This is a genomic window from Pseudorhodoferax sp. Leaf274 (assembly GCF_001422445.1).
In the GTDB taxonomy this organism is placed as follows: domain Bacteria; phylum Pseudomonadota; class Gammaproteobacteria; order Burkholderiales; family Burkholderiaceae_C; genus Pseudorhodoferax.
In genome coordinates, this window is record NZ_LMNA01000001.1 from 1 (window position 1) to 111,748 (window position 111,748).

Annotated in this window: 109 protein-coding genes and 2 pseudogenes (1 of these 111 cut by a window edge); 46 read left to right on the top strand and 65 right to left on the bottom strand. The window is 66.9% G+C overall.

Annotated features, from left to right (window positions below):
* Positions 1-41 precede the first annotated feature (41 nt).
* The 7 genes from ASF44_RS00005 to ASF44_RS00030 all read right to left on the bottom strand — a co-directional run bounded on the left by ASF44_RS00005 (position 42) and on the right by ASF44_RS00030 (position 6,158).
* Positions 42-545: a hypothetical protein gene (locus tag ASF44_RS00005; protein ID WP_056898110.1), complete on the bottom strand. Its 504-nt coding sequence runs from the start codon at positions 543-545 to the stop codon at positions 42-44.
* Positions 542-2,221 (bottom strand): IS66 family transposase, encoded by a 1,680-nt coding sequence (locus tag ASF44_RS00010; RefSeq protein ID WP_235579074.1) that lies wholly within the window; start codon positions 2,219-2,221, stop codon positions 542-544. Before ASF44_RS00010 ends, ASF44_RS00005 begins: the two co-directional genes overlap by 4 nt.
* 72 nt (positions 2,222-2,293) lie before the next feature.
* Complete coding sequence (gene tnpB, locus ASF44_RS00015; protein WP_056897151.1) at positions 2,294-2,632, bottom strand: IS66 family insertion sequence element accessory protein TnpB; 339 nt, start codon at positions 2,630-2,632, stop codon at positions 2,294-2,296.
* A complete protein-coding gene (locus ASF44_RS33185) occupies positions 2,629-3,036 on the bottom strand; it encodes a transposase (RefSeq protein WP_082524411.1) in 408 nt (135 codons plus the stop codon). Before ASF44_RS33185 ends, tnpB begins: the two co-directional genes overlap by 4 nt.
* 190 nt (positions 3,037-3,226) lie before the next feature.
* Positions 3,227-3,976 (bottom strand): EamA family transporter, encoded by a 750-nt coding sequence (locus ASF44_RS00020; protein ID WP_056897152.1) that lies wholly within the window; start codon positions 3,974-3,976, stop codon positions 3,227-3,229.
* Positions 3,977-4,391: 415 nt separating this feature from the next.
* Complete coding sequence (locus ASF44_RS00025; protein WP_056897153.1) at positions 4,392-5,018, bottom strand: LysE family translocator; 627 nt, start codon at positions 5,016-5,018, stop codon at positions 4,392-4,394.
* A gap of 204 nt (positions 5,019-5,222) precedes the next feature.
* Positions 5,223-6,158 (bottom strand): LysR family transcriptional regulator, encoded by a 936-nt coding sequence (locus ASF44_RS00030; RefSeq protein WP_056897154.1) that lies wholly within the window; start codon positions 6,156-6,158, stop codon positions 5,223-5,225.
* Positions 6,159-6,245: 87 nt separating this feature from the next.
* Between ASF44_RS00030 and ASF44_RS00035 the strand changes: the two genes are divergently transcribed.
* Entirely contained in the window at positions 6,246-7,499 is a 1,254-nt protein-coding gene (locus tag ASF44_RS00035) for a Zn-dependent hydrolase (protein ID WP_056897155.1), read from the top strand.
* A 52-nt stretch (positions 7,500-7,551) separates the two neighbouring features.
* On the opposite strand, the gene ASF44_RS00040 is transcribed toward ASF44_RS00035, so the two are convergent.
* Both ASF44_RS00040 and ASF44_RS00045 read right to left on the bottom strand, forming a co-directional pair.
* A complete protein-coding gene (locus ASF44_RS00040) occupies positions 7,552-8,172 on the bottom strand; it encodes a LysE/ArgO family amino acid transporter (protein WP_056897156.1) in 621 nt (206 codons plus the stop codon).
* A 190-nt stretch (positions 8,173-8,362) separates the two neighbouring features.
* The gene (locus ASF44_RS00045) at positions 8,363-9,310 is read right to left on the bottom strand and encodes a LysR substrate-binding domain-containing protein (RefSeq protein ID WP_056897157.1); all 948 of its coding nucleotides are present in this window, start codon (positions 9,308-9,310) and stop codon (positions 8,363-8,365) included.
* 96 nt (positions 9,311-9,406) lie between these two features.
* On the opposite strand from ASF44_RS00045, the gene ASF44_RS00050 reads away from it, so the two are divergent.
* From ASF44_RS00050 to ASF44_RS00075, 6 genes are all read left to right on the top strand, one after another.
* Positions 9,407-10,162: a sulfite exporter TauE/SafE family protein gene (locus ASF44_RS00050; RefSeq protein WP_056897158.1), complete on the top strand. Its 756-nt coding sequence runs from the start codon at positions 9,407-9,409 to the stop codon at positions 10,160-10,162.
* A 15-nt stretch (positions 10,163-10,177) separates the two neighbouring features.
* Entirely contained in the window at positions 10,178-11,104 is a 927-nt protein-coding gene (locus ASF44_RS00055; protein WP_056897159.1) for a LysR family transcriptional regulator, read from the top strand.
* 401 nt (positions 11,105-11,505) lie between these two features.
* Positions 11,506-12,480 (top strand): tripartite tricarboxylate transporter substrate binding protein, encoded by a 975-nt coding sequence (locus ASF44_RS00060; protein WP_235579076.1) that lies wholly within the window; start codon positions 11,506-11,508, stop codon positions 12,478-12,480.
* Between the two features lie 30 nt (positions 12,481-12,510).
* Entirely contained in the window at positions 12,511-14,349 is a 1,839-nt protein-coding gene (locus ASF44_RS00065; protein ID WP_056897160.1) for a gamma-glutamyltransferase family protein, read from the top strand.
* A gap of 98 nt (positions 14,350-14,447) precedes the next feature.
* Positions 14,448-14,912 (top strand): RidA family protein, encoded by a 465-nt coding sequence (locus tag ASF44_RS00070; protein WP_056897161.1) that lies wholly within the window; start codon positions 14,448-14,450, stop codon positions 14,910-14,912.
* Positions 14,909-15,553, top strand: coding sequence for a pyridoxamine 5'-phosphate oxidase family protein (locus tag ASF44_RS00075; RefSeq protein WP_235579077.1), 645 nt, complete (start codon positions 14,909-14,911; stop codon positions 15,551-15,553). Before ASF44_RS00070 ends, ASF44_RS00075 begins: the two co-directional genes overlap by 4 nt.
* A gap of 355 nt (positions 15,554-15,908) precedes the next feature.
* On the opposite strand, the gene ASF44_RS30725 is transcribed toward ASF44_RS00075, so the two are convergent.
* From ASF44_RS30725 to ASF44_RS00080, 3 genes are all read right to left on the bottom strand, one after another.
* Positions 15,909-16,361, bottom strand: a complete 453-nt coding sequence (locus tag ASF44_RS30725) for an H-NS family nucleoid-associated regulatory protein (RefSeq protein ID WP_235579078.1) — start codon at positions 16,359-16,361, stop codon at positions 15,909-15,911.
* Between the two features lie 152 nt (positions 16,362-16,513).
* The gene (locus tag ASF44_RS31400; RefSeq protein WP_156374289.1) at positions 16,514-16,816 is read right to left on the bottom strand and encodes a hypothetical protein; all 303 of its coding nucleotides are present in this window, start codon (positions 16,814-16,816) and stop codon (positions 16,514-16,516) included.
* Positions 16,800-17,819: a PRTRC system protein D gene (locus ASF44_RS00080; protein WP_369820894.1), complete on the bottom strand. Its 1,020-nt coding sequence runs from the start codon at positions 17,817-17,819 to the stop codon at positions 16,800-16,802. Before ASF44_RS00080 ends, ASF44_RS31400 begins: the two co-directional genes overlap by 17 nt.
* A gap of 1,220 nt (positions 17,820-19,039) precedes the next feature.
* Here ASF44_RS00080 and ASF44_RS32655 point away from each other — a divergent pair.
* Both ASF44_RS32655 and ASF44_RS00095 read left to right on the top strand, forming a co-directional pair.
* Positions 19,040-20,608 (top strand): phage integrase N-terminal domain-containing protein, encoded by a 1,569-nt coding sequence (locus tag ASF44_RS32655; RefSeq protein WP_082524532.1) that lies wholly within the window; start codon positions 19,040-19,042, stop codon positions 20,606-20,608.
* 77 nt (positions 20,609-20,685) lie between these two features.
* On the top strand, positions 20,686-22,515 hold the full coding sequence (locus ASF44_RS00095) for an FAD/NAD(P)-binding protein (RefSeq protein WP_082524414.1): 1,830 nt from the start codon (positions 20,686-20,688) through the stop codon (positions 22,513-22,515).
* Between the two features lie 149 nt (positions 22,516-22,664).
* On the opposite strand, the gene ASF44_RS00100 is transcribed toward ASF44_RS00095, so the two are convergent.
* From ASF44_RS00100 to imuA, 3 genes are read right to left on the bottom strand one after another with little or no spacing between them, the layout of a single operon-like run.
* Entirely contained in the window at positions 22,665-25,778 is a 3,114-nt protein-coding gene (locus tag ASF44_RS00100) for an error-prone DNA polymerase (protein ID WP_056897166.1), read from the bottom strand.
* On the bottom strand, positions 25,775-27,085 hold the full coding sequence (locus ASF44_RS00105) for a DNA polymerase Y family protein (RefSeq protein ID WP_082524415.1): 1,311 nt from the start codon (positions 27,083-27,085) through the stop codon (positions 25,775-25,777). Before ASF44_RS00105 ends, ASF44_RS00100 begins: the two co-directional genes overlap by 4 nt.
* Complete coding sequence (gene imuA, locus ASF44_RS00110) at positions 27,036-27,827, bottom strand: translesion DNA synthesis-associated protein ImuA (protein WP_156374290.1); 792 nt, start codon at positions 27,825-27,827, stop codon at positions 27,036-27,038. The genes ASF44_RS00105 and imuA overlap by 50 nt, the downstream gene beginning before the upstream one ends.
* A gap of 225 nt (positions 27,828-28,052) precedes the next feature.
* Here imuA and ASF44_RS30735 point away from each other — a divergent pair, with 225 nt between their 5' ends.
* Positions 28,053-28,484 (top strand): H-NS family nucleoid-associated regulatory protein, encoded by a 432-nt coding sequence (locus tag ASF44_RS30735; RefSeq protein ID WP_162243762.1) that lies wholly within the window; start codon positions 28,053-28,055, stop codon positions 28,482-28,484.
* Positions 28,481-28,915 (top strand): hypothetical protein, encoded by a 435-nt coding sequence (locus tag ASF44_RS00115; RefSeq protein WP_056897167.1) that lies wholly within the window; start codon positions 28,481-28,483, stop codon positions 28,913-28,915. The genes ASF44_RS30735 and ASF44_RS00115 overlap by 4 nt, the downstream gene beginning before the upstream one ends.
* Positions 28,916-28,983: 68 nt before the next feature.
* Here ASF44_RS00115 and ASF44_RS00120 read toward each other — a convergent pair whose 3' ends face one another.
* Both ASF44_RS00120 and ASF44_RS30740 read right to left on the bottom strand, forming a co-directional pair.
* Complete coding sequence (locus ASF44_RS00120; RefSeq protein WP_056897168.1) at positions 28,984-29,400, bottom strand: DUF3597 domain-containing protein; 417 nt, start codon at positions 29,398-29,400, stop codon at positions 28,984-28,986.
* A gap of 112 nt (positions 29,401-29,512) precedes the next feature.
* Entirely contained in the window at positions 29,513-29,764 is a 252-nt protein-coding gene (locus ASF44_RS30740) for a hypothetical protein (protein WP_082524418.1), read from the bottom strand.
* A gap of 703 nt (positions 29,765-30,467) precedes the next feature.
* Here ASF44_RS30740 and ASF44_RS30745 point away from each other — a divergent pair.
* From ASF44_RS30745 to ASF44_RS00130, 4 genes are all read left to right on the top strand, one after another.
* Complete coding sequence (locus tag ASF44_RS30745) at positions 30,468-30,812, top strand: hypothetical protein (RefSeq protein ID WP_082524419.1); 345 nt, start codon at positions 30,468-30,470, stop codon at positions 30,810-30,812.
* Between the two features lie 166 nt (positions 30,813-30,978).
* Positions 30,979-31,119, top strand: a complete 141-nt coding sequence (locus ASF44_RS31405) for a hypothetical protein (protein WP_156374291.1) — start codon at positions 30,979-30,981, stop codon at positions 31,117-31,119.
* Positions 31,120-31,147: 28 nt separating this feature from the next.
* Positions 31,148-32,059: a Ku protein gene (locus ASF44_RS00125; protein ID WP_056897169.1), complete on the top strand. Its 912-nt coding sequence runs from the start codon at positions 31,148-31,150 to the stop codon at positions 32,057-32,059.
* Positions 32,060-32,187: 128 nt separating this feature from the next.
* Positions 32,188-32,910 (top strand): tetratricopeptide repeat protein, encoded by a 723-nt coding sequence (locus ASF44_RS00130; RefSeq protein WP_235579079.1) that lies wholly within the window; start codon positions 32,188-32,190, stop codon positions 32,908-32,910.
* A 76-nt stretch (positions 32,911-32,986) separates the two neighbouring features.
* Here ASF44_RS00130 and ASF44_RS31410 read toward each other — a convergent pair whose 3' ends face one another.
* Both ASF44_RS31410 and ASF44_RS00135 read right to left on the bottom strand, forming a co-directional pair.
* Positions 32,987-33,349, bottom strand: a complete 363-nt coding sequence (locus ASF44_RS31410; RefSeq protein ID WP_156374292.1) for a hypothetical protein — start codon at positions 33,347-33,349, stop codon at positions 32,987-32,989.
* 103 nt (positions 33,350-33,452) lie between these two features.
* The gene (locus tag ASF44_RS00135) at positions 33,453-34,376 is read right to left on the bottom strand and encodes a Ku protein (protein WP_056897171.1); all 924 of its coding nucleotides are present in this window, start codon (positions 34,374-34,376) and stop codon (positions 33,453-33,455) included.
* A gap of 143 nt (positions 34,377-34,519) precedes the next feature.
* Here ASF44_RS00135 and ASF44_RS00140 point away from each other — a divergent pair, with 143 nt between their 5' ends.
* Positions 34,520-34,870 (top strand): hypothetical protein, encoded by a 351-nt coding sequence (locus ASF44_RS00140; protein WP_056897172.1) that lies wholly within the window; start codon positions 34,520-34,522, stop codon positions 34,868-34,870.
* 219 nt (positions 34,871-35,089) lie between these two features.
* Here ASF44_RS00140 and ASF44_RS33045 read toward each other — a convergent pair whose 3' ends face one another.
* Positions 35,090-35,173: a DUF3606 domain-containing protein gene (locus ASF44_RS33045; RefSeq protein WP_255358189.1), complete on the bottom strand. Its 84-nt coding sequence runs from the start codon at positions 35,171-35,173 to the stop codon at positions 35,090-35,092.
* Positions 35,166-35,267: a DUF3606 domain-containing protein gene (locus tag ASF44_RS33050; RefSeq protein ID WP_255358179.1), complete on the bottom strand. Its 102-nt coding sequence runs from the start codon at positions 35,265-35,267 to the stop codon at positions 35,166-35,168. Before ASF44_RS33050 ends, ASF44_RS33045 begins: the two co-directional genes overlap by 8 nt.
* A 355-nt stretch (positions 35,268-35,622) precedes the next feature.
* Here ASF44_RS33050 and ligD point away from each other — a divergent pair, with 355 nt between their 5' ends.
* Positions 35,623-39,033, top strand: coding sequence for a DNA ligase D (gene ligD, locus ASF44_RS00145; RefSeq protein WP_056897173.1), 3,411 nt, complete (start codon positions 35,623-35,625; stop codon positions 39,031-39,033).
* Positions 39,034-39,076: 43 nt separating this feature from the next.
* Here the strand turns inward: ligD and ASF44_RS00150 are convergent, their stop codons facing one another.
* Positions 39,077-39,508 (bottom strand): cupin domain-containing protein, encoded by a 432-nt coding sequence (locus ASF44_RS00150; RefSeq protein WP_056897174.1) that lies wholly within the window; start codon positions 39,506-39,508, stop codon positions 39,077-39,079.
* A gap of 139 nt (positions 39,509-39,647) precedes the next feature.
* Here ASF44_RS00150 and ASF44_RS00155 point away from each other — a divergent pair, with 139 nt between their 5' ends.
* Positions 39,648-40,052: a MarR family winged helix-turn-helix transcriptional regulator gene (locus ASF44_RS00155; RefSeq protein WP_156374293.1), complete on the top strand. Its 405-nt coding sequence runs from the start codon at positions 39,648-39,650 to the stop codon at positions 40,050-40,052.
* Between the two features lie 438 nt (positions 40,053-40,490).
* Here ASF44_RS00155 and ASF44_RS00160 read toward each other — a convergent pair whose 3' ends face one another.
* From ASF44_RS00160 to ASF44_RS00205, 10 genes are all read right to left on the bottom strand, one after another.
* Positions 40,491-41,705, bottom strand: coding sequence for an MFS transporter (locus ASF44_RS00160; protein WP_056897176.1), 1,215 nt, complete (start codon positions 41,703-41,705; stop codon positions 40,491-40,493).
* A gap of 99 nt (positions 41,706-41,804) precedes the next feature.
* Positions 41,805-42,713, bottom strand: a complete 909-nt coding sequence (locus ASF44_RS00165) for a LysR family transcriptional regulator (protein ID WP_056897177.1) — start codon at positions 42,711-42,713, stop codon at positions 41,805-41,807.
* Positions 42,714-43,130: 417 nt separating this feature from the next.
* Positions 43,131-43,910: a molybdopterin-binding protein gene (locus tag ASF44_RS00170; protein WP_056897178.1), complete on the bottom strand. Its 780-nt coding sequence runs from the start codon at positions 43,908-43,910 to the stop codon at positions 43,131-43,133.
* Positions 43,907-44,770, bottom strand: coding sequence for a cytochrome b/b6 domain-containing protein (locus ASF44_RS00175; protein WP_056897179.1), 864 nt, complete (start codon positions 44,768-44,770; stop codon positions 43,907-43,909). Before ASF44_RS00175 ends, ASF44_RS00170 begins: the two co-directional genes overlap by 4 nt.
* A gap of 26 nt (positions 44,771-44,796) precedes the next feature.
* The gene (locus tag ASF44_RS00180) at positions 44,797-45,282 is read right to left on the bottom strand and encodes a hypothetical protein (RefSeq protein ID WP_056897180.1); all 486 of its coding nucleotides are present in this window, start codon (positions 45,280-45,282) and stop codon (positions 44,797-44,799) included.
* On the bottom strand, positions 45,279-45,644 hold the full coding sequence (locus ASF44_RS00185; protein WP_056897181.1) for an SDR family NAD(P)-dependent oxidoreductase: 366 nt from the start codon (positions 45,642-45,644) through the stop codon (positions 45,279-45,281). Before ASF44_RS00185 ends, ASF44_RS00180 begins: the two co-directional genes overlap by 4 nt.
* Positions 45,645-45,726: 82 nt before the next feature.
* Positions 45,727-46,371, bottom strand: a complete 645-nt coding sequence (locus ASF44_RS00190; protein ID WP_056897182.1) for a hypothetical protein — start codon at positions 46,369-46,371, stop codon at positions 45,727-45,729.
* Positions 46,372-46,545: 174 nt separating this feature from the next.
* Positions 46,546-47,889 carry a HAMP domain-containing sensor histidine kinase gene (locus tag ASF44_RS00195; RefSeq protein ID WP_056897183.1) on the bottom strand — a complete coding sequence of 448 codons (1,344 nt, stop codon included), beginning with the start codon at positions 47,887-47,889 and terminating at the stop codon, positions 46,546-46,548.
* Positions 47,886-48,554: a response regulator gene (locus tag ASF44_RS00200; protein WP_056897184.1), complete on the bottom strand. Its 669-nt coding sequence runs from the start codon at positions 48,552-48,554 to the stop codon at positions 47,886-47,888. Before ASF44_RS00200 ends, ASF44_RS00195 begins: the two co-directional genes overlap by 4 nt.
* Positions 48,555-48,602: 48 nt before the next feature.
* On the bottom strand, positions 48,603-49,436 hold the full coding sequence (locus ASF44_RS00205) for an oxidoreductase (protein WP_056898115.1): 834 nt from the start codon (positions 49,434-49,436) through the stop codon (positions 48,603-48,605).
* A 157-nt stretch (positions 49,437-49,593) separates the two neighbouring features.
* On the opposite strand from ASF44_RS00205, the gene ASF44_RS00210 reads away from it, so the two are divergent.
* Entirely contained in the window at positions 49,594-50,505 is a 912-nt protein-coding gene (locus tag ASF44_RS00210; RefSeq protein ID WP_156374354.1) for an AraC family transcriptional regulator, read from the top strand.
* A gap of 68 nt (positions 50,506-50,573) precedes the next feature.
* Here the strand turns inward: ASF44_RS00210 and ASF44_RS00215 are convergent, their stop codons facing one another.
* Both ASF44_RS00215 and ASF44_RS00220 read right to left on the bottom strand, forming a co-directional pair.
* A complete protein-coding gene (locus tag ASF44_RS00215; protein WP_056897186.1) occupies positions 50,574-51,320 on the bottom strand; it encodes a glucose 1-dehydrogenase in 747 nt (248 codons plus the stop codon).
* A 133-nt stretch (positions 51,321-51,453) separates the two neighbouring features.
* Complete coding sequence (locus tag ASF44_RS00220; RefSeq protein WP_056897187.1) at positions 51,454-52,314, bottom strand: LysR family transcriptional regulator; 861 nt, start codon at positions 52,312-52,314, stop codon at positions 51,454-51,456.
* Between the two features lie 39 nt (positions 52,315-52,353).
* On the opposite strand from ASF44_RS00220, the gene ASF44_RS00225 reads away from it, so the two are divergent.
* The 7 genes from ASF44_RS00225 (at position 52,354) to ASF44_RS00255 (ending at position 59,895) form a co-directional block, all read left to right on the top strand.
* Positions 52,354-53,325: an oxidoreductase gene (locus tag ASF44_RS00225; protein WP_235579080.1), complete on the top strand. Its 972-nt coding sequence runs from the start codon at positions 52,354-52,356 to the stop codon at positions 53,323-53,325.
* Between the two features lie 3 nt (positions 53,326-53,328).
* Positions 53,329-54,189: an NAD(P)-dependent oxidoreductase gene (locus tag ASF44_RS00230; RefSeq protein WP_056897189.1), complete on the top strand. Its 861-nt coding sequence runs from the start codon at positions 53,329-53,331 to the stop codon at positions 54,187-54,189.
* Positions 54,186-55,604 carry an MFS transporter gene (locus ASF44_RS00235; protein ID WP_056897190.1) on the top strand — a complete coding sequence of 473 codons (1,419 nt, stop codon included), beginning with the start codon at positions 54,186-54,188 and terminating at the stop codon, positions 55,602-55,604. Before ASF44_RS00230 ends, ASF44_RS00235 begins: the two co-directional genes overlap by 4 nt.
* Before the next feature lie 202 nt (positions 55,605-55,806).
* Positions 55,807-56,694, top strand: a complete 888-nt coding sequence (gcvA, locus tag ASF44_RS00240) for a transcriptional regulator GcvA (protein ID WP_056897191.1) — start codon at positions 55,807-55,809, stop codon at positions 56,692-56,694.
* A 122-nt stretch (positions 56,695-56,816) separates the two neighbouring features.
* Positions 56,817-58,022, top strand: coding sequence for a CaiB/BaiF CoA-transferase family protein (locus ASF44_RS00245; RefSeq protein WP_056897192.1), 1,206 nt, complete (start codon positions 56,817-56,819; stop codon positions 58,020-58,022).
* Positions 58,023-58,048: 26 nt separating this feature from the next.
* Positions 58,049-58,879 (top strand): enoyl-CoA hydratase-related protein, encoded by an 831-nt coding sequence (locus tag ASF44_RS00250; RefSeq protein WP_369820883.1) that lies wholly within the window; start codon positions 58,049-58,051, stop codon positions 58,877-58,879.
* Positions 58,880-58,923: 44 nt separating this feature from the next.
* A complete protein-coding gene (locus ASF44_RS00255; RefSeq protein ID WP_056897194.1) occupies positions 58,924-59,895 on the top strand; it encodes a tripartite tricarboxylate transporter substrate binding protein in 972 nt (323 codons plus the stop codon).
* A 27-nt stretch (positions 59,896-59,922) separates the two neighbouring features.
* On the opposite strand, the gene ASF44_RS00260 is transcribed toward ASF44_RS00255, so the two are convergent.
* The gene (locus ASF44_RS00260; protein ID WP_056897195.1) at positions 59,923-60,750 is read right to left on the bottom strand and encodes a GntR family transcriptional regulator; all 828 of its coding nucleotides are present in this window, start codon (positions 60,748-60,750) and stop codon (positions 59,923-59,925) included.
* A 182-nt stretch (positions 60,751-60,932) separates the two neighbouring features.
* On the opposite strand from ASF44_RS00260, the gene ASF44_RS00265 reads away from it, so the two are divergent.
* A complete protein-coding gene (locus ASF44_RS00265; protein ID WP_162243764.1) occupies positions 60,933-61,922 on the top strand; it encodes a tripartite tricarboxylate transporter substrate binding protein in 990 nt (329 codons plus the stop codon).
* Between the two features lie 58 nt (positions 61,923-61,980).
* Here the strand turns inward: ASF44_RS00265 and ASF44_RS00270 are convergent, their stop codons facing one another.
* The 7 genes from ASF44_RS00270 to ASF44_RS00300 form a co-directional block, all read right to left on the bottom strand.
* Positions 61,981-62,967, bottom strand: a complete 987-nt coding sequence (locus tag ASF44_RS00270) for a tripartite tricarboxylate transporter substrate binding protein (RefSeq protein WP_235579081.1) — start codon at positions 62,965-62,967, stop codon at positions 61,981-61,983.
* Positions 62,968-63,016: 49 nt separating this feature from the next.
* Positions 63,017-64,012: a tripartite tricarboxylate transporter substrate binding protein gene (locus ASF44_RS00275; protein WP_082524423.1), complete on the bottom strand. Its 996-nt coding sequence runs from the start codon at positions 64,010-64,012 to the stop codon at positions 63,017-63,019.
* 67 nt (positions 64,013-64,079) lie between these two features.
* A complete protein-coding gene (locus tag ASF44_RS00280) occupies positions 64,080-65,699 on the bottom strand; it encodes a long-chain-fatty-acid--CoA ligase (protein WP_056897199.1) in 1,620 nt (539 codons plus the stop codon).
* A gap of 68 nt (positions 65,700-65,767) precedes the next feature.
* Positions 65,768-66,502 carry a Sua5/YciO/YrdC/YwlC family protein gene (locus ASF44_RS00285; protein ID WP_056897200.1) on the bottom strand — a complete coding sequence of 245 codons (735 nt, stop codon included), beginning with the start codon at positions 66,500-66,502 and terminating at the stop codon, positions 65,768-65,770.
* Positions 66,503-66,545: 43 nt separating this feature from the next.
* On the bottom strand, positions 66,546-67,163 hold the full coding sequence (leuD, locus tag ASF44_RS00290; protein WP_056897201.1) for a 3-isopropylmalate dehydratase small subunit: 618 nt from the start codon (positions 67,161-67,163) through the stop codon (positions 66,546-66,548).
* Positions 67,164-67,178: 15 nt separating this feature from the next.
* The gene (gene leuC / locus ASF44_RS00295; protein ID WP_056897202.1) at positions 67,179-68,579 is read right to left on the bottom strand and encodes a 3-isopropylmalate dehydratase large subunit; all 1,401 of its coding nucleotides are present in this window, start codon (positions 68,577-68,579) and stop codon (positions 67,179-67,181) included.
* Between the two features lie 3 nt (positions 68,580-68,582).
* Positions 68,583-69,509, bottom strand: a complete 927-nt coding sequence (locus ASF44_RS00300; protein WP_056897203.1) for an oxaloacetate decarboxylase — start codon at positions 69,507-69,509, stop codon at positions 68,583-68,585.
* Between the two features lie 366 nt (positions 69,510-69,875).
* Here ASF44_RS00300 and ASF44_RS00305 point away from each other — a divergent pair, with 366 nt between their 5' ends.
* From ASF44_RS00305 to ASF44_RS31420, 7 genes are all read left to right on the top strand, one after another.
* Positions 69,876-70,100: a hypothetical protein gene (locus tag ASF44_RS00305; protein WP_156374296.1), complete on the top strand. Its 225-nt coding sequence runs from the start codon at positions 69,876-69,878 to the stop codon at positions 70,098-70,100.
* A gap of 371 nt (positions 70,101-70,471) precedes the next feature.
* Positions 70,472-71,140, top strand: a complete 669-nt coding sequence (gene phnX, locus ASF44_RS00310) for a phosphonoacetaldehyde hydrolase (protein WP_082524424.1) — start codon at positions 70,472-70,474, stop codon at positions 71,138-71,140.
* 1,729 nt (positions 71,141-72,869) lie between these two features.
* Positions 72,870-73,772: a mechanosensitive ion channel family protein gene (locus tag ASF44_RS33190; protein WP_369820895.1), complete on the top strand. Its 903-nt coding sequence runs from the start codon at positions 72,870-72,872 to the stop codon at positions 73,770-73,772.
* Between the two features lie 108 nt (positions 73,773-73,880).
* Positions 73,881-74,576 (top strand): hypothetical protein, encoded by a 696-nt coding sequence (locus ASF44_RS00320; RefSeq protein WP_200930533.1) that lies wholly within the window; start codon positions 73,881-73,883, stop codon positions 74,574-74,576.
* 2 nt (positions 74,577-74,578) lie between these two features.
* Positions 74,579-75,697: a hypothetical protein gene (locus ASF44_RS00325; RefSeq protein ID WP_235579083.1), complete on the top strand. Its 1,119-nt coding sequence runs from the start codon at positions 74,579-74,581 to the stop codon at positions 75,695-75,697.
* A 264-nt stretch (positions 75,698-75,961) separates the two neighbouring features.
* Positions 75,962-77,101: an epoxide hydrolase family protein gene (locus ASF44_RS00330; protein ID WP_056898118.1), complete on the top strand. Its 1,140-nt coding sequence runs from the start codon at positions 75,962-75,964 to the stop codon at positions 77,099-77,101.
* 116 nt (positions 77,102-77,217) lie between these two features.
* Positions 77,218-77,781, top strand: coding sequence for a hypothetical protein (locus ASF44_RS31420; RefSeq protein WP_156374298.1), 564 nt, complete (start codon positions 77,218-77,220; stop codon positions 77,779-77,781).
* 95 nt (positions 77,782-77,876) lie between these two features.
* On the opposite strand, the gene ASF44_RS00335 is transcribed toward ASF44_RS31420, so the two are convergent.
* From ASF44_RS00335 to ASF44_RS00355, 5 genes are all read right to left on the bottom strand, one after another.
* A complete protein-coding gene (locus ASF44_RS00335; protein ID WP_235579084.1) occupies positions 77,877-79,067 on the bottom strand; it encodes a PepSY domain-containing protein in 1,191 nt (396 codons plus the stop codon).
* The gene (locus tag ASF44_RS00340) at positions 79,064-81,475 is read right to left on the bottom strand and encodes a TonB-dependent siderophore receptor (protein ID WP_082524425.1); all 2,412 of its coding nucleotides are present in this window, start codon (positions 81,473-81,475) and stop codon (positions 79,064-79,066) included. The genes ASF44_RS00335 and ASF44_RS00340 overlap by 4 nt, the downstream gene beginning before the upstream one ends.
* A gap of 110 nt (positions 81,476-81,585) precedes the next feature.
* Complete coding sequence (locus tag ASF44_RS00345; protein WP_082524426.1) at positions 81,586-82,566, bottom strand: FecR family protein; 981 nt, start codon at positions 82,564-82,566, stop codon at positions 81,586-81,588.
* A 6-nt stretch (positions 82,567-82,572) separates the two neighbouring features.
* A complete protein-coding gene (locus ASF44_RS00350) occupies positions 82,573-83,049 on the bottom strand; it encodes an RNA polymerase sigma factor (protein ID WP_056897208.1) in 477 nt (158 codons plus the stop codon).
* A 159-nt stretch (positions 83,050-83,208) separates the two neighbouring features.
* The gene (locus ASF44_RS00355) at positions 83,209-83,700 is read right to left on the bottom strand and encodes a DMT family transporter (protein ID WP_056897209.1); all 492 of its coding nucleotides are present in this window, start codon (positions 83,698-83,700) and stop codon (positions 83,209-83,211) included.
* A gap of 97 nt (positions 83,701-83,797) precedes the next feature.
* Here ASF44_RS00355 and ASF44_RS00360 point away from each other — a divergent pair, with 97 nt between their 5' ends.
* Positions 83,798-84,721 (top strand): LysR family transcriptional regulator, encoded by a 924-nt coding sequence (locus ASF44_RS00360; protein ID WP_056897210.1) that lies wholly within the window; start codon positions 83,798-83,800, stop codon positions 84,719-84,721.
* A gap of 396 nt (positions 84,722-85,117) precedes the next feature.
* Here ASF44_RS00360 and ASF44_RS00365 read toward each other — a convergent pair whose 3' ends face one another.
* From ASF44_RS00365 to ASF44_RS32670, 11 genes and pseudogenes are all read right to left on the bottom strand, one after another.
* Positions 85,118-85,852 (bottom strand): GGDEF domain-containing protein, encoded by a 735-nt coding sequence (locus ASF44_RS00365; RefSeq protein ID WP_056897211.1) that lies wholly within the window; start codon positions 85,850-85,852, stop codon positions 85,118-85,120.
* Between the two features lie 94 nt (positions 85,853-85,946).
* Entirely contained in the window at positions 85,947-87,401 is a 1,455-nt protein-coding gene (locus ASF44_RS00370) for an ATPase domain-containing protein (protein ID WP_056897212.1), read from the bottom strand.
* A complete protein-coding gene (locus ASF44_RS31425) occupies positions 87,398-87,796 on the bottom strand; it encodes a hypothetical protein (protein WP_156374299.1) in 399 nt (132 codons plus the stop codon). The genes ASF44_RS00370 and ASF44_RS31425 overlap by 4 nt, the downstream gene beginning before the upstream one ends.
* Before the next feature lie 201 nt (positions 87,797-87,997).
* Positions 87,998-88,848 (bottom strand): annotated as a pseudogene (locus ASF44_RS00375) (CoA ester lyase).
* Entirely contained in the window at positions 88,838-90,019 is a 1,182-nt protein-coding gene (locus ASF44_RS00380) for a CaiB/BaiF CoA-transferase family protein (RefSeq protein ID WP_056897213.1), read from the bottom strand. The pseudogene ASF44_RS00375 and the gene ASF44_RS00380 overlap by 11 nt, the downstream one beginning before the upstream one ends.
* Positions 90,016-91,146, bottom strand: a complete 1,131-nt coding sequence (locus ASF44_RS00385; RefSeq protein WP_056898120.1) for a CaiB/BaiF CoA-transferase family protein — start codon at positions 91,144-91,146, stop codon at positions 90,016-90,018. The genes ASF44_RS00380 and ASF44_RS00385 overlap by 4 nt, the downstream gene beginning before the upstream one ends.
* Before the next feature lie 13 nt (positions 91,147-91,159).
* Positions 91,160-92,131, bottom strand: a complete 972-nt coding sequence (locus ASF44_RS00390) for a tripartite tricarboxylate transporter substrate binding protein (RefSeq protein ID WP_056897214.1) — start codon at positions 92,129-92,131, stop codon at positions 91,160-91,162.
* Between the two features lie 38 nt (positions 92,132-92,169).
* Positions 92,170-92,961 (bottom strand): enoyl-CoA hydratase/isomerase family protein, encoded by a 792-nt coding sequence (locus tag ASF44_RS00395; RefSeq protein WP_056897215.1) that lies wholly within the window; start codon positions 92,959-92,961, stop codon positions 92,170-92,172.
* A 68-nt stretch (positions 92,962-93,029) separates the two neighbouring features.
* Entirely contained in the window at positions 93,030-93,791 is a 762-nt protein-coding gene (locus ASF44_RS00400; RefSeq protein ID WP_056897216.1) for a GntR family transcriptional regulator, read from the bottom strand.
* Positions 93,792-94,022: 231 nt separating this feature from the next.
* Positions 94,023-94,337 carry a LysR substrate-binding domain-containing protein gene (locus ASF44_RS32665; RefSeq protein ID WP_235579131.1) on the bottom strand — a complete coding sequence of 105 codons (315 nt, stop codon included), beginning with the start codon at positions 94,335-94,337 and terminating at the stop codon, positions 94,023-94,025.
* Positions 94,338-94,377: 40 nt separating this feature from the next.
* Positions 94,378-94,920: pseudogene (locus ASF44_RS32670) on the bottom strand (LysR family transcriptional regulator); the annotation flags it as partial.
* Between the two features lie 90 nt (positions 94,921-95,010).
* Between ASF44_RS32670 and ASF44_RS00410 the strand changes: the two are divergent.
* From ASF44_RS00410 to ASF44_RS00425, 4 genes are all read left to right on the top strand, one after another.
* A complete protein-coding gene (locus ASF44_RS00410) occupies positions 95,011-95,694 on the top strand; it encodes an RraA family protein (protein ID WP_369820884.1) in 684 nt (227 codons plus the stop codon).
* 39 nt (positions 95,695-95,733) lie between these two features.
* A complete protein-coding gene (locus tag ASF44_RS00415) occupies positions 95,734-96,720 on the top strand; it encodes a tripartite tricarboxylate transporter substrate binding protein (RefSeq protein WP_056897219.1) in 987 nt (328 codons plus the stop codon).
* Positions 96,721-96,722: 2 nt separating this feature from the next.
* A complete protein-coding gene (locus ASF44_RS00420; protein ID WP_056897220.1) occupies positions 96,723-97,373 on the top strand; it encodes a 4-carboxy-4-hydroxy-2-oxoadipate aldolase/oxaloacetate decarboxylase in 651 nt (216 codons plus the stop codon).
* 328 nt (positions 97,374-97,701) lie between these two features.
* A complete protein-coding gene (locus ASF44_RS00425) occupies positions 97,702-98,688 on the top strand; it encodes a DUF6602 domain-containing protein (protein ID WP_056897221.1) in 987 nt (328 codons plus the stop codon).
* Positions 98,689-98,903: 215 nt separating this feature from the next.
* Here ASF44_RS00425 and ASF44_RS00430 read toward each other — a convergent pair whose 3' ends face one another.
* Genes ASF44_RS00430 through ASF44_RS00440 form a run of 3 tightly spaced genes read right to left on the bottom strand, consistent with a single transcriptional unit; the run spans position 98,904 to position 100,521 of the window.
* Positions 98,904-99,308, bottom strand: a complete 405-nt coding sequence (locus ASF44_RS00430) for a hypothetical protein (RefSeq protein WP_056897222.1) — start codon at positions 99,306-99,308, stop codon at positions 98,904-98,906.
* A gap of 17 nt (positions 99,309-99,325) precedes the next feature.
* Complete coding sequence (locus ASF44_RS00435) at positions 99,326-100,099, bottom strand: GntR family transcriptional regulator (RefSeq protein WP_056897223.1); 774 nt, start codon at positions 100,097-100,099, stop codon at positions 99,326-99,328.
* Positions 100,096-100,521: a hypothetical protein gene (locus ASF44_RS00440; RefSeq protein WP_056897224.1), complete on the bottom strand. Its 426-nt coding sequence runs from the start codon at positions 100,519-100,521 to the stop codon at positions 100,096-100,098. Before ASF44_RS00440 ends, ASF44_RS00435 begins: the two co-directional genes overlap by 4 nt.
* A gap of 468 nt (positions 100,522-100,989) precedes the next feature.
* Here ASF44_RS00440 and ASF44_RS00445 point away from each other — a divergent pair, with 468 nt between their 5' ends.
* From ASF44_RS00445 to ASF44_RS00475, 7 genes are all read left to right on the top strand, one after another.
* On the top strand, positions 100,990-101,739 hold the full coding sequence (locus ASF44_RS00445; RefSeq protein ID WP_056897225.1) for an aspartate/glutamate racemase family protein: 750 nt from the start codon (positions 100,990-100,992) through the stop codon (positions 101,737-101,739).
* Positions 101,736-102,839 carry an ABC transporter ATP-binding protein gene (locus tag ASF44_RS00450; RefSeq protein WP_082524428.1) on the top strand — a complete coding sequence of 368 codons (1,104 nt, stop codon included), beginning with the start codon at positions 101,736-101,738 and terminating at the stop codon, positions 102,837-102,839. Before ASF44_RS00445 ends, ASF44_RS00450 begins: the two co-directional genes overlap by 4 nt.
* 50 nt (positions 102,840-102,889) lie before the next feature.
* Complete coding sequence (locus ASF44_RS00455; protein ID WP_056897227.1) at positions 102,890-103,930, top strand: extracellular solute-binding protein; 1,041 nt, start codon at positions 102,890-102,892, stop codon at positions 103,928-103,930.
* Between the two features lie 2 nt (positions 103,931-103,932).
* Positions 103,933-104,775, top strand: coding sequence for an ABC transporter permease (locus tag ASF44_RS00460; protein WP_056897228.1), 843 nt, complete (start codon positions 103,933-103,935; stop codon positions 104,773-104,775).
* A 17-nt stretch (positions 104,776-104,792) separates the two neighbouring features.
* On the top strand, positions 104,793-105,614 hold the full coding sequence (locus ASF44_RS00465) for an ABC transporter permease (RefSeq protein WP_056897229.1): 822 nt from the start codon (positions 104,793-104,795) through the stop codon (positions 105,612-105,614).
* A gap of 35 nt (positions 105,615-105,649) precedes the next feature.
* On the top strand, positions 105,650-106,651 hold the full coding sequence (locus ASF44_RS00470; protein WP_056897230.1) for an asparaginase: 1,002 nt from the start codon (positions 105,650-105,652) through the stop codon (positions 106,649-106,651).
* A gap of 152 nt (positions 106,652-106,803) precedes the next feature.
* Positions 106,804-107,835 carry a porin gene (locus tag ASF44_RS00475; protein ID WP_056897231.1) on the top strand — a complete coding sequence of 344 codons (1,032 nt, stop codon included), beginning with the start codon at positions 106,804-106,806 and terminating at the stop codon, positions 107,833-107,835.
* Positions 107,836-108,133: 298 nt separating this feature from the next.
* On the opposite strand, the gene ASF44_RS00480 is transcribed toward ASF44_RS00475, so the two are convergent.
* The 4 genes in view from ASF44_RS00480 to ASF44_RS00495 are tightly spaced (at most 24 nt apart) and all read right to left on the bottom strand, a layout consistent with a single transcriptional unit that may run on beyond the window.
* Complete coding sequence (locus tag ASF44_RS00480) at positions 108,134-108,691, bottom strand: carboxymuconolactone decarboxylase family protein (protein WP_056897232.1); 558 nt, start codon at positions 108,689-108,691, stop codon at positions 108,134-108,136.
* Positions 108,692-108,695: 4 nt separating this feature from the next.
* Complete coding sequence (locus tag ASF44_RS00485; RefSeq protein WP_056897233.1) at positions 108,696-109,664, bottom strand: tripartite tricarboxylate transporter substrate binding protein; 969 nt, start codon at positions 109,662-109,664, stop codon at positions 108,696-108,698.
* 24 nt (positions 109,665-109,688) lie between these two features.
* Positions 109,689-111,317 (bottom strand): AMP-binding protein, encoded by a 1,629-nt coding sequence (locus ASF44_RS00490; protein ID WP_056898121.1) that lies wholly within the window; start codon positions 111,315-111,317, stop codon positions 109,689-109,691.
* 14 nt (positions 111,318-111,331) lie between these two features.
* Positions 111,332-111,748, bottom strand: partial view of an ABC transporter ATP-binding protein gene (locus ASF44_RS00495; protein WP_056898122.1) — the 3' portion only. It continues 288 nt past the right edge of the window; the window shows 417 of its 705 coding nt (coding positions 289-705); its start codon lies off the right edge, out of view — the gene reads right to left on this strand; the stop codon is at positions 111,332-111,334.

Sequence of the window (111,748 nt, forward strand, 5' to 3'; positions counted from 1 at the left end):
GTGAGCGTCCAGTCATCCCATCTTGACCGGCCGCACGCAGCTCATCTGGACTGCAGCTGCGCTCCGACGTAGGCCACGCACTCCACGAGGTTGAGGCAGGCCAGCAGCAGGTACTTCTCGGCGTCGGTTCTCACACGCAGCAGATCGTGCTCACCGAGGTAGCCGTACACGAACGCGAGCAGATAGCGCTCCGGGTGGTCGACGCAGAACTTCGTGATCATCTGCCCGACCAGGTCTGGCGGCACGCCTTCAGTGAACCTCATCGTCGCCGTCAGCCGCTGCAGGCAGATTTCCTGGACGTCTTCAGAGATCGTCGGCAAGGCCCGCCCGCAGTGCTTCATCGCCTGGAACGCGACCAGCAGGACGTGGATCGGCACCTCAAGCTGCAGCATGTCGACCCCGTAGCGAGGTAACACGAGGATGGAGGCGAGCAGGTTCGGCTGCCCGGCGTGGATTTCGTCGGCCAGTTCTACCTTGCGCTGCGCGCTCATGCGGTCGATGTCGATGTTCGCCCGCACCATCACAGCCTGCGTGAGCAAGGTCATGGCATCGCGCTGCACGCAGGCCGCCAGCGGTGCGGCAGCAAGTCCTCGATCCGACTGTTCAGCTGCGTGGGCAGGCGCTGCAGTACGTCGCGCAGATAGGCCCAGGGATCGTGCCCATTCATCCGCGCCGACTGCACCAGGCTCATCACGATGGCGGCCCTCTGGCCGGCCAGCTCGCTGCCCACGAACATCCATGCCCGGCGCCCCATGGCCCAGGGCTTGATCTGGCGCTCCAGGTGGTTGTTGTCGATGGCGACCGCGCCGTCATCCAGATGCCGCGTCAACGCGGTCCAGTGCCCCAGCGTGTAGTCGATGGCCTTGGCCGTCGGGCCGCCGTCGGCCACCAGCCGGCGCTCCAGTTGCAACCACTGCTGCAGCTCGTCCCATAGGGGCTTGGCGAGGCGCTGACGCTGCGCCCGGCGCTCCTCATCGCTGAGGTCCTTGAGCTCGGCCTCGACCCCATAGATGCGCGCGAAGCGGCGCACCGCCTCCAGACCCACCACGCTGGTGCCCTCGTGCGTCAACTCCTCGAAGTTGCGGCGTGCGTGCGCGACGCAGGCGGCGCCAACGCGGTTCGGGTACAGCCGTGGATCGACCACGGTCTCGTAGGCGCTGTAGCGGTCGGTCAGCAACGTGCCCGACCAGCACTCGCCGCGTCCCTGCTGACCTTCCAGGAACGCCAGCGGGTACTGCGCCCCACGTCCCGCGCAGAACTCGTAGATCACACCGGGCACCGCGTCGTGCCAGCTTCGGGCGTAGGCCCAGACGTAGGCTCTGCGCGTCTTGCCCGCGCCCGGGTCCAGCAAGGCCACCGGGGTCTCGTCGGCGTGCAGCACGGCGCAGCTGAGGATGAAGCGCCTGAGTGCATCGTGCAACGGCTCCAGCGCCGCGCCTGCCTGGCCGGCAATAGACGCCAGCGTGGAGCGCGGCGTGTGCACGCCACTGCGGGCGTTGACCGTCTCTTGCCGGTAGTACGGCATGTGGTCCACGAAGCGGCTGATCAGCGTGTGCGCGACGAAGCCACTTGCAGCGATGCCGCCTTCGATGACCTGTGCGACGCTGGGCACCTGGCGCAGTACCTGGCAGCAGCGGCAGGCCCACTTGCCGTAGATGTGGCGGTGCACGAAGAACTCGGCCGGCACGATGTCCAGCCGCTCGCTGACCTCCTCGCCGATGCGCGTCATTGGGCGTCCGCAGCCGGGCTCCTGGCAGTCGGTGTGCTCGGGCTCGTGGCGGTGCTCCACGCGGCGCAGGTGATCGGGGAACGGGTTGCGGCGCGGCTTGCGTGGGGGCGCCTTGGCCGGCGTGTCCAAGGCGGCCGCAGCGGCTGCCGCCGCAGCCTCCTGGCGCAGCCGCTCCAGCTGCTCGCGCAGGCCTGCCTCGTCCTCGGCCAACGTCTCCTCGAACAGGCGGCGCTGCTCGGCGTTCATGGCCTCGGACTTGGCGCCGAACTTCCAGCGCTTGAGCCTGGCCAGCTCGAAGGTGATCTTCTCGATCTTGGCCTCGCGCAGCGCGATCTCGCGATCCTTGCGCTGCAGTAGCGCATCGCGCTCGGCCAGTTGCTGCTCCTGGTCCTGCAGGCGCTGGAGTAGCTTGGCAACGAGCGCAGCGGCCTCAGCGGGCAGTCCCGACGGACCCACAGCAGGAAGATCACGCGCGCCAAGCATGCCTTGCATGGTGCCAGAGCGTGCCGATGCGAACATCGGCACATCCACTGTCAACGCGGGGAAGGCCGGTTGTGTCGGAGTTCAGGCTCGCGTGATGACGCTCAGCTCGGCAAGGCGCTGCCACGGCAGACCCAGCATCAGGGCATCGAACTGCGCCGTTGTGAGCGACAGCGTGGGCGTCGCGTTCGTCGTGCCTGGCCAGACGAATCGCCCGGCGTTGAGCCGGCGCGCCGCGCACCACACACCGAAGCCGTCGTGCACGAGCAGCTTGATGCGCGTGCCGCGGGCGTTGGCGAACAGGTAGCCATGGTGCGCCTGCGCTGCGCCGAAGACCTGCACCACACGCGCCAGCAGGCGCTCGGCTCCGGCGCGCATGTCGATGGGCTCTGCGGCCAGCCACATCGCGTCGATGCGGATCATCGAAGCAACTCGCGCATCCAGGCTGCGCACTCGGCTGCGGCACCTGCCGGCCAAGTCACCGTGACAGTCGTCGCGCCGCGCTGCAGTTCGATGCGGATGTCGGCCGCGACGGGTAACGCCGGTGTGGGAATCGACAACGGCAAGAACCTGGGCGTCGGCGTCGGCGTGGTCGCCGGGCAAGCCTTCTGGGGCTGGCTCGCAGTGCTGTCCCGCTCAATCTCCGGGCCGACCTCGGCTTCCTTGACCCATCGACGGACCAGGTTGGCATTGATCCCATTCGCCATCGCCACTGAAGCCGACGACACGCCAGGCTGGCAGCAGGCCGCCACGATATGCGCTTTGAACTCAGCGCTGTGAAGCCGCCGGCGACGCCGACCTTCACTGAGGGCTACGGTAGTGTCCATTTCTCCACCAAGAATTAGGTGGAGAAGAGCATCCTTCGCTTCTCACAGGAATCAAGGTGGGCAGACTGGACGCTCACGNCTCGGCGCGCTTGGCCGGGCCGAGGCCCCGACCTTCACTGAGGGCTACGGTAGTGTCCATTTCTCCACCAAGAATTAGGTGGAGAAGAGCATCCTTCGCTTCTCACAGGAATCAAGGTGGGCAGACTGGACGCTCACGATAGATGTACTCGGCCGCAACATAAGCTGTTCCAAGTATCGAGATGACCCACAAGCGCGTGAACAAGCCGCTAAGTGACACTTCACGATAGACCCAAGGAACCAGGATGAGTGCAATCACACCGCGCTGCACGGCCGACCATGCCTGCACGGCAGCCAGGTCCATCCCCAACCGGGCAACGACGTGCTTGTCATAAAGCGCTGTCGCCGAGGAGAGAATGGTTGCCCCGACCATGCACAGCACCCATCCGTTGCGGTGGAAACGGATGCCTTCCTTCTGTCCGATGAGCGAGAACAGGTAGTAGGCGACCATCGAGACCGCAAGCCCCGCCCACTGCCACCAGCCCAAGCTTTCACCCAGGAACACGATGGCGCCGATGGCAGTCCAAAGCGGACCCGAGGCTCGAACGCCTGCCGATATTGATAGCGGCAATGCCTTGATCGCGTAGTACGACAGAACCCAGTTTGCAACCATCATGGCCGACTTGAGCAGCAGGACGCAATGCTCGGTCCAGCGCAAGCTCGCTGGAAACAAGCCCAGCGGGCGCAGCACACTGGCGGCAGAGTTTGGCACTGCTAGCAGCGGCATCCAGAGCAAGGCGCCGACAGCCGACGAGAGGACGATGACGGCAAGAACGCTTCTGTCATGCAGCGCGAGCTTCGTCAGGAAGTCATAGGTACCGAGCAAAAGCCCGGCAAGCAGACCCAGTGCAACCCAGGTCATCGGATCCGGTGAATGTGGAGGACGAAAAAAGACGGGGATGCAAGGCGCAGCGGCACGCAGATCCTTCATGATGGCCAGAAACCATCTAGCTTAGGAGTGCGCCGACAGGCCATTCATGAGAGATCGACAAGGGTTGTTCGGTTCTCGCCAGCAATGCCCGCCAGTGCTCCTCGCTTGAGGCCAGCACCGGCACGCAGGATCCGTACGGAGCGTCGCAAACTGAAACCAAGTCACTAGCGACTGCGCGAGATCACAACGCAATGTTGCTGAGCATTGGCTCTTTCCACAGTCATGGCGTGTGGTGCCTGCAGGGACCGATCGATCTCCGGTTCACCAGTCGGCGCACTCCGAGCAAGGCATGCGGAACGTGTGTGGCCCTGTATCACGCCCCGCCCTCCAGCGAGAGCTGAGTTGCCTACTTGCCTGCCAGAAGTTTCACGCCGAAGAGAGCCAACAAGCCCCCAGTCACTCTGTCGATGGCCGGCTTCGCATCGCCGTACTTTCGCCTGGCGACTTCGGCTGAGAAGACACTCGCAATGAGCAGGTTCAAGGTGATCGAGATCATCGCCACCACCAGCACCGCGGCCGCTTTGGCCCACAGGGCCAGATCCGGCGTGAACAGCGTTGCAAACGCGCTGCTGAAGAAGACCAGCGTCTTGGGGTTCGTGAGGTTGGTCACCAAACCGTAGCGGTAGGCCTGCCATGTGCTTCGAACCACGAGGTCCGGTGCACGCCGAACCACAGGTCGATCTGCCGCGCGGAACATCTTGACGCCGATGTAGATCAGGTAGGTGCCGCCGACCACCCGCAGCGCTTGCTGGGCCCACTGATACTGCCCGATCACCACGCCCAGGCCCACTGCAGCGAGGCTGGCCCACAGCACGCTGGCAGTGGAAACACCGAGACCGACGCCAACAGCCTGGAGCCGGGACTGGCTGATTGCCGTCGCCGTGATCACCAAGAAGTTGGGGCCTGGACTGATTGCAAGCATCAGGTAGAGGCTTGCGATGCTTCCCAAGAAGATGAGTTCACTGGTCGCCATGAAAGTCCCAAGTTGTTCGAAGGAGTTTAGTCGGCGCTTCTCCTTCTCCGTGCTGCATGCCCAGTCCCGCGGTCATTGTTGATCGTCCACGCGTACTTGCGCAGGCTGTTGCCCCTGAAGAGAACGACGGGCGCGCCATCCTCCTGCCTCGCCAACCGGCGCTTGCGCGCTGCTGCAGGCCATGAGCCGGGCACTTCTGCTTCATCATGCCCCTGACGCGCGTGTCGCAGCCTCCCCCGCCTTCACGACGGCGTCGAAAACGGCCCGAAGCGCGTGGGTCATCGGCTTGTCGTTGCGCGCGAGGATGGCGAGCGTTCGGTACAGCCGCGGCGACAGCGTCTGCAGAGCAAGCTCTGCATCGTGTCCGCGGCCGGTGACCGCCATCCGCGGCACGATGGCACATCCCAAGCCGGCAGCCACCACCGCCTTGATCGCCTCCACACTGTCGAGCTCCATCACCGGCTGCGGCACTGGGCCTCGCTTGCGAAGCCATTGGTCGACGATGCCCTGGGTGGTGGTACCGCGACCAAACTTCACCAGCCGAAGCGTGCCCAAGGCTTCCTGGGTCAGTCGCTTTGGCCACGCGCACGTGTTCACACGTCCAATGGCAACGAACTCATCCTTGAAAATCGGTGTCGTCGACAGGGAACGTGAGGACACTGGCAGCGTGACCAAGGCCAGGTCCAGCGTGTTGGACTCGATTGCCCGAACGAGCTCCTCGGTGTTGCCCGTGCTGACCACTATGCGCAGTGCAGGGAATGCATCTCTCAGCTGCCGCAGAGCCTGTGGCAAAAGGTACAGACACGTCGTCACGCTCGCCCCCAGCCTTACGCACCCGTTGACACCCGATGCGTAAGGAGAAACCGCGCTGAGCGCCGCCTCGACGGCTGTGGCGATGCGGGGGACGTGCAGCATCAGTTCTGCACCCGCGGCCGTGGCGTTGACGCCGCGACCGACACGCTCCAGCAGCCGGACCGCGAGCCGCCTTTCCAACTGCCTGACCTGCATGCTGACCGCTGGCTGCGTCAGGCCGAGCTGCTCCGCCGCGGCCGAGAAGCTCCCGGTCTGCGCCACGAGAGAGAACGTCCGCAGTTGCTCCAGCTGAAGCGTGGACTCCAAAGAATTCTTGATGGATTGCATAAGAAACCAAATCTTCCCTTATGTCGATTCCTTCATCAACATGGCAGATCCCCACATGTTCGACTGTCGTCCCTACAACTGCATTCCATGCACAACGTTCCCCCCATCAACGCCGAACGTCTCTGGCATCGCCTGATGACGCTGTCCAGCTTCACCCGATCCGACGTCCCGTGGACGCGGCGCGCGTTCTCGACCGAGTTCTTGCAGGCGCGTGCATGGCTGCAGGCCGAGTTCGCAACCGCAGGATTGAAGGTCGCACTGGACGCTGGAGGCAACCTGACAGGTCGTTGCGAGGGCACGCAGGCGGCGCTCCAGCCCCTGGTGACGGGGTCGCATTGCGACACCGTTGCCGGAGGCGGTCGCTTCGACGGAATCCTGGGCGTGATCGCCGGCCTGGAAGTCATGCAGTCGCTGCGTGAAGCCGGTTGCAGGCTGCGCCACCCCGTGGAGCTGATCGACTTCCTTTCCGAAGAGCCAAGCGACTTTGGCATCTCGTGCGTTGGCAGTCGCGCGTTCTCGGGACAGCTCGACCCCAGCATGCTGACAACAACCGACGGCGCGGGCGAAACCCTGGCCGATGCGATGCTGCGCATTGGCGCGCGGCCGCAGGCACTTGTCCAGGAGCGGCGAGGCCCCGGTGACATCGCCGCCTTCGTCGAGTTGCACATCGAACAGGGGCCCGTGCTGGAACACGAACGCCTCCCGATCGGGGTGGTGAGCCACATCGTGGGAATTCGACGCGTGGAGCTGACGGTCACCGGCCAACCGGACCATGCCGGCACCACGCCGATGGACATGCGGCGCGACGCGCTCTTGGGCGCTGCCCTTCTGATCGCGGCGGCACAGCGCCAGGCCAGTGCAATGAATGGTGGACCACACTATCTGGTCGCGACCATTGGTCGCCTTGGGTTGACGCCCAACGCCGCGAACGCGGTGCCCGGCACGGTCGTGATGACGCTGGAAGTGCGCAGCGATTGCGAGAGGGTCTTGCTGGACTTTCCGGAACGCCTGTTGACATCGTGCCGCAACGAACTCGATGCGCTGCGCGTGCATGCCAGTGCCGCGCCGCTCACGACCACGCGACCCACGCGCTGCGCGCCATTGGTGATGGAGGCGATCGAGCGGGCATCGGATCGGCTTGGACTGGCACACCGCCGGCTGCCGAGCGGCGCGGGCCACGACGCCATGTACCTGGCATCCACCGGGCCGATGGGAATGATCTTCGTCCCTTGCCGCGGCGGGCGCAGCCACTGCCCGGAAGAGTGGATCGCACCCGATCAGGCCGCCGCAGGTGCTCGGGTGCTGGCCGCAACCATCCTGGAACTGGATGACGCATGCTAGGTCGACAACTGCAAGGACCGCTTCCGCTCCCTGGGCTCGCCTCGCTGCGGCGCTACGCCAGGCCCAGAGCCATCCAGGCCGCCATCCCCAGCATCGCCAGCGCAACACCGAGATCCAACAGCCGCCAGTTCCGGGGGTTGCCCATCCAGCGTCGCGCATGGCGGGCGCCAGTGACCCATGCCGTGAACCACACCAGCGAAGCACCCACCGCGCCTGCGGCATAGCCGAGCCGCAAACCAGCAGGCAAGGCGGCGCCGACCGTTCCGATCACCAGCACGGTGTCGAGCCAGGCAGCGGGGTTCAACAAGGAGACGAGCAGAAGCTGGCGCAGGCCCCGGGAACTGGAAACCCCGGCCGGCGCCACAACGGCCAGCACGGTTGGGCTGACTACCAGCGCACTGCGGGCGGCCTGCGCCCCGTGCAGCAGCAACAGCGCGATGCCAAGAAGCTGTGCTGCGAGCTGCAACCCGGGTGCAGCGTGCAAGGCCGCGGACAGGCCAAGGATGCCCAGCGCAATCAATACCAAGTCGCTACCCGTGCCGATGCCGACCAGCTGCACGGGGGAACGCCCGGACAAGGCCTCGCGGAGGATCAGAACATCCTTGGGACCGGGGCACACGAACATGCCTAGTCCGAGGACAAAGCCTTGCAGCAATGCAGAGAGGTCGATCATGTCGGTGCGCTACCGACAACCTCTCAAGCTGGACCGGATTCAACGGGATAGGCAGCAATCATAAGCCGCCCGACAACGCACGCGAGGCTCTGCGCCTGTGCAACGCATTGCACCGTCACGCACGCCAGACCTTTGAGGGCCGGTCTGGCTCCGATCCGGCCACAGGATCCGCTGCGCCCGGGTGGGTTCCTCATCGGCCCTGTTCGCACACTTCGCGCAGCGCCTGCGCGAACATCGCATCGGCCTCGCGCAGCGATTCCTCCGCGCGGCGGAACAGCGTGACGGGCGGCAGCGTCCACCCGAAGCGATGGGCCACCACGCCCACCCCGGTGAGCCGTGCCAGTTCTTCCGCAATGTCGGCCGGCACGATGGACACCGCCCTTTCGTTGGCCGCGATCAGCTCGCCGATCACCTTGGCCGACAGGCTCTCCACGATGGGCGCGGGCGGTGCAACGCCGGCGCGCAGGAAGAAGTCGGTGATCTGCTCGCGCATCGGCGTGTTGCGCTGGCCGAGCACCCAGTCCAGCTGCGCCAGTTCGGGCCAGGACAGCGGCTTGCGCCCCAGTCGCGCCGCCAGGCGCCGGTGCGCGACCAGGCGCGGCTCCTGCTCGTAGAGCACCTCGTGCACCAGGCCATCCATCGCCAGCACGGCCGAGGTGCGCCCGATCACACAGTCCAGCTCGTGGCTGCGCAGCCGCGCAAGCAGATGGTCGCTTGTGCCTTCGTGGATCGTAACGGTGATCCCCCGGTCCTGGGGCCGCGTGTGGCCGATCGCAGCGGCCAGCAAGCGGCCCGGAATGAACGGGATGACCCCCACCTGCAGATGGGCCACGCGACCTGCGCCCGCCGCCTCCATGTCGCGCACCCAGTGGCCCAGGTCCTGCAGCATCGCCCGGGCGCGCTTCAGTGCCACCTCGCCCAGGGCGGTCGCGGTCATGCCCCGCGTCGAGCGCGTGAACAGTGGCGCACCGAACATGGCCTCCAGCTCGGCCAAGGCATGCGTCACAGCCGGCTGGCTGGTCGACATGTGTTCGGCCACCCGCGTGAGCGAGCCATGCTGCGCAATCAGGCACAGCAGCGACAGGTGGCGCATCTTCAGCCTGGAAGCCAGGCGGGCCTGAAGCTCATCTGCGGACATCAGTGATGCATGAGGAAATCATGATGCCCCAATACTAAAACCGAATGATCGCCTTATGCCTTCTCTTCACAATCCAGAGAAGGAAGGACAAGAGGCATGGATTCGATCTATCTCGTCGTGGCGCTGGGCGCCGTGGTCGCAGGCTTCGTGCAGGGCCTGTCAGACTTCGCGTTCGGGTTGGTCGCCATGTCCTTGTGGGCCTGGACGCTGGAGCCCCGGCTTGCCGCCGTGCTGGCGGTGTTCGGTGCGCTGACGGGTCAGGTCATCGCCGCCGTCTCGGTGCGGCGCGGCTTCGATGCGCAGCGGCTGCTGCCGTTTGTGCTGGGCGGCCTGCTGGGCGTGCCGTTGGGGGTGCTGCTGCTGCCACGCCTGGATGTGGAATGGTTCAAGGTGGTGCTGGGTACTTTGCTGGTGCTGTGGTGCCCCGCGATGCTGATGGCCAAGAACCTGCCGCGCATCACGCGCGGCGGCCGGCTGGCAGACGGCGCCGTGGGCCTGGCCGGTGGCGTGATGGGCGGCATCGGCGGCTTCACCGGCACGCTACCCACGCTGTGGTGCACATTGCGCGGTTTCGACAAGGATGCACAGCGCGCAGTGATCCAGAACTTCAACCTGTCGATGCTGGCGGTGACGATGAGCACCTACGTCGCCACCGGCCTCGTCACCCGAAAGATGCTGCCGCTGTTCGCCATCGTGGCGCCCGCGATGCTCGTGCCTACATTGCTGGGCGCGAGGCTCTACATCGGTATCAGCGAAGCCCGGTTCCGGCAGATCGTCCTGGGACTGCTGACGATGTCCGGCATCGTCCTGCTGGCATCGGCGTTGCCGCGACTCGCGACCCGATGGGCTTGAGCGCCTGGGGCTGCGATGGGACGCACCGTTCTGGAAGGCATCACGCTCCAGCAATTGCGGGCGCTCGCGGCCGTGGCGGAGTCCGGCAGCTTCACACGCGCTGCCGATGCATTGAAGATGACGCAGCCGGCCATCAGCCATCTGGTCAAGCGCATGGAGGACGAACTGGGCCAGCCACTGCTGTCACGCGGCAGGAAGCTGGCACTGACGGCGGCAGGCCGCCTGATGGTGGACACGGCCATTCGCACGGTGCGTCTGGTCGATGAATCCGTGGAAGCCTGCCTCTCCAGTTCGCAACTGCGCGAAGGCCGCGTGGTGCTTGCGGTGGCGCACCTGACGGCCGCTGCATTGCTCCCCCCGCTGCTGCGTCGCTTCCAGGGCGAGCACCCGCAGCTCGTGGTCACGCTGCTCGACAGCACCGCCGAGCAGATGAAACAGCGGCTGGCATCGCAGGAAGCGGATCTGGCTTTCGGCGCCGACATCGGACAGAAGCGTTCCGAGTTTGCGGTAGAGCAGCTGTTCCTCGAGCCGATGGGCCTGTTCGTACGCTGCGACCATGTGCTGGCTTCCCACGCCAGCGTCGATGCGCGACACCTGGGTGATCTGCCGTTCATCCATGTCAACCCGGAAGCCAACGTTTGGCGCACGGTGAGCCGTCAGCTCCTGCAGACAGCCAACGTCTACCCGCATGTGGTCCACCACGTCTCGCTGCTCTCGACAGCTTTCGGGCTGATCCAGGCGGGAGTGGGCGTGGCGCTGTTGCCGCGCTACGTCCAGGCGCTGATGCCCAGCGATCTGCGCTGCACACCCGTGTCGCAGCCGGTGGTCGAGTGGCCCGTTGTCGCAGTCCGGCTGGCGAAGACGCCGCTCAGCCCTGCGGCCATGGCGTTCCTGGCCATGGCACGCCAGCACATGCGCTCGGAGCACGGCCGGCGCGGCTGACCCCCGGTCTGGCGTGCCAGCGCACCGCCGCCAGAGCGCGCTCTCCACTGTCGCGACGCAACAGCTCGGCCAGCCCAGCGCCTCGGCACGGCGCAGACGGGCGCCTATCGCGCAAGGTTCGCGCACGCCTCTGCGCGCCGACCGGCGATGGATAAACGCATTTGATGTCTGAATAAACCAGATGAACTGTTCCTGTGCGTGGGCAATTTTTTAACATGGATCCATCGCGCAGTTGAACCATGGCAACCACCGCCCAAAAGGCGGTTCGAACGCGGCACAGGTCATGCATCACGACACCTTCCTAAGGTGGTCGGTGGAGGAAGACATCGCCAGAAGACGCCAGACCTCCTCGCATTCGAGAAGGTCGGCGTTCGAGCCCTGCAACCCGCTTTGGAATGTCCATGAAACTCATCTCGAACCTGCTCGCCATCGCGCTGCTCCTGCCCCTGACGCAAGTCTGGGCCGTGGACAGCGGCTACCCCAGCAAACCTGTCACGCTGATCGTTCCCCTTGCCGCAGGCAGCACGAACGACGTGCTCGCGCGTGCCATCCAGCCCGAACTGGGCAGAAGGCTGGGACAGCCTGTCGTGGTGGAGAACAAGACCGGAGCCGGCGGCCAGATCGGCATGCAGGCGGTCGCACGTGCCGCGCCCGACGGCTACACCCTGATCCTTGCCGCTTCGAACACCTGGGCCATCAACGTCGGGCTGTTCAAGAAACTGTCCTATGACCCGATCAAGGACTTCACACCAGTGGCTTACCTGGCCACCGCTTCCAACGCGCTGATCGTCAGGGGCGACAGTCCCTGGAACAGCGTCAAGGACATGGTGGACGCGCTGCGTGCACAGCCTGGGAGGTTCAACTTCTCGAGCGGAGGCAACGGAACCTCGCAGCACCTGGGCGGAGAACTCCTCAAGGCAATCACGAACACGCATGCCGTCCATATTCCGTTCGGCGGCGCCCCGCAGGGCGTGACCGCGGTGACGGCGGGTCAAGTCGATTTCGGCTTCTACAACACCCCGAGCGTGCTGCCGCTGGTTCAGGACGGCCGCCTCAAGGCGCTGGCCGTCACCTCGCGCGATCGGTCGGTGCTGCTGCCGGGCGTACCCACGATGGCCGAAGCAGGTTTCAAGGACTACCAGATGGGCGTCGCCATCGGCGTGCTCGCACCGGCCGGCACGCCGCCACCGGTGATCGCCAAGCTCCATGCGGCACTCGAAGCCATCGTCGCGGACCGCGACTTTCGCGCCCGCCTTGAAAGCAGAGGCTACGACACGTTCAAGAGCATGACACCCGGTCAGCTTGGCTCATTTATCCAGCAGGAGATCGCTTGGTGGAGTCCTCTCGTCAAACGCTCCGGCGCATCCATCGACTGATCTTCTGCTTTCATCCAACGAGAAATCCACATGTCTGAGTTCACCACGAGACCGGAGATCACCGGCACCTTCGGCGTCGCATCATCCACGCACTGGCTTGCGTCGCAGACGGCGATGGGTGTTTTGGAACGCGGTGGCAACGCCTTCGATGCGGCTGTCGCCGGAGGCTTCGTGCTGCAGGTGGCCGAGCCGCACCTGAACGGTCCGGGCGGCGAGGTCCCGCTGCTGATCTGGAGCGAGCGGGAGCAGTGTGCCAGCGTGCTGTGCGGCCAGGGGCCTGCGCCTGCGCTCGCATCGCCCGCGCAGTTCCGGGCGTTGGGTGTGGAGCAGGTGCCCGGCATCGGGCTGTTGCCAGCAACCGTCCCCGGTGCCTTCGGCGCCTGGCTCACGATGCTGCGCGACCACGGTACATGGACGCTTGCACAGGTGCTGCAGCCGGCGATCCGCTACGCGCGCGATGGCCTGCCTTTGGTCGCCCGGGGCGTGCAGGCCATCCTCGCCGTCGAGCAGCTCTTCCGCAGCGAGTGGCACAGCTCGGCCAGGGTGTGGCTGCCGGGCGGGCAGGTGCCACAGCCTGGCGCGCTGTTCTCCAACCCGGCGGTCGCCGCCACCTACGAGCGCATCCTGGCCGAAGCCGAAGCACAAGGTCGCGGCACCAGGGAGCGCGAGATAGATGCCGCACTCGACGTCTGGTACCGCGGCTTCGTGGCGCGGGAGATCGATGCGTTTTACACACACGAGGCTGTCATGGACACGACGGGTCGCCGCAACACGGGCCTGCTGCGCTACGCCGACATGGCGCAGTGGCAGCCGACCTATGAGGCGCCGGCCACCACCGACTTCGGGCGCTACACGGTGGCCAAGTGCGGTGCCTGGTCGCAAGGCCCGGTGTTCCTGCAGCAGATGGCGATGCTGCGGCATGCCGACCTCGGCAAAACAGGCAGCAACGCCCCTGCATTCGTGCACGCCGTCGTGGAGTCCGCCAAGCTTGCGCTCGCCGATCGCCTGGCCTGGTACGGCGACCCGCGCGTCGCAGACGTGCCGCTGCAGGCCTTGCTTTCAGACGACTACGCCCGCCAGCGGCTTGCGCTTGTGACAGCACAGGCATCGACCCAACTGCGGCCCGGCGCGCCCGGCGGACGCGTACCACGGCTTCCCGATCTCGGCGTGGCCGATCGCACCCTGGCCGTGTCCGAGACCCGCTTCGGCATCGGCGAGCCCACCTTTGCAGCGCTGCCCCCGGTGGGTGAATGGATCGCGCGTGAAGTCTTCGTGGGCGACACCTGCCACCTCAGCGTCATCGACCGCCAGGGCAACATGGTCGCGGCCACACCGTCCGGTGGCTGGCTTTCGTCGAGCCCGGTCATCCCCGCGCTGGGCTTCTCGCTCAACACGCGCCTGCAGATGACGTGGCTGGACGATGGCGTGCCGGGGCAACTGCAGCCCGGCAAACGGCCGTCCACCACGCTTTCACCGGGCATGGTGCTCCGCGACGGCAAGCCGTACATGGTGTTCGGCACGCCCGGCGGCGACCAGCAGGACCAATGGACCGTGACCTTCCTGCTGCGCCACATACTGTTCGGGCTGAACCTCCAGGAAGCCATCGATGCGCCGTCCTGGCACGTGGACCATTCACCGGCGTCGTTCTGGCCACGCTCGGTCAAGCTCAACGAATTGGCCGTGGAGTCCAGACTGGGCGCCGAGACCATTGCCGCACTGCGCGCTGCCGGTCACAACGTGAAGGTCGGCGAAGCCTGGTCGGAAGGTCGCATTTCCGCATGCACACAGCAGCTCGATGGAACGGGGCGTCGCGTGCTGCGCGCCGCCGCCAACCCGCGAGGCATGCAGGGCTATGCCGTCGGCAGGTAAGCCCACGACACCGCCAACCGGACAGCTGTTCGCTTCCCCTGCTCCGCTGCCACCTCCAATACCTCAACCACCCTTTGACATTCACACCACTACCCACCATGTCGATAGAAGAACGCATCGCCCGCGCGGGCATCGAGATCCCCCACCTGGACATTCCGGCGGCCGCCTACAGGCCATATGTGTTGCACGGCGGTCTACTTGCGATTTCAGGACAGCTGCCACTGCACCAGGCGAAACCAACTGCGACTGGCGCTGTGCCGAGCATGGTGTCGGTGGCCGAGGCCAAGCACGCAGCGCGGCAATGTGCCATCAACGTATTGGCCTGGGCACGTCACGCATGTCAAGGCGATTGGGACCGCATCGAGCGGGTCTTGCGCGTCGGGGGATACGTGGTCACGTCCGAGGGCTACTTCAATGCACCCGAGATCATCAACGCCGCGTCCGAACTGATCACAGAGGTTCTCGGCGAGCGAGGTACGCATGCCCGCGTCGCGATGGGCGTGGCCAGCCTGCCCATGAATGTCTCCGTTGAGGTCGAGGCCATGCTGGCGGTACGCGCATGAGCCATCAAACTCCGCCTGATGGTGCGGCTGCACCCGCATTCCTGAACAACACCATGCGCCGCACGGATTTGGCCTGGTCGGACTGGCCAGCGATCCGCGCATTCCTGCGTGACGAGATGATCTGCCGCGTCGCGATCCATGACGACCCGTTTCCTTACGTGGTAGCCCAAAGCTTCACGTTCCTCGAGGATCGCTTCCTGATCCACTGCTCCAGGTTTGGGAAGATGGCAGAACTGCTGCGCGCCAATCCGAATGTGACCATCGAGGTGGACCGGCCGGTCGCTTTGCTGAAGGCCCCCAAGGGACAGAACACCAGCCTGGAGTATTACAGCGTCATCGCGCGCTGCGAGCTGAGGACGAAGCAACAGATCGATGAGATTCGTCCGCACCAGTACCTTGCACTCGACAAGTTTCGCCCCGAGAAGGACTACACGCCGCTGGAGGATGGCGCGCTGCAGCAGATCGTCGCATTCGAAGGCCAGGTCAAGCACATGTCGGCGAAGAAGCGGATCCTGTCGGACGGCCAGTATTCGCCGCCGGGGCAACCTCGCGCGCCTTACCTGCGCTACGCCTTTGCCGAGGGAGCCGTCATGTCCGCCCTGCCTGATGACGCTTTCGACCGGGATCGCTTCAAGAAGTGACAGCGATGCGCAACCATGTACATGCCGCAAACAAGACTCGCAGGTGATTGGAGCCACCTATCTGCATCCGACTTGTCGCCGCATCCGGCCGCAAGGAGGCCCTGCGTCTGCGAACAGTTGGAAGCCCGGAACCTGCCTGTGACCAGAGATTCGTCCTCGCCGGCTCCAGCCGATCGGAGCGTTGGCGGCGTCAGACAGCTACGGGCACGAATCCAAGCAAGGCGATTCGGCGACCGGCGACCATTTGAAAGGTCGTGGTCCTCGGTCTCGATGGATACCAAATGCCCTGGGCGCAGAGGCGTTGCTCGAGGACGTCCTCGTAGAAGCTTAACCCCGCACCCTCATGATGGTGCCGTCAGGCCTTCAGCTCATCAAGCGTCTTCCCACCGGCCAGTGCCTCGGTAAACCATCGTGGCTTCGGGCCGAATCCCGACCAGCTGTTGCCGGCATCATCCTTGAATTTGATACCTCCCGCTCCAGCGCGAGTCTTCTTGGCTGGCGCGGCAGCTGCTGAAGAAACTTCTGCCGGATCACCGATGGCCTGGTCGGAGGTTCCCTTGGCGGGTCGACCTGCCTTGGGCGACTTGCCACGTTTCCCCGCCGGCCCTTGTGCACCGAGACCGAGTTCGGCGGCCGTCAGGCTGTAATAGGCGATCGCCTCCTTGATCCTTTCGACGACCCCGGCCTTCTCGCTGGCGATGATCGAAGCAGCGCGCTCTTTGAGTTTTGCGATCTCCTGATCGATCTCTTTGAGGGTCTGCGTGGGTTCGACCATCGAAGGCTTGGCGGAAGTGCGGCGGTTCTTCATAGGCGTGAATCCAGTAGCGAGTGAGGCACCCAGTCTAATGGACGACGAGGTCGGTGGTGCCATGGACACTGACCGGCCCGTGCGACTCCTGCTGAAGTGCCACCTCTTCATCGGCCAATGAGTGCCAGGCGAAGCAGAATATCCCGTCAAACTCACGAGACCAGTGGTGGCTCGAACAGGGCACGCGTCACCGCCGGTGGGACTTTCGCAAGCTCGCCCCGCTCGACCGGCTCCTTCTCGGCAGTTGCCACACCGACAGAGGCCACCGCAACCAGCCCCAGGTTCGTTGCAAGTCCATCGTGCGCAAGCGTTCGCAGGCGGGCCACCCTCCTTCGCCCCTTCGCCAGAGCTGCCAGCGCGTCGTACAACAAGGGATCATCACTTCTGCAAACATCCAACGTCACGCGGATCCGCTCGGCGTTGCCCTGGCCCGACCCATCACTGCTGCGAAGCATCGCGTCGGCTTTCCTGAGACTCAGCTTCCACCAGGTTGCTCCCAGCGATCTGGAAGCCTTTCACGTTCGCATACAAGGGCTCCCTGACCACCTGGATCTTGTGGTTCGGGAACGCCGCCTTGATGGCATCCTTGAACATGAAGGCGCCTCCACCGACGAGGATCACGTTCTGGATGCTGTAGTCCTCGGTGACCCACTCCATCATCGACGAGACAGCCCGACGCGCGACTGCCCGTGCGGTCGGAAGGATGGGCGTGAGGTCGAACGGCTTCTGGTAGATCAACAGCGACTTGCCGGTACGCAACGCCGTGTCGATCGCGGGCAGGTCGCTATACGGTCGTCCGATCTCGCTGCTGATCTCCTGCGCAATGGTCTTGAGCACGTCGGACATTCCCCGGTTCACGGAGTTGCTGACCTTCATGACCAGGCGCATTCCGCGCGACAGCAGCCAGTCGAAAGTGCGCGAGCCCGGATCGACGATGAGACTCTGCTCATGCTCGATGGTCCGTTGCTTGTGGTACGCGGCGGTGTAGTACACGAGAGCGCCTTGCGGCTGTGCGAGTGCGATCGCCCTCTTCACCTCTACCGTCTTGCCACCGCCAAGCTCGTGTACGCCAGTCATCAACCGCTCCAGGAATGCCTTGCGGGCCTGGAACGAAGAGACCGGCAGACCCACCACAAGCAGATCGATCACATCGGCCTTCATGTAGCTCAGTGCCCCACGGGCCAGCGCCAGATACTCCGGGGTCTCTACGTACTGGTCATGGAGTTGGGTCGCCCGGAAGTTGTCCGCCGCCAGATGGACGTCCGGACCGACCTCGTAGTACAGGCCGTCGATCGGAATGGCCACGGTCCTTCGACGTTCCGCCGAGGGCCGGCTGAATGGATCTTTCGCACTGGTGTAAGCCAGTGAGGGGAAGCACGCGCACCTGATTTCGTTCTCCGAATGCCCCACCACGTACTTCGTGTTTCCGAAACCCACATCGATGGATCTGACGACCATGCTCACGGCGATCTCCTTGTTCAGGACCTGATGTGGAGAGAGTCCGTGACGGCGCCGAGAGATGCAACGGCGAAGACTACCGAAGTTCGCGGCCATTTCGGGAGCAGGTCACATGGTGTACGCCAGCGTTCGTCCGCTGCGGACGAGAAACCGGCGAACGCGGCGCTGCAGTTCGAGAGACGTCTTGGCCAAGCTGTCCACGCCAATGACCTTGGACGGCGCTGCTGTAGTTCAAGAACCCTCCAACCCACGCCCCGGACGGCCGTGTGCTGCGTGGCCACTTCAACATGGCTTCGAATGCATCGATCGGATCAGGAAGTTCCACCCGGCTTCACAACAGCCTCGTCTAGGTCGCATCTACAACCAGAGGCCGATTGGTCAACTGTCAACCCCCTCTCAGGCATGGTAGCCAAACATGAGGATGAGGCCTAGAGCGCGCGTGTAGCAAGGCTGCGCCGCCACACCGAAAGCCCCGCATGCGTCTTGACGCCATATTCCAGGCGTAGTCCACTCAAGTCTCCCGAAGGCTCCTGGCCTTGGCTCCCGTCGGTGGAGCCCACTCAGGCGTTGCGGTCGTTACCCGCCCTTCAAGTCCCGGCCCTGAGCCGTGTTGAGCACTGCCATCGAGCAGTGCTCAGGAGAGTTCATTCGTAGTGAATGCCTGCGACTACCAGCCCACGCGGCTGGGCGATCTTCCAGGTCGTGCGCAGTGCACGCAGAGCCAATTGCAGGGCACGCGATGCCCATGCCAATGTTCCCGCCACCCTTCGAGCACGCCCTATGCGCGGTACACGGTTGTGTTTGCCCTGTCGGGCTCCACGTGTGCCTCCGCTCGGACATCTGACGCTCCCTGGCCACGGTCAGGGGAGCTACCCGGCAGATGGGTGGCGCTACGAAACAAGCACTGATCCTGCAGATGTGCCCCGGCGAGACCGAGGCGCAGCGCACAGACCCCAGAGGCTGTGGCGCACCAACCCTGTCCGGTGCGGAAACGTACCAACAGGACGGATCAAACCGTTTTCATTTTTAAGAACGACCGAGCCGTCGCGATGCGCCGGCAATTCCGGGTGGGCACCGTGCGATGTGGCCGCGCACGGTAAGCGCTTGAAACGGCTGCAGCCGAAGCTGGCAAGGGAACCGCCAGCCCTGGTATGTCCAAAGGTGCCCACCCCGCAACCACTGCGCAGTCGGGAACTGCGCCGCCGAACATGGAGTTCAAGATGCCTTCCATCTTCCACATGGCCTCTGCCACCAAGTCCCGCCCAGCCACCAAGCGCTCCATTGCGGCAGACCGGCCCAGCTCACGCCGCGCGGCCTGGGCAGGCTTGAGCGCCATCGACATCCTCAGGCGCCATCCCCCTGGCTCCATGGCACCGGAGCGCGTGCTGGAGATGCTGCTGGACTTGTTCAACGGGCAGCACACCGCCAAGCACAAAAGCGTGTCCCACAAGACGCGGCACGACCGCGCAGTATTCCTGCGCCGCTTCCTGCGAGAACTGCGAAGCAAGGGTGGTTTCGCCACTCTTCCCGATCCGCGCAACATCGGCGGTCGGCACATCCAGGCCACCGTGGACCTGTGGCGCAAGGACGGTCTGGCGGCAGCCACCATCCAGACTTACTTCAGCTTCCTGCGCGGCCTGGCCCAATGGGTTGGCAAGCCCGGCATGGTGCTACAGCCGGCCGCGTACGGGCTGGCTCCGCAGCAGTACCAGCGCCGGGAGACCGCGCAGCGGGACCGGACCTGGACCGGAGCGGGCATCGACATCGACCCGCTGATCGATGAGGTCTGCGCCCGCGATCAGCATGTGGGGGCGGCGCTGCGCTTGATCCGCGCGTTCGGGCTGCGCCGCAAGGAAGCAGTGATGATGCGCCCGCACGCCTGTGTCGTGCCGTTCGAAGCCACTGGGTTGCCCCTGGATCGCAAGAAGGCGGACACCTACCTGCGCCGCCACACCGAAACCACCGACCTTCTGGTCACCGGCGGCGATCCGCTCGTGATGAATGCGCGCTCGCTGGCCGAGTACCTCGATCCCGTGCTGGCACCAGACCTGGCCCACGTGCAGAGCATCCGCATCGGCACCAAGTCTGTCGCCTACTGGCCACAGCGCTTCGTCTCGGATAAAGACGCCGACGAACTGCTGCGCCTGTTCGAGCGCACCGTCGCCGCAGGCCGCAACCTGGCGCTGATGGCGCACTACAGCCATCCCCGTGAGCTGCAGCAGCCGGTCGCGCAGCAAGCCCTTCGCCGCATCATCGCCACGGGGGCGACGGTGCGCATCCAGGCGCCACTCATCCGCCATGTCAACGAGGACCCTGCGTGCTGGTCGGAGTTGTGGACCACCGGAGTCCGCCTGGGAGCAACGCCCTACTACATGTTCGTCGAGCGTGACACCGGGCCGAGCAGCTACTTCAAGCTACCGCTCGTAAAAGCCTACGAGGTGTTCCAGCAAGCCTACCGCTCGGTGTCGGGACTGGCGCGCACGGTCCGCGGGCCCTCCATGAGCGCCTTCCCGGGCAAGGTCATGGTGGATGGCATCGTCGAGTTGGGCGGCGAGAAGCTCCTTGCCCTCCAGTTCCTGCAGGCACGCAACCCGCTCTGGGTGCGCCGCCCCTTCTACGCCAAGTTCGATGCCGGCGCGAGCTGGCTGGACGAACTGCGCCCCGCCTTCGGCGAGCAATTCTTCTTCGAGCAGGAAATGCAAGCGGAGTTGCCCGACGTCGCCCAGCCCATCGCGTTCCACACGAGCACGCGGTCGGCCCACAGCGCAACCGACCGGCATCCCTGCTGACGTCAGTCGCCACCGATCACCCCGCACGGCGCAACGACCGACGCCGCACACCATCGGCCGCACCGCAGGAGCCAAGCATGGATGCAACAAGAATCGCCATTGTCGGCCTCGGGCCGCGCGGCCTCACGGTCCTGGAGCGCGTGCTGGAGCACGCGCATCGCCTGCCTGTCGGTACCCGCGTGCAGATCGACGTCTACGACGACGGCGATGCAGGAGAGGGTTGCCATCGCGCCCGACAGCCGGCGCATCTGCTGATCAACACGGTGGCATCCCAGGTCACCATCTTCCCGCCGGCCAGCCTGGCTGGAGGCGATGGCGGAATCTCCCTCGTCGACTGGGCCCATGCCGCGGGCTACCGCCGACACGGCGATCGGTTCTTGCGCGACGCCACGAGGCATGGCAACCCCATCACGCAGGACGACCACCTGCCCCGCGCCATGCTCGGGGAGTATCTCGGGTGGGCCTATCGGCGCGTCGTGGACATGCTGCCGCACCATGTGACGGTGGACCATCACCGCCAACGCGTGATCGACCTGCTCTCTAAGGGCGCCGCCTACGAAGTCTGCACGCTCGATGGCCAGGCGCGCGGAGCGGACTACGTGTTCCTGACAACCGGCCATGGCAGACGGAACCCCACCGGGCAGGACCGCGCATTCGACCGCTTCGTGGCCGACCACTTCCAGCGCAATCCGCGCCTGGCCTACTTCGCCTCCCCCTATCCGATCGAGACGCTGGACGCCATCGACCCTGGGGCCACCGTCGCCATCCAGGGTCTGGGCCTGACATCCCATGACGTCGTGTCAGCGCTCACCCTCGGTCGGGGTGGGCGTTACATCCAGGACCAGGGGCGCCTGCGTTACCAGCCGTCCGGCCATGAGCCGCGCATGCTGCTCTTCTCCCGCAAGAGCCTTCCGTTCGCCGCTCGTGGCATCAACCAGAAAGGTTTGACCGGTCGCCACCAAGCCAGGATCTTCACTGTCGAGGCCGTCAACCTCAAACGGCAAGCGAGGCTCGCGGCCACGGGCGATTCGCGCATCGACTTCCAGGCGGACGTGTTGCCGCTCGTCCTCTCGGAAATGGCCTGCGCTTACCGCAATGCCAGCAAGCGATCGCCCTGCACGGGCGGCGACTTGGCGACGACGGAAGACGAGCGTCTTGCCATCGAGGCCATCCTCTGGCCGCTCAGACAACGCCGCTTCAACTCCTTCCAGCAGTTCCACGACTTCGTCCACGCCCTGATCGAGAGCGACCTCTTGGAGGCCGAAAAAGGCAACCAGTCCAGCCCGATCAAGGCAGCCACGGACGTGTTGCGCGACACGCGCGAGGCCCTGCGTGCGGCCGTCGAATACGCTGGCCTGACGCCGGCATCGCACCGCTTTTTCTTGGAAGACTTCAATGCAGCGGCCAACCGGGTCTCGTTCGGGCCACCACGGCAGCGCAATGCGGAGTACCTGGCGCTGCGCAGGGCCGGCCTGATCGACATCACTGGCGGTCCAGGTGCCGGCGTGGTGGGCGACACCCAAATGGCGCGCTTCAGGATCGACGCAAGCTACCCCGAAAGCGATCACAGCACCGCGGCCGATGTGCTGGTGGTGGCCCGCCTGGATGCCTACTCGCCGCTCACCGACGCATCGTCCCTGACCCGCAATCTGCTGGACCACGGCATCATCCGGTCTTTCTGCAACGGCAACTACCACCCCTGCGGCATCGACATCGACAGAGAGATGCATCCCATCGATGCCAGCGGCAGAAGCCGCGCGAACATCTGGGTTCTGGGGTATCCGGCGGAAGGCGCGCACTTCTACACCCATGCGCTGCCGCGGCCCCAAATTCTTTCGCGCCAGACGATGGATGCGCAGCATTGCGTGCTGGAGATGTTCGCTGCTATTGCCGAACGTGCGTCCTAGGGATCCGGATGAGGACGTAGGCCGGGGATCACACGGGTTGGCAAAGCCAATGCCCACTCCAGGCGCCGAACCATCCCGTGCCGATGGCTGCGAACCTGCCCCATCCTGTGCGGCCGAGCCCTGACGTTCAACTACCTGGTGACTTCGGATTAGTGAAAGTCCCGCGAGACTGTCGAAAGCTTTCCCAGTAGCGGCGTCAGGTCTGCCAACTTGTGCGCGACGAGATTCTTCACCTCCCCCTGCCGCTGCCATTGCCCGTAGACCGCCAGCAGCCGAGCACGCAGCACCTCCGGCCGCTGCCGCTCCTTCAGCGTCCGCCACACGATGACCTGCACGTTGCCGGTCTCGTCTTCGAGCGAGATGAACACCGTGCCCTTGGCCGTCTCCGGCTGCTGGCGCACCGTCACGATGCCCGCATAGCGCACCCAGCGGCCGTTGGGGACCCGGTCCAGGTCGCTGGCCTTGGCCAGCTTGCGTTCGCTCAGCGCTGGCCGCAGCAACAACATCGGGTGGCTGCGCAGCGTGAGGCCCACGGTCTCGTAGTCGTGCACGACCTCCTCGCCTTCCAGCGCCGCCGGAAGATCCAGGAAGTCCTCGTCGACCGTTGCGTCTTGCAACAGCTTGGGCGGGCGGCGCAAGGCCGATGCCTGCCACACCTGCTGGCGCCGGTGTCCCGACAGGCTCTTGAGCGCGTCCGCCCCCGCGAGCAGCTGCATCTCGTGCTGTTCCAGTCCTGCGCGCCGGGCCAGGTCCTCGGGGTCGTCGAACGGCGCCTGCGACCGCGCTTCCATGAGCCGCGCCACCGAAGCCTCCTTCAACCCGCTGACCAGGCGCAACCCCAACCGCACTGCGGGTGGGTCGGGCAAGTCTTCCAGTGTGCAGTCCCAGTCGCTGGACATGACATCGACCGAACGGACCTCCACATCGTGGCGTTGGGCGTCCTGCACGAGCTGCGAAGGCGAGTAAAAGCCCAAAGGCTGCGCGTTCAGCATCGCCGCGAGGAATTCCGCTGGATGGTGGCGCTTGAGCCAGCAGCTTGCGTAGACCAAGAGCGCAAAACTGGCCGCGTGGCTCTCGGGGAACCCATACTCCGAGAAGCCCTTGATTTGCTCGAAGATCTGGTTAGCGAACGCCTCATCGTAGCCGCGCGCCGTCATGCCGTTGACGATTTTGTCGTAGTACTTCTGCAGCCCGCCCTTGCGCTTCCAGGCGGCCATCGAGCGGCGCAGCTGGTCGGCCTCGCCTGCGGTGAAGCCCGCTGCCAGAATGGCCACTTGCATGACCTGTTCCTGGAAGATGGGCACGCCCAGCGTGCGTCCAAGCGCTTCCTTCAACGCGTCGCTCGGGTAGTCCACTGGCTCCTTTCCCTGGCGCCGGTTCAGGTATGGGTGGACCATCTGCCCTTGGATGGGCCCAGGCCGCACAATGGCCACCTCGATGACCAGGTCGTAGAAGCATTTGGGCTGGAGCCGCGGCAGCATGGACATCTGCGCCCGGCTCTCGATTTGGAACACCCCCACGGTGTCCGCCTTGCAGATCATCTGGTATGTGGCTGCGTCTTCTGCAGGAATGTCCTGCATGGAGAACGCGTAGCCCTTGCGCAGGCTCACGAACTCCAGCGACCGCCGGATAGCCGACAGCATCCCCAGGGCCAGCACATCCACCTTCAGGAGACCCAGGGCGTCCAGGTCGTCCTTGTCCCACTCGACGATGGTGCGGTCGTCCATCGCAGCGTTCTCTATCGGTACCAGCCGCTCGAGCGGCCCCTTGGTCAGCACGAAGCCGCCCGGGTGCTGGCTCATGTGGCGCGGCATGCCGATGAGCTGCGCGGTCAGCTGCATCAGGTGCTGGACCACCAGCTCCTGCATGTCCAGGCCTGCCTCGGCCACGCGCTGGTTCATCACGTCGGCGCCGTCCCACCAGGCCAGGTTGGACGCCAGGGACTCCAGCCGCGGCAATGCGATGCCCAAGGCCTTGCCCACGTCCTTGAACGCGGACTTGGCCCGGTACTTGATGACGACCGAGGTCAGCGCAGCCCGGTCGCGGCCGTACTTGCGGTACAGGTATTGGATGACCTCCTCGCGCCGCTGGTGCTCGAAGTCCACGTCGATGTCCGGCGGCTCGTTGCGCTCCTTGGAGATGAACCGCTCGAACAGCACGGACATACGGGCGGGGTCGACCTCGGTCACGCCGATGCAGTAGCAAACCACGCTGTTGGCGGCGCTTCCACGCCCCTGGCACAGAATGCCTTGCGACTGCGCGAAGCGCACGATGTCGGCGACGGTCAGGAAGTAGTGCTCGTAGCCGAGGTCCGCGATGAGTACGAGCTCGTGCTCGATCTGCGTCTGAACCCTGGGCGTGATGCCCTCTGGCCAGCGCCGGCCGGCGCCTTCGTAGGTGAGCTGGCGCAGATAGCTCGTGGGCGTGTAGCCCTGCGGCACCACTTCGGCGGGATACTGGTAGCGCAGCTCGTCCAAAGAAAACGTGCAGCGGGCGGCGACGTTCAAGGTCTCCACCATCAGCTCTTGCGGGAACCGCTGTGCCAGCTGCACCCGGCTGCGCATGTGCTGCTCGCTGTTGAGTTCCAGGTCCAGGCCGCAATCTGTCAGGGGGCGGCCGACGCGCGTGGCCGTCATCACGTCGTGCAGTGGCTTGCGCGAGCGCACATGCATGCGCACGTCGCCGCTGGCCACGAGCGGGATGGCAGTCAGCACGCTGACCGTCTCCATGCGATAGCACCACATCTCGTCATCCAGCATCTGCTGCATCTCCACCGCCAGCCAGCAGCGGCCCGTGAAGCTCGCCAAAAGCCAGCGCGCGATGGTCTCGAGCTGGGCGTCGGTGGACTCACGGTCTGGTGAGACCAGCACGACGCACTCGGCCAACGCCGCGGGGTCGATGGCGTCCAGCCCCAGGCGGTAGGTGCCGTTCTTGGCTGTGCGCCGCAGGCCAGTGATGAATTGGCACAGGTTGCCGTAGCCATCCAGATCGCAAGCGAGAACGACGAGCGTGAACGGCGCGTCGCAGGTGACCGTGAATTGGCTGCCGTGGATGACCTTGAGGCCCTGCTCCTTGCCTTCCACATGCGCGCGAACCGCACCGGCCATGGAACATTCATCGCAGACGGCGATGGCGCTGTAGCCCAGTTTCTTCGCGCGCTCGACCAGCTCCTCCGGCCAGCTGGCGCCCTTCAGAAAACTGAAATTGGACAGTGCGCGCAGCTCGGCGTAGGGCGGGATGCCGACACGGCCGTCCTCATTCATGCAAAGGCCCCATGCAGGTACCAGGCTGTCTGGTCGCGCCCAAGGTGCTCGTGGAAGATCCACAGCACCCCGCAGTGCGGACTCTGCGCAACCCAGTAGTCCCGCACCACCACAGCAGTGGACTCGTCGTCGCCTTCGCGCACACGGTGCCACCAGCCGCCTTCGATCCGGTGCGGGCCGGTCAGCATCTGCAGCACGCCCTGGTACATCGGCTTATCGCCCCGCATGGCAAGGCGCAGGGGCTTTGCGAGGATGAAGCTGGGTTGTGGGAATCGGCTGCGACGCACCCGCTTCTTCGGGAGAGCTTCTGGAGCGGGCTGCCAGTGGGTCTGCCATTCAAGGCGATGGTCCTCGACGACGACCGGTCGAAGCACCTTCTGCGGTCCCAGGCGCGCCGCAATGCGCTCGAGCACGAGCGTGAGGGATTCGCCCTGATGGGCGGCGTCTGGCAGCAGGGACTTGCTGTTCTCCTCCAACGAGTGCACGTCGAGCGCCTCGAGCTCGATATCGCCTGCTGGGGCCTGCAATTCCACCTTGGCCAAGTTCTCCGCCAGAAGCCGGCTGAGATGGTCGACGTCGCGCATTGGGGCTGCCGTCCGGACGGTCAGTTCTCCACCGGCGTCGGAGCCGCGGGGTCGCATGGCGTCGTGCATCCACCGCAGCACGAAGGCGGTGGTGCCGGCATGGCGCGCCGCGAGCCACCCGCACAACTGCATGAGAAGCCTGCGCGCGCCGAAAAGCAGCGCCGGCGCGTTGTCGACCCGCGACATCAGTTCGAGCCGCATCCTGAATGTCTGCGGCGCGTCGACCCATTCATGGGCCTCGGGCCGCAGGCCATAGGCCTGGTCCAGCGCGGTGAGCAGCTGCTTGTCGAAGCGACGGCTGATGCCACCACGCGGCAGTGCGCGCATGTCGCCAAGCGTCTTGCAACCGAGCTGCGACAGCGTGGTGAGGTGCGGCCGGACCGCCACCAAGGTGTCCATGGGCAGCGCGTCGAGCGCCGATGTCAAAGGGCCGCGGATGCCGTTCTCCCTGCCGGCCCGTGCGAAGGCCACTGCCGCGAGGCTGTTGGGAGCCCAGGCCACGTTGCCCACGCCGAACTCGGGCACCTCGGCCACGATCCGGTCACGCAGTGCGCGGCGCCCACCGAACAGCCTGGTGCTCGCTTCGACCTCGACGACGACCGCGTCCTCCACGATGGCGGTGCGCGGCGAGAACTGCAGCGCGTACATCGAGAGGCCACGAAGCTTGTCGTCATCAGACGGCGTGCTGGGGTCGGACCGTGTCAACAGGGCGACCCACAGCATGGGAGACCTCAGCGGCAGGACGGTTGAGCCGGCGGGCCCGTGGTGTCAGGACCGACGCCAGCCCTCCTGGAATCGAAGGCAGCACGAGCGGCCGCTCGTGCGTGGGACCACGTCGCTTCAGAATATGGACGTCCAACGTCCAGTCCAGTCCAACCGAGGCATGGACACGCAAGGGCGCGGCCGAGGACTCGTGCCGGGCGGCTTCGGGCCGGCACAGGAAGACCAGGCTCTCACAGCCCTGCGCGCAGACCTGCAGCCGGCGTATCTGCTCCGTCCGAGCCTTGGGAAGCCATGCGACGACCGCACCCGCCGCTTTGGATTTGATGAGTTGCTCCGTGGTCCACAGGCGCTCTGCAGGCTGGTCGGCCTGCACCCACACGAATTGCCGCTCGCTCACACCCATGTACTGCAGGCCCGGCAGGTGCGGCTGGCGTGGCGGCCCGACGACCACGACCTGGCCGCCGTTCTGGACGACTGTCTTCAGGGCCGGCGACAGCAGCCTCCACTCCAGCACCGCCGGTTGGGTCGCCAGCACTTCCACGACGGACTGCTCGGGCCAACCGCCACCTGGCAGCTCGGCGTCCAGCTCTGCCCATCCGGTCGGGCGCGCTGCGGCGGTGCGGTGTTCCAGTTCCGTGCCCCGCCAGACCACTTCCGCCACGCGCGCGCCCAGTACGTGCACCAACGGCACGCAGGCGTCATTGGCCGCGGCAGGTGGGGGGAAGGCAGGAACGGCAGACATGGTCTAGATTACTGTACATCGATACAGTATCACGAACTTCTTGGCTTGTCTGCCTGCGACATCAGTTTTTGGAGGTCGATGGCACCTTCTACTCCGCGCGACGCCATCAGGTGCATCTTTCAAGCACTGCCGACACCGCCAGACATCGAAGGCGTGGCGGGTTGGCCGACCCGGTGAAAATGCGCGGAGCAATGAGCCTTTTTCCCGATGCCTACACTGAATGAATTGAAGTCCGAGCTGGCCGCGCTGGACCAGCTTCTGTATGCGACTTGGCTGCAAGAACGAGAAGGCGCCAGGAAGCGGATTGCCGACATGGCTGTCGAGTTCCAACTCAGCCCTGCGACGGTCATGTGCGATGTGGAGGCTGCTCACCTGAACGCCCAGCCTTCAATAGCAGTGTTGCGGCCGCCCAAAGTTGAATTGCCTCTTCGCAGCCCAGGCGCGCCGTTCCACAGTGCGGTCAAGTACCGGCACCCTGCGACCGGCGACTCCTGGAATGGACGCGGTCCTCACCCTCGATGGCTCCGCGCGGCTCTGAGCGCAGGCAGGCAGTTGGAGGATTTCCTGGTCAAGGAACCCTCCGCTGCCGCTTCGCTCGGCGACCCGCTGCGCGAGTTCGAGGAAGCGGCCCGTCGGCCCTCTTGGCGGACCGCATGAGTACCGCGGTGCTCAGGGACGGGTTCTGGCCTGTTGCCGCGGGGTTCGGTGTAGCCTGCGTGGCGCTGGTGACACTGCAGGCCGCCAAGACCATCACGCCGCCATCGATGTATGTGGCCTGGTTCAACAGCAACGGAGCATTCCACATCGGTCGAATGGTGTGGGACCTTCTCGTCGTCGGCAGCCTTGGGCTCGGATTCCCTGCCTTTGTGGGCGCCATCGCCGCGTTCCGGCTTGGTCGCCCAGTGCTTTTGCACTGGGCGCTTTTCGCCATGGCGGCCTTGCTCTGCACGCTCGTTCTCCTGCCTTGGCTCCATGACGGTGTCCGATTCGGCCGAGCCGTGGAGTCGATTGCCCGGCCGTGGTGGCGTTACGGCGCGGAGCTCTCCTTGCTGTTGGCGTCGCTTGCCGCTTTGAGATGGTCTCGCTAGATGCTGCAGATGGCACCCGGTGACTAAGCGGTGCAAGCACGTGCCTGCACCGCGCGCCTGTGAGCTGGTCAGTCCTTGAGTTCGGCCGGAACCTTGCCGCCGTTAGCTGCCACCTTGTTCATGACCTGCCGGTGCAGCCACATGTTCATCGACGCGGAATCGTTGGTATCGCCCGTGTAGTGCAGCTCCTTCGCCAAGTCCTTGCGCGATGCGAGCGAGCTGTCGAGCTGCAGCAGCTTGAGCAGGTCGACGATGGATGTCTTCCAGTTCAGCTGCTCGTTGGACTTGGCGGCCATACCGTCCAGCAGCTGCCCGACATCGAGCTCGGTCATGGCCTGGGAAGCACTGGGTGCCTGCGTCGATGCCGGTGGCGCGGTGTTGGCGGAGACCGGCGCGGCAGAGGCAGCGGGCGCTGCCGGCGCTTGCGCGTTCGCGGCGTGCGAGGAGGGAAAAAGTTTTCCGAAGATGGTGCTGAGGATGCTCATGGAGGCCTTCGTGTGGTGAGGGGTGGAGTCTGGTTGGAGCTTGGGCTGCGGGCGTGGGACGCGAGCCATGGCACGTCGTCTAGCGGCCCGACGTGCCCGGACGCGCCAATGTTCACCGCGACGGGTCTTGATTGGATTGCGGATGTTGGTCGCCATGCAGTCCGAACGGAACCGCGTCGTCGTGCTCGGCCGCCTCGGCGTCGCCGCGTTTGTCCTGCATGCGCTCAGGATGTGCCGGCCCGTTGTTCGGCTCGCCGGTTGCCGAATGTCCAACATCGAGGGCGCCGCCAGCTCCGATGTTGGCAACGCCTCCGTCTGTGGTGGGACGGGAACCGTCTCCGCTGTTTGTGGGGGTTGCTGACATGGCGTGCCTTTCGTGGGATGGAGAAACGAACTCGAAGACGGGACGCGACATGGGCGCGATCTCGGTTCGCAGACTGATCTTGCGCGTGCCCGTTGGCGCATGGGTCAGCCGTCGGCACCGCCCGCGGTAGTCCAACAGAGCGGTCGCGCAGAGCGCCGCAATCGACTTCGGGGTTCCTGAGAGCGAAAGACACGGGCGGCGCGCGTTCGATGGCGCGCGGAGACATCGAAGCAGCGCACAAGCGCCGCGCCACCCCGAATCCTGGACCCGCTATCCCGGCCAGGCGGGCCATCTGCCCACATGACGACGGGCGCTTCGATTCCGTAGATGGCGCGCATCAACCCGTCCACTGGTGTCTTCCATCCATGCAAGGGACCACCATGACAGAGCAATTGACCACACAGAGCGCAATGCCTGCGCCGCAGGGGACGCCGCATTCCCCGGAACAGGCGCCGAGCACTGGCGCGCAGCCCGGCGTGCCACAGCAAACGGCGGTGCCTGGTCCGCGCGATGCGAATCGACCTGCGGACATGGCGCCCCAAGGTCCGAGCACCGCGTACGAGTACCCTCGAGGAGACCGGGGAGCGGCCGCCACGGAGCATGAGCGGCAAGTGCGTGAATCCCTGGCCGGACCGTCGCGCGACGACACGGCGCGCGAGAACTGACCGCACAGGTTGAGCTTATCCGGACACGTTGAGGCCAAATGGCAATTGCCGCCGACGCCGCACTCAGGACGCCTGATCGTCGCTATCTGGTCGTGCGCGGACGCCTGTGGCGAGCGTCCAATCCGGGGCTTTCTGCCGACAGAAGGGAGGCGCTGGTCAGACAGTTGATGGATGCCCGCCGGGCACTGCGCCGTGATGCCACCGAGCAAGGCCGGGTCGCCGCACGTCAGCAGGTCGACGAGGCGAAACGCGGCCTGGGCGAACGCGGGCCCGTGTGGTGGACCGATGGCGCCCCCGACTACAACCGCAAGTTGGTGAAGAACACTCCCTACGCCGGATGGTTTGCAAGTTCGACACCTGCGCACGAGCCACCAGCTCGGTGATGGCGCCGGAGCGCAATCTGCGGCACCATCAACGCCGTCAAGAAGAGTTCTATGTCTGGGCCAACAACTGCTCTAGCCCCTCGATTCGCGGCCGTTGGGTCGAGATTGATCGGGCGAATGCGCGTAAACCTCAACGCCTGCGGTGTAGCCGTCCAGCGAATTCGTCATGACCTGGATCTACGTGGCACGCGTTCTTGTGGTCACGTGCTCGCACCGCTTCGCCATCGAGCGCCGTCTGCAGGTTTTGTCCTACGAGGCGTTGCTGTTCGCCGTCCGCTTGACGCGGCATCGTGGCGAGCTAACGTAGTCGAACATCCACCTCACTGGAGGTCCCCATGGCAGTTGCCCGTTCCATAGCGTCTCTGACCTTGAGCTTCGGGCTCGTCAGCATCCCAGTACGCCTGTACTCCGCCAGCGAGTCGGGGGCGGCCATCAGCTTCAACCTGCTCGACAAGGGCGGTGGTCGGCTCAAGCAGCAATACGTGTCCGAGAAGACCCAGAAGGTCGTGCCCCGCGCCGAGATGATCAAGGGCTACGAGGTCGAGAAGGACCATTTTGTGCTGTTCAGCACGGACGAGCTGAAGGCTCTTGAAGAAGCCAGCAGCCATGTCGTCGAGATCGTCTCATTCATCCCTGAGAAGTCGGTTGACCCGCTGTATTACGACAAGGCCTACCTTCTTGCTCCCGACAAGCGGGGCGGTAAGCCGTACCAGCTTCTCATGGCCGCGATGCGCAAGAGCGGCCGGTGCGCCTTGGCCAAGTGGGCTTGGAAGGCCAAGCAGTACGTTGTCCAGATTCGGCCGGCGGAAGACGGCCTGGTGCTTCAGCAGTTGCGTTACGCCGACGAGGTGCGCATGCCCAGTGCGCTTGGCATTGAGAAGGCGGATGTCAGCGGCAGCGAGTTGCAGCTGGCTTTGCAGCTCATCGAACAGATTGCCGAGGAGGGCTACGACCCCAACCAGTTCGAGGACGAAGAGAAGCAGCGTGTGCTGGCTGCCATCGACAAGAAGATTGCTGGCAAGCAGATCGTCGCCTCGGCACATCCCGAGGACGCTGTACCGGGCGGCCAGGTGGTGGACCTGATGGCTGCGCTGCAGGCAAGCCTGGGCAAGCGCGCGCCTGGTAGCAAAGTCCCCTCGGCCGGATCAAAGGTAACCGCGTTGGCGGATGCCAAGGAACGCAAGGCCGTCAAGCGGCCAGCCAAGGCTGCGGCCCCGGCATCCCCACGGAGCCGGGCACGCAAGTGACCTCTTCGCCAACGACTGCCGTGTGGTCCATGCGGCGGGTCCAGGACACACTGGGGCTGTCGAGGCACACCCTGACTGGCCTCATCGCGCACGAGTTCGTGCGGCCTGAGCGTGGCCCACGCAACGAGATGCGCTTCAGCTTCCAGGACCTTGTGCTGTTGCGCACGGCCTTCGAGCTTCGGCGCGCCCGCGTTCCGCCGCGCACCATCTTGCAGGCATTGACCAATCTGAGGGATGACCTACCCTCTGAGCTGCCGTTGACTGGTCTGCGCATCACCGCCGCAGGAGCCCACGTGGTGGTGCGCGACGCCGGGTTACCCAGGGATGCCGTCACCGGTCAGCTCTTGATGGACTTCGAGATGGTCGCCGCCGACGACGGCGGCATGGCGGTCCTGAGCGGGCGTTCGGACGCGCTTGTTGACCCAGGCGCACAGGCCGCCCGAATGCACTTGGAGCACGGCGACGCGCTGGAAGCCGAAGACCGCCATGCGGCGATGCAGGCATACCGACAGGCCATCGCGCTGGATGCCTCGCTGTTGCCTGCGTATGTGTCCCTTGGTGCGATGCTGTGCGAGGACGGTGCATGCGCCGACGCAGCGGCAGTCTTCGAGCAGGCCCTGTCCAACGGGGTTGCAGACGCGTATCTGCACTTCAACCACGCCATCGCCCTCGAAGACACGGGCCAGCCCACGGCAGCGATGGAAAGCTACCAAGCGGCCCTACTGCTCGATCCGCAGTTCGCCGATGCCCATTTCAACCTCGCAAGGCTCCTTCAGGAGGCTGGGAACGTACAGGGAGCCCTGCGACATTGGAGCGCCTACCGGCGCATCCAGCGCGATCTGGAGCGGTGAGCCGACAGCGGGTGCTGCCTTGACAGTGCGGCGGCAGTTCGCGATGTTGAGGTCGCGTTGCTGCTTCGGCAAGGCATCAGAAGCCGGGATGCGGCGCAGTCTCCGGCGGCGTCGGTTGCGGCATGACAGGCGGGTTGCCTGGAAGAGGATTCTGCGGCCGATCCACGTGGCCAGGCTGTGGCGACAGTGCCGGGCTCGGCACGGGGCTGTTGGGCTGCTGCTGTTGCTGTTGCTGCACCCGCAGCAAGACGGAGATGTTTGCCATGGTCCATTCCTTTCCAGTCTTTTGATTCGTTCGATCCATCCACGGTGCCGGGCTCGAATTGCGAGGCGCTTCGCCCTCGCGGGGGTCGAGCAAACGCATCGCGTGCTCGACCGCAGGCGCGGAAACAGGCGAAGGGAAAGTGACGTCAGCCAGGAAGCGGTCGGTCGGAATCACGAAAGTGGTTCTATCAGTCACGGCAAGCTCCATCCCATTGTTGCTGAAAGGCCGCGGCTCGAAGTGCGACTGGGCACCACAGCGCGGCGGACGGCGGCCTCGTTCAAGCGGCCTTCTTCTGCGGTGCAGGCCTCTTGGCGGTGGTCTTCGTGGCCGCGGTCTTCGTTGCGGCCTTCTTCGCCGGAGCCTTCTTGCCGGCAGCAGTAGTCGCCGGGGCCTTGCCTGCGGGCTTGCGCCCACCCTTCAAGCTGCGCTGAAGCAATGCCGTGAGGTCGAGCACATTGGCCGCTTCGGGCACTTCTTCCTCTGGCTGGATCACGGTCTCGGTCTTGCCCGCTTTGACCTTCTTGTCGACCAGCTTCATGACCTGGTGGCGGAATTCGTCCTTGAAGTCCTCGGGGTCCCAGTCGCCCGACATCTCGGCCACCAGTTGCTTGGCCATCTTCATCTCTGCGGGAGTGATGCTCTTTCGGCCGGCGGCCGGCAGGTCCAGTGCGTCCAGGGTCTTGACCTCGTCGCCCCAGCGCAGCAGGTTCAGCACCAGCGCGGGGCCAGATGGCACGAGCGCGGCAAGATGCTGTTTGGTGGCGATCACCACCTTGGCCAGCGCGATCTTGCCGGTGTCCACCAAAGCCTCGCGCAGCAAGGCGTAGACCTTCTCGCTCTTGTTGATCGGAGCGACGTAATACGGCCGCTCCAGGAAGATGAACGGCATCTGGCCCGCGTCGATGAAGCGCTCGATCTCAATGGTCTGGGTCGTCTTCGGGAACACCGCCTCGATCTCGTCCGGGCTGATGATGACGTACTTGCCGTCCTCGTACTGGACGCCCTTGACGATGTTCTCCTTGGTGATTTCCTTGCCGGTGCGCTTGTTGATGCGCTTGTAGCCCACCGGGTCCATCGAGCGCTTGTCCAGCCAGTCGAAGTCCACGCCTTGTTCGGTCGCGGCCGTGTGCAGCCCCACCGGGATATGGACGAGGCCAAAGGTGATTGCCCCCTTCCAAAGCGTGCGCGATCCTGTTGCCATGCTGAGCTCCGTCGTCACGGGATACCCCGCACTGTGTAGTCTGCGGCTCCCAGTCCGGGGGCACGTAGGCGGGCGCTGTGGCCCGCCGTGGGATGGCCACACTTTCGTGCAGGCCGCGGCCGTGCAGCGGCTAAGCTATCGCCATGGCGCGTCTCCGTCACATTGCTGTCCACGTCGAGGAGCCGAAACCTGGGCGTTTCGCCTGGGTGCTGAGCGAGCGCGGCGTTCACGACTGGGAGGAGTTGGACCGGTCCGCTGCGCTTTCCGAGAGGTACCAACAGGCCATGGCGGAGGGCCTGCTGGCGTTGCAGGCAATGGTTCCTGACCTTGACATCGGCCCGCGCAGCGTGGATGAGCTGGCCTTGGCCTCCATGCACGACGATGCAAGACCGGCCGAGAAGCAGGTTGACCATGCTGCGAAGGGACAGAAACGTGGCGGGAGGGCCGCGCCGGCAGCTGGCAAGTCGTACTTCGGCTTCGGACCGGCGCGCTGACGGCCTGCTACGTCTTCTTCACCTTTCACTCGCTGGCCTTCGCTGCCTGCACGATGTCGATCAGATGGGGATACGGCCGACCTGAAGCCTTGGCACGCCGATTGGCGGAAGCTTCTGCGCCGCGCTCAGGTGCTTGTTGTCATGGCCACGGGCGGCGCGGGTTCTCGCGTTCCCATGGTTTCTTGCTTGCGCTGGGCGCGTCTTGCGCGGCAGCCATGGTCACTTGCCCGCGCGGAGATGCCTCTCCACGGTTTCGGCGCTCGTGCCAACCTCATGGACGGCCTCCTTGAGCTTGTCAGGTATTGAACTTCTTGGACCAGTCTTGCCGCTCGTAGTCTTCGTGGATATCGATGCGCTTGCGGTCCGCACCCCCGGTTTGGGTCTTGACGTCGGACATGGTTGTTTCCTGAGGCTGGCAGAACATCCCGCTGGATACCAGCATGGCCTGCAACGCTGTTGCCGCCGACCAGACCGTGCTGCTTGTGCCTGCCGTAAAGGGCCGACGCCTTAGCCGCCAACATGCTCATGTGGCCGACAGTCTTTGGCCACCAGCACCTACATCACTGGTCGTTCACGCAGGGGGAAGCTCCGCTAACCAACTGGCAGGAAACGATGAAAAAAATGATTCCGATGGCCGTGGCAGTGTTCCTGTGGAGTAAGTTCAAGGCGCACCAGGCCACCAAGACGGTGGGCACTCGGCACCTCCGCTACTGATGGCGGGTTTTGGCCCGCCCCTGCCCGCTCCTGGCGTGATGCGTGTCGCAACTTGGAACATCAACAACGTCGTCAAGCGGCTGGACCTGCTGCTCGGCTGGCTCAAGCGCACCCAGCCGTCGGTGGTGGCGCTGCAGGAGCTCAAGACGCCGACTGCGGCCTTCCCGGCTGAGGCGCTGGCGGCCGCGGGCTACCACAGCCTGGTGGTCGGCCAGCGCGCTTGGAATGGCGTGGCGCTGCTTGCCCGCGGGCATGAACCGCTGCCCGTGGTGACCTCGCTCCCCGGTGATCCGAAGGACAAGGAGGCGCGGTACGTGGAGGCGGCCATCAACGGCGTCCTGTTCGCTGGCCTCTACCTGCCCAACGGAAATCCGCAGCCGGGGCCCAAGTTCGACTACAAGCTGCGCTGGTTCGAGCGCATGCGCCAGCGAGCGGAAGCGCTGTGGAGCTCGGGCCAGCCCGTCGTACTCATGGGCGACTGGAACGTCGTGCCCACGGACGCCGACATCTACAAGCCCGACACCTGGCGCGACAACGCGCTGCTGCAACCAGCGCCGCGCGAGGCTTATGCGGCAATCCTGTCCCAGGGCTGGGCCGACGCGGTCCAGGCAGTCCACCCGGACGAGAAGCTGTTCACGTTCTGGGACTACCGCCGCAAGCGCTGGGAGCGCAATGCAGGCCTGCGCATCGACCACATCCTGGTCAGCGCATCGCTGCAGGTCGTCGATGCCGGCGTGGACCGCGAGGAGCGTGGGCGGGAGGGCGCGAGCGACCATGCGCCGGTGTGGGCTGAGCTCCGAGCAGCGCCGCCCAAGCGCGCAAGGCGTACGGCTGCCAAGACCGTGCAAGCGCCGTTCAGCGAGACGCCCGGCCGCGTGGTCGCAAAGACCAAAGGGCAGGCAGCAGCAAAGCCAGGCGACCAGCCCCTCGCCCGCTACAACGCCAAGCGCAACTTCACGAAGACCGCCGAACCGGCTGGCGCGGTGCAGCCCGGCACTGCAAATCGGGACCAGGGGCTGCACTTCGTCATCCAGAAGCACTGGGCATCGCGGCTGCACTATGACGTGCGTCTTGAACTGGACGGCGTGATGGTGTCCTGGGCCGTCCCCAAGGGGCCTTCGTTCGACCCTGCCCGCAAGCAGATGGCCATCCACGTCGAGGACCACCCCGTCGACTACAACACTTTCGAAGGCGCCATTCCCAAGGGCGAGTACGGCGGTGGCAAGGTCATCGTCTGGGACCAGGGCACCTGGGAGCCGGTGGGTGACCCGCGCGAGGGCTTGGCCTCGGGCAAGCTCGTTCTGCACTTCCATGGCCAGAAGCTGGCCGGCCTGTGGGAGTTCGTTCGCATCTCCAAGCCTGGCGCCAAGAAGCAGGACCAGTGGATCTTCTTCAAGAAGCGTGGCGACGCCTGGGCCCGGCCCAGCACCGACTACGACGTCATCGCGGCTCTGCCAGACAGTGTTTTGGCGCAGCCGCTCGGGCTGGTCGAAGAGCGCGAGCCGCACCGGGTTCGCGCTGCACGGCCTGCTGCCACTGCGGCCGACATGCAGCAGGCTCGCAAAGCCCCGCTACCGGCAAAGCTGGTGCCGCAACTGGCGACACTGGTGTCCTCGGTACCCTCCGGGAACTGGGTGGTCGAGTCCAAGTTCGATGGATACCGCCTGCTGGCCCGCATCGACGGGCGTGAGGTCCGGCTCTTCACGCGCAACGGCCACGATTGGACCGACAAGCTTGCGCCCATCGCACAGGCCCTCGCGGAATTGGGTCTGGACAGCGCTTGGCTGGACGGTGAAATCGTGGTCTTGAACGATGCAGGCCTGCCGGACTTCAACCGCCTGCAGAACGCCATCGACAACGCGCGAACCCAGGACATCGAGATGTTCGTGTTCGATGTGCCCTACCTGGGCGGCATGGACCTGCGTGAGGTTCCCCTGGTCAGCCGCCGCGCGGCGCTCAAGCAGTTGTTCGACGCGCGTGAGGAAGGAATCGTCCGGTTCAGCCAGTCGTTCGAAGTACTGCCAGGCCAACTCCTCGAAGCGGCCTGTCAGATGGGCATGGAAGGGGTCATGGTCAAGGCCGCGGACGCACCCTATGCCGCGGGACGGTCAGAATCCTGGCTCAAGCTCAAGTGCCAGCACCACCAGGAGTTCGTGGTGGTCGGCTTCACCGACCGCGCAGGCTCACCCAAGGAGGTGGGCAGCCTGCTGCTCGGCTACCACGAAGGGCCGGAGCTGCGCTTTGCGGGCTCTGTCGGGACGGGTTGGGGGTCGGCGACCGCGCGCGAGCTGAAGGCGACGCTGACCAAGCTGTTGGTCAAGCAGCCGGCCATCGCACTGGAGGATGCCAAGCCGGGGCGGTGGTCGAAGCGCGCTGCCGGCTCGGAGCGCTGGGTGACGCCCACGGTGGTCGTGGAGGTTGCATTTTCCGAATGGACACCCGACCGGCGAGTCCGTCACGGCGTCTTCCGTGGCGTGCGCACGGACAAGCCGGCCGCGCTCATCGTGCGCGAGCGCGCGAAGGCCTTGGGTGGCGGGGTTCCTGCGAAGGCTGCGCCGAAGACCCCTGGCCTCAAGGTCACCAATCCCGAACGCGTCATCGACCCTTCCACCGGTCTGCGCAAGGTCGACCTGGTGCGGTACTACGAGAGCGTGGCCGAGTGGATGCTTCCGCATTTGAAGGGGCGTCCCACCTCGCTGGTCCGGGGCCCGACCGGCGTGACTGGCGAGCTGTTTTTTCAGAAGCATGACGACAAGCTGTCCATCCCGCACGTGCGCAAGCTCCCCCCGGACCTGTGGCCAGACCATGCGGAGCTGCTGGAAGTGCCCAGTGCGCAGGCGCTCGTTGCGTGCGCGCAGATGAATGTCATCGAGTTCCACACCTGGAACTCACTGGCGAAGAACATCAACAAACCGGACCGCATCGTTTTTGACCTGGACCCTGGAGAAGGAACGCCTTGGCAGCACGTGCAGGAGGCCGCTGCCCTTGTCAGGGCGATGCTGCAACAGCTGGAGCTCGAGTGCTGGCTGAAGACATCAGGCGGCAAGGGGCTGCACGTCGTCGTGCCGCTGGCGCCGCGGCTGGACTACGAGACGGTCAAGGACTTCTCGCAATCGGTCGTACAGCACCTGGCGCGCACCATCCCGTCGCGCTTCGTGGCCAAGAGCGGCCCCAAGAACCGGGTCGGCAAGCTCTTCGTGGACTACCTGCGCAACGGCCATGGCGCGACCACTGCGACGGCGTTCTCGGCGCGTTCGCGACCGGGCTTGGGTGTTTCGATGCCGATTGCCTGGGAGCAACTGGGAGAGTTGAAAAGCGGCGCGCAGTGGACCATCGCGACCGCACGTGAGTACCTCAGTTTTCAGCAAGCCGATCCGTGGTCGGGCTACTGGAAGAAGCGGCAGGCTCTGGCCGCCGCCATACGCCTTTTGGGTCGAGCTGGCGGCTGACTTGCGCGCGTGGGCCTGCGTTGGCTCCCACGGTTGGCACGGATCAGTTGGCGAGCTCGATCCCATGTCGGCGCATGACAGCGACCAACTGCTCTCTGTCAGGCGGGCCGCCCGCGCCCAGTACGCCGGCCACATCTTCAAAGTAGGCTGGGCCGATGTTGGCCGGGGAGAACACGATCAGGGCCCGGGCCGGAACGTCGCCTGGATTGGAGAAGTGGTGCACGCTGCCGCGCGGCGAGAAGCAGTGGTCGCCGGCCTGCAGCACACGGACTTCGTCATCGACCCGGTAGGTCAGGCAGCCTTCGAGCACACGGATCGTCTCATCGACATCGGCGTGTCGGTGCGGCGGAGGGACTTTCGCCTGGGGCTGAACGATCATCTCAGCCATCGCCATGTGGCCGGCAGTGTCCTCACCAGCGACCAGGAACTGCATCGACAACGAACCAATGGGAATAAGGGAGCGAGAAGAGCGCATTGCGTGGACCCTTGGGCTTGAAGTAAAGTCACTTTACCTTATGGCCAGAGCTCGTCAATCCCCCCCCTCCCGGTTCCCAGGCGACTCCAATCCCGAGGACCCCCTCATCGGTGCGAGGCTGCGGTACCTGTTGACGGCGGTGGAGGCGCGCATCGAACAGGCGCTCTGGGACGCAGGCTTTGACGACCTCCACCGCGCCCATTTCAAGGTGCTTCGGTTCCCTCCCCCTGAGAACGAGCGACCGGTCGACCTTGCCAGCCGCGCCGGGATGACCAAACAGGCCATGAACTACCTGCTCGCACAGCTCGAACGCCTGGGCTACATCGATCGCGAAGCCGCCGCACAGGGCCTATCCAGGCGCATTTCGCTGACCGGAAAGGGGTGGCAGGTGGCGCGCATTCAGCGCGAGACGGTACACGCCATAGAGAGCGAGTGGAGCACCACAGTTGGCGTCAATAGGTATGCGGCGTTTTACGAGGTGGTGAGCGAACTTGCCGATGAGCATTGCAGGGCTGCCTCAGCCCCTGTCCCATCCAAGCCATAGCGTCAGCATCAGGCAAACACATCGTAGACGCACGCCGCGCCGGCCTGGCGCCCGATTCGCGCCGCCCCTCCCCGTGCCAGCGTGAGAACCCACGCTGCCGCTCGGATTTGTTTGCAAGCCGCTGCCGAACTTTCTGCAGTTTTGCGCCATGCACTCCCCGGCCACCCGCGCAACCCTTGAGCACTGCGGCAACCTCGTGGCCGATGCGGACGTGAGCGACGAGTTCCGAATGCTGACGCGCAACCTGCTCGACCATCTCCTGGAGATGCACGATGCACATCGCATGCGTGCTTCATTGCTTCTGCTTGCCATGAACTCTCTGGATCTGGTGCCCGGTCCAGGTGCCGCTACCGTTGCTTACAACGCGTCCTCGCTTGCGGTGGTGCGCTCCGTTGCTCGGTGTGCGACAGCTGTGCGCACTCGCAATGCCGCACGCATTCAGCGGACGGTGGACGCTCCTGGCCACCGCCGCAACCAGCGACTTAGTGCAACCGCGGCGACGGCTGCCATCACCGCAATCGCCGCGCCGATGAGGGCGACGCTTTGGCTTCCCCACGATGCGATGCTGGCACCGCCGATCACCGCGCCCAACGCGATTCCGCCATTGGCGGCAGACACGTTGATCGTCCCCGCCAGGGCCTGCGCCTGGGGCGCAGACTTCATCACCCGAATCTGACAGATGGGATACAGCGCCGTGTTCGCAATTCCCCACACGCCCAACGCGATGGCCAAGCCTGCGTGCTGTTTTGCGAGTGCCGCGGTAGCCAGCATGCCGACCGCCAGCACCACGCTGAAAACAGCAGTCGTCGCCAACGGCTTGTGATCCACCCAACGGCCACCCAGCCAGTTGCCGAACAGTCCAACGGCACCAAAGCCCATCAGCCACCAGCCCACATGCGCTGAGGGTACGTTGGCAACCCGCTCCAGCAGATCGGCCAGGTAGGTGTAGCCGGTGAACATCGCGGTGAAGACGGCCACCGACAGCAGCACGTTGGCAATGAAAGCCGGGTCCCGCAGGATTCGGGCTTGCTGGCCCAAGGCGACCCGCTTGCCGACAGCCATCGTCGGCATGAAGAAGTGCAGCAGCACGGCGATGAGCACCGACAGGAGAGAGAGCGCCCAGAAGGCACCGCGCCATCCCACTGCATCGCCGGCCACCGTGCCGAGCGGGATGCCGAAAAGCATTGCAGCAGAGATGCCGAGGTACACCGTCGAGACCGCGCGGCCGGCGCGTTCAGGTCCAGCCATTTGCGCCGCAGTCTCGCTCGCGGTGCCCCAAAACACGGGCAATGCCAGCGCCGGAACGATGCGAGCCACGGCCAGCACCCAGAAGTTTGGAGCCATTGCAGCCAGGGCGTTTGACACTGCGAACAGGACAAGCACACAGAGGAACATGCGCTTGCGTTCCACGTTTGCCAACCAAGCGGTCAACGGCGGCCCGAACACCATGACCACCACAGCGAACAAGGTGACGAGTTGGCCCGCTGTCACTACGGAAACAGACAGGTCTCTAGCCAGGGCAGGCAGCAGGCCGACCATCAGGAACTCTGTCGTGACGATCACGAACGCGGCTACTGCCAGGATGATGGTCGAAGTTGACCCGCTATCTGCGTGCGGCAGTTCAGGCGCGGTCGCGGTGGGAAGGGAAGACATGTTCGGCAAGGAGGGGTTGACAGCCTCCGAGCTTATTGAATCCTCATATTCCCATGTTGGATGGAATTTCCGATCACTCTATCCATCGATTCCACAATATCAGACGTGCAGACCGGCTCCGAGGTGGTGCAACAGTGCATCCACCTTGGGCAGCAACTGGCGGCTGCGCTGCCACAACAGGTACAGCGGCAGGCCATCCACCGCCAGCGACGGCAACACCTCCACCAGTTCGCCGGAAGCAAGCCGCTTCTCAATGAGCCACGTGGACAACTGCCCGACACCGAACCCCTGCAGCACCGCATCGACCCACGAATCCGCGTTGCCAACCTCCAGACGGGCGGCCGGATGGCAATGCTCGACCGGCGCATCACCACGCTGGATGAGCCAAGGGCTGGGCGTCCCGTCCGGGCGCCGGTACAGCACAGAGTCCAGTTGAGCCAAGGCCTCGAACTGGTCGGCGATGGGGCCCATCCGTTTGAGGTAGCTCGGCGCGCAGCAGAAGATGCGTCGCTCCCGTCCAAGGAAGCGGTTGCCAATGGGGGCCGGCCAGGTCTCGCCGCCGCCGATGCGCACAGCCACATCAATGCCGTCTTCCACCAGGTCAACGAGACGGTCGGTGAACGAGACCTGCGGTTGCACGCCTGGGTAGGCTTTCAAGAACCCGAAAAGCAGCGGCATCACGTGCATTCGGCCGTAAGTCGCAGGCAGGTCAATGCGCAGCTTGCCGACAGGTACGGTGTCCTCGGCCTTCAAAACATGCTCGGCTTCTTCCAGCTCCCCAAGCACCCGCTGGCACGTGCGGTAGAAGGCCTGTCCTGCATCCGTCAGCGACTGCCGACGCGTGGTGCGCTCGAAGAGCCGCACCCCCAAGCGCGCCTCCAGTCGGCCCACCGCTTTGCCCACGGCGGAATTGGTCAGGTTCAGACGCTGGGCCGCTGCGGTGAAGCTGCCGGCATCGACGGCGCACACGAACACGTCGATGCCCTTGAGGCGTTCGGATGAGTACATGGATACTGGAATTTCATTCCGGAGCGACGATGGATGGTATCCACACTCATCCCTCACTTGATGTCGGCAAGTCCGCCGCGGTCCCGGACTGGCACCTTCCCGTCTTGTGCGCGGGCGAAGACTGCGGGCGCCGCGCGATGTGAAACTGCGCCAGCGCCGCTTCGATGTCTGGCCGGCGGGAAGCCTGCGCCAGCCATTCGGCCTGCCCCACCGAACCGGTGGAACTCACGGCGGCGAGCCCTGCCCAGCTCCCCTCATCAAGGATGCAAAGTCCGCCGTAGCCGTACTGGCCGGCGCCCCGCAGGGCCGCGGCGCAATGCTCGGCAGGGCGCGAGGCGCTTGCGGCACAAGTCCGATGCTGGTCATCGAAGCTCCAGCTGGGGGGACAGTCAGCGTGCCGGCATGAAGAGGTGCGTCTCAGATGCCCGCATACCACTCGTAGCCTCGGTCTTCCCAGTAGCCTCCATTGCCGCCCCACAGGCCGCTGTAGGCATCGACGACCTCGATGCGCATCAGGTACTTCGCCTGCTTGTAGCCGAGCTGCCGCTCTACCCGCAGCCGCAGCGGCGCCCCGTGGGCCACCGGCAGGTCCTTGCCGTTCATGCCGTAGGCCAGGATGGTCTGCGGGTGGTAGGCATCGATAAGGTCGATGCTCTCGTAATAGCGGCCACTGCCGTCCAGCGTGCGCTCCAACTCATCCGCGCAATGGAAGACGACATAGCGTGCGCCGGGCTTGAGCCCGGCGGCGTCGAGCACGAGACTCAGCGGCACGCCCTGCCATTGGCCGATGGCGCTCCATCCCTCGACACAGTCATGCCGAGTGATCTGCGTGCGGGACGCGAAGCCCCGTAGCTCGGCCAGGGACAAGCGCTGTGGACGTTGCACCAAGCCGTCGACCTGCAGGCGCCAGTCCGCGAACCCATGCTCCAGCAAACGCGCATAGTGGTCGGAATCCGGCATCTGCGTGCCGTTGGCACGGAACACCGGGGAGAGATCGGCTGCGCTGAACTCCTGCGCCAGAGCTTGCCGGCCGAGCAGCAGGCGCTGGCCGCGCAGTGTCAGCTTCTCCGTCTGCCGCAATACGCTGTCCACCTGCGCATTCTGGGCCAGGCCGTCGCAGCCCGCGAGCGCCAATGCGCCCGCCCCGGAGGCTAGCCCTATCAACAGGCGGCGGCGCGAAACGTGTGGTGCGTTCATTTCTTCTCTCCGTCGTGCGTGATCGCGTAGCGGCCACTGAGCATGGACCGCAGGTTGTTCCAGAGCCCCGAGGCGATGACCATCGCCACGTGTACGGCGACGAACAGCACCAGCAGCGAGGCGCTGATGAAGTGCAGGCTGCGCGCGGAGGCACGGCCACCGAACAGGTCGGCCAGGAACGGGAAGGCCGCGTTGAGGCCCGGCGACATCGTCAGACCGGTGAGCACCATCATCGGCAGCAGCCCGAACACCACCGCCAGGTAGCTGAGCTTTTGCAGCGCGTTGTAGCGCCGCGCTGCGTCGCCCTGGGCGAAGCGCAGACGCGCGTGGTCGCGCACCTCCTGCCACAGGTGACATGGCGTGAGCTGGTCGCGGCTGGGCAGCAGGTCGCGCCGAAAGTGTCGCCGCCAGAACCCGTGCACCAGATAGACCAGGCCATTGAGCACCAGCAGCCAGGCGAAGAAGAAATGCCAGCGGCGGCCGGCCCCCAAATCCTGGTAGGACGGTACCGTGAGCCAGGCCGGGAAGGCCCGGGCGGTCTCCGTGCCGTTCTCGTCGGAGACGCCGAGCACGCCCGTGGTCTCGATGCGCAGCGGGCCGATCTCGAAGAAGCCCTGCGCGGCATCGCCTTGCTGCCTGGAGCCGATGGCGATCCATGACGCGTCCGCGTCTGCGCCGTACTTGCCCCAGTACAGGCGCGGGTGCGCGTTGAAGATCTGCAGCCCGCTCATCAGCAGAAACGACAGGCACAGCACGTTGAGCCAGTGGGTGATGCGCACGGTCAGCCCATGCCGCCGGATGAACTGGGGCCCGGCTGGCCGCGCGTGCGCAGCGGCGTGGGGCGTTGAAGGACCTTGCATGGCAGTGGCCTTGACGTGGCTGCGGCCTACCGGCGCGTGCGGATCACCCAGGCCTGCAGCGCCGACCCGATCAAGAACAGCACCGTCCACCCCAACAGCGTGGCGCGCACCACAGGCGATTCCGGCCCCTGCGCCAAGGGCTGCGTGGCCGGCAGGCGTGTCAGGGTTTCGGCGATGCCGGGCACCAGCAGCAGGAAGTAGCTGAAGCTGCGCCCCAGCGTCGCCAGGTAGGGCCGCAGGGCCCCGAGGAAGCGCAGGCGCGGCACCAGCAGGCTGGCCCCCACGGCCACCAGCGCCAGGATGCCCAAGGCATGGCCCGGATTGAACCCGCCCGTGCTCGACAAGCCGAACGATGTGAGGACCGACAGCACGAGCCCCGCCAGGTAGATCCTGCCGGAATCGGTGGATGGCTCGATCGAACCGTGCCGCACGAAGCTGTACAGGCCGGCGGCGACTGGCACCAGGCTGATGGCGGTGTGCACAGTGCCCAGGAGTGAGAGATGCGAAGTCATGAGAGTGAATGGGTCGGGTGGGTTGGAAGCTGCGCTGGCAGTGCTGCGGAGCGACGGCCGATGCCAGCGCGCCCGGCCAGCACCTGCCTGGGCCGTGCACCGAGGTTCAGCAGCAAATCGATGCGGCCATAGGCATCCCGGGTGTGGGCCACCAGCATGTCGGTGCTGGCCTGGCGCGCCGGGTCTGCCGCTCGGTACTGGACACGGCCGCCCTCCTCTGCGATCTCTGCCGCCAGCGCCTGCAGCTCGGACAGGTTTCGGTCCCCCAGCATCAGCCAGGCGCCCTGGCTGGCAAGCGACCGTGCAGTGGACGCGCCGGCACGGCTGCACGCGCCCGAGATGGCCACGACCTTGCCGTGCATGTCTGGGTTCAAAAGCATGGTTCGACAGTTGGATTGCGTTGGAGGGAAGGAGCGGTGCTGCGCCGCAGGCCGGCCGGTGCGGTCACATCGGCGGGACGACGCCGTTCTTGCCCACGATCACCTGGCTGGAACTGATGGCACCGCCCGCGGCCTTCTCGGCGGAGACGAAGACCACGGCGCCGGGCTTGAGGTCCTCGGCCGTGGCCGGCGCCAGCGTGACGACTGGTGTGTCCTGCTGGATGGAAATCTTCTTGTCCTGGCCGTGGTAGCTGACGGTCACCACGCTGCCCTGCACCGACTTGACCGCATCGGCCACGGTGGCGTTGGTCATGGAGCTGTTGGGCTTGAGGTCCCAGCCGAAACTGCCTTCGCCCAGGCCCTTCATCTGCGGCGGAAAGATCAGCACTTCCAGGGCGCCGTCGCCGCCCTCTGACCTGGGCAGCGAGGCGATGCCCACGTAGTCGCCCTGCTTGATGTCGTTGACGCTGGCCTTGGCCACCGCCGCGACCGACCAGCCGGGCTTGAGCGCGATGTTGACGGTGTTGCCCTCGCGCGCCTTGACCTGCAGCTGCTCGCCGGCCAGCGCGACGACGGTGCCGCGCACGCGGATCTTCTGCGCGGCCGGCTCGGCGGCGACGGCAGTGCCGAGGCTGCCGAAGGTGCCGAGGGCGAGCAGCGCACCGGCGAGCACGCGGTGGAGGGACTTGGTGTGGCGTTCGATGTGCATGGGCTTTCTCCTGTGCGACCGGGGTCGCGGATGGGTGAGGCGCGGCGCCACCAGGCCATGGCGTCGATGGCACCGCGGTGCGGCGATGCGGGTCTGCATCACCGTGGTTCTCACTGTAGGGAGCGCCCTTTAGCGGACGCTTAGGGATTTCTTAGCCCGGCGTTAGCCGGAACATCAGCCAGCAGATTCGAGCCGCGCGATGAGTCCGCTGCGGTCGTCCCGGTTGTGCAGGCTCAGCTGCAGGCCGCAGCGCTGCGCTGCGGCCTGTGCGATGGCCAGGCCCAGGCCGCTGCCGCCCGGGGCGCTGCCGGGCACGCGGTAGAAGCGGTCGAACACCCGGCCCAGCAGCTCCGGTGCGATGCCAGGGCCGGTGTCCACCACCTCCACCACGGTGCGGCCCGGTGTGTCCACCAGGCGCACGTCCACCACACCGCCTTCGGGCGTGTACCGCAGCGCGTTCTCGATGAGGTTGTCCAGCGCGCTGCGCAGGTCGCCAGCGCTGCAGCCCAGCCGCAGCGGCCCCAGACTCTCGGGCGCGACCAGGCCCAGGTCGATGCGGCGCTGGTCCGCCAGCGCGATCAGCGTGTGGATGCTCTCGCGTACATGTGCCTGCACGTCCACGCTGGCGCCGCTGTCCGCCGCGGCCGCCTCCTGGCGTGACATCTTGAGCAACTGGTCCACGAGCCGCTTGGCGCGGCCGACACCGGCCTCCAGCTGCTGGAAGTGCTGCGCCGCCGGCCCCGCGGCCAGGTCTTCGCGCAGGTTCTCCAGCTGCAGCCCGACGGCGGCGATCGGCGTGCGCAACTCGTGCGCTGCGTCCTGCACGAACAGGCGCTGCGCGGCGAAGCTGTCACGCAGCCGCGCCAGCAGGTGGTTGAAGGACACGACCAGCGGGCGGATCTCTTCGGGCACGCGCTCCAGCGGCAACTCGGCGATGCTCTGCGCGTCCTGCTGGGCCGCCTGCTGGCCGATGCTGCGCAGCCGGCCGGAGATGGCACGCACCACGCCCCACAGCACCAGCATCGACAGTGGCAACAGCAGCAGCACCGGCAAGGCGGCTTCGCCGGCGCGGCCGAAGGCCAGACCGGCGCGGAAGCTGGCGCTCTGCAGCACCTGGACCATCTGGCCATCCCGCGTCGCGGCGGCGTAGACGCGCCAGTGCTGCCCGCTGTCCTCGAGGTCCTGCAGGCCAGGGTGCGGCATGCGCCGCGCCACCACACCGTCCCAGGACGCCATCAGGGGCTGCCCATCGGCGCCGAAGAATTGCAGCACGTACAGGCCGCGTCCATGCACGCCTTCGGCGCTCAACTCCGGCGCCTGGCCGGGATGGCCCTGCCGGGCCATCGCATCGCCCAGTTGCACCATCTGGTCGTCCAGGAAGCCGGCCGCCATGTGCGTGACCATGCGGTACGACAGCCCCGCGGAGGCCAGCGCCACCGCCAGGAAGGTGGGCACCAGCCACGCCATCAGGGTGCCGCGGATCGAGCGCATGCGGCCGGCGCCGAACAGCCAGCTCATGGCGAGGGCGCGACCACGCGCCAGCCCAGGCCGCGCACATTGCGGATGGTGTCCGGCCCGAGCTTGCGGCGCATGCCATGGATCAGCACGTCCACGGCGTTGCTGCTGACCTCCTCGCCCCAGCCGTAGATGCGGTTCTCCAGCTGTTCGCGCGACAGGATGGCGCCGGAGCGCTCCATCAGCGCGTGCAGCAGCGCGAACTCGCGGGCAGAAAGTTGCGAGCGCACACCGCCGACAAGCACTTCGCGCGTGCCCAGGTCCAGCTGCAGCACGCCCTCCTCGCCGATCAGCGACTGCGCCGCGCCATCGCGGCGCCGGATCACGGCGCGCATGCGGGCCAGCAGCTCGCGCAGTTCGTAGGGCTTGACCAGGTAGTCGTCGGCGCCCAGGTCCAGGCCGTCGACGCGGTCGTCAAGTCCATCGCGCGCCGTCAGCACCAGCACCGGCGTGGTCTCGCCGGCCGCGCGGGCGCGGCGCAACACCTCTACGCCATCGCGCTGGGGCAGGCCCAGGTCCAGCAGCACGCAGGCATAGCCGCCGTCGGCCAGGGCACTCTGGGCCAGCAGGCCGTCCTTGACCCAGTCCACCGACCAGCCCTGGCGCGTCAGGGCCTCGCGCAGGCTTTGCCCGATCATCTCGTCGTCCTCGACCAGCAATACACGCATGGGCTGCAGCTTAGCGGGCCTGAGTTAGGCGGGCATTAGCCTGGGGCCTCAGCCATCGGTGGACCGCGTCACCGCCTCCCAGGCCTGCAGCTCCTGGGCCAGCGCCGACATCTTGTCGCGCACCAGCGTGAGCGCATCGCTGCCGAGCAGCAGATGCGCCGGCGGGGCGTCGCTCGCAATCACCGCCAGCATGGCCCGGGCCGCCTTGGCCGGATCGCCGAGCTGCTTGCCGCTCTTTTCGGTGCGCGCCGCGCGGATCGGGTCGAACAGCGCGTCGTAGTCGGGGATGGAGCGCGCGGTGCGCGCCATCGAGCGGCCCGCCCAATCGGTGCGGAACGAGCCCGGCGCCACGGCGGTGACATGGATGCCGAAGGGCTTGACCTCCTTGCCCAGCGCTTCGGAGATGCCTTCCAGCGCGAACTTGCTGCCGCAGTAGTAGGCGATGCCCGGCATGGTGATGAAGCCGCCCATCGAGGTGATGTTGAGGATGTGGCCGCGCCGGCGCTGGCGCATGTGGGGCAGCACCGCCTTGGTCATGGCCACCGCGCCGAACACGTTCACGTCGAACTGGCGACGCATCTCGGTCAGCGGCGACTCCTCCAGCACGCCCTCGTGCCCGTAGCCCGCGTTGTTCACCAGCACATCGATCGGCCCGACGGTGGCCTCGATGTTCGCCACCACACCGTCGATGGCGTCGAAGTCCGTCACGTCCAGCACGCGCCCGATGGCCTGCCCTGGCGCGAGGCGCTCGAAGTCCTGCTGCGCGTCTGTACTGCGCACGGTGCCGACCACGCGGTGGCCGGCCTGCAGCGCTTCCTGCGCCAGGGCGCGGCCGAAGCCGCTGCTGACGCCGGTGATGCACAAGCTGGTTGGAAAGGTCATGTCGTTGGCTCCCAATGAAGATGAAGAGCGCGTACGATATTCTGATGAACCGCGATCTTTAAGTCCGTTTTTTCTGATTTTCTTGCCTATTTCTATGAAGACAGTCGGTCACGCACACGAGGCCAGTCCCGCCTCGCCCCCATCGCGGCAGCAGCGCATGGTGGCCTTGCTGCGCGCGTTGGCGCCGAACGAGGGCTACAACCTGACGGTGCTGCCCGACGTGCGCATCCTGCGCTCCGACCGTCCGCTGGCGCGCACGCCCGTGCTGTACGACCCGGGCATCGTGATCGTGTGCCAGGGGCGCAAGCGCGGCTACTTCGGCTCCCAGGTCTACCTGTACGACGAGCAGCACTACCTGGCGGTGGCGGTGCCGGTGCCCTTCACGATGGAGACCGAGGCCTCGCCGGAGCGCCCCTTGCTGGCGATCTACATGCACCTGGACTTCCAGGTCGCCTCCGACCTGATGGCCCGGATCGCACACCATGGTGCAGCGCTGGTGGACGAGGCGCCGCAGAGCATGGTGTCCAGCCCCATGGACGCTGCGCTGCACACCTCGGTGCTGCGCTTCCTCGAAGCCATGAGCCGGCCGCTGGACGCGGCCATCCTCGGCCCGGCCCTGGTGCGGGAGCTGTACTTCCGGGTGCTGACCGGCGCGCAGGGCAACGCCATGCGCGCGGCCCTGGCCATGCAGGGCCAGTTCGGCCGCATCGGCAAGGCCCTGCGCCGCATCCACGGCACCTACGCCCAACCGCTGCAGCTGCCGCAGCTGGCGCATGAAGCCGGCATGAGCGTGCCGAGCTTCCACAGCCACTTCAAGGCCATCACGAACACCTCGCCGATGCAGTACCTGAAGTCCACGCGATTGCACCAGGCGCGGCTGCTGATGCTGCGCGAGGGCATGACGTCGGAGGCGGCTTCCCATGCCGTCGGCTATGCGAGCCCATCGCAGTTCAGCCGGGAGTTCAAGCGGCTGTTCGGGCTGACGCCGGCGGCCGAGACGAAGCGGATGCGGGCCAGCTTCGCGCTGCCTCCGGGGTTCGCGGCGTCGGAGTTCGTCTCGTCGCACTAGGGCTGGCGCTGCGGGCGGATCGCTCAAGCGGCCATGGCGCAATGCAGGCCGGCATGCGCCATCCCATGTCAACGCATACCGCCCGACCCCAGGATCACCTCGCCGGTCACCCAGCCCGCATCGTCCGACGCGAGAAATGCAACGATTGGCGCGATGTCCTGCACCTGGCCGATGCGGCCCAGCGGCGTCTGCGCCTCGTTCCAGGCCTGGAAGGCTGAGCCGACGACGCCAGCCGCATGGGTGCCTTCGGTCTCGACCAGGCCGGGACTCACCGCGTTGACGCGAATGCCTCGGGGGCCCAGTTCGCGCGACAGCACGCCCGTGATGGCATCGATCGCGCCTTTCGTGCCGGTGTAGGTGGCGCTCTCGGCCGGCAGCACGCGCGTGACGTTGGAGCTGATGTTGATGATGCTGCCGCCCTGGCCCAGATGCGGCGCGGCGGCTCCGGCGACCAGCAGAGGGCCGAGGACGTTGATGTCGAACTGCTGGCGGTACAGCGCTTCGGTCGTCTCCTCGATCCGGGCGAACTGGTAGATCCCCGCGTTGTTCACGACGATGTCCAGGCGTCCGAAACGGTCGATGGCTGCCTGCACAAGCGACTCGACCTGCGCACGCTTGGTGACGTCCGCGCCCACCGCCACGGCGCTCCCGCCAGCGGCCTCGATGCCGGCGACCACCGTGTCCGCATCGTTCTTGTTCGAAGCGTAGTTGACGACCACCTTTGCACCCTCTGCTGCGAGTCTGCGGGCGATGCCCGCCCCGATGCCTTTGGACGCGCCCGTGACGATCGCGACCTTGTCCTTCAATCTGCCCATCGATGAGTTCCCCATGACGCTGGTCCGGCATGGCCCAGCAAGGGCGCCAATGTTGGTGCCTGCGCTGGCGTTTGGACACTGCCATTCCTGCACCTTGTCCGTACGTTTTTGAACGGACGGTCCGCGCAGGAACTCAGCCCTGCAGGTTCGCGATGTGGTCGTTGGCGGTGGCGATGAAGGCGCGCAACCGGTTCAGCCGCCGCAGATCGCGGTGGTAGCCCATCCAGATGTCCCGGGTAGGCGGCTCTTCCGGCAACTGCAGCCGACGCAGGCCGCCCACCTGGTTGCCCACCACCTGCGGCAGCACGGCGATGCCGATCCCCTGGCCGCACATGCGCGCCTGCACGTTGCGGTTATTGGACGCCAGCAGCGGCCTGGCGCTCGGGAAGCTGGCCTGCAGCCACGCGATGTCGGGGAACTGGCCGGTCGAAGTGTCGTGCGTGATGAGCCGAAAACCGGCGCCATCGCCGAACACCGGATCGGGCGAGCCCGCCGCGATATAGACCCCATAGGGAAGGCGTACCAATCGGCGCTGCACCACGTCCTGCGCGTTGAAGGGCACGATGCGGAACGCGATGTCGGCCTCGCGCTGCGCTAGGTTGAACAGACGGGTGCCCGTCAACACCTCGACGTCGACATGCGGGTAGGACCTGGCGTAGTCCGCGACGATGGGCGGCAGGACGTAGGCACCGAACCAGTCGGCCGACGAGATCCGCAGGCTGCCTTGCAGCTTCTCTTCCCGACCCGCCAGGCGCCGCTCCATCGCGAGCGCGCCTTCCTCCATCTGCTCGGCGAGCGCGACGATGCCGGCGCCCTCGTCGGTGGGAACGAAGCCGTCTGCGGTGCGCTGGAACAGCGTGTGCCCCACGGCCTGCTCCAGTGCCCGCAGACGGCGCCCGATCGTCGGATGGCTCAGCTGCAAGGCGCGCGCAGCGCCGCCCAGGGTGCCCGCCCGCACGACGGCCAGGAAGATGCGCACATCGCTCCACTCCACGCCCTGCCCCTTTCAAAAATGAACGGCGAGCGTACAGCATTGGCAGTTGTCGAACAGATTCAGATCGCTAGATTCGCTGCATGCCGGTGCCACACCGGACACACCCCGGTCAGCCCGCGCACCGCGCCTGGCCCCACACCGCATCGGAAGGAAGACATGGGCAAGACTTGGTTGATCACGGGCTGTTCGACGGGCCTGGGCAGAGCATTGGCCGAAGCCGTCGCCGCGCGCGGCGACCGCCTGGTCGCCACCGCACGGTCCGCCGCAGCGCTGCACGACCTGCGCGAGCGCTACCAGGACACCGTGCAGGCGGTCTCGCTCGACGTCACGCGGCCTGGCGACGCCGCGCGGGCGGTGGCTCTGGCCGAGAGCAGGTTCGGCGGCCTGGACGTTCTCGTCAACAACGCAGGCATCGGCTTCATCGGGGCCATCGAGGAAGGCGAGCCCGGCGAGTACCGGCCGATATTCGAGACCAACGTGTTCGGCCTGATCGAGACCACCCGCGCCGCCTTGCCGGCCCTGCGCCGGCGCCAGGGGGCGCGCATCGTGAACCTGTCGTCCGGTGCCGGGATCGCGGGCTCGGCCGGCTCCGGCTTCTACAACGCGACCAAGTTCGCGGTGGAAGGTCTCTCCGAAGCGCTGGCCGAGGAACTCGCGCCTCTGGGCGTGCGGGTCATCATCGTCGAGCCCGGGGCCTTCCGCACCGATTTCCTGGGGCGCTCGATCGCCTCGGCGGCCCGCCAGATCCACGCCTACGCGCAGACCGCGCACGCACGGCGCCGCTACCGCGAACGCAACGATGGCAGGCAGGCCGGTGACCCGGCCAAAGCCGTCGCCGTGATGCTGCAGGCCATCGATGCCGACGACCCACCGCTGCATCTGCCCTTGGGTCCAGGGGCCCACCGGACCGCCGCACGCAAGCTGGATGCCTTCCGCGCGGACATCGCCGCGTGGCGCGACATCTCCATCGCGACCGACTTCGATGTGCACGCGACCGCTGGAGGGAGGTGAACCATGGACATCGGCATCCTCGGTCTGGGCGCGATGGGCACCGCGATGGCGAAGAACCTAGCCGCCGCTGGCCACCAGGTACGCGCATGGAACCGCTCCGGTGGCGCCGTCGAAGGCGTCACGCTGCTGGACGATCCGCGCGACGTCTTCGATGCAGATGCAGTCCTCACCATGCTCGCCGACGACGCAGCGGTCCGCAGCGTCGTGCTGGACGCAGGGCTGCTGGCGTCCGCACGTCCCGGGCTTGTCCATGTCGTGTCGTCGACCATCTCGCTCGCCTTCGCGGCCGAGCTGGCCGTCGTCCACGCCCAGGCCGGGATCGGCTTCGTGTCGGCGCCCGTGCTCGGGCGGCCGGACGTGGCCGCGCGCGGTGAACTGAACGTGCTGGCCGCCGGCGCGCCGGCCGCGATCGACCGGGTGCAGCCCGTGCTGCAGGCCATCGGCGCACGCGTCTGGCCCCTGGGCGAGCACCCGCCCGCGGCGAACGCGGCCAAGATCGCCTGCAACATGATGATCGCCATGGCCATCGAGGCCATGGCCGAGGCCGTGGTGCTGACGGAGGCCAGCGGCGTGCCGCACGAGCGCTTCTTCGAACTCATGCTCGGCACGCTGTTCGACAGCCGCCCCTATCGGACCTACTCGGCCACCATCGCGGCGGGAACCTACACGCCAGGCTTCAAGGCCCGTCTGGGCCTGAAGGACCTGCGCCTGGCGAGCGAGGCAGCCGGTGCGTCGTCGCGCACGCTGCCAATGCTCGAGGCCGCTCGCCACCGCATGGCGCAGGCCGTCCAGGCCGGCTGGGGCGAGCAGGACTGGTCGGCCATGGCGCGCTTCACGATCGAAGACGGGAGGCAACCTTCATGAAGGCGGCCATGACCTTCTCGACGCCCGAGCGCGCCGCGGCCGATCCCCGCCGCTGGCTGGCCTTGTGCGTGCTGCTGGCCGGCACGCTGCTGCCACCACTGGACTTCTTCATCGTCAATGTCGCCCTGCCCGCCATCCAGGCAGACCTGCAGGCCACGCCTTCGCTGGCCCAACTGGTCGTGTCCGTCTACGCGGCAGCCTATGCCGTCACGCTGATCCTCGGCGGGCGCCTGGGCGACCTCTATGGGCGCAAGCGCATGTTCATCGTCGGGATGCTGGGGTTCGGCGTCGCATCGGCTCTGTGCGGCTGCGCGCCCTCGCCGAGCGTTCTGGTCGCGGGCCGGCTGCTGCAGGGCATCAGCGCTGCGGTCATGGCGCCGCAGTCGCTGGCGTCCATCCATGCCATCTTCCCCGCCCAGGAGAAGTCACGTGCGCTGGGCATGTACGGCGCCACCTTCGGCGCGGCTTCGGTGGCCGGCCAATTGCTGGGCGGTCTGCTGGTGTCGGTCGATCTGTTCGGACTCGGGTGGCGCGCGGTTTTTCTGATCAACCTGCCAGTCATTGCCCTGGCTGTTCCGGCGGCGATCTGCTGGGTGCGCGACAGCCGCTCCGAGCAGGCGGGGCGCCTGGACATCGTGGGCGCGCTGCTGCTGGCAGCAGGCTTGCTGGCGCTGGTGGTGCCGCTCATCGAAGGGCGCGAGCGCGGCTGGCCGTGGTGGTGCGTCGGCCTGCTGGCCCTGAGCCCGCCGCTGCTTCTCGCATTCTGGCGCTCCGAGCAGCGGCAAGAGCGTGGGCACGGCACGCCGTTGGTGCCACCGTCCGTGCTGGCGTCACCGGGCTTGCGGCGCAGTCTGGCCGCCACGTTTTTCTTCTACACCATCGCGCCCTTCTTTCTGCTGTTCGCGGTCTACGAACAGATGGGGCTGGGCCACGGGGCGCTGACCGCGGGGCTGGCGATCCTGCCGCTTGGCATCGGCTTCCTGCTCGGACCACTGTGCAGTGCGACCGTGGCACGACGGCTGAAAGCCAACACGGCAGCGTTCGGCATGGGCCTGGAGGTGGTGGGCATGCTGTCCGCCGCCGGCCTGGCCTGGGCCGACACGCCGGCGTGGCTGCCGGCACCCTTGCTCCTCATCGGGCTGGGCCAAGGCATCGCGCTGCCCGCGCTGGTGCGGCTGAATGTGGACCAGGTGGATGCACGCTGGGCCGGGCTGGCGGCGGGCCTGGTGAACGCCACCCTGCAGGTCAGCGCGGCCGTGTCGACCGCGACCATCGGCGGCCTGTTCTTCGCGCTGTCGCCGCGTGGCGCCGGCCCGGCCGCAGTGAAAACGGCCTTCGCGGTCGCGCTGCTCGCCATCGGTACGGGCCTGGCGCTGGCGGTGGTCTTGAGCCGAAAACCCCAGGTGATCCGTTGAGATCTGCTGCGGGCAGCCCGGTCGGCCATCCGTTCAGCGGCAGCATCTCGCATTGGAGCTGGCCTGGCAGCGTTGCAGAGGCGACCTGCGCTTCGGGCTTCAAGACTGTCCCGGCCTGCAGGACCTGCGTGCGGGACGATGCTGCTGCGCATGGACGCAACACGGAAGGACCAGGTGCTCGGTCACCGTAGACTGCGGCGCCATGCACCCGCTTCCTCCGCTCAATCCCCTGAAGGCCTTCGAAGCCGCGGGCCGCCTGCAGAGCGTCTCCAAGGCCGCGGACGAGCTGGCGGTGACGCCGGCCGCGGTGAGCCGCCAGATCAAGGCGTTGGAAGAGTTTCTGAGGGCGCCGCTGTTCGAGCGCCTGCCAGGCGGCGTGCGGCTCACGCCGGCGGGCGCGCGCTACCTGGCCGAGGTCGGTCCGCTGCTGGTCGGCCTGCGCGAGGCGACCAACGTGGTCATGGGTGGCAGCTACCGGCGCCGGGTGCTCAAGATCCGCTCGCCGGCCACCTTCGCCGTGCGCTGGCTGATTCCGCGCCTGGCCGGCTTTCACAGCCGGCACCCCTCGATCGACGTGCAGGTGGCCACCTCGCCCGCCCCGCTGGACTTCGACCGTGAGGCCATCGACGCCGGCATCCAGCTCGGTAACGGCGAGTGGGCGGGCCTGCGCTCCGAGCGGCTGATGCCCAACGTGCTCGTGCCGGTCGTCTCGCCGCGCTACGCCGTGGACCATGTGCTGCAGGCGCCACGCGCGCTCGCGCAGCAGACCCTGCTGCATTCCATGGCGCGGCCGGACGACTGGTCGCTGTGGCTCAAGTCCGTTGGCGACACCGAGGTCAACCCCTACCGCGGCATGAAGTACGAGACTTCGCTGCTGGCCTACCAGGCAGCGCTGGAAGGCCATGGCGTGGCCATCGCGCAGCGCGCCCTGGTCGAAAAGGAACTGGCCTCGGGCGCCCTGGTCGCGCCCTTCGGCCACGCGCTGGACTGCGGCGCCTTCACCTACTACTTCGCCGTGCCCGCGGCGCGCGCCGAGTCGCCGGCCCTGCGCGCTTTCCGCACCTGGCTGGACGAGGCGTTGGGCGACTGAGCAGCGCGCGAAGGCCTTGACCAAAAGTCAAGCGCCCCACCCATAAAGTCGTTTGCCCCGAACCGGGCCGCTTCCTATTCTCCCGACCAGTCGATGCAAGGCATCGCGAGGAGAAGGAAATCATGCTCACCGACAGCCTCAACGGCATCCAGGTACTCGATCTGTCCCACGTGGTGGCCGGCCCCGTCTGCGGCATGCTGCTGGGCGACATGGGCGCCGACGTGGTCAAGATCGAGCCCATCGGCGGCGAACTCGGCCGCCGCATCGGACCGCCCTACGTGCAGGGAGAGAGCGTGGTGGCTCTGAGCGTGAACCGCAACAAGCGCGGCCTGGCGATCGACCTCAAGGCCACCGAAGGGCAGCAGGTGCTGCAGCACATGGCGGCCCGCGCGGACGTGCTGATCGAGAGCTTTCGCCCCGGGGTGATGCAGCGGCTGGGCCTGGACGCACCGGCGCTGCTGCAGTTGCAGCCCAAGCTGGTCTACTGCTCCATCTCTGCTTTCGGCCAGACCGGGCCCTGGCATGCGCGGGCCGGCGTGGACGGCATCGTGCAGGCCGTCGCCGGCCTCATGAGCGCGATCGGCAGCGAGCACAGCGACCCGCTGAAGGTGTCGGTGCCCGTGGCCGACATGACGACCGGCTACCTCGCCACCATCGGTATCCTCGGCGCCCTGCACAAGGTGCGCGCCGGCGGCGCCGGCCAGCACCTGGACGTGAGCCTGTACAACGCCACGCTGATGCTGCAGCAGGTGGGCCTGGCCTTCTTCCTGGCCACTGGCGAGGAGCCGCGCAAGACCGGCAGCGCCGCGCCCTATGCCGCGCCGAACGAGGCGTTTCCCACGGCCGACGGCTGGATCATGGTCGCCGCCTACCAGCCCGAGCGCTGGAGCGCGCTGTGCAGCGTGCTCGACATGCCGGCGCTGCGCGACGACCCGCGCTTCGCGGATAACAGCGCCCGCGTGGCGAACCGGCCAGCACTGCAGGAACTGCTGGGCGCCGCCTTGCGCCGGCATGACACCGCCCACTGGCTCGCGCGGCTCGACGCCGCGGACATCCTGTGCGCGCCCATTGCCGGCTACCGCGAGGTGGCCGCCAGCGCACAGTACCGGCACAGCGGCATCGAGACCTGCCTGCAACACCCCGTCGCGGGCAGCCTGCGCATGCCCGGCTTCGGCCTGGCCGGCCCCGCCGCCACGGCCGCCCCGGCCGCGCCGCCGCCGCTCGTGGGCCAGCACTCCGTGCAGGTGCTAGCCGAGTACGGCATCCCCGGCACAACCATCCAGACGCTGCTCGCCCGTGGCGTGGTGGCGGCCGGCGCAGCGTTCTGATGCTTTCTTCTTCCATCCCTACCACCATGACCATGACATCCGCCTGGAATCCCCTCGTCTCCACCCACTGCGACCACGGCGTGCTGACCATTTCGATGGACGCGGCCGACGGCGGCAACGCGCTGACCGTGGCCATGAGCCAGGCCCTGGCCGAAGCCCTGGAGGGCGCGGCCCGCCGCCCCGATGTGCACTGCGTGGTGCTGCGCTCCTCGGCACGCTACTTCTGCACCGGCGGCAACGTGGACGACATGCGCAGCGGCGCCGACCTGATGCAGGGCAGCCCCGACCGCGTGCGCGAGCGCCTGGCCGAGGTGCTGCACCGCATCACCCTGGCCACGCAGGCCATCGAGGTGCCGCTCATCGCCGCCGTCAACGGTGCGGCCGTGGGCGCCGGCTTCGACATCACGCTGATGTGCGACGTGCGCATTGCCGGCCACAGGGCCCGCTTCGCCGAGAGCTTCCTGCGGCTGGGGCTGATCTCGGGCATCGGCGGCGCCTGGTTCCTGTCGCGCCTGGTCGGCCTGTCCAAGGCCCTGGAGCTGAGCTTCACGAGCGAATTCCTGGACGCGCAGGCCGCGCTGGCCGCTGGCATCGTCACGCGCGTGGTGCCCGACGAGGACCTGGACACCGAGGTGCAGGCGCTGGCGCGCCGCATCGCCGCCGCACCGCCGCGCGCCCTGCGCATGGCAAAGAAGCTCGTGCGCGAGTCGGCTACGGCGTCCTTGCCCACCGCGCTGGAGATGGCGGCCTCCATGCAGGCGCTGCTGATGGCGGGCGACGAGCACAAGGCGGCCGTCGCGGCCTTCCTGCAGCGCCAGGCCCAGTCCCGCGCGCTGGACGGCACCACCACCACCTGAGCCTGGCCGCGCCCACCCCCCACACACACAGACGGAGACCGACCATGCCCCTGACCCGACGTGCCGCCACGCTCGCCCCGCTGCTGTTGACCGCCCTGGGTGCGGCACGCCCCGCCCGTGCGGCCTACCCCGATAGGCCGCTGAACTTCGTCGTGCCGTTCGGCGCGGGCAGCGCCACCGACCTGCTGGCACGCGCGCTCGCGGTGGGGGTCACCGAGCAGTCCGGCCAGCCCGTGGTGGTGGACAACCGCGCCGGCGCCGGCGGCATGCTCGCGGCCCAGCACGTCGCGCGCGCTCCGGCGGACGGTTACACCGTGCTGGTCACGACCAACAGCACCCAGACGGCCAACCCCTTCCTCTACCGCAAGCTGCCCTACGACCCGGTCAAGGACTTCCAGCCGCTGACGGCGCTGGGCCGCGGCGGCACGGTGCTGGTGGTGCGTCCGCAGGCGCCCTACCGCAGCGTGGCCGACGTAGTGGCGCAGGCGCGCCGCAGCCCGGGCCAGTTGAGCTTCGGCAGCGGCAACTCGTCCAGCCGCATGGCCGGTGAGATGTTCAAGCAGTTGAGCGGAACCGACATCCTGTGGGTGGGCTACAAGAGCAACCCAAACGCGCTGACCGACCTGCTGGGTGGACAGATCGACCTGATGTTCATCGACACGGTGACGGGCCTGCCCCACATCCAGTCGGGCAAGCTGCGGCCGCTGGGTGTGTCCATGCCCCAGCGCATCGCGCCGCTGCCCGAGGTGCCGACCATCGCCGAGGCCGGCGTGGCCGGCTACGACATCGGCTACTGGTTCGGGGCCTATGTGCCGGCCGCCACACCGGCACCGGTGGCGCAGCGGCTGCGCGCGTGGCTGGTGGCCGCCTCGGCCAGCAGCCAGGCCAAAAGCTTCTACGCGAGCACCAGCACCGAGCCATGGACCACGACGCCGGAGGTGCTGGCGCGCTTCCAGGAGCTGGACACGCAGAAGTGGGGGCGCGTCATCAAGGCCGCGGGCATCGAGCCGGAGTGAGGCAGCGCCTGCCCATCCGCCGGCCGCTCAGGTTGGCTTCCTGCCGGTTACCTCGTGCACAAAATGGCCGCCGCTCAATGTGTTGACCGTCTCCCCCGGGATGTCCATCAGCATGCGGCTGCGCTCGGGCGTCATGGTCACGGTGATGTACTCCACGGGGCGCGCCTCGGGATCGTGGATGACGCGCACGATTTTGAGCAGGGCCACGCCCACGTCCGTCTGCATCAGCTTGGCCTGCAGCGGATCGCTGAGCTCGGCCGTGATCTCCTGGATCACGCGGCCGAACTTCACGCCCTGAGCCAGCAGGATCTCGTAGAGCGCCTGCTTGCGCAGCGACGTGGCCGTTACCTGCTTGCCCAGCCGGGCCGGCACCCAGGCGTCGGACAGCATGACCGGCGTTCCGCCCACGCTGCGCAGGCGCAGCGCGTGCACCGCCTTCTCGCCGGGCGCGAGCTGCAGCAGCGCGGCCACGTCCGGTGGCGCCTCGGTCTGCTCGACCCGCAGCACCTGCACCTGCGTCTCAGCCGCCGTCTTGCGCAGGCTGTCGATCAACGAGAGGCTGGGCCGCGGCCGCGCCAGCGGTAGCTTGTCCTGCAGCACGAAGGTGCCGCGGCCATGGCGCCGCTCGACGAAGCCCTGCGCCGCCAGATCGGCCAGCGCGCGTCGCACGGTGATGCGAGAGACGTCGAAGCGCTCGCACAAGGACTCTTCCTTGGGCAACAGGCCAGAGCCGGCGTACACGCCGCGGACGATCTCGTCGCGCAGCACCACGAAGAGCTGGCGGTGGAGCGAGGTGCCCGGGGAACGGGGCATGGGGCTGGACGCGGCATCGGCCAGGGCGTTTGCGGACTTCATCGGCGTCGGGCGGGAAAGAGCTGCTGAGGCGACCGAGCATAGCGGGTCGGTCTGTGTTTGTGTCGTCATACCGCCAGGACATGTGCAGGGTCGTTGACTTCGACGTTTGTTGTCATATTATTATTAACACAAGCCCACGATAGAAAGTTGACGTGGGCGACAACATGTACATGGAGACAACGATGCCACCCACCCCCCCCACCGCCGCAGCGCTATACCCGGGCTCCTGGTCCCGGCGCGGCTTCCTCGGCAGCGCCGCAGCACTGGCCTGCGGCACCGCCACCGCCGCCGCACCCGACTGGTCGCCGACGCGGCCGCTCGAGATGCTGGTGAGCTTTCCGGCCGGCGGCACCGCGGACACGCTGGCGCGGCTGCTGGGCGACCGCCTGGCGAAGTCGCACGGCTGGCAGACCGTCGTCGTCAACCGCCCCGGCGGTGGCGGCCTCATCCTGCAGAACGTGCTGAAGACCGCCAGGAACGACGGGCATACGGTCGGCTTCGGCGCGAGCTACGAGCTGACCTACCCGGTCGGGGAGCGGCTGCAGACCGACCGCCTGCAGGAGTTCGATGCTCTGTGCAGCATCGCCGCCCTGCCCGTCTGCATCATGGCGCGCAGCGACGCCAGGCTCGACACAGTGGACGATTGGCGCCGCAAGGCCGCGGCCGGACAGCCCATCACCTTCGGCGTCTCGCCGCCGTTCGAATGGGTGGGCGAGCGGCTGGGACGGCTGCTGAAGATGGAGATCATCGCGGTGCCGTTCCGTGGCAGCAGCGAGATCAACCAGCAATTGCTGGGCGGCACGCTGGACCTCGCGATGTCGGCCGGCAGCCATGTGCCGCTGGAACGCGCCCACCGGGCCAAGGTGGTCTATGCCGTGACGAAGGCACGCATGCCCAGCCATCCCGATGTTCCGACCCTGCGCGAAGCCGGCGCGGACCTGGCCATCCAGTCGCGCTTCATCGTGTTCGCGAACAAGGAGGTGCCCACCAGGGTGCGCTCGGCGCTGTCGGAGATGTTCACGCAGGTGGCGCAGGAGCGGCCGCTGCAGGACGCCCTGCGCGAGCGCGGACTCATTGCCGAAGCGCTGAAGGGCGCCCCGCTGCTGCGCGAACTGCAGGAGGAAGTTCAGATCGGCAACACCATCGGCCGCGCGCAGGACGCACGCAAGTAGGTCGGGCGGAGCCAGGCACGCTGGCCGGTCGCGGCCAACCAGGCTGCGCCCGGCGCCGTCACTGTTCCAGCGAGTAGCGCTGGACGAGCGAACCGAGCCGCGCGCTCTCCTGCCGGACCTGGGCCGCGAATTCGGCGGGCGTGTTGACGACCGGCTCTGCACCTGCGGCCGCAATGGTCCGCTGCACGTCGGGGTCCTGCACCGCTTCGCGCAGCGCGGCGGCGATGGCCTGCGCCACGGGCGCCGGCAGCCCGGCTGGCGCGAAGACGCCGAACCAGTTGATGGAGCGGAATGCGCCGAAGCCCGCCTCCTGCGCGGTCGGCACCTCCGGCAGCACCGCTGCGCGCCTGTCGCCCGTCGTCGCCAAGAAGCGCAGCGTGCCCGCCTTGGCATGGGGCAGCGCAGCGGCAATGCCGGTGAAGGACATGTTGACGTTGTTGGCGACCAGGTCCGCTACGACGGCACTGGTACCCCGGTAGTTGACGACGACGGCGTCCGCCAGCTTCGTCTCCGCGACGAACTGGTTCGACATCAGCCGCGACTGGTTGTCGGTCGTGCCGAGCGCGCAGCGCTGTGCCGCACGCCCGCAATACGCCACGAACTCGGCCAGGGTCTTCACCGGCATCTTCGCGCTCACGACGATGGCATTGGACGCCTGTGCGACGGCGGTGACCGGCAGCAGCCGCTGCAGCGGGTCAATGCCGCGCAGCCCCGGGGTATAGCGGGTCAGCGCGATCGATGGCACCTGCAGCAGCAAGGTGCTGCCGTCGGGCGCGGCGTCCATAACGCGGCGCGTGCCGATCAATCCATCGGCCCCCGGGATGTTCTCGACGATGACCGGCTGCTGCCAGAGGACCGCCAGTTGCCGCGACACGGCGCGGGCGACCGTGTCGGTGCCGCCGCCCGGGGCATAGGGCACGACGACGGTCACGGGCTTGGCAGGCCGCCACAGCGGGGCCTGCGCCGACGCCGGGCGCGGCGCGATGGCCGCCAGCGCGACGGCGGACAAGGCGAACAGATGCTTCACACGGAATGTCACGGACACGATGGTTTCGTCCTTTGCTGCAGTTCCAGGGGCGCCATGGCGGCGCGTCTCAATCGAGCTTGAGCTTGGCCGCCTGGATCAGGTCGCGCCACTTGCCCAGGTCGTCCTCGAACGCCTTGCGGGCCTGTGCCGGCGCGCGGTGGGCGACCAGCAGGCCGGTGCCCTCAAGGTTGCGCACGACCTCGGGGTCGGCCAGCACCGCTGCAAGCGCCGCGCTCAGGCGGTCGAACACGGGCGCCGGCAGGTTCCGCGGTGCGAGCACGCCGCTCATGTAGGTTGCCTGCAGCGTCGGAAACCCGAGTTCCGCCACGGTTGGCACAGCAGGCAGCGCCGCGAGCCGCTGTACTGTCGTGACCGCCAGCGCCTTCAGTCGCCCGGAGTGCACATGCTGCACGATGCCGGTCGGCGCGAAGAATGCCAGGTCCACGGTGCCGGCGATCAGGTCGGTGCTGGCCTGCCCCGAGCCCTTGTAGGCCACGTGCGTGATGTTCATGCGCGCCGCCATGCGCAGCATCTCGCCTTCCAGGTGCGGGATGCTTCCGACGCCACCCGAGGCATAGGACAGGCCCTGCGGCCTGGCATGCGAGAGCGCCGCCAGTTCGCGGATGTCGCGGGCCGGCACGCCGGGATGCGCCACCAGCACCATCGGCAACTCGCCGATCCCGCCGATGTAGCTGAAGTCGGCCGGCCGGTAGCCGACAGACCGGTACGCCGGCGTGACCGAGATGGCGCCGTTGTCTGCGAGATACAAGGTGTAGCCGTCCGCCGCGGACTGGGCCACCAGTTGCGCCGCGATGGCCCCGCCGGCACCGGGCCGGTAGTCCAGCACCACCGGAACGCCCAGGTTGCGCTCCAGGCCCAGCGCCAGGGGTCGGCCCACACCGTCGCCACCGCCGCCCGGCGGGTAGCCGATGACGAACTTGATCGGCTGCTGCGGCCAGGCTTTCTGCGCGCGCACCCAGGGCGCTGCCAGCGCACCAGCAGCCAGCGCGGCCACGGTGCGGCGCGACACGCCGCGACGCGGTTTAGGGGATGGAATGGACATGCCTGTCTCCTCGTTGTTCGTTGGGGTGGGCGGCGCGCAGTGCGGCCGGCATCCGCCGTACGCTCTGTCAGTACACCGGCGACGTTTGCTGCAGCGGCGGGGCCGCGAAACGCTCGCGCAGCACGGCCTTCAGCACTTTGCCGGTGGCACCGTGCGGCAGCGCGTTGACGAATTCGACCGCCTCGGGCAGCCACCACTTGGCGACCAGGGGCTGCAGGTGCGCCAGCAACTGGGCGCGGTCGAGTGCCTGCCCGGGCCGCAGCACGCAGACCAGCAGCGGCCGCTCGTCCCACTTGGGGTGCGGGATGCCGATGACGGCGGCCTCCAGCACGGCCGGGTGCGTCATGGCCGCGCTCTCCAGCGCGATGGAGCTGATCCACTCACCGCCGGACTTGACCACATCCTTGGCGCGGTCGACGATCTGCATGAAGCCGTCCGCGTCGATGGTGGCGATGTCGCCGGTATCGAACCATCCGTCCGCGCGGGCACCGGACACGCCGCCCTGGTAGGTCTGCACCACCCAGGGCCCGCGCACCAGCAGGCGGCCCGTGCTGGCGCCATCGCGCTCCAGCACGTGTCCGTCCTCCGCTTCAAGCCGCATCTCCACGCCGAACAGCTCGCGCCCCTGCTTGGTCTGCAGCCGCACGCGTGCGTCGACCGACAGCGCCTGCTGGCGCGGGGTGAATTGGTTGAGCGCAGCGACCGGGCTGGTCTCGGTCATGCCCCAGCCATGCAGCACCCGCACGCCGTGCTCCAGTTCGAAGGCCCGCACCATGGCCTCGCCGGCCGCTGCGCCGCCGATCACAGTGCGGCGAAGCGAGTTGAAGCGGGCGCCCTGGGCGCGCACATGCTCCAGCAGGCCGAGCCAGATGGTCGGCACGCCGGCGGCCATGGTGACGCGCTCGGCTTCGCAGAGTTCGTACAGGCTCTTGCCGTCCAGCGCGGGCCCGGGAAACACGATCTTGGCGCCGACCATGGGCAGTGAGAACGGCAGGCCCCATGCGTTGACGTGGAACATCGGCACCACGGGCAGCACGGTGTCCTGCGCGGACAAGGCCAGCACATCCGGCAGAGCGCTGGCCCAGGCATGCAGCAGCGTGGAGCGCGGCGTGTAGCACACGCCCTTCGGGTCGCCGGTCGTGCCCGAGGTGTAGCACAGGCCGCAGGGCGCGTTCTCGTCGGGCGTGGGCCAGTCGATGTCGGCATCGGACTGGCGCGCGAGCAGTTCCTCGTAGTCCAGCACCTCGACCTGCGGGGCCGTCATCGCCGCCGTGCGGCTCAGCAGCACGAAGGTGGTCACGGTCTGCAGCCCGGGCGCCGCCGCGGCCACCAGCGGCGCGAAGCTCGCATCGAAGCACAGCATGCGGTCGCCGCCGTGGTTGCAGATCCACACGAGCTGGTCCACCGTGAGGCGCGGGTTCAGCGTGTGGCACACCGCGCCGATGGCCATGCTGCCGTAGTACAGCTCCAGGTGGCGGTAGGTGTTCCAGGCCAGCGTGGCGACCTTGTCGCCGCGCGCGATGCCCAGCGCCTCCAGTGCGCGCGCCAGGCGGCAGACGCGTCGGTAGGTGTCGGCGTAGGTGGTGCGGTGCACGTCGCCTTCCACGCGGCGCGAGACGATCTCCACCTGCGGGTGGTTGCGGGCGGCGTGTCGCAGCAGGTCGATCACGCGCAGCGGCATGGGCATGGGGTGTCCATCCACGGCTTTTCTCCTGGAAGTTGGGGCGGGCGCAGGCGCTGGGCCTGCGCGGGTGCTCAGGCGACGTTGCTGAGCGCGAACTCGTTGACGTGGCCCGAGGGCAGCGCCGCCATGCCGGGATCCTTGGGCAGCTCCACGCGGAACCAGCGCTGCAGCACGTCGGCGATCAGGTCGTAGCACGCGCCGTAGCGGATCACCTGCAGGGTCTGGAAGTTGATCAGGGTGCCGGAGCGGCCATACGTGTGGTAGCGGCACAGGCCGTGGTCGACCTGGATGTCGGCGATGGCGCGCAATTCGGGCTGGACCTCCTCGATCGTGAAGCGCGAGCCCGTGCCCGAGATGTTGGCCGAAGAGCCGAACAGCGGCACCAGTTCCTCGCGCGAGATCCGCGTCAGCTCCTTGTGCAGCGGACCGGCGTTGAGCAGGTTGCCGATGGTGCCGCCGGCCGAGGAGGCCTTCAGCGCCTCGTCGCCGAGCTTGGCCAGCAGCGGGTGGTCGGGCCGGAAGGGGCCGATCACGCCGAGAGGCAGGTCGTAGTCGAGCACGATGGCCTCCACCATCTCCTGCGCGCGCTTGTCCAGCGTCATCAGGTCGCGCTGCATCAGCAGGTCGGCGGCCATGGCGTTGCGCTTGTGGCCGCCGCGCTGCTTGGTGTCGAAAATCTTCTGCAGCGGCGTCATGGACGCGCCACACATGGCGTAGCCGGTGTGCTGCGGCACGAGGGCGATGCCGCCGTTCTTGACGACGTCGATGATGCGCCGGGCGTCGCCGGCAATGTCGAGGGTGGGCATGGTGGGTCTCCTTGGGGTGGGTTGGAAAACGTTCGGATGAGGGTCAGCGGCGCACGGGGCGCCAGGCCCAGGGGCGCTGGACGCGGTCGCGCTCCTGCCACGCGCGAATCGCCGCGTCGTCGCGCAGTGTCAGACCGATGGCGTCCAGGCCGCTGAGCAGGCCTTCGCGGCGCATCGCATCGATGGCGAAAGGCTGTGCCGCACCGATGCCGGTATGGATCAGCCGGGACTGCAGGTCGACGGTCAGCGGTGCGCCGTCGGCGCAGTGCGCAGCAAGCGCCTCGATCCGCGCCATCGGCAAGCGGATCGGCAGCACACCGTTCTGGAAGCAATTGGAAAAGAAGATGTCGCCGTAGCTGGGCGCGATGACGGCCCGGATCCCCAGGCACATCAGGGCCCAGACGGCGCCCTCCCGCGAAGACCCGCAGCCGAAGTTGTCGCCGGCCAGCAGGAAGGGCGCGTGCTGGAAGCGCGCGGCGTTCAGGATGCAGTCGGGCTCGGGGCTGCCGTCCGGTCGGTAGCGCAGCGATTCGAATGCGTACGGGCCGAGCTGGTCCTTCGGCAGGCTGGTCAGGCGCTCGATGCGCACGATGAGGTCGGTGTCGACGTTCGCCCGCAGGAAAGGCACTGCGGGGCCGGTGACGGTGGTGAAGGCTTGCATGGTGTTGTGGTTCGATCAGGCGAGGCTGCGCACATCGCACAGGTGGCCGGTCACGGCCGCCGCCGCCGCCATCGCGGGGCTCGCCAGGTGGGTGCGCGCCTGTGGCCCCTGGCGGCCGACGAAGTTGCGGTTCGATGTGGAGACGCAGCGCGCCATGGGCGGCACCTGCTCGCCATTGGCCGCGACGCACATGCCGCAGCCGGGCTCGCGCCATTCGAAGCCGGCCGCGGCGAACACCGCGTGCAGGCCCTCGGCCTCGGCGGCGCGCTTGACGTCCTCCGAGCCGGGCACGACCCAGGCGCGCACCTGGGGGGCGACCCGGCGGCCGCGCGCGATGTCGGCAGCGGCGCGCAGGTCGGACAGGCGCGCGTTCGTGCACGAGCCGATGAAGACCCAGTCGACCGGCGTGCCGGCGATGGGTGCGCCCGCCTCCAGGCCCATGTAGTCCAGAGCCTGGGCGATGGCGTCGGCGCCCTGCACGGTTGCGTCCCGTGGGTCGGGGGTCCGCGCGTCGATGGCGATCGCATGCTCGGGGCTGGTGCCCCAGGTCACCGTGGGCGCGACCGTGCGGGCGTCGATGTGCACCTCGCGGTCGAACACGGCGTCCGCATCGGTCCGCAGTGCGCGCCAGGCGGCGACCGCGGCCTCGAAGTCGGCGCCCTGCGGCGCGAAGCGGCGGCCCTTGACGTAGGCGAAGGTGCGCTCGTCCGGCGCGATCACGCCAGAGCGGGCGCCGAGTTCGACCGTCAGGTTGCACAGCGTCAACCGCGCCTCGACCTCGAGCGCCTCGACGGTCGAGCCCGCGTACTCGACGGCATGGCCCACACCGGCGTTGGCACCCAGCAGGCCGATGATGTGCAGCGCCAGATCCTTGGCCGTCACGCCGGGCGCCAGCGCGCCCTCGCAGCGGATGCGCATGTGTTTGGGCCGTTGCAGGCGCAGGGTCTGCGTGGCCAGCGCATGCGTGCTTTCGCTGGACCCCACACCGAGTGCCAGCGCGCCCAGCGCACCGTTGGTGCAGGTGTGGCTGTCGCCACAGACCATGGTCAGTCCGGGCAGCACGATGCCCTGCTCGGGTCCCATCACATGGACGATGCCCTGCCCCAACTGGCCAACGTCAAAGAGCCGGATGCCGAAGCGCTGTGCGCCCTGCCGCAACGCCGACCAGAGCCTGCCTCCCGGCACATAGGTGGTGCCGTCACGCCCGGGTCGGGTGGAGACGGCGTGGTCCGGCGTCGCGAACACGAGATCGGGGTCGTGCACGGCCAGGCCCTGCTCCGCCATGTCCGCCAGCGAGGCGGAGCCGGACAGGTCGTGCAGCAGGTGCCGGTCGATGTGCAGCAGTGCCCAGCCATCGCCGAGGTCGCGCACCACATGCGCGTCCCAGATCTTCTCGAAGAGAGTGCGGCCGGCCATGGCTCACTTGCCGCCAGCTTGCGTGCCGAGCGCCGGCACCGTGGTGTCGATCGCGCTGGCGCCCGCATCGAAGCGGCGGCGCAAGGCGTCCCAGTCGTCGGCGCCGAAACGCTGGAAGGTGGCGCCCACGCTGGCCGCAACCGGCGGCACGGTGCCGGTCGACCGCAGCGCCGCGAGCGCGGCGTCTCCGGCCTCGATGGCGGCGCTGATGAGCAGGCCCGGCACGATGGCCAGCTTGTAGCCCATGGACTCCGCCACCGCGGTATCGAACACCGGCGTGCGCCCGCCGCCGACGATGTTGAGCAGGCAGGCACCGCGCACCCTGCGCGGCACGCGCTCCACCTCATCCAGGGTCTGCGGCGCTTCGACGAAGGCGATGTCGGCGCCGACGTCGAGTGCGGCGTTCGCGCGGTCGATGGCCTCGTCCAGCCCGAGCATGGCCCGGGCGTCGGTGCGCGCGATGATGAGGAATTCCCCGGAGCGGCGCGCCTCGACCGCGGCGCGGATCTTGGAGACGAACTCGGCACGCGAAACCACCTGCTTGCCTTCCAGGTGGCCGCAGCGCTTGGGCGCCACCTGGTCCTCGATGTGGATCGCCGCCACGCCGCGGGCCTCGTACTCGCGCACCGTGCGCGTGATGTTCAGCTCGTTGCCGTAGCCGGTGTCCGCGTCGGCGATGACCGGCACGGGGACGGAGCGCGCCATCACGCCGGCGTTGTCGGCCATCTCGGTCTGCGTCAGCAGGCCGAAGTCCGGAAAGCCACGCGCCATGGCCGTGCCCGCGCCAGTCATGTAGACCGCGCGGAAGCCGGCCTGGGCGACCAGCCTGGCGCCGATGCCGTCGTAGGCGCCAGGGGCCACGGTCAGGCCGGGCGAGGCCAGCATGTCCCGCAGCGAGGGCACCCGATGGAGATATTGTCTTGTGTTCATGTGTTTATATTTTAAATACAACTAAATCAGGAACACAAGGTGTTGGCATGCTGGTGGAAACCCTCGACGCCCAACGACCAGTGGTCGGCCGTGGTTGCACTGGAGGTGGTCGGCAAGCTGCAACGTCCTACCGCCTGCTGGTACACGGGGCCCGGGGAGGTGTCGGCCACGCTTGGCGCGGTTCGGCCAGCATCTGGGCGCCGATGTCACCGCCACCGATCCAGAGCAGATCGCGGCGCTGGCCGCATTGGGCATCCACACGGTGAGCACGCGGCCCGACTTTCGCGACGCCGTGCTCATCACACCGACGGGCGCTAAGCCGGCGTCGTTGTCGATCCGGACGGCCGGGATGTCTTCGACGAATCCATGCGGGCTGTGGCCTGGAGCGGCCGGCTGCTGGTGCTGGGCTTCGCCAGTGGCCCCATCGCAGGTCTGGCCACCAACCGGGCAGTGATCGAGGGCCTTTCCATCCTAGGTGTGCGAGCCGGCGAGTACCGGCGCCGCGACCCAGCGCAGCGCGCAGGGGTATTTGCGCGCGTGGGTGTATTGGCCAACCTGGGCGCGCTGCGGCCGTTGATCGGCCGCACCTAAGCGCTTGGCGAGGCCGTGCAGACGCTGAGTGCGTTGGAAGGCCGCGGGGTGCCCCGTACCGCGGACATACAACACGCTGCGGCAGTTGGTCGATTCTGACGATTCGGGTTGAAAAAGCACGTGATCAGGCGAGCGCTGACCCGCGCAGGTAAGGGACGTGGCGTCCGGCAGGGGCCTTTCCGGGATTTCTGTTTAGGACAACACGGAGGCAACTTGGTCGACCGCGAAGCGCCCTCTACAGCCCGTCGCCTCGCAGGCCTGAACGGCGGCTGTGCAGCAGTTGTAGGCGCTGCCACCTGCGAAGCGAACCAACGGTCTGTGCCAGTCTGCGGACGTACGGCCTAAGCAATTCGCGCAGCTCGGATGACCGCATGGGAGTGCACTGCCACCGTTTAGTTCTTCATGGCGAGGCGGCGCAGTGGCAGGCCCGACATGGGCAGCCCATGGGCGATGCCGATGTGGACCGGCTCTACGAGGTCTTCACGCCCTTGAACGCGGCCGTGGTGCCGGACTTCGCGGACTTCATTCCCGGCGTGCTGCAGACCATCGCCGCCATCCGCGGGCGCGGCCTCAAGGTCGGCTCGACCACGGGCTACAACCGGCCCATCATGGAGGTGGTGACGGCCATCGCCGCCCGCGCCGGCTTCGTGCCCGACAGCCTGGTGTGCGCCGGGGACCTGGCCACCGGACGCCCCACACCGCTGATGATGTGGCGCAGTTTCGCCAACCTGGGCATCTGCTGCCCGTGGACCGTGGTCAAGGTGGACGACACGGAGGTGGGCATCGAGGAAGGCCTCAACGCCGGCAGCTGGACCGTGGGCGTAAGCGTGAGCGGCAACGCCATGGGCTTGACACTGGCCGAGTGGCAGGCTCTCTCGCCTGCCGCGCAGGCCGAGCGCCGCGCCGCCGCCAGCGCCAAGTTGCGGGACGCGGGCGCGCACTACGTGATCGACTCGGTAGCGGACTTGCTGCCGGTGCTGGATGCGCTCTCGCAAAGGCTGGCGAGGGGCGAGCGTCCTGTCCAGCCTTGGAGAGCATAGACCGAGCGCCTTTCTGGCCCCTCGCAAAGGCACGTGTGGGAATGTTCCAGGCTGGCCAATGCATGAAGGCGTGACGGGCTTGGAGTCTGGATCTCCGTGATGATCGCGCGCAGCCTGGCGGTGGGTATGCACAATCGTCGGCTGCATGTATCCCGACCTCCACCTTGCGGTCACAAACGGCCGACGTTTCTTCGCTCAGCTGGCGCTGCTGCTTTGGCTCACCGTTGGCTCGACGGAGCTGTTGGCGCAAGGTACGCCACCTATGGCCCGGCCTATGCCATCCGCCGCGCCAAGCCCCGTGGCGGTGTCGGACATCCTGGCCCGCGCGGACGAAGACCAGCAGCGTGTCGACCGGGCCAGGCAACTGTTGCAGGCACCGGACCCGGCAGAGCGATTGGGTCGCGCACTGGACGCGATCACACGGCCGGTGGACGCCAAGCTCAACACGACGGCCGGCGGCGCCTTGCGCACGCTACCGGTCATGCGTCTGGAGAGCTTGTCGCGCCACTGGGAATTCGACGACCGGCGCTTTGCCGACTGGGAGGCGCAGGCCAGGCATGCACTGGCTCCGTACGGCGACGCGGCGCTGCAACTCGCACAGCGCCGCGCGGCCTGGTCGGCCACGCGCGCTGCGGGCTTGCTTGACGGCCTGCCGCCGGCTCTGTCCTTCCGCGTGGACGCTATGCTGGGGCAGATCGACACAACCGAAGCAGCACTTGGCGTTGCGCTGGCGCGCCAGCTCGACCTGACCCAGCGCGCCAGCGAACTCAAGGCCCGCATCCACGCCGGTAGCAACGATGTCGCGGCTGCCATTGAGGACCTCGACCGGCGGCTGCTGCAGACCGACGTCCCGCCGCTGTGGCAGGGCCTGGGGCCGAGCGCCGGAACGCAGGCAGCCTGGAAGGAAGTGGAGCGGGGCCTGCAGGTCGAGCGTCAGTTCGCCGTGGACTACCACGCTGCGGACACCGGGAACCAGCAGGCGCTGCGGGTCGTGCAGCTACTGATGTTGCCACTGGTCCTGTGGCTGGCGGTGCGCAGCAAGCGCACGGCCGTCGACGCTGCACCGCCCGAGCGCATGGCCCGCGCTTTGCGTCGTCCGTTGTCGGCCTGGCTGCTCCTGTCCATGTTGGCCGTGCTGGTGCTCGAACCTGACGCGCCCCTGCTGGTCCAAGAGGTCGCTCTGGTTCTTGCACTGGTGCCCGTGTTGCGTCTGCTGCCCGCCGGAACGCTGCGGGCGCTGGGCGCGTGGCCAATCGGCGCCATCGCCCTGTACGCGCTGGATCGCACCGGGGTGGCCGCCGTCGCCGATCCCGCTCTTTACCGACTGTTCCTGCTCGTGCTCAACGCCATGGCCCTGGGGCTGACCGTGTGGCTGCTGCGCAGGCCAGTCTCGCAGGCGCCGGCACTGCCGGCACCGGACGGCATGCTGCAACGCGCCGCGCGCCCCGCAGGCTGGACCGCCCTCACGCTGTTGGTGGTTGCGGCGGCCTGCAATGTCGCGGGCAATGTCTCGCTGGCGGAGATGCTCACCAGCGGCGTGATCGACAGTGGCTACATGGCCCTGCTGCTGTATGCCGCGGTGACCGCCTGCATGGGCATCGTGCGTGCGCTTCTGGGCCAGCCAGAGCTTGCCAACCGCCGGTTGGTGCGCCAGCACGAGCCCGTGCTGCTGACCATCTTCACGCGCTTGCTGCTGTTGGGCGCTGCACTGGGATGGCTGCTCTACACCATGGACCGCTTCCGTGTGCTGCGTCCGCTGCACAGCGTTGGTGCCAAGGTGCTGGACTTGGGCATCGAGGTCGGCCAGGTGTCCGTCCACCTGGGTAGCGTGCTGGTGTTCGCCGTCTCCATCTGGCTGGCCTACTGGGCAGCGCGCGCGGTGCGGCGCGTGCTGCGGGACGAGCTGCCAGGCAATGCCGGACTTCCCCGCGGCGCCGGCAACAGCATCGCTTCGCTGAGTTACTACGGCGTGCTGCTGCTTGGCGCGCTGGTCGCGCTTTCGGCGGCGGGCTTTCAGGTCGGTCAGCTCGCGCTGGTTTTCGGCGCGCTGGGCGTGGGCATCGGCTTCGGACTGCAGAATGTGGTCAACAACTTTGTCTCGGGCCTCGTGCTGATGTTCGAGCGGCCCATTCAGCCCGGCGACATGGTCGAAGTGGGCACCACCGCCGGCACCGTGCGCGAGATCGGCCTGCGCGCCACCACCATCCACACCTACGACGGCGCCGATGTGGTGGTGCCCAACGGGCTGCTCTTGAGCGGCAACCTCACGAACTGGACCATGTTCGACCGCAGCCGGCGGTTCGAGGTGGCGGTCAGCGCGGCCTACAGCTCCGACCCCGCCCAGGTATTGGCACTGCTCGAAGCAACGGCACGCGCCACACCCGGCATTGCTGCGCAGCCAGCGCCCTTCGCGCAGCTGACGGGCTATGGCGACAGCGCGCTGAACTTCGTGCTGCGCGCCTGGACGGCCGATGCGGGCACCTGGGGCACGCTGCGAAGCGACCTGTACGCACGCACGCTGGCGGCCATGCAGGCGGCCGGCATCCCTATCCCGTTCAACCAGCTCGACGTGCACCTGCGGGGCGCGCCAGAGCCGCCAGAAACCAGCGCCCGTGGCAGGACTGCAACGTAGTCCTAGTCCTACCAGCTGGCACCCGAGCCCGTGGCATCATTTTCTTGAGAAGGGAGTAAGGGCATGGCATCGAATCGACACCCATTGGCATGCGGGCTTGCAGTTCTGATGTGCTCCACCGCAGCGCAGGCGCAGACGCCGCCCGACCTGGCGGATTTGGTTGGCGCACGCGGGGCCGGCGGAGAGACCCAGATGCAGGCACGCGGCTACCAGCAGGTGCGCGCCACGCGCGTGCGCGACCAGTCCTGGACCTTCTGGTGGAGCGACATCCAGCGCGCCTGTGTGGCGATCTCCACCGACGACGGCCGCTATGCCGCGATCAACCGCATCCCCGAGCAGAACTGCCGGCCCGGCGGCGTAGCCAGTGAGCTGCCGCCGCGGCCGCACCAGCCCGACACGCTCACGCTGATCTGCTACGGCCAGGGCGAGCACGCCGTGTTTGCCAGCCACTCGGGCTACGAGTGGAACGACAAGCGCAAGCATTACGAACCCATGCAGCGCACCGAGACCGCCAACGAGCAGTTCCAGACCGGCGTGCAGTTCGAGTTCCGCGACGGCGGTGGCCGCGTGCACCTGAGCGGCAAGATGATCCCGCCGCTCAACTCCGGTGGCGTCGACGGCTGGTGGCAGCTGGAGGACGTTCAGATGTCGCCCGACCGCATCGCCGCGCGCTACCACGTCAGCGGGCTCAACCGGCTGAGCGTGAACATCGACCGGCGTACTGGCATGGTCGAGATCAAGGACAAGCCAGGCTTTAGCGGCAAGTGCGACCAGGGCGACTGGGGCGCGGGCCGCAAGTTCTGAAGTTGGCCGCCGCCATCTCCCCGGCTGCCCAGCCGCCGGCCAGCACGTGGGCGGTCCGTGTGTCCACCCTGTTGTGGGCCGCGCTTGCGCTGTGCTTCCTGACCGGCCTGCCGGTGCTGCTTGGCGTGACCTGGCTTGCGTTGCCGTTGCTGATGCTGCTGGCCGCACTGCTCGCATTGCCTCTGGCCTGGCTGTGGCGGCGCGTCTGGCGACCGTCGCGGGCGCGGCCCTGGCCCCACACCTGGCTGCGCGGGAGCGCTGGCCTGTGGTTCCTGCTGTGCGGCCTAGCGGCTGCACCCGTGTACTACTTGGCCATCACGACCGAGACCCGCCCGGCCATCGTGCCCACGGTCACCCTGTCCAACGGGCCACGCACCGTGGTGCTGCAGGGCATGCAGCACGTGGGCGCCGAGCGTTTCTTCCAGGCCGTGGTCTACGACCTGGAGAAGGCATTGGCCGATGGCTACGTGCTGGCCTACGAGGGAGTGGCCAACAGCGATCCCGAGGCCGACGCCTGGTTCCGAAAGGCCCTGACCCACGGCAAGGACCTCGGCGACAGCTACCGCGAGCTCGGCAAAATTTGCGGCCTGACCTACCAGATCGACTACTTCGGCCCGGTGGTTGCCGACGCCAAAGCGCATCCGGAGCGGCACGTGACCATGGATGTGACCACCAGGGCCATGAAACAGGAGTACGACCGGCTGGTAGGGGCCGATCCGACTTTCGCCGCCGCAGTGCGAAAGCGCGAAGCACCGGAGGCTGCGGACGATGACGACGACGCGTCAGGCCTCGTGACGCGCCTCATCGCCTGGCAGAAGGCCGGCGACGAACGCCAGCAAATGCTGGCCGGCACTCTGTGCCGCGGCATCATGACCCATGTGATGCGCCGCTCCGGCCAGGGCGGCAGCGGCGAGCTGGACCCGGTTGTGCTGGACTTTCGCAACCGCCATCTGGCAACGCAGCTGCTGAGCGACCAGCGTCTGAGAATCTACGTGACCTATGGTGCGGCGCACCTGCCCGGCGTGATGGAACTGATGAAGCGCGAGCCGGGCTGGAAAGTGGAGTCGGTCAAGTGGATGCGCACCATCGCGGCGCCGGAGCACCTGGAAGGTCGCCTGTAGCTGTCGAGGCGGCATGGCCGTCACTGCATTGGTCCATTCCCAATGCCGGATTCTGGAGGCGGAAGCCAGGTCGATGCAGATGACTGCCAACGTCGACTTAGCGCTCTGAAGCGGTCCTATCGACCGTTGTCCCCAGTGGCTGTTGATGGCCGAGAGCCGGCCCCGGGAACATACCCACTGCAGATTCCAAACCCTCCTGTCACGCACCTTGAGCCGTTGAAAGAGTTGTCCTGCGTTATCCTGGATCGCCCCCCTGAGAACATCATGATTTCACCCTACACGATCAACATCCCTGACGAACGGCTAGCACGGATCAGAGCCAAGGTCGAGGCTTATGACTGGAGCCAGCTGCCGGATGCGAGGGGCTGGTCAGCGGGGGTCGGGGTTGATGACCTCAAGCGGCTCGCCGCGTATTGGCGGGACAGCTACGACTGGCGTTCGGTTGAACGGCGTCTCAACGCACTCCCCAACTTCACGGCCGACGTAGAAGGCGAGCACCTCCACTTCGTCCACGTGAAAGGCGACGGCTCCAAGCCGCCCGTCTTGCTTCTGCACGGCTGGCCGGGCTCGTATCTCGAGTTCGAGCGGCTGTGGGAGCCGCTCGCAGCGGACGGGCACGATGTTGTCGTCCCCTCGCTTCCTGGCTTCGCGTTCTCCAACCCGATCACGCGCCCCATTGGCCCGCGGCGGGCTGCTGCGCTCATGCATGGGCTGATGATCCAACTGTTTGGCGATGTGCGGTATTTCATTCAAGGGGGCGATTGGGGCCACAGCATCGCGACCTGGGCAGCGCATGATCGACCAGACGCTCTGCTCGGCATCCATATCAACATGATGACCGTGCGTGCGGAGGACGCCGCTCCGACGACAGTCGACGAGAAGTCTTTCGTCGCCAAGCGTGCCGCGATTGCCGATCGGGAAAGCGCCTACTTTCACGAGCAGGAGACTCGTCCGCAGACGCTCGGCGTCGCGATGGCCGACAGCCCGGTCGGAGCGGCGGGCTGGATACTCGAAAAGTTCGGCAAATGGGCCGATCTTCCGACCACCGCCGATGGAGACCCCGACATCTGGAGCAAGTTCTCCGAGGAGGAACTCCTCACCAACATCATGCTCTACATCGCGCCGCCATCGTTTGTGACTGCAACCTGGATCTACTACGGCAGCCGGCTTGAGACGTCGCGGCTGCTGCCGGCCGGCACCCGCATCCAGGTGCCGACCGGCTTTGCAGCCTTCCCCGATCCGGTGTTCTTGCCGCCGCCGCGCTCGTTCGCGGAGAAGACCTACAACATCGTGCATTGGACTGACATGCCGCGGGGCGGGCATTTCGCCGCGCTGGAAGAGCCGGAACTGATGTTGGCCGACCTGCGCGACTTCATCGCGACGGCACCCGGAGCCCGCTCTTGAAGCTGGAGATCTCCGTGTAAAAGCATGCGGCATGCGAAGTCATCTTGATGCCTGCGATGCCAAATGGTTAGGCCCTCAGGCGTCCAGAGATGCCGGCGGCAGTTGAGAATTGGGATATGTTGATCGCCAGTTGCTCCGTTCGAGGTATCAACGCGCCCAAGCGCCTGCATGCTGTCGCTCCGCACATCATCGACACGGACACCGACGATTTGCTCGCCGGTGCCAATGCCTGGATCACCTGTGTGCACGCCTTGCCGCACATGGACCCCCACTGGCCGGACAAGCTGTTTCTAACTTTGACCGTTGAGGGCGATGACTACGTCGCCGGCGATGCCGCATACCTGCAGCAGTCGTTCGAGAGCGTTCCGGTGCCGCCCGTAAGTCTGTTCATCGTGGATCCACTGACGCCGCATTGGCTTTTCCACCCCGATGCGGTCTACGGCCAGGAGGGGCCATCACGCTGGATCGGGCGGGGAGGTGGCAACAGCCGCCCGACGCACGCTACCGGCCCTGGGCGCCCGGGACAGCTTGACGCTGCAGCCGTTGTACTTGCTTCCCAAGCGTCTCTGTCCGGCAAATTTTTCTTGACGAAGGCGGCAGGAATGAACCGCTCGCGAGGCGCATGCGCTCCCCAAGGCAAGCGCTTCAGGGTAAAGAGCCAAAGCCGTTGCCTGGGTTGACCTTCACATGCCGTTGCGGCAGGTATGCGCCTTTTGAAGCCGCTCGTCATGGGTACACCGATGGCTGGTTTGGGTGGCAACGCTGCCCTTTCCGTTCAAGCCGCATCCCTTCGGGCCTTACGCTTGCGTGCCCAAATGAGCACGCCAGTGAACGACAGTACCGTCACGGCCAAGCCGAACAGGCTGATGGCCGTCTTCATGGGCATTCCACCGATCGCTGCCATGTGCAGCAGGGTCAGCCAGGTCGTCACGGTGTCGCCAGCTGCGGCGGTGGTGGGAAACCAAGTGCCGACCAGGTTGCCCGTGTCAGCGTCTATGAAGATGCGCGTGCTGCCGCCCTTGTCCTTGATGTCGAGGCTGCTGCGCACGTCGTAGCGGTAAAGCCCGCGCCGCGGGTCGTACGACAGCGAGCTCTCCTGGCGCAGAGCAAAGCCCAGTCGTGCCCCTTCCTCGCGCATGAGTTCGCTGGCCCGGGTGTGCGCCTGAATCCAATCCAGGCGGGGTTCCCACAGCGGTGTGGTGCGTGTGGGCAACTCCTCGACGCCGGGCTGGCGTGCAGCCAATCCTTGGACCACGGGGTCGTAGACCTGCGGCAGGTTGAGCGCCACGCTGCTGATGGCCATGCCAAGCAGCGCCAGCCACAGCCACAGACCACCTGCGCGGTGTACATCGAACACCGCGCGAAAAGGCGAGCGCAGGCTGAGCTTCCATGCCGTGGACCATCGTGCCCAGAAGGAGGAAGCCTCAGCATGGCGGCGCCGTGCAGGCAAGGTCAGGTACAGCCCCACCAGGCAGTCCAGCGTCCACAGCAGGGCAGCGATGCCCAGCACAACGGTGCCCACCGGCCCCAATGCGAGCGAATAGTGCAGGCGGTAGACGAAGGGCATGAGGTTGTGGACGCCCTGTGTGATGTCGCCCCACCGCCGCATGCCCAGGATCTGGCCGGTGTACGGGTCGATGAAGACCTGGTCGTCGGCCAGCGGCGGACCTCCTGGCTTGCGCCGCAGCAGGAACGCGGCGGCCCTGCCCGGCTCCAGGACCAGCGGCACCCGCGCCACCAGCGCCTGCGGGAAGCGCTGCTGCACCGCATCGCGCAGTGCCAGCGGCGCCCACATCGCCGCATCGGGGTCGGTCGGCACTGCGCGGAGCAGGCGGGGGTTGAGCGCCTCGTCCAGTTCCGCGTTCCAGGCCAGCACGACGCCGGTCAGTCCCGTCAGTACCAGGAAGCCGGCCAGCGACAGGCCAACATAGCGGTGCAGGCGCAGCCAGACGCCGCGCGGGTTCACCACCGGTAGCTCAGGGTGCCGAGGGCTTGCCGTTCATCACCGTAGCGGCAGATCGCGAACTCGCAGTGTGTGATCTTCTTGTTAACCAGGTTGGCGACATTCAGACTGAAATCCCAATGCGGGTCGATGCGGTAGCGGACCAGCGCGTCTAGCACGGTGTAGGCTGGTAGCGCCGTGGCGATGCCGGACGCCCGGGTCGTTCCCTTGTAGCGCGCGCCCAGGCCGATCGTCAGGTCCGGCAGGCCCCACTGCGCGAAGCCGTAGTCCAGCCATAGCGCGGCCTGGTGGTAGGGCGTGTCCTCGCTGCGCTGGCCGATTTCGGCAGCGACCGTGCTGCGCGTGATGCGGGCATCGATGTAGGCGTAGGAGGCAATCAGGTTCAGACTGCGCGCCACCTCAGCCTTGGCTTCGAACTCCAACCCGCGCGAGCGCACCTCGCCGGCCTGCAGGTACGCGTCGCGGCCCGCGTCGTACTTCAGCACGTTGGTCTGGGTGAGTTCGAACACGGCCGCGCTGAGCAGCATGTTGCGGTCCTGCGGCTGGTAGCGCACGCCGGCCTCGACCTGCTTGCCGCGGGTGGGTTTGAACTGCTGACCGTTGGCTTCGGCGGCCGACACCGGGTAGAAGGATTCGCTGTAGCTCAGGTACGGTGCCCAGCCATTGGCGAACTTGTGGATCAGGCCGGCGCGCCAGGTCGTGGCCTCGTTGTCCTGCTTCAGCTTCGCCTGGTTGCGGTGCAGCGTCTGTTCCTGGTCTGCCCAGTCGTGGCGCAGGCCGAGCAACACGGTCCAGTGCTCGCCCAGGTTGATCTGGTCCTGCAGGTACAGGCCGGCCTGCTGGGTGTCGATGCGCGAGCCGCGGTCCACGGTGGGGTTGCGTACCACGGTCACGGGCTGGCCGTAGGCGTAGGTGGCCAAGTTGAGCGACGGTGCGTTGGCGCGGAAGTTGGTCGAGTCCCACTCGGTTTTGTACGCGTCCAGGCCCAGTAGCAAGCGGTGCTCGACCGCGCCGTGGTGAACCGTCCATTCCAGCCGCGTGTCGGTCGACAGGCCTTCGGGGCGTTCGCGGCGGTCGCTGTACTGGCGCTGCAGCACGCCCGTGGTGGCGGCCGCCCGAATCGCCGCCGCAGAGGTCTGCGCCTGCAGGTAGTTCCAGTTCACATTGGACTTGAAGTAGCGCGCGCGGTGGCTCAGCTTGAGGTTGTCGCTGAAGGCATGCTCCAGCTCGTAGCCCAGCGCGTACATCTCGCCGCGCATCTCGTCGTAGCCGGGCTCGCCGATGAAGGCTCCGCGGCCAATGCGGAAGGGGCCCGTACCGAATCCCTCCACGAGCTGGTAGGGCAGCGGCGCGGCGAAACGTGTGCTGGTCTTCTGGTAGAAGGACAGCAAGGTCAAGGACGTGGCCGCACTGGGGCGCCAGGTCAGGGACGGCGCGATGTAGATCTTGTCGTCGAGCAGGTAGCTCTGCGCGGTATCGCTGTCGCGGCCCAGGAAGGTCAGGCGGTAGTCCACCGTGTCGCTGAGCGGGCCGCTGAAATCCGCCGTGAGTTGTTTGCGGTTGTGGCTGCCGACCTGCAAGCCGATCTCGCGCAAGGGCGTGGAGGTCGGGCGCTTGCTGACCGCGTTGACGAGGCCGCCTGGCGAGAGCTGGCCGTAGAGCACGGAGGCCGCGCCGCGCACCACCTCCACGCGCTCCAGACCATAGGGTTCTTGCACGCCGTCGTAGGAGTTGCCCTGCAGCCGCAGGCCATCGCGCAGCGAACCGCCCGTGGCGGCCTCGACATCCATGCCGCGGATGCGGAAGCGGTCGGCGGTGCGGTTGAAGCTGGTCGGCTCGCTCGTGACGCCGGGCGTGTAGCCCAGGGCCTGGGCCAGCGTCTCGGCCTGCCGGCTGCGCAGTTCGTCCCGGGTGACGACGGACACGGACTGCGGTGTCTCCACGAGCAAGGAGTCGGTCTTGCTGCCGGCGGTGCTGCGTCTGGCGACATAGCCGGCGACCGGACCCGTGGCAGTTTCCGTGTCCGCCTGGGCCGTCACGGTGACGGCGGGCAATGCCGCGCTCGGGCTGGCGGGCGGCCGCGCCTGCACCGCGATGGCCGATGGCCCGCTGCCCACGGCGACGAGCCCGGTACCGGCGAGTGCCTGCTCGAGCGCTTGTTGCAGCGTGAGGCCGGCGCGCAGGGCGGGCGCCGTCTTGCCAGACAGCAAGGCAGCGTCCGCACCGATCGCGATGCCGGCCTGGCGCGAAATGGCGCTGAGCGCCTGGGCCAAAGGCTGTGCGGGCACGGCGGCCTGCAGGCGCGTACCGGCCTGGGGCAGTGGCGCCTGGGCATGTGCGCCGAAGGCCATCGCGGCGGTCAGCACGGAAGCGCCCAGCCGAGGAGCGCATCGGAACAAGGGTCGGGTCATGGACGGTGTCCTGGGGTTGGTTTCTTGCGGAAGACCAACCAGGCGCCCCAATCCTGACAACTCATTTGTAACTCAATGCATCTGAGACTGGGCGGCCGCCTGGAGAGCCGTCACCGGGCCTCGATGACGGTCGTGCCGTCGTCGCCGCGACTCAGCCGGACCGGCAGCATGTCGGGCAGCCCGCGCAGGAATGACTGCGGTTGCCGCAACGGGAAGCTGCCACTCAGGCGCAGGGCGTGCAGCCTTTCCTGCGGACCCAGCTGCAGGCGCTGGGGCAGGTAGTCGTTCCAGCGTTCCACGACCTCGGACAACGGGGTGTCGTCGAACACCAGCCAGCCACGACGCCAGGCACCGACGTCATCCGGTTGCACCGCAACGCGCCGGCCCAGCCCCTGGCGGTCCGCGCGCACGCCGTCACCGGCCTGCAGGACCAGGGCCGGTGGCCCATCGGTGGCCTGCGCGCCGTGCCAGACACCCACCCGTCCTTCTGCGACGGCGACCTGCAAGCCCGACGCACGCACGCTCACGGTGAAGACCGTGCCCAACACGCGCACCTGGGCCAAGTCGGTGTGGACCGTGAACGGCAAGGCTGCGTCGGGCGCGACCTTGAAGCGCACCTCTCCTTGGACGAGCCGCACCTCGCGGCGGTCCCGGTAGTAGGTCACCGACAGGGCCGTGCGCGCCGCCATGCCGAGTTCCGTGCCATCGGACAGGACCTGGTTGCGCAGCTGGCCATGGCCTGTTTCCAGCGCCAGTGCCAATGTGGGCTGCTGCCACCACCAGCGTGCGCCGCCCGCGGTGAGGAAGGCTGCACCGCCTAGGCCCAGCAACAGCATGGCGCGCCGGCGCGCCTGCGAGTTGGCACGGCCGGGGCGTGGGACGGCCTCACGCAACGCACTGCCGTCGGTGGCATCCCACAGCCGCTGGGCCATGTCGATCGCGGCGGCATGGTGCTGGTCGACCGCACGCCCTTGCTGCAGGCGTGCGCGCGCGGCATCGGCGCTGGCGGCGTCGCCCTTGTGCACGCGGCCGACCAGCAGCAGCGCCTGCTCCACGAGACGCGACGGGGGAGAAGAAGGGTAGACGGACATGTTCGTTCAGCGGCTGGAGGGGGACAGCCCTGCGCAGTCGAGGATGCCACGCATCACATGCCGTTCGATGGCCGCGACGCTGATCCCCATCTGCGCGCCAGCCTCCGCATAGCTGCAGCCGTGGATGCGCACGAGGATGAAGGCGTCGCGCCGCTTCGCGGGCATGACGGCCAGGCGGCGCACGAGCGCGTCCAGCTGCTGGCGCGCGATGGCCGTGCGCTCTACCGACGGCGCGGCGTCTGAGGCCACCAGTCCCAGGGTGTCCAGCATGCGCTGCTCGGCCATGCGGCGGGTCGCCTGCGTGGCCGCGACGTTGCGGCCAACGTGGTACAGCAGCGCGCGTGGATCGAGCACCGCGTCGCCCTTGCGCTGCAGCGCGAAGATGCGCGCATAGGCCTCCTGGACCACATCGGCTGCCGTGTCGCGGTCACCGAAGGAACGGGTGAAATAGCGCAGCAGTTCGCGGTAATAGCGCTCGGGCAAAAACACACCTCGGCCAGGAATGGTGGCGCTCCCGAGGTGGCTGAGACGGTGCCGCAAAGGGCACGAGGCTGTGGCGATGGGAGTCTGTGACGGGATTGTAAAGGGGGACATTCAGGACCTGTTTGAGCAACGGTATCCCCGTCAGAGGACACCGCGCCGTCACGCCGGCCTGGCCGGCGCCGCCGCGCTGGCGATTTGCACAACGACCATCCCGGCCAGGATCAAGGCCACGCCGGCACCGCGCCACGCGTTCGCGGGTCGGAACGGCAGCCCCATCAGGCCGTGGTGGTCGATGGCCAGTGAGGCCAGCATCTGGCCCGCAATGACGCAGACGATGAAGCTGGCCGCGCCGAGTCTGGGCGTCAGCACGAGCGCGGCCGTGACGTATGCCACGCCTGCCACGCCCCCCAACCAGAGCCAGCCTGGGCCCTGCACGGCGGTGCCGAGGTTCGGCACCGAAGCCCGCGTGGCGAGCATCAGCGCGATGACGACCAGCACGCTCACGAGCAGCGAGCACAGCGTCGCCCACAAGGGATTGCCCAGTGCACGGCCCAGCGCGGCATTGCTACCCGCTTGGAAGGGAACGGCGGCGCCGGCGGCCAGTGCGACGGCCATCGGAAAGAGGCTGGAGAAAGCGGTGGGCCAGGACATGCGGGAAGTTCCTATGCGGAGAGTGCAAGACAAGCGGATGCTCCAACATGCATGCCAGGAATGGAAATTCTCATTTCGCACGTCTACTATCCATTGCATGGATGATCTGCGCCGCCTCGACCTCAACCTGCTCCTGACGCTGCATGCCTTGCTGGCGGAAAGGCACGTCACGCGCGCGGCCCTGCGCCTGCACAGGAGCCAGCCCGCGGTCAGCCACGCGCTGGCACTGCTGCGAGAGGTGTTCGGCGATCCCTTGCTGATGCGGCGCGGCGGCGCCATGGCGCTGACCCCGCGCGCGCTGGAGCTGCAGCAACCGCTGGAGAGCGCACTGGGCCAACTGAACGCGCTGCTGCGCAAGGGGGCGTTCGATGCAGCGCAATCGACGCATCGGTTCCGCATCGCCATGTCCGACTACGCCGCGCACCTGATCCTGCCGGCGCTGGCAGGACGGCTGCGGCGGACGGCCCCCGGCGTCGACCTGGCCATCAGCCAGTCCAGCCGGGAAGCCATGCTGGCCCAGCTGGCCGACGGCGAAATCGATCTGGCGCTTGGCGTGTTTCCGCAAGAGGCCGACGACACCGTGTTCGAAACGCTGTTTGAGGAGTCGTTCGTCAGCATTGCCGACAAGCGCTCGTTGCCGCCGCGCGGCCAGCTAACGCTGGGCGAGTGGCTGCAGCGCCCGCACGTGCTTGTCGCCACAAAGCCGGACGCCGAGAACGAGATCGACGCCGCACTGGCGTCGAAGGGCATGCGCCGGCGCATCGCCCTGGTGCTGCCCCATTGGCAAGCCGCGACCGAAGTCCTGGCGGAGACCGATCTGGTGCTGACCGTCGCGCGCCGTACCTCGGAAAACATGCCTGGACACCGCGCATTGAAGCGTTTTGCTGTCCCGTTCGAACTGCCGCATTTCCCGTTCCGGCAGGCCTGGCACGCGCGGCGCGATTCCAATGCCGCACATGTCTGGTTGAGGGCGTTGGTGCAAGCATGCTGCGTCAGAACTGGCCCGGCTCGTCCCCTGTGACGGCGATGGCGTGATCGCTTTTAACGGGCCGTGATGGTCTGCAAGGCTTTCATATCATTCACTGCCTCGTGATAGCAGCTCGCGGGCAATGCCACTGAATGGGGCACCGTCAGAGTCGTGCAACCGCTTTACGCCCGTTGCTGCACCTCGCGAGGCAAAGGCGAACGACAGCTGTTGAGGGCAAAGCTGTCGGGTGGACAGCACAGAGATCGTTGCTCAGATCACTATCGACGCCGTCGCGAGGACGCTGACAACTTCTAATGCACTTAGCTCTGATTCAGCATTGGCAAGGCAGTCCTCCCAATATGTCTCAGACCTTGGATGCGTTTGGTTCTGCTTTGCAACGCACGCCACGGGCGGCTCACAGGCTTGTAACACCCGCAGTCCACGCCCGCGTCAATTGGGGCGTGTACCCTCGCCTTGCCGTGGGCGCTGCTTTGCCCTGTACATGGCCGCGTCTGCGCATCTGATCAAGGCGTTGGCGTCAAGACCATCAGCGGGGTAGAGGCAGAACCCGACGCTCACCATCACGCGCAGTTTTTGTCTGCTGATGGTCATCGAGGCACCGATGGCGCGAGCCACCTTCCCTGCCACGGTTGCCGCATCCTCCGAGCAGTTGACCTCCGGCAAGAGGATCAGGAACTCATCGCCGCCGTGCCGGCTGACCGTGTCCACGTCTCGAACTGCCTTCACGAGGCGCCTCGAAAGTTTCTTGAGCACCTCATCTCCTGCGGCATGCCCCATGGAGTCGTTGATCTCCTTGAAGTGGTTGACATCAAGGAACAGCACCGCGAGGGACTTTTGTTGCCGCTTCGCGCTGGCAATCGCCTGCGTGATACGGTCCTGCATCATTGCGCGATTCGGCAAGCCCGTGAGGTGGTCGAGGCCAGCGGAAAGCGTGAGAAGCTCAAGTGCCTGCAGCGCCGAATCGGTGGCGAACTGGTTATCCATGGCGGCGACTACAAGACGCTCGTTGATGTCGACCCAATCCTCCCGTTCATTTGTCGGCTTTGCTCGTCGCGCCACGGCGATTTCACTGTTAATGCGGGTGAGCAACGCACGCGCTGCACCGATCTGCCTGACCAAGTCGTCGAGCTCGACTTTGAGCTTATTAGGATTGAGCTTGACCATCGACTGTGACGCCGAAGTGCATGCGCGGGCGGTGTTGGCAGATCATGCACATCGGAACGATGCTTGGGCCTTCGATCGCCTGTGACAATGCCGATTAAAGACGCTTGTGTGTAGGACGGCCGCCCATCAAGCCCTCCAGGCCCTCCAGCGTGTCGCCGATCTTGATTCCGGCATCGTCGATCGTGAACAGCCGAATTTGGTCGGAATGCGCGCTTGCGCGGATCTTGACCACCGACATCATTCGTCGAAGCCGGCTATCCATCTCAATGTACCGCTGCACGATGATCACGTCAGTGAGGAACGCCGTGCCGTACGGGCTGAAACGCAAGTCGGTGTAGCGGTCTTCGAGTTCGCAGGTCATCAGGACCGTCACACCGGTGTCCGCCAGCGCAGTGACGAAGCGCGACAGCGCCTCACGAAAATCGGCGCGGAAGGTTGGGGCCAGCGAAAGCTCGAATCCGGACAACGAATCGATCACCACGCGCGTCGCCTGCAGGCGCGCGATCTCCGCCACGATCAAGGGCACGATCTCGTCCACCGACAAGTCTGGCACGCGGCTGTCCACCACGCCGACGCGATCCGCTGCAATGAGGGCCGCGACCGCCTCGTTGCGTGCCTTGACCGGCTGCTGCTCGAACATGGCGATGACGCCGGTTTCACCATTGCGGGCGCCCTCCTGCAGGAAAGCGGCCGCAAGCAGGCTTTTTCCGGAGCCCGATGGACCGGAGACCAGGATAGAGTAACCGGGCGGAATACCGCCTCCCAGCATGTCGTCGAGGTCCGGTACGCCGATGGACAGTCGCTGACCAGCGCTCCGGTCGATCTGCGCAGCTGTCGAGGGTTGGCGCTGACCGACAGGCGCGAAGACGTGCACGCCGTTGCCATCGATGCGAAAGGTGTGCAGCCCGGGCATCGTCGGTCTGCCGCGCATTTTGAGCAGTTCCAGCTTACGCACCATAGAGTTGCGTTGCACGCTCTGGCGCAGCCAAATCAAGCCATCAGCCACCGTGAAGACCGGGTTCGCATCCGTCTCGTTGAAGTACTCTCCGATCAAAAACGTCGTGGCTTGCCAGCTCGTCATCAGCATGCCCAGGTGCTGCACGAAGCGTTGAAGTTCACCGTAGGGGTCACCCGGCGCCTTGTGGGACAACACGACAGAGCGGAATGAGTCGACGAAGACAAATGCAGGACTTCGACTTTCGACCTCCTCCGTGATCTTCTCCAACACCGCTCCGAGGTCGCCGGTAACGGCAACGTCGGAAAGGTTGATGAAGTGGATGGATGCGTTGATCTTCTGCGCATCGAAAAAGGCGAACTGCTGTTGATAGCGCAGCATCTTCAGCGGAGGCTCGCCAAGAACGGTGAAGTACAGCGCTGGCCGCTCGGGCGCGGCCAGCGCGAACATCATCTGGTGCGCTAGGGTTGTCTTGCCGCAGCCCGGCGGGCCGGCGATGAGATTGAAGGAGTATTCCGGCAGCCCTCCTCCGAGCACATCGTCCAGCCCTGGCACGCCGGTTGCCAGCGTGTTGATCAGCGAGTTGTTCGTCATTCGGCGTCGTTCTCTCGGGATGGAGCGTTGTAAGCGGCCTGCAGCGTTTTGCCCAGGAGCCGATCGGTCAGCATTGGACCGATCAAGCTCGTCAGCAATGCTTGGAAAGTGGTGACCATCCCGTGCGAGGCGGCAATGGCTTCGGCCACGGACTGGTGAGCCAGTACAGCATGCAGGCGTTCAAATGTTTGCGGATCGGATGTTCCCTGAGCTTGTCCAAGAAACGGATAAGTCCGTACTGACAGACTCAACGCGCGGCGGTACAGCGCCGCGACGCCGCGGTGCCCTAGGACCGGCGCCAGCACGCTGAAAATCTCCTTCCACTGAGCCACGGCTGCGGCCGCAACCCGTCGGGCTGGATCGTCTGCTCCGTCACGCGAATGGTCGGCAGTCATGGAGCGGGCATTATGGGCGCGTGGCCAAAGTGCAATGCGTCACGGTCGCGTCGCGCCCGCTGCGGTCTTCAGTGCGCAGGCGCCTACGACTGGTACGCACCAAAGCTGCCTCTACCGTTTTTGTTTGGTTGCCATCGTCAGCTGAACGGCCAGTCGAATGCTTGCAGAACAACAAGCAGATCTGAGGCGTGAAACAGAACCTCAAATCCGAGCCAACAATCTTCGCGCCTGAAGGACGACGGGTGGATCGACCATACGTCCGTCCAGCTGTACAGCGGCCCCGCCTGCCTCGGCATCGGCCTCAACGATGCGCCGAGCCCATCGCAGTTCATCGGCGCTGGGCGCGAGCGCTGCGTGCACGCCCGTCACCTGGCGCGGATGGATGCATAGCTTGCCGCCGAAGCCATAACGTAACGCACGGCGTGTGTCCGCTCGCAGGCGCTCGTCGTCGTCGATGCGCACCGTCACCCCGTCGATCGCCGGCGCAAGCCGCTGCAGCCTGGTGGCCATCGCCACCGCGAAGCGCAGTGGAGCGAGTTCCTGCTCGTCGTCGGACGCCGTGATGCCGGTGTCGGCCATGAAGTCGATATGGCCGATCACCAACCGCAGCACGCCTGCCGCGCCTGCGACCTCGGCCAGCGCGGCATGGCCGGCCGCGCTCTCGATCAGCGGCAACAGTGGCACGCTGGCTTGCGCGGCGCGCACGGCCGCCAGTGCAGTGGCCGATTCAGCCTTGGGCACCATCACGGCGCCAGGCGGACCGCTCAACGTCGCCAGCCAGCGCAGGTCGTCTTCGCCGTTCGGCTGACCTGGAGCGTTGATGCGCAGCACGACGGGGACAGCCTGCTGGAGCAGTGCCGGCCAGGCGGTCTCGATGGCCGCGCGTGCCTGCTGCTGGCAGCTGCCGGCACGGCATCCTCCAAGTCGAGCACCACGGCATCGGCGCCGCTGGCGGTGGCTTTGTCAAAACGCTCGGGCCGGTGGCCTGGCACGAACAGCAAGGTGCGGGCGCCTGCAATGGCAGTCGTCATCAGGCCCATCTCAGATCGCATGCTCGTGATGCAAGCGCTCAATGGTCTCGGCGCTGCGGCCCAGACCCTTCAGGATGGCTGCAGTGTGCTGGCCCAGCGCCGGCACAGCGTCCATGCGCGGTGCATAGGCGTTGGTTCGTCCCGGTGGCAGCAGCGCGGCAATGGGGCCGCTGGGCGTTCCGACCTCGCTCCAGCGACCACGCGCCTTTAGTTGCGGATGCTGCCAGACGTCGTGCATGTCGTTCACGCGTGCGTTGGCGATCTGTGCCTCGTCTAGCCGCTGCACGACTTGCGCGGCGGTCAGCCTGCCGAACACCGTGTGGATCAATTCCCGCAGCGCGTCGCGGTTGGTCACGCGGCGCGGGTTCGAGGCGAAACGCTCGTCCGTTGCCAGGTCGGGCTGCTGCATCACGGTGCGGCAGAACGCGGCCCACTCGCGCTCGTTCTGCAGGCCGAGCATCACCGTGCCACCGTCGCCTGCGGCGAATGGGCCGTACGGAAAGATAGTCGCGTGCGCAGCGCCGGCGCGCGGCGGCGGCGCCGCGCCGTCGAACGCGTAGTACATCGGAAAGCCCATCCACTCGACCATGCTCTCCAGCATCGAGACTTCGACGTGGCTGCCCTTGCCCGTCTTGCCGCGTTGCAGCAGCGCCGACAGGATGCCGGTGTACGCATACATGCCCGCCGCGATGTCGGCGATCGAACAGCCCGCCTTGGCCGGCGCGTCGGGCGCGCCGGTCACGGACAGAAAGCCCGACTCGGCCTGGATCAACAGGTCGTAGGCCTTCTTGTCGCGGTATGGGCCGTCCTCGCCGTAGCCCGAGATGTCGCAGCAGATCAGCTGCGGGTGCCTGGCGTGCAGTGCCTCGAACGACAGCCCCAGCCGTGCGGCGGCACCGGGCGCGAGGTTCTGCACCAGCACGTCGGCGGTCTCCAGCAGCTCGGCCAGCACCTGCTGTGCATCCGGGTGCTTGACGTCCAGCGTGAGGCTTTCCTTGGAGCGGTTGGTCCAGACGAAGTGCGAGGCCATGCCCTGAACGCGTTCGTCGTAGGCGCGCGCGAAGTCGCCCACACCCGGCCGCTCGACCTTGATGACGCGCGCGCCCAGGTCAGCCAGTTGACGCGTGCAGAACGGGGCTGCGATGGCGTGCTCCAGCGTTACGACGGTGATGCCGTCCAGCGGGCGTGTCATGCCGGGCTCCCAACGGTGGCTTCGAAGCTGCGGCAAGGCTGCTGCGCCAGGCGCTGGCCGTCGAAGCGCAGCGGATTGGCCAGCAGCTTCATTTCCGGGTCTTGTGGATGTGGCACGGGGCGCACCATGTCGATCTCTTTGAGGAACGGGTTTTCGAAAGCCTGGCGCACGGTGAGCACCGGCGAGACGGGCAGCAGGCCGTTCAGCGCCTTGAGCCAGTGCGCGGTCGGCTTTTCGCCGAAGGCGCCGTCCAGCGCATGCGTGAGTTCGTCTCGGTGCTTGGCGCGCGCAGCCTGGTCGGCAAAGCGCGGATCGTGCGTGATGGCCAGCTTGTCCAGCACGCCCAGCAGCGCCGACCAGAAGCGGTCGGTCATGCACATGATGTAGATCCAGCCGTCGGCGGTGCGGAAGGTTTGCACGGGCGTGACCGACAGGTGCGCGCCACGCGCCAGCCGGCTCGCGGCGTGGCCTTCGTTGATGTACCAGGTGCCGGCGTAGCCGAGTTGGTGCAGTGCCACGTCGAACAGGCTCACGTCGACATCGCAGCCGGCGCCGGTGATCTGCGCGCGGCGTATGGCGCCCATCAGGCCCAGCATGCCGGTGATGCCCGTCATGTAGTCGATGACGGAGGCGCCGAAACGCGTGGGGTCGCCAGCCGGGTCGCCGGTCAGGTCCATAAGGCCGGACTCGGCCTGCATCAGGAAGTCGTAGCCGGGCCAGGAACCGCGCGAGTTGTCGCGGCCGTAGGCCGAGATGTGCAGGCAGCACAACTTTGGGTTGATGGCCCCCAGCGTCGCGTAGTCTAGGCCGAGCTTGGCCGGTTGGTCGCCGCGCAGGTTGTTTACCACCGCGTCGGCCCCGGCCACCAGCTTCTCGAACTCGGCGCGGTCGCCGGCCTGCTTCAGGTCCAGCATCAGGCTCTGCTTGTTGGTGTTCCAGCCCTGGAACACCAGGCTGTCTCCGCGGCCAAGAAAGTACGGACCCATGCTGCGCGAGGGGTCGCCGCCGATGTCCTTGTTCTCGATCTTGATGACCTGCGCGCCCATGTCGGCCAGGAACATCGATCCGTAGGGGCCGGCTGCGAACTGTTCGATCGACAGGATGCGCAGGCCTTCGAGTGGCTTCATGGTCATGGCAGTCTCAGTCGATTGTGAGGTTGGCTTTTTTGACCTGGACCGCGAACTCGGCCAGTTCACGCTTGATGCGCGCCTGCATCTCGGCAGGCGTTCCAGGCAAGGGCTCGATGCCCTGGTTTTGCAACTGCTTCTGCACTGCCGGGTCGGCCATGATCTTGGCGGTCTCGGCGTGGATGCGGCTGATGACGGCGGCCGGCGTGCCGGCCGGTGCCATGAAGCCATACCAGGTGCCGATGTCCATGCCTGGCACGCCCGCCTCGGCCAGTGTCGGAACGTCGGGAAGCGCGGTGGAGCGCGTGGCCGTCGTGACGGCCAGCGGACGCGTCTTGCCGGACTTGAAGTGCGGCATCGCGGAAGGCGTGGTGTCGAACATCACCGAGACCTGACCGCCCAGCAGGTCGGCCACCGCTGGCGCGCTGCCACGGTACGGGACGTGCAGCAGCTTCGCGCCCGTCTGCAGCTTGAACACCTCGCCGATCAGATGGTGTGCGCTGCCGGGGCCGGCCGAGCCGTAGTTGTACTTGTCGGGATGGGCCTTGGTCAGCGCAACCAGCTCCGCTACGGTCTTGACCGGCACCGTGTTGTTCACCACCACCACGTTCGGGATCATGGCCAGCGTGCCGATGGACACGAGGTCGGTGTCGATCCTGTAGGCCAGCTTGGGAAACACGACCTGGGCGACCGTGTGGTGCAGCGTGCCGACCAGCAGCGTGTAGCCGTCCGGCGCGGCCTTCGCGACGAAGTCGGCGCCGAGCGTCGCGGACGCGCCCGACTTGTTCTCGATCACGACCGGCTGGCCCAGGGCCTGGCCCAGCTTGGGCTGGATCAGTCGCAGCAGCACGTCGGTGCTGCCACCGGCCGGGAACGGAACAATGAGCTTGATGGGGCGATTCGGGTAGTCGCCCTGGGCCTGGACGGAGCCAGCGGTCAGCGCGAGAGCGGCGGCGCAGATGAGGTGGCGGCGGCTTGCTTGCATGGGAAAGTCTCCTTCAAAGGTGGATGGGGTCGAGGTACTTACGGGAAGGCGGGCGAGCGCTTGTGCAGGAACGCGTCGACGCCCTCGCGCGCTTCTTCGGAACAGAACACCTGGTCGCTTGCCTTCAGCGATTCGGCGATGGCTTCGGCGTCGGGGCGGTCGAACGCCAGGTTCACGATGCTCTTGGCCTTCTGCATGGCCAGGCGTGGACCCTGGCCGATGCGCGCGGCGATGGCCTCGGCCTCGGCGCGGGCCTGGCCGCGGGCGACGACGCGGTTCACCAGACCCCAGGCCAGGGCCTGATCGGCCGTGATGGGATCGCCGAGAAAGATCATTTCCTTGGCGCGGGCTTCGCCGATCTTGCGGGCCACGCGGAAGGTGCCACCGCTGCTGGGGAACACGCCGAGCTTGATCTCGGGCAGCGCCAGTCGTACATGGTCCTCGGCCACGATGAGGTCGCAGCAGGCTGCGATCTCCAGGCCGCCGCCGAACGTGTAGCCGTTCAGGGCTGCGATGGTCGGCTTGGGGAAGGCGCGCAGCAGCTCGAAGACCTTGTTCTGGAAGATCAGCTTGTGCTCAAGCACCGCGCCTGGGGCGCGCATGTCCACGAGCTCCCCGATGTCGGAGCCGGCGCAGAAGGCGCGCTCGCCGGCGCCGGTCAGCACGACGGCGCGCACGCTGTCGTCGCGTTCGAGCCGGCGCAGCGCCGCGTACAGCTCACGCGTGAGCTGCAGCGACACCACGTTCATGGGTGGGTTGTCGAGCAGCACCACGGCGTGTTGCGCGGCGTGCTCGACGCGGATGCGCGCCGGGGCGGAGATGTCTGTCATGTCGGTCGTCCGTTCAGGGGTGGTAGGTCCGGACAACCGAGCGGGCCGGATGGCCCGCGGCGAAGCGGTCAGCCGGTCATGTTGGCCGTGGCGCGAAAGCGCCCGGATTGGATGTAGCGCCCGGCCGGGTAGTAGCTGACGGTGGCCTGCAGCAAGGTTTCGTTCTGGTCGTAGTAGAAGCGCCGGATTTCCAACGCGGCGGTGCCGGGAGCGGCCTGCAGGATGTCGGCCAGTTCCTGATTGAGGCTGGTGGCGGTGATGTCCTGCTGGATCTCGTGCACCCGCACGCCGTACAGGCGCTCGATGTTCTTGTAAATGGGGCTGCTGGAGACCACCGGCGTGTCCTGCGCGGCCGCAAAGCGCGGCGGCACATAGATGAGCAGGTAGCTCATGGGCAAGGTCTCGCCATGCGTCTTGCGCACGAAGCTCGCCTGCGACAGCAGCAGCCCCTTGGCAAAGCCCAGTTGCTGCGCCAGCGCCTCGTCCACCTTGACCTCGCTGCGCGACAAGGCGTGCATCTCGGTCGTCTCGACGAACTGCAGCAGCGATTCGACGGAGTTGACCGCGCGGAACAGGCTGCCACGCGCGCCGCTGCGCACGATGGTCCCCACGCCCGACTGTGAGCTGATCAAGCCGCGGTCGCGCACTTCGCGCAGGGCCTGCCTCACGGTGTGACGGCTCACGCCATAGCGTTCGCCGAGTTCCTTTTCCGACGGCAGGGTGGACTCGGGCGGATAGCGCCCTTCCTCGATGTCGCGCACCAGCACCGTTGCCAATGCCGCGTACATCGGCTGGCGGCCCACACCTGCGTCCAGAGTGACTGAGTTCATTGCGTTCCTCGCTTCGCTGCTCACGACATTGTCCGCCTGTCCGCATAGGAGGCGGGCCGAGGCGCATCGCTGATGGCTTGGAACGAGAGGAGCGGGAAAACATGCTGAAGAGATTGCTATGTACGGCTGTCCGCCTGTACGTACATTATAGGCCGCGGCAGGGCAACTGATTAAGGGTTTACCCGTGGCTCTGTCGATCTGTGCCGGCGGCCCAAGGCCGCCAGGCCTGCGTCAGCGAGAGGCCGACTGCTCCAGCGCTATGGCCAGGAACGCGTCGACCAGTTCATTCGGCGCATCCTTCTGGCGGATGGCGAATACCCGCGCCGTCGTGACGAGCTTGCTGACCGGAAGGAACCGCATGTCCTTGCGATTGTGGTCCGCGACCGAACGCCCGACCAAAGCGAAGCCAAGCCCGGCGGACACCAGTCCCAGCGCCGTGTGGATCTCCTGCGCCTCGTAGCGCACCTGCGGCCTGGCACCCGCCTGCCCCAGCGCCTGGATGGCCTGCCGGGCAAAGCTGCTGTTCGGATCCCTCGGATAGCTCACAATAGGGAAGGCCGTGCAGGTCCTGCGCCTTCAGCGCCTTCTTGCGGGCCGATGGATGGATGCTCGGCACCGCGGCCAGCAGCGGGTCGTCGAACAGGTGCACGCCGCGCATGTCGTCGTCCAGCAGGAAGTCGCCGATGACGCGCGCCAGCCCCACATGGATGCGCCCGGAGCGCAGTGCTTCGCTCTGGTGCTCCGTCAGGATCTCGGTCAGGTCGATGCGCAGCTTGGGCGACGCGACGCCCAGGCTGCGCACAGCGTCCGGCAGCACCGAGAAGATGGTGGATCTGGTGAAGCCGATGCTGAGCCAGCCAAAGCGGCCATTGGCGAGGTCGCGCGCCTCTTCCAACATGCGTTGCGTGTCCGCCAGCACGGCCTTGGCCTTGGGATACATGAAGCGGCCCAGCGCCGTCAGCTTCATCGGCCGGCTTGAGCGGTCGAACAGCTTGCCGCCCAGCTGCGCTTCGAGTTGCGCCAGCTGCATGCTCACGGCGGCAGGCACCACATGCAGACGCTCAGCGGCCACGGTGGCGCTCGCGGTTTCGACCACCTCGCAGAAGTAGCGCAACGCCCTTAAGTTCATTAAATCTGATTTCAAGGTCAAAAACGATTGATTGTGTTACGGCTTTCATTAACTGACCATCGGTTTTCCAACACATCTTCTGGAGACCACGTGACCACCCCTTCCAACGAACCGCCATGGATGCGACAGGCCCGCACGCTGTCGACCGCCGAAATCTCGGACGCGCTCGACTCCTTCGGCCTGCCGGGCAGCGCGCTGGGCATCCGCCCGATCGCGGGGCCCGCCAAACTGTTCGGTCGCGCGTTCACGATCCGGTTTGCACCGATCGACCGCTCCTCGCCAGGCACCGTCGGCGACTTCATCGACCGGCTCGATCCCGGCACCGTGGTCGTGCTCGACAACGGTGGCCGGCTGGACTGCACCGTCTGGGGCGGCATCCTGAGCCAGTTGGCCGCCCACAAGCAGATCGGCGGCACGGTGGTGCATGGCGTGTGCCGCGACACCGCCGAGGCCGACGAGGCCGGCTACCCGCTGTACGCCTGCGGCAAGTTCATGCGCACGGGCAAGGACCGCGTGCAGGTCGAGGCCTACGAGCAGCCGGTGATGCTGGGCGACGTGCGTGTCTGCCAGGGCGATCTCATCATCGGAGACGCAGACGGCGTGGTGGTGGTGCCCCGCCAGCGCATGCAGCAAGTGCTGGAGAAAGCTTTGCAGATGCGCGATGTCGAGCACCAGATCCTGCAAGCGGCGCTGGCCGGCCTTCCACTGGCCGAGTCGCGCAAGCAGTACGGCTACCACACGCTGCAGCGCGCACCCGATTCGCTTGGCGCCTGAGCCCAGCACACGACATCACATTCTTCGGAGACAACCCTCATGCATAGCTTCAAATTTTCCACCGCGCTCGTCCTGGGCGCAGCCCTGTTTGCATGCACAAATGCGGTATCGGCAGCAACGGCGCAGGCGGCCTATCCCTGCAAGGTCGTCAAGATCGTCTCGCCGTATCCGCCGGGCTGCACCACCGACATCCTGGCTCGCCTGTTGACGCAAGGACTCGGCCAGGGCCTGGGCACAACGGTGATCGTCGAGAACAAGGGTGGCGCCAGCAGCAACATCGGCACCGAGTTCGTGAGTGGGGCCGCACCCGATGGCTGCACGCTGCTGCTGGGCAACAACACCGGTGTCGTGATCAACCGCAACCTCTACAAGCTGCGGCTGGACCCGGTGCAGTCGCTGGTGCCCGTGGTCGAGGTCGCCTCGGTGCCGCTCGTGCTCTACGTCAACGCCGCCGAGTCGGACACGACGCCTGATGCCCTGGTGGCTGCGGTGAAGGCGGCGCCGGGCAAGTACAGCTTTGCCTCGGGGGGCAGCGGCAGCCCGCAGCACTTGATGGGTGAACTGCTGAAGGTGGAGCGCGGCCTGGACATGGCGCACATCCCCTATCGTGGCCAGGGCCCGGCGATGCAGGATGTCGTGGCAGGCCAGGTGGCGATTGCGTTCGAGACCACGACGGCGCTGGTGCCGCAACTCGGCGGCGGGCGCGTGCGCGCCCTGGCCACGACCGGGGAAACACGCTCCAAGAACCTGCCCCAGGTGCCGACGATGAAGGAGCTGGGGTACGGCAGCTTCGTGGTCGAGAACTGGTATGGCATCTTTGCGCCCGCCAAGACACCGGCCGCGATGGTTGAGCGGCTCAACCAGGAACTGGTGAAGGTGCTGCGCAGCCCCACGGTGGCCAAGAGCCTGGCCGAGATGGGGTCGAGGGAGGTGGCCGGCACGCCTGCGGCGTTCTCCAGCTTCATCGCCAAGGAGCTGCCGCACTGGGAATCCCTGGTCAAGCGCACCGGCGCCAAGGTGGACTGACGATGGCCAGCATCCGCCCCAGCCCCGAACAACTGAAGCAGCTGCGCGAGCTGGGCGCAGCCACCGTGTACGAGGCGCAGGGCGCCAAGGGCGCACTCGACCACGGTATGAAGCCGATTGACCCCGGCGTGCGCCTGGCAGGCCCCGCGTTCACGGTGGATTGCCGGCCCGCAGACAACCTCATGCTCCACTACGCCGTCAGCAAGGCGCAGCCTGGCGATGTGCTGGTGGTCGACGCCAAGGCATTCATGGAAGCAGGCCCTTGGGGTGATGTACTCACGCTCCAGGCGATGCACCTGGGCATTGCCGGCCTGGTCATAAACGGATGCGTGCGCGATGCCAACCTGATCATCGAACTAGGGTTTCCTGTGTTCTGCCGGGGTTTGTCGATCAAGGGCACCGGCAAGAACCAGCCGGGTCGCGTCGATGTGCCCGTCACTATTGGAGACGCGGTCATCAGGCCGGGCGACATCGTGTTGGGGGACCGTGACGGCGTGGTGGTCGTTCCGCACAATGAGCTTGAATCGGTCATCGCATCCAGCCTTGCGCGCGAAGAGAAGGAGTCGGGCCAGCGTCAGGCAATTGAGCAAGGCGTCCTGACTGTCGAGTTGCTGGGCCTTACCGAGGCGCTGCGGCGGCTTGGCCTGCAATGACGCTTCAGCGAGGTCCACTCAACTACCGGGTGGTCGATCCCAAGGGCGGCTCTGCGCTGTTACCCGACAGTCATAGCAAAACGCGGAACGCCTCTTCCTGGCCGGGAGCAGGTCCACGCGGTCGGCAGCCGTGCGCCCGTAGCGGTCGCGCAAGTTTCAGATTTGGGTGCCTGACACTGGTCATTCAACAACCCTGTGCGCGGTGGGCGGCTGTCGCTGGCACTGCTACTCACGCGAGGTGCGCCAGACGACGTTTCGCCGGGCCGGCCACGCTTCATCAACATGGTGCCCTCAGAATGGGCAACAACTCTAACCATTCGACAATGACATGGACGACCTATACAGCTTGCTGCGTGAAGAAGCCGTGCAGCTTTCAAGTGAATTTCGAAAGGCTTCCATCCAAGGGCGTGGTACGTCCCAAGAGGTCGCTGAGTTTCGGGAAAATGCAGTCCAAGCGTTCTTAGGACGCTACTTTCCCTTCCCGCATCGGATAGCCAAGGGCAAGGTTCGCGACTCCTTTGGGAATATCGCCGCGTCGATCGACTGCATCATCTGCGCGCCAAATCACCCGTACACAGTCAGCACGCGCGATAAGTTCAGCCTGTTGCTTGCGGAGGGCGTCGACTCGGTCGTAGAGGTGAAGCCCAACATCGCGGACAGGGCGGAACTTCATCGAGCACTCGAACAAGGCTTGTCGGTGAAAAAACTTCGGCGGGTCACAACGTCGATGCTGCATGAATATGGCACGCTGGGCGAATGGGCCAAGAGGGTGCCATTCGGCGTCTTCGCTATGCAGTGCAAGGCGGCGCCGATCGAAACTGGATTCGAGATCCTCGAGTTCTACGAATCGAGAGGTGTTGACCCACTCGACCAAGCCGACTTCGTTGTTGTGAACGACGTCTGCGTCTTCTCGAACTTCATCGACAAGGCATTGAACCCTTGGAAGGTTGTCGAAGCCGGGTACCCGAATCACCAAGGATGGTTTTACGAGGGCTGGGGAGAGGACAGCCTCGTTGGCTTCTTGATGCGACTGCATCGAGTAGCTCATGCTGGGTTGAAGCTGCAAGATGACGTGCTGCCTCGCTACCTGACACCGCGAGAAGACACTCTTTTTCAAATCGTGGACGTGGCCACCAAATACGACATCTACAAGAAGGGGAAACATCTCCCTGGCTTCGACGGGCCGCAAGTCCGGCACGCGCTACGAGCAATTACGCATCCAGGCGAGCAGATGTCGGGCTCAGGCGATCGCGGGCTTCCCGGCGATGCCAAATCCCCGGACGGCGGCGAACCACCGACTGAAGACCAGATTTGAGCCGCTGGGAGGCCGACGTTCGGGCCCGACTGGTTGTAGCCGGAAGCGGGTCTCATGGGCCGGCGGCTTTGCGCCCATTGCGGCCATAAAGTTGGCGTCGCTGGACGGCTGCTGTGCAATTGACTCCGGTCAGCTGTACCGGCTCAGGCCCACGTCGGCGGTGAGGACATCGGCGACGATGACGAGGCACCAACGACCCCAGCATCGCCTGGTTCCTAGAGCCGTTCGCCAGGTGCGAGCGACTGGACTTGAACCTCCCGCCCGTCCAGCAGCCCGCCTGGCGAGATGCGGATGCACAGCCGGTTGAACAACCCGAAGAACTTTCGCAGGGGCATGGCCACCGTCACCTTGCGCAGCGGCACCGGCCCGGCAGCCAAGGCCTCGGACAAGGCGGCGCGGTTCGCCAGTTCGCCAACCCAGGCCGTGACGAGCACATCGGCGTCCTGGACATCGCCTTGCACGGCAGACAGCAGCTCGATGCCGGCCACGAAGTCGTTCGCGGCCAGCACACCGGTGCGCTTGAGGTAGTCTGCGAAGTCCTCGACCTCGTGGCGGTCGGCGCAGGCCGTGCCGCGGATGTGGCCATGCTGCGTTGCCGCGGTGAAGGTCTCGATGGGCATCGTGGACGGCCGTGAGGCTACGCCAGCCCCAGCAGGCTGGCCAGGCTGGTGTCCGGCTCGTCCCGCTTGTCCGTCAGCGTGCTTTCCAGGTCACGCAGATGCAGCTCCATCTCGCGCATGGCGCCGGCTACATCGCCGCGCTCCATGCAGTCGACGATTCGCTCGTGCTCCTCGTGCTCGCAGGTCGGGTTATCGGGCAGTTCGTAGAGCGCCACGATCAGGGAGAAGCGCGACAGGATTTCCGTGAGGTACTGCTCCAGGATCGGGCTGCGCGCCATGCGTGCCAGCCGGTGGTGAAAGGAGCTGGCCATGCGCGCCCAGGTCACCTGGTCGACCGCGTTCACGGCCGACTCGTCCTTGTCCAGCGCGCGGCGGAACTCCGCCAGCTCGCGCTTGTTGGCGCGCTGCGTGGCCAACGCGACGATGGCCGCCTCCAGGCCGCGGCGGGCCTCCAGCACATGCTGGGCCTCCTCGGGCGAGGGCATGGCCACGCGGGCGCCACGGTTGGGCTGAAGCTCCACAACATGGTTGTGCGCCAGGCGTTCCAGCACCTTGCGCACCACGAAGCGCGAGGTGTCGAACAGCTCGCAGAGCGAAGCCTCGGGCAGCTTGGCGCCGGGCTTGAGGCGCTGGTTCAGCACGCTGTCGAAAATGGCCTGGTACATGCGGCTCTCGACGTCGGCGTGGTCCTGTTCCGGTGGCACATCGGCCTTGGCCACTGTGGCGGCCCTGGCTGCCTTGCTGGCCTTGGCGGGGGCCGCGGCCTTCTTCACCGTGCTGGCGCGCGTCATGCCGCAGCCCCCAGGCGGGGTTCCAGGAGCCGTTCGGCGCTGTCGTTCCAGACGTCCATCTGCGCGATCAGGCCGTGGCACACCACATAGCGGTCCACATACCGGTTGCCCTCAAAGGGCGTGCCATCCGGCCACTCCCCGTACAGCGTGCCCAGGCTGTAGACCACGGTGTGTTCGGGCGTGCCGCCGGCCACCACCTCAGTCCGTTCGATGCGCTTGCGCACCCAGCGGTAGCGCTGGGCATTGAAGGCCGCACATTCGGCCGGCGCGCGCATGGCACGGCCGCCCGTGAAGCGGATGCACAGCTCCGGAGAAATCATCTTCTGCACCCCGGCAGGGTCCGGAATCATGAGGATACGCAGGTATTCGTCGACCAGCGCGGCAGGGTCGAGCGTGGGCGGCGTGGCGGTGTCTGGTTGCATGGGGGCCTCGAAGGACAGGGAACGGAGGCAGAAGAGCCGGCCATTTCTCCATCGTCGTTGACGATCTTATCGCAATCTTGTTAACAAGATCAAATTCGTTTTGTGAGTGACTGTTCCCGCAACGGGCTTTGAGAGCAGACCGCCCTACAGGCGAATCTCACCTGCTGCAGACCCATCGGTTCCGAGTCCGCTCCTTTTGCGCCATCCCGGTGCCGATGTCATCAAGTTGGTGCAATTTTCTGCACTGACATGCGGCATAGCATCTTGCGAGCAATGCGTTTGATGCGTTGTTAACAATCCAAATCTCTATATTGTCGACATTATTTTCTCTCTGGCGTTAACGAAAAATCCGAATTTGTGCCGACATTGGCACAGTGTTTGCACGTGGATCGGCATGTCGTCGCACCCCCGCCCCTCCATCAACCCCCACGGCGTAGCTCACGCCGTGCCTTGCTCCACAGGCCGCCCATGAACCGCAAGCCCCGCATCCTGCTGGTGAACTCCAACACCAGCGCCGCCACCACCGAGCAGGTGGCTCAGGCCGCCCGCGCCCTGGCGCCCGACGCCGAGTTCACGGCCATCGAGAGCCGCTGCGGCCCGGCCGGCATCGGCGGCCGGGCCGACGTCGTCATTTCGGCGCTCGCCACCTTCGAGGCCGCGCTGGAAGCCGCACCCGGCCACGACGCCGTGGTCGTGGCCTGCTTCAGCGATCCGGGCATGACTGCGCTGCGCGAGGTGCTGGACATCCCGGTGGTCGGCATCGGCGAATCCGCCTACCTGACGGCCGCCATGCTGGGCGCGCGCTTCTCGGTGGTCACGCCGGGTCTGCGCGTGGCGCCCATGGTCCACGAGGCCGTGCAGGCCGCCGGCCTGTCCTCGCGCTTCGGCGGCGTCACGCTGGTCGACGACAGCGTGATCCTGTCCGAGAACCGGACGCCGCTGCTGGTCGAGGGGGTGGCCCGCGCTGTGGCCACGCAGTCGGCCGAGGTGGTGGTGCTGGGCGGCGCGGTGTTCGCCGGCCTGGCGCAGGAAGTGGCCGCCGCGTCGCAGATTCCGGTGGTCGGCAGCGTCGAGGCCGCCGTCGTGCAGGCGCTGGCGCTGTGCCGCCTGCAGGCCGGCCGCGCCACCATCGGCAGCTACTCCAAGCCGCGCCGCAAAACCATGACCGGCGTGGCACCCGTCATCGCCAAGCACCTGGCCATCGGAGGCGATGCATGAACGCCGCTATGAAGAGCCCGGCCACCGCCGTGGCGCTCGAGGTGCGGCGCGTGCGCCATACCTATGCCGGCGCGCCGGCCCTCAACAACGTCTCGTTCACCGTGCCGGCCGGCAGCGTGGCGGCCCTGCTGGGCCCCAGTGGCTGCGGCAAGTCGACCATGCTGCGCGTGATCGCCGGGCTGATCCAGCCCGCCCACGGCAGCGTATGGCTGGGCGGCAAGGACCTGAGCCGCGTGCCGGCGCGCGAACGCCGTATCGGCATGGTGTTCCAGAGCTACGCGCTGTTCCCCCACATGTCGGTGCGCGAGAACGTAGCCTACGGCCTGTCCGGGCTGTCGCGCGACGAGCGCCAGGCCCGGGTGACCGAGATGCTGGGCCTGGTACAGCTCGGCCACCTGGCGGAGCGCATGCCGCGTGAACTGTCGGGCGGCCAGCAGCAGCGCGTAGCCGTGGCCCGCGCGCTGGCCATGCGGCCTACCGTGATCCTTCTGGACGAGCCCTTCGCCGCTCTGGACCGCGCGCTGCGCGCCGATCTGCAGGCCGACTTCGTCGCCATGCAGCGCGCGCTGGGCATCACGGCCATCCTGGTCACGCACGACCAGGAAGAAGCCCAGGCCGTGGCCGACCAGCTCATCGTCATGAACCGCGGCAGCGTGGAGCAGATCGGCACGCCGGCCGAGCTGTACGACCAGCCGGCCACGCCTTTCGTCAACGCCTTCATCGGCCAGTCCTCGGTGCTGGCCGGCACGGTGCTGGCGGCCGACGGCGTGGACTGCAGCATCCGCCTGAAGCTGGGCCCCGAGCTGTCGCTGGCGCGCCCGGAGCGCTTCCTGGCCGGCTCGGCCGTGCAGGTTAGCGTGCGGCCCGAGCATGTGCGCGTGGTGCCCAGCGTACAGCCCGGCACGCTGCCGGCCACCTGCCTGCAGAGCGTGGTGCAGGGCGCCGACGTGCTGCACCGGCTGGCCCTGGCCGACGGCACCGTGCTGCTGGCGCGCCAGCCCCGCGGCGCCGCGGCGCCCGATCTGCCGAACGCTCAGGTGCACGCGCTCATCGACACCAGCGCCTGCAGGGTGTTCCCGGCCGACGCACAGGCCACCTGAGCCCCTTTCATCCTGATCCATCCCCATCCATCAGCCATCCGGAGAGCCTCATGTCCAGCCAATCCACCCTGTCCCGCCGCCAGTTCACAACCGCGCTTGCCGCCCTGGCCAGCACGCCGCTCATGAGCGGCCGCGCCATGGCCGCCAGCTCGGTCGTCGCCGCCACCTTCCCCAACGCATGGGAAGACGCTTACCGCCGCATCGTCACGCCGCTGCTCAAGGCCCAGGGCACCGAGCTCGTGATCGCCCCCGCGCTGGCCCAGGACCAACTGGCCAAGACCCTGGCCAGTCCGAACCGCCCGCCCTACGACGCGCTGCTGATGTCGCCCGGCCAGACGGCCGAGGCCATCGCCAAGGGGCTGATCCAAAAGATCGACCCGAGCAAGCTCAAGAACTGGGACAAGCTCGGCCCGGCCGGCCGCACGGAGTACGGCCCGAACGTCACGGTCGAGGTCAACGGCATCGCCTACAACCCGACCAAAGTGCCCAAGCCCACGGGCTACAAGGACCTGTTCGAGAACACGGCCTACGACGGCAAGGTGGCCTGGATCGGCTTCGGCTCGAACACGGCCGCGATGACCTGGATCGAAATCGCGCGTCTGTACGGCGGCAGCATCGACAACATGGCGCCGGTGTTCGAGCTGCTGGCCAAGCACCTCAAGAAGATCGGCACGATTGCCAGCAGCGGCAGTCAGCAGATGACGCTGTTCCAGCAGGGCGAGGTCGATGTCTTCATGGCCAGCACCAACAACGTCTCGCGCCTGAAGTCGCTGGGCGTGCCCTGCGAGTTCGTGCACCCGGCCAGCGGCTCGCCGGCCGTGCCCGTGACCATCCACATGGCCAAGAACGCCAAAGACCCCGAGGCCGTCTACCGCTACATGGACGCTGCCATCTCGGCCGAGGCGCAGAAGCAGCTCGCGCTGCCACCCACCGAGATGATCCCGACCAACGTGGATGTGCCGCTCACGCCGGGCATCAAGGCCTATGTCACAGAGGCGGACATGAAGAAGTTCGTTTACTTCGACTGGGCCAAGATCAACCAGCACCGCGCGGGCTGGACGGCCGAGTTCGACCGCGTCGTCCGGAAGTGACCATGCGCGCGCTCCTCTTTCGCTGGCCGGGCCTGCCCTTCGTCACGCCGCTCGCACTGCTGAGCGGCCTGGCGTTCGCGATCCCGCTGGGCCTGCTGGTGGCGATGGGCTTCGCAACGGCCGAGGGTACTCCCACGCTGGGCAACTACCTGCGCTTCCTGGGCGACGAGTTCTCGCGCCAGGTGCTGGTCGACACGCTGCTGCTGGGCCTGTACGTGGTGTTGGGCACCACGCTAGTGGGCCTACCGATTGCGCTGCTGTACTGGCATTGCGGCAAGTGGGGGCGCAGCGCCATCATCTTCCTGACGCTGCTGCCCATGCTGACCAGCAACGTGGTGCGCACCTTCGCCTGGATCGTGCTGCTGGGCCGGCAGGGGCCGATCAGCATGGCCGCGGTGGAACTGGGGCTGCTGGAGCGGCCCACCAGCCTGCTGTTCAATCAGCTAGCGCTGGTCGTGGTGCTGTGCCAGATCGAGCTGCCGTTGCTCGTGCTGCCTGTGATCGCCGCGCTGTCGCGCACCAACCGCTCGTTGGTCGAGGCCGCCGAGACGCTGGGCGCGGGCCGCTGGCGCCAGCTGGCCACGGTGCTGCTGCCGACCATGGCGCCGGCGGTGCTGGCTGGCTGGGTGCTGGTGTTCGCGGCGGCGACCACCTCGTACGTGACGCAGTCGGTCATCGGCGGTGCCCGGCTGATCTACGTGCCGCAGTACATCTACCGCGAGGTGGGCGTGCTGTTCCGGTGGCCCAACGCGGCCGCCATCTCCACCGTGCTGCTGCTGGCCACGGGTGCCGTGATGTTGGGCGTGACCCAGCTCTCGCGCCACCGTCGCCTGGCTGGTACCTGAGCCGGAAGGACAAAGTCATGCAGAAACTCCTCGACGCGCTGCTTGAACGCAGCTACTGGCTGGTGATCGGCACGGTCGGCGTGCTGGCGCTGGTCTTCATGGTGGCGCCGGTGGGCGTGGCGTTGGCCATGTCCTTCACCGACGGGCAGACGCTGAAGTTCCCGCCCGACAACTACTCGCTGCGCTGGTACCGCAGCCTGCTCGATCCGCTGCAGTCCGCACCGATCCAGGAGGCCGCGCTGAACTCGCTCAAGATCGCCGGCCTGGCCGTGCTGGGCGCCGTGCTGTTCGCGGTGCCGGCCGCCTTCGGCATGACGCGGCTGGGCAAGCGGCCCGTGGCGCTGCTGGAGCCGCTGGTGCTGGCGCCGCTGGTGCTGCCCAGCCTGGTCTACGGCCTGGCGGCGCTGCTGGCGGCCGGCAAGGTGGGCCTGGGGCCTTCGCTGTGGCTGGTGGTGGCCGGTCACATCGTGATCTTCGGGCCGCTCATGTATCGCTCCACGCTGGCGATTGCCCAGCGCATCGACCCGCACCTGGAAGAGGCCTCAACCATGCTGGGCGTGGCGCGGCTGCCGACCTTCCTGCGCGTGACGCTGCCGCTGCTGCTGCCCGGCGTGCTGGCCGGCGCCTTCCTGGTCTTCATGCAGTCGCTGGACAACGTCTCCATCACGCTGTTCCTGGCCGATGCGCGCACCACGGTGCTGCCGCTGCGCATGTTCCAGATGGTCGAGGAATCGCTGGACGTGCGCGTGGCTGCGGCCTCCGGCGTGCTGATCGGACTGTCCCTCATCGTCCTGCTGCTGGTACAGCGCCTGGCACCAGTGATGCGCCAAGGCCGCTGACCCTTCATCCATTTTTGATTCACACGAGAACGCACATGACAACGAAACCCCAAGTGGCCCTGCTCGGAACGGGCGGCACGATTTCCTCGCTCGGCACTGGCCGGCTCGACCTGGTGAACTACGGCGACACCGGCAACATCATGCAAGCCGACGAAATCGCCCAGCAGGTGCCGGACATCGCGCTGCACGCCGACGTGCTGCCGGTGCGGTTCCGCAACATGGCCGCCATCGACATCGGTCCGGCCGACTGGATCGCTCTGGGCCGCAAGCTGCACGAGGTGGCGGACGCGCATCCCGGCCTGGCCGGCATCGTTGTGACGCACGGAACGGCCAGCCTGGAAGAGACGGCCTACTTCCTGAACCTGTCGCTGTGCCTGGACATTCCGGTCGTGCTGGTCGGCGCGCAGAGGCCCTTCAGTGCCATCTCCTCGGATGCTCAGCTCAACCTCATCAACGCGGTGCGCGTGGCGGCTGCTCCCGAGTCGCGTGGCCGTGGCGTGCTGGTGGTGCTGAACGACGAAATCCAGGCCGCGCGCGAGGTCAGCAAGACCGACACCTACCGCCTGCAGTCCTTCCAGTCGCCAGGCCTGGGCGCGCTGGGCTATGCCGACTCCGACCTCGTGAGCTACTACCGCACGCCGGTGCGCGCCCACACCAGCGCCACTCCGTTCGACGTGCGCAAGATCGACGTGCTGCCGCGCGTGGACATGGTGGTCTCGCATGTGGGTGCCGACGGCGCGCTGATCGACGCCGCAGTGGCCGCGGGCGCCAAGGGCATCGTGGCGGCTGGCTTCGCGCCGGGCTGCGGCGCGCCGGGCGAGCGCGCGGCGTTAGCCCGCGCGGTCGAGGCCGGCGTGGTCGTGGTGCAGGCGGCGCGTGCGCACTCGGGCCGCGTCGATGCGCGCGACCGCGTGCGGGCGGCCGGCTTCGTGGCTGGCGACAACCTGCCGGCGCACAAGGGCCGCATCCTGCTGGCACTGGGCCTCACGCAGACCCAGGACGTCGCGACCCTGCAGGACTACTTCCTGAAGTTCTGACGCTGCGGCCGGCCGGCCGCATCCCTTTCACCTGACCGGGCCTGAAGGCCCAGGACCAACGCCCTTGCGCAGGGGTGTGGGCGGGCTGTTGCCTGCCGCAGGCCCCTGCACCCTGATTTGTCACTTTTTTTAAACCTTGCGAGAAGCCCACCATGCACAAGAACCTCATCGCCCTGGCCGCCATCCTCTGCTGCAGCGCCGCCTCGGCCCAATCCAGCGTGACGATCTACGGCATCCTGGATGCCTATGTCGGCTCTGTTAAAACCCCGGCCGCGAACGGCGAGCACCTGACGCAGACCGTGGTCCGCGGCGGCGGCATCAAGCACAGCCGGCTCGGCTTCAAAGGCACGGAAGACCTGGGCGGCGGCCTGAAAGCCAACTTCAAGCTGGAGGGCGACTTCGACGCGGCGACGGGCGCCATGCGGCCAAACAACAACTACTACACGGGCGAGACCGGCAGCTCGCTGTTCAACAACGCGACCTGGGTGGGGTTTTCCGGTGGCTTCGGTGAGGTGCGGATCGGCCGCGCGGTCTCGCCCTTCGACGATGCCAAGGGCATCGGCGCGGCCGGCTTCAACGCGCGCATCTTCGCGCCGGCGGCCTTCGTCTGGGCCAGCAACGACTACCAGGCCAAGCCGGGCAACTCGGTCTTCTACTACACGCCCACGTTCTCGGGCCTGTCAGGCAGCGTGATGTACAGCCTGGGCGAGAACAAGACCAGCACCGCGAGCGCGGGCAAGGTGGCCTCGGCCATGCTGTCCTACGTGTCCGGCCCGGCGGTGGCCATGCTGTCCTACCAGACCGAGCAACGCCGAGGCGACGAGCCCACGGCCCGCTTCTTCCAGTTCAACGGAACGTACAACCTCGGCTTCGCGAAGCTGCTGGGTGCCTACGGCCGCCTGGCGGGCAAGTCGGCCAACATCGACAAGACCCAGGAATACCAGCTGGGCGTGGACGTGCCGGTCGGTGGCCTGCTCACGCTGACGGCCGGCTACGCCTGGTCCAAGGACGACGTGCTGACGGGCAGCGGCGCCAAGCGCGACGGCCTCGGCGTGGCGGCGCTGTACTACCTGTCCAAGCGCACCAGCCTGTACGGCGGCTTCAACTTTTCCAAGCGAGAAGTCGCGGGTGCGCCGGATGCCAAGACGCGGGTGATCGCGACGGGCGTGCGGCACACGTTTTGATGCGCCGTTGGGCTCTGTCAAAGGGCTCTGAAGCAGTCCCCTGAGCTATCACGACCTATCGCTGCATGTTCGTGGCCACGCTCGGAGGGACTGCTTCCAACGTACTGTGGACGGTCGAGGCCTTAATGTGAAGGGCGGCTTGTGGCCGGATGCGGAAGTCGATGGTGGGCGCTTCAGTGTCTGCAACCACCGGCGGAGCAGACACTGACGCACCGCAACTCGGCTTGTTCGCCTCTGCCCGCAAGAGGCGGCACCACAAGGGTACTGCCAACCAAAGAGTCGCGGCGGACCTCGTCCGTCAATCTGCTGAGGTAGGAGCCTGGTAGTGGCCTGCAATCTCCACGCCATCGCGTTCGACCTCCACCTCCAAGTTTTCAAGAACGCGCGACACCATCATGTAAGTCCCGATGGTCAGAAGCAGCTCGACCAGCGCGCGCGGCGATAGCTCGGCCTGCAGGGAAATGAACAATCCGGCATCGGCCTTGACCTGCAGCACGACCTGGTCAGTAAAGGCCAAAAGTCGGTCCTCAAGCGTCTCCGCGGTCGCCGGCTCATCCAACCGCAGCGCTTTATCGATGCGTGCATCGCTCGTGCCGACGTGGCGCGCGAGCCTCAGATGCTGGTGAATCTCATAGTCCGATCGGCAATGCGCGCCCACGCGCAGGATCACCATCTCGCGCAATTGCGCGTCGAGTTCGCCCTGGGTCAGCAGAGCGCTGGCCAGCTGCATGAAGCCCGGCAGTGCAGTGGGCGCGTGTGCCAGCACGCGGTAGACGTTGTAAGGCGGCCGGTTGGCCAGCAAGGCTTGCAGCGCAGGCGGCAGTGCAGCGACTTCGAGCGCGGGGATGCGTGGCATGGCCTCAGTCCAGCTTCAAGCCGATGCGGGTGATCAGCTTGCCCCAGAAATCCGTCTGCTCGCGCATGAAGCTGCCGAACTCCTCGCGCGAACTGGGCCGCGCGCGCAGGTTAAGCTGCACGAAACGCGCCTGCACCTCGGGCTCGGCCAGCACCGCGCGCACTTCGGTGTTGAGCCGGTCCAGCACCGCGGCCGGCGTGCCGGCCGGCGCCACGATGCCGCTCCAGCCCTCCACGGCAAAGCCCGGGTAGCCCGACTCGGCCACGGTGGGCACGGACTCCAGGCCGGGCAGCCGCGTCGGCGAGGTGACCGCGATGGGCCGCAGCTTGCCGCTCTGGATGAAGGCCATGGTCGGCGCCACGTTCTCGAACACCATGGGCACATGGCCGGCGATCACGTCGGTGATGGCCGGGCTGGCGCCCTTGTAGGGAACGAGCTGCAACTGGATGCCTGCCGTGTCCTTGAACACCTCGGCCGTCAGGTGCGGCGAGCCGCCCGGCACTGCGGCAAACTGGTACCTGCCGGGCTCCTTCTTTGCCAGCGCCACCAGCTCCTTGAGGTCCTTGGCCGGCACCTGCGGGTTGACCGCCACGATGTTGGGCAGCATGGCCACCAGCGACACGGGCGCGAAGTCCTTCAGGTGGTCGTAGGGCAGGTTCTTGTACAGGTGCGGGTTGATCGCGTGCGTGGGGATGGTACACAGCATCAGCGTGGAGCCGTCAGCGGGCGACTTGGCCACGAACTCGGTGGCGATGTTGCCGCTGGCACCGGGCTTGTTTTCCACCACCACGGGCTTGCCCAGGCGTTCGGCCAGCGCCTGGGCCACGATGCGCGCCGCCAGGTCGGTCGAGCCGCCAGGCGTGAAGCCCACGACCAGGCGGATCGGGCGCTGGGGCCAGGCGTCCTGGGCCAGCACGGGGCCGGCGGCCAGCGCAGCCGCCAGGGCCAGCGCGGTAAAGGTTCTGCGGTGCATAGTGTCTCCTGTCGTTGAGGGAAATCAGCCCTTGCAGCGCTCCAGCGCGTCCTTGCGCAGCAGGTCCTTCTTGACCTTGCCCGAGGCCGTGCTCGGGAACGCGTCGACGAAGAAATAGCGCTCGGGGTACTTCTGCCGCGCGACGCCGGCCGCGTCCAGCAGCGCACCGATGCTGGCGGCGTCCACCGTGGCGCCGGGCCGCGCGATCACGTAAGCGCAGACGGTCTCGCCCAACCGCGCGTGCGGCATGGCGACGACGGCCGCGGCCTGCACGGCCGGGTGCTGGTGCAGCAGGTCCTCGACCTCCTTGGCGCTGATCTTCTCGCCGCCGCGGTTGATGAGGTCCTTGATGCGACCCGTGAAGACCACCGCCCTGCCCTGCACGTAGCCGATGTCGCCGGTGTGGAAGAAGCCCTCGTCGTCGAAGGCCTCGGCCGTATGGCCGGCGTCGGCATAGCCCAGGAACAGCGCCGGGCCGCGGGCGCAGATCTCGCCCTCCTGCCCCGGAGCGACCGGCCGGCCGTCGGCGTCGACCACGCGCACCTCGAAGTCGACGATCTCACCGTCGGTCTCGGCCGCCAGCTTCTCCTGGCCTGGGGCGCACCAGCCCAGCGTGATCATCGGCGCCTCGCTGGAGCCGTAGACACGGAACGAGCGGCAGTTGGGCAGCACGCGCGGCACGCGGTAGATGGTCTCGGGCGCCACCGCCGCACCGCCGCAGGGGAACAGCCGCAGCGAGGGCAGCTGGCGCTGCTGCGCCTCGGCCACGTCCATGAGCTCCTGCAAAAAGGGCGTGGCGCCGATCGTGAAGACCACCTGCTCGCGGTCGATGGTGTCGGCCGCCTGCGCCGCGTCCCACCTCTCCATGAGCACGCAGCGCGTGCCGCCGTAGAACGGCATCTCCAGGCCATGGCTGAAGCCCGTGACATGGGTGACCGGCGAAGGCATCAGCGTGGTGTCGCCGGGCCGGATGCCCCAGTGCCGGGCGCACATCAGCGTGGCGCGGATCAGAGAGTTGTGCGAATGCAGCACGGCCTTGGGCTTGCCCGTCGTGCCCGAGGTGTAAAGCACGAGCTTGACCGCGTCCGGCGACACGGCGGTCGGCGTGAGTAGCGGCGCTGCGCCGGCGATCAGGTCTCCCAGGTCCTGGCCCGTGCCCGCAGCGCCACGCACCGTCCATACATGCCGCAGCGTGGGCACGCTGGGCGCTATGCGCGCCAGCATGGCTGCGAAGTCGTAGCCGCGGAAGCTCTCGGCGATGAAGATGGCCTTGGCCCCGCTGTCCGAGAGGATCAGCTCGACCTCGCGGTCGCGGTAGATCGTCACGATGGGGCAGACCACCAGGCCCAGCAGGCAGCAGGCCACGTCGATGAACGCGGCCTCATGCCAGTTGGGCGTCTGGAAGGCGACCACGTCGCCGGCCTGCAGGCCGTGGGCCTGTAGCGCGCCGGCCAGGCGCGTCGCCCCGTCCCAGACCTCGCCGGCCGTCACGCCGCGCCCGCCGCAGACCTGGGTCACGCGGTGGGGTGCATCGCGTGCAGCCTCGCGCACGGCGTCGGCCAGCGTGCGGTTCAGCCACTTGCCTTCGGCCACCCATTGCCGTGCGCGTGCCTCGTCCCAACGCACGTCCCAGCCGCTGATGTCTCGTCGCATGGTGTTCTCCATGGCTACACCGCCAGGTAGCGGGTCTTGAGTTCGGGGTTCGCATCGAAGGCCGCCCAGTCGCCCGAGAAGACCAGCGCTCCGCTGTCCAGCAGGTAGACGTACTCCGTGCATTGGCGCGCGTAGGCGATGCTCTGCTCGGCCACCAGCACGGTCAGGCCCAGCTTGTCGCGCGCGGCGCGCACCTCGCGCGCCAGGTCGTGCGCCACCTTGGGCGCCAGGCCCTCGGCCGGTTCGTCCATCATCAGCAGCCGGGGCGAGGCCATGAGCCCGCGCGCCACCGCCACCAGCTGCTGCTGGCCGCCCGAGAGCTGGTAGCCCAGCCGGTTCAGCAAGGTGGCCAGCAGCGGGAACAGCGTCACGACCTCGGCCACCTGCATGCGTGGGCGGTCCTTGCCGACCGCGTGCCAGGCCAGCTCCAG

Coding starts and splice junctions, on each gene's coding strand:
- ASF44_RS00005 (WP_056898110.1), bottom strand. CDS start 545: ATGACCTTGCTCACGCAGGCTGTGATGGTGCGGGCGAACATCGACATC.
- ASF44_RS00010 (WP_235579074.1), bottom strand. CDS start 2,221: ATGCAAGGCATGCTTGGCGCGCGTGATCTTCCTGCTGTGGGTCCGTCG.
- tnpB (WP_056897151.1), bottom strand. CDS start 2,632: ATGATCCGCATCGACGCGATGTGGCTGGCCGCAGAGCCCATCGACATG.
- ASF44_RS33185 (WP_082524411.1), bottom strand. CDS start 3,036: ATGGACACTACCGTAGCCCTCAGTGAAGGTCGGCGTCGCCGGCGGCTT.
- ASF44_RS00020 (WP_056897152.1), bottom strand. CDS start 3,976: ATGACCTGGGTTGCACTGGGTCTGCTTGCCGGGCTTTTGCTCGGTACC.
- ASF44_RS00025 (WP_056897153.1), bottom strand. CDS start 5,018: ATGGCGACCAGTGAACTCATCTTCTTGGGAAGCATCGCAAGCCTCTAC.
- ASF44_RS00030 (WP_056897154.1), bottom strand. CDS start 6,158: ATGCAATCCATCAAGAATTCTTTGGAGTCCACGCTTCAGCTGGAGCAA.
- ASF44_RS00035 (WP_056897155.1), top strand. CDS start 6,246: ATGCACAACGTTCCCCCCATCAACGCCGAACGTCTCTGGCATCGCCTG.
- ASF44_RS00040 (WP_056897156.1), bottom strand. CDS start 8,172: ATGATCGACCTCTCTGCATTGCTGCAAGGCTTTGTCCTCGGACTAGGC.
- ASF44_RS00045 (WP_056897157.1), bottom strand. CDS start 9,310: ATGTCCGCAGATGAGCTTCAGGCCCGCCTGGCTTCCAGGCTGAAGATG.
- ASF44_RS00050 (WP_056897158.1), top strand. CDS start 9,407: ATGGATTCGATCTATCTCGTCGTGGCGCTGGGCGCCGTGGTCGCAGGC.
- ASF44_RS00055 (WP_056897159.1), top strand. CDS start 10,178: ATGGGACGCACCGTTCTGGAAGGCATCACGCTCCAGCAATTGCGGGCG.
- ASF44_RS00060 (WP_235579076.1), top strand. CDS start 11,506: ATGAAACTCATCTCGAACCTGCTCGCCATCGCGCTGCTCCTGCCCCTG.
- ASF44_RS00065 (WP_056897160.1), top strand. CDS start 12,511: ATGTCTGAGTTCACCACGAGACCGGAGATCACCGGCACCTTCGGCGTC.
- ASF44_RS00070 (WP_056897161.1), top strand. CDS start 14,448: ATGTCGATAGAAGAACGCATCGCCCGCGCGGGCATCGAGATCCCCCAC.
- ASF44_RS00075 (WP_235579077.1), top strand. CDS start 14,909: ATGAGCCATCAAACTCCGCCTGATGGTGCGGCTGCACCCGCATTCCTG.
- ASF44_RS30725 (WP_235579078.1), bottom strand. CDS start 16,361: ATGAAGAACCGCCGCACTTCCGCCAAGCCTTCGATGGTCGAACCCACG.
- ASF44_RS31400 (WP_156374289.1), bottom strand. CDS start 16,816: ATGCTTCGCAGCAGTGATGGGTCGGGCCAGGGCAACGCCGAGCGGATC.
- ASF44_RS00080 (WP_369820894.1), bottom strand. CDS start 17,819: ATGGTCGTCAGATCCATCGATGTGGGTTTCGGAAACACGAAGTACGTG.
- ASF44_RS32655 (WP_082524532.1), top strand. CDS start 19,040: ATGCCTTCCATCTTCCACATGGCCTCTGCCACCAAGTCCCGCCCAGCC.
- ASF44_RS00095 (WP_082524414.1), top strand. CDS start 20,686: ATGGATGCAACAAGAATCGCCATTGTCGGCCTCGGGCCGCGCGGCCTC.
- ASF44_RS00100 (WP_056897166.1), bottom strand. CDS start 25,778: ATGAATGAGGACGGCCGTGTCGGCATCCCGCCCTACGCCGAGCTGCGC.
- ASF44_RS00105 (WP_082524415.1), bottom strand. CDS start 27,085: ATGCTGTGGGTCGCCCTGTTGACACGGTCCGACCCCAGCACGCCGTCT.
- imuA (WP_156374290.1), bottom strand. CDS start 27,827: ATGTCTGCCGTTCCTGCCTTCCCCCCACCTGCCGCGGCCAATGACGCC.
- ASF44_RS00115 (WP_056897167.1), top strand. CDS start 28,481: ATGAGTACCGCGGTGCTCAGGGACGGGTTCTGGCCTGTTGCCGCGGGG.
- ASF44_RS00120 (WP_056897168.1), bottom strand. CDS start 29,400: ATGAGCATCCTCAGCACCATCTTCGGAAAACTTTTTCCCTCCTCGCAC.
- ASF44_RS30740 (WP_082524418.1), bottom strand. CDS start 29,764: ATGTCAGCAACCCCCACAAACAGCGGAGACGGTTCCCGTCCCACCACA.
- ASF44_RS30745 (WP_082524419.1), top strand. CDS start 30,468: ATGGCAATTGCCGCCGACGCCGCACTCAGGACGCCTGATCGTCGCTAT.
- ASF44_RS31405 (WP_156374291.1), top strand. CDS start 30,979: ATGACCTGGATCTACGTGGCACGCGTTCTTGTGGTCACGTGCTCGCAC.
- ASF44_RS00125 (WP_056897169.1), top strand. CDS start 31,148: ATGGCAGTTGCCCGTTCCATAGCGTCTCTGACCTTGAGCTTCGGGCTC.
- ASF44_RS00130 (WP_235579079.1), top strand. CDS start 32,188: ATGCGCTTCAGCTTCCAGGACCTTGTGCTGTTGCGCACGGCCTTCGAG.
- ASF44_RS00135 (WP_056897171.1), bottom strand. CDS start 34,376: ATGGCAACAGGATCGCGCACGCTTTGGAAGGGGGCAATCACCTTTGGC.
- ASF44_RS00140 (WP_056897172.1), top strand. CDS start 34,520: ATGGCGCGTCTCCGTCACATTGCTGTCCACGTCGAGGAGCCGAAACCT.
- ASF44_RS33050 (WP_255358179.1), bottom strand. CDS start 35,267: ATGTCCGACGTCAAGACCCAAACCGGGGGTGCGGACCGCAAGCGCATC.
- ligD (WP_056897173.1), top strand. CDS start 35,623: ATGCGTGTCGCAACTTGGAACATCAACAACGTCGTCAAGCGGCTGGAC.
- ASF44_RS00150 (WP_056897174.1), bottom strand. CDS start 39,508: ATGCGCTCTTCTCGCTCCCTTATTCCCATTGGTTCGTTGTCGATGCAG.
- ASF44_RS00160 (WP_056897176.1), bottom strand. CDS start 41,705: ATGTCTTCCCTTCCCACCGCGACCGCGCCTGAACTGCCGCACGCAGAT.
- ASF44_RS00165 (WP_056897177.1), bottom strand. CDS start 42,713: ATGTACTCATCCGAACGCCTCAAGGGCATCGACGTGTTCGTGTGCGCC.
- ASF44_RS00170 (WP_056897178.1), bottom strand. CDS start 43,910: ATGAACGCACCACACGTTTCGCGCCGCCGCCTGTTGATAGGGCTAGCC.
- ASF44_RS00175 (WP_056897179.1), bottom strand. CDS start 44,770: ATGCAAGGTCCTTCAACGCCCCACGCCGCTGCGCACGCGCGGCCAGCC.
- ASF44_RS00180 (WP_056897180.1), bottom strand. CDS start 45,282: ATGACTTCGCATCTCTCACTCCTGGGCACTGTGCACACCGCCATCAGC.
- ASF44_RS00185 (WP_056897181.1), bottom strand. CDS start 45,644: ATGCACGGCAAGGTCGTGGCCATCTCGGGCGCGTGCAGCCGTGCCGGC.
- ASF44_RS00190 (WP_056897182.1), bottom strand. CDS start 46,371: ATGCACATCGAACGCCACACCAAGTCCCTCCACCGCGTGCTCGCCGGT.
- ASF44_RS00195 (WP_056897183.1), bottom strand. CDS start 47,889: ATGAGCTGGCTGTTCGGCGCCGGCCGCATGCGCTCGATCCGCGGCACC.
- ASF44_RS00200 (WP_056897184.1), bottom strand. CDS start 48,554: ATGCGTGTATTGCTGGTCGAGGACGACGAGATGATCGGGCAAAGCCTG.
- ASF44_RS00205 (WP_056898115.1), bottom strand. CDS start 49,436: ATGACCTTTCCAACCAGCTTGTGCATCACCGGCGTCAGCAGCGGCTTC.
- ASF44_RS00210 (WP_156374354.1), top strand. CDS start 49,594: ATGGTGGCCTTGCTGCGCGCGTTGGCGCCGAACGAGGGCTACAACCTG.
- ASF44_RS00215 (WP_056897186.1), bottom strand. CDS start 51,320: ATGGGCAGATTGAAGGACAAGGTCGCGATCGTCACGGGCGCGTCCAAA.
- ASF44_RS00230 (WP_056897189.1), top strand. CDS start 53,329: ATGGACATCGGCATCCTCGGTCTGGGCGCGATGGGCACCGCGATGGCG.
- ASF44_RS00235 (WP_056897190.1), top strand. CDS start 54,186: ATGAAGGCGGCCATGACCTTCTCGACGCCCGAGCGCGCCGCGGCCGAT.
- gcvA (WP_056897191.1), top strand. CDS start 55,807: ATGCACCCGCTTCCTCCGCTCAATCCCCTGAAGGCCTTCGAAGCCGCG.
- ASF44_RS00245 (WP_056897192.1), top strand. CDS start 56,817: ATGCTCACCGACAGCCTCAACGGCATCCAGGTACTCGATCTGTCCCAC.
- ASF44_RS00250 (WP_369820883.1), top strand. CDS start 58,049: ATGACCATGACATCCGCCTGGAATCCCCTCGTCTCCACCCACTGCGAC.
- ASF44_RS00255 (WP_056897194.1), top strand. CDS start 58,924: ATGCCCCTGACCCGACGTGCCGCCACGCTCGCCCCGCTGCTGTTGACC.
- ASF44_RS00260 (WP_056897195.1), bottom strand. CDS start 60,750: ATGAAGTCCGCAAACGCCCTGGCCGATGCCGCGTCCAGCCCCATGCCC.
- ASF44_RS00265 (WP_162243764.1), top strand. CDS start 60,933: ATGCCACCCACCCCCCCCACCGCCGCAGCGCTATACCCGGGCTCCTGG.
- ASF44_RS00275 (WP_082524423.1), bottom strand. CDS start 64,012: ATGTCCATTCCATCCCCTAAACCGCGTCGCGGCGTGTCGCGCCGCACC.
- ASF44_RS00280 (WP_056897199.1), bottom strand. CDS start 65,699: ATGCCCATGCCGCTGCGCGTGATCGACCTGCTGCGACACGCCGCCCGC.
- ASF44_RS00285 (WP_056897200.1), bottom strand. CDS start 66,502: ATGCCCACCCTCGACATTGCCGGCGACGCCCGGCGCATCATCGACGTC.
- leuD (WP_056897201.1), bottom strand. CDS start 67,163: ATGCAAGCCTTCACCACCGTCACCGGCCCCGCAGTGCCTTTCCTGCGG.
- leuC (WP_056897202.1), bottom strand. CDS start 68,579: ATGGCCGGCCGCACTCTCTTCGAGAAGATCTGGGACGCGCATGTGGTG.
- ASF44_RS00300 (WP_056897203.1), bottom strand. CDS start 69,509: ATGAACACAAGACAATATCTCCATCGGGTGCCCTCGCTGCGGGACATG.
- ASF44_RS00305 (WP_156374296.1), top strand. CDS start 69,876: ATGCGGGCTGTGGCCTGGAGCGGCCGGCTGCTGGTGCTGGGCTTCGCC.
- phnX (WP_082524424.1), top strand. CDS start 70,472: ATGGGAGTGCACTGCCACCGTTTAGTTCTTCATGGCGAGGCGGCGCAG.
- ASF44_RS33190 (WP_369820895.1), top strand. CDS start 72,870: ATGGACCGCTTCCGTGTGCTGCGTCCGCTGCACAGCGTTGGTGCCAAG.
- ASF44_RS00320 (WP_200930533.1), top strand. CDS start 73,881: ATGTGCTCCACCGCAGCGCAGGCGCAGACGCCGCCCGACCTGGCGGAT.
- ASF44_RS00330 (WP_056898118.1), top strand. CDS start 75,962: ATGATTTCACCCTACACGATCAACATCCCTGACGAACGGCTAGCACGG.
- ASF44_RS31420 (WP_156374298.1), top strand. CDS start 77,218: ATGTTGATCGCCAGTTGCTCCGTTCGAGGTATCAACGCGCCCAAGCGC.
- ASF44_RS00340 (WP_082524425.1), bottom strand. CDS start 81,475: ATGACCCGACCCTTGTTCCGATGCGCTCCTCGGCTGGGCGCTTCCGTG.
- ASF44_RS00345 (WP_082524426.1), bottom strand. CDS start 82,566: ATGTCCGTCTACCCTTCTTCTCCCCCGTCGCGTCTCGTGGAGCAGGCG.
- ASF44_RS00355 (WP_056897209.1), bottom strand. CDS start 83,700: ATGTCCTGGCCCACCGCTTTCTCCAGCCTCTTTCCGATGGCCGTCGCA.
- ASF44_RS00360 (WP_056897210.1), top strand. CDS start 83,798: ATGGATGATCTGCGCCGCCTCGACCTCAACCTGCTCCTGACGCTGCAT.
- ASF44_RS00365 (WP_056897211.1), bottom strand. CDS start 85,852: ATGGTCAAGCTCAATCCTAATAAGCTCAAAGTCGAGCTCGACGACTTG.
- ASF44_RS00370 (WP_056897212.1), bottom strand. CDS start 87,401: ATGACGAACAACTCGCTGATCAACACGCTGGCAACCGGCGTGCCAGGG.
- ASF44_RS31425 (WP_156374299.1), bottom strand. CDS start 87,796: ATGACTGCCGACCATTCGCGTGACGGAGCAGACGATCCAGCCCGACGG.
- ASF44_RS00380 (WP_056897213.1), bottom strand. CDS start 90,019: ATGACACGCCCGCTGGACGGCATCACCGTCGTAACGCTGGAGCACGCC.
- ASF44_RS00385 (WP_056898120.1), bottom strand. CDS start 91,146: ATGAAGCCACTCGAAGGCCTGCGCATCCTGTCGATCGAACAGTTCGCA.
- ASF44_RS00390 (WP_056897214.1), bottom strand. CDS start 92,131: ATGCAAGCAAGCCGCCGCCACCTCATCTGCGCCGCCGCTCTCGCGCTG.
- ASF44_RS00395 (WP_056897215.1), bottom strand. CDS start 92,961: ATGACAGACATCTCCGCCCCGGCGCGCATCCGCGTCGAGCACGCCGCG.
- ASF44_RS00400 (WP_056897216.1), bottom strand. CDS start 93,791: ATGAACTCAGTCACTCTGGACGCAGGTGTGGGCCGCCAGCCGATGTAC.
- ASF44_RS00415 (WP_056897219.1), top strand. CDS start 95,734: ATGCATAGCTTCAAATTTTCCACCGCGCTCGTCCTGGGCGCAGCCCTG.
- ASF44_RS00420 (WP_056897220.1), top strand. CDS start 96,723: ATGGCCAGCATCCGCCCCAGCCCCGAACAACTGAAGCAGCTGCGCGAG.
- ASF44_RS00425 (WP_056897221.1), top strand. CDS start 97,702: ATGGACGACCTATACAGCTTGCTGCGTGAAGAAGCCGTGCAGCTTTCA.
- ASF44_RS00430 (WP_056897222.1), bottom strand. CDS start 99,308: ATGCCCATCGAGACCTTCACCGCGGCAACGCAGCATGGCCACATCCGC.
- ASF44_RS00435 (WP_056897223.1), bottom strand. CDS start 100,099: ATGACGCGCGCCAGCACGGTGAAGAAGGCCGCGGCCCCCGCCAAGGCC.
- ASF44_RS00440 (WP_056897224.1), bottom strand. CDS start 100,521: ATGCAACCAGACACCGCCACGCCGCCCACGCTCGACCCTGCCGCGCTG.
- ASF44_RS00445 (WP_056897225.1), top strand. CDS start 100,990: ATGAACCGCAAGCCCCGCATCCTGCTGGTGAACTCCAACACCAGCGCC.
- ASF44_RS00450 (WP_082524428.1), top strand. CDS start 101,736: ATGAACGCCGCTATGAAGAGCCCGGCCACCGCCGTGGCGCTCGAGGTG.
- ASF44_RS00455 (WP_056897227.1), top strand. CDS start 102,890: ATGTCCAGCCAATCCACCCTGTCCCGCCGCCAGTTCACAACCGCGCTT.
- ASF44_RS00460 (WP_056897228.1), top strand. CDS start 103,933: ATGCGCGCGCTCCTCTTTCGCTGGCCGGGCCTGCCCTTCGTCACGCCG.
- ASF44_RS00465 (WP_056897229.1), top strand. CDS start 104,793: ATGCAGAAACTCCTCGACGCGCTGCTTGAACGCAGCTACTGGCTGGTG.
- ASF44_RS00470 (WP_056897230.1), top strand. CDS start 105,650: ATGACAACGAAACCCCAAGTGGCCCTGCTCGGAACGGGCGGCACGATT.
- ASF44_RS00475 (WP_056897231.1), top strand. CDS start 106,804: ATGCACAAGAACCTCATCGCCCTGGCCGCCATCCTCTGCTGCAGCGCC.
- ASF44_RS00480 (WP_056897232.1), bottom strand. CDS start 108,691: ATGCCACGCATCCCCGCGCTCGAAGTCGCTGCACTGCCGCCTGCGCTG.
- ASF44_RS00485 (WP_056897233.1), bottom strand. CDS start 109,664: ATGCACCGCAGAACCTTTACCGCGCTGGCCCTGGCGGCTGCGCTGGCC.
- ASF44_RS00490 (WP_056898121.1), bottom strand. CDS start 111,317: ATGCGACGAGACATCAGCGGCTGGGACGTGCGTTGGGACGAGGCACGC.